106 protein-coding genes and 2 tRNA genes (2 of these 108 running past the window's edge) are annotated in these 115,343 nt (G+C 34.3%); 61 read left to right on the top strand and 47 right to left on the bottom strand.

All coding sequences use genetic code 11. The annotated features are described in order from the left end of the window. The 17 genes from GIY83_RS16600 to GIY83_RS16520 all read left to right on the top strand — a co-directional run. On the top strand, window positions 1–1,022 hold the 3' portion of the coding sequence (locus GIY83_RS16600; RefSeq protein ID WP_208682550.1) for an OmpA family protein. The gene continues 997 nt to the left of window position 1, outside the view; 1,022 of the gene's 2,019 nt are visible here — the last part of the coding sequence; its start codon lies off the left edge, out of view; its stop codon occupies window positions 1,020–1,022. Window positions 1,023–1,712: 690 nt separating this feature from the next. After that, on the top strand, window positions 1,713–2,138 hold the full coding sequence (locus GIY83_RS16595) for a CBS domain-containing protein (protein WP_194618036.1): 426 nt from the start codon (window positions 1,713–1,715) through the stop codon (window positions 2,136–2,138). Window positions 2,139–2,295: 157 nt separating this feature from the next. Next, window positions 2,296–4,587 (top strand): NADP-dependent malic enzyme, encoded by a 2,292-nt coding sequence (locus GIY83_RS16590; protein WP_194618037.1) that lies wholly within the window; start codon window positions 2,296–2,298, stop codon window positions 4,585–4,587. A gap of 66 nt (window positions 4,588–4,653) precedes the next feature. Beyond that, window positions 4,654–5,235: a Holliday junction branch migration protein RuvA gene (ruvA, locus tag GIY83_RS16585; protein ID WP_194618038.1), complete on the top strand. Its 582-nt coding sequence runs from the start codon at window positions 4,654–4,656 to the stop codon at window positions 5,233–5,235. 24 nt (window positions 5,236–5,259) lie between these two features. Next, window positions 5,260–12,474 carry a cell surface protein SprA gene (sprA, locus tag GIY83_RS16580; RefSeq protein WP_194618039.1) on the top strand — a complete coding sequence of 2,405 codons (7,215 nt, stop codon included), beginning with the start codon at window positions 5,260–5,262 and terminating at the stop codon, window positions 12,472–12,474. Window positions 12,475–12,561: 87 nt separating this feature from the next. Beyond that, a complete protein-coding gene (gene gcvH, locus GIY83_RS16575) occupies window positions 12,562–12,942 on the top strand; it encodes a glycine cleavage system protein GcvH (protein WP_056188370.1) in 381 nt (126 codons plus the stop codon). Next, complete coding sequence (locus tag GIY83_RS16570; RefSeq protein ID WP_208682548.1) at window positions 12,935–13,318, top strand: VanZ family protein; 384 nt, start codon at window positions 12,935–12,937, stop codon at window positions 13,316–13,318. The genes gcvH and GIY83_RS16570 overlap by 8 nt, the downstream gene beginning before the upstream one ends. A 110-nt stretch (window positions 13,319–13,428) precedes the next feature. Beyond that, a complete protein-coding gene (gene deoC, locus GIY83_RS16565; protein WP_208682546.1) occupies window positions 13,429–14,172 on the top strand; it encodes a deoxyribose-phosphate aldolase in 744 nt (247 codons plus the stop codon). Then, window positions 14,173–16,314 carry an energy transducer TonB gene (locus GIY83_RS16560; protein ID WP_208682544.1) on the top strand — a complete coding sequence of 714 codons (2,142 nt, stop codon included), beginning with the start codon at window positions 14,173–14,175 and terminating at the stop codon, window positions 16,312–16,314. A gap of 157 nt (window positions 16,315–16,471) precedes the next feature. Then, window positions 16,472–17,374: a heme o synthase gene (cyoE, locus tag GIY83_RS16555; protein ID WP_208682542.1), complete on the top strand. Its 903-nt coding sequence runs from the start codon at window positions 16,472–16,474 to the stop codon at window positions 17,372–17,374. 8 nt (window positions 17,375–17,382) lie between these two features. Then, window positions 17,383–17,970, top strand: a complete 588-nt coding sequence (locus GIY83_RS16550) for a cytochrome c oxidase subunit 3 (protein ID WP_208682541.1) — start codon at window positions 17,383–17,385, stop codon at window positions 17,968–17,970. Between the two features lie 42 nt (window positions 17,971–18,012). Continuing rightward, window positions 18,013–18,996 carry a cytochrome c oxidase subunit 3 gene (locus tag GIY83_RS16545; protein ID WP_194618045.1) on the top strand — a complete coding sequence of 328 codons (984 nt, stop codon included), beginning with the start codon at window positions 18,013–18,015 and terminating at the stop codon, window positions 18,994–18,996. A gap of 18 nt (window positions 18,997–19,014) precedes the next feature. Next, a complete protein-coding gene (locus GIY83_RS16540; protein ID WP_065452042.1) occupies window positions 19,015–19,365 on the top strand; it encodes a cytochrome C oxidase subunit IV family protein in 351 nt (116 codons plus the stop codon). Window positions 19,366–19,443: 78 nt separating this feature from the next. Continuing rightward, on the top strand, window positions 19,444–20,085 hold the full coding sequence (locus GIY83_RS16535) for a hypothetical protein (protein ID WP_194618046.1): 642 nt from the start codon (window positions 19,444–19,446) through the stop codon (window positions 20,083–20,085). A 10-nt stretch (window positions 20,086–20,095) separates the two neighbouring features. Next, window positions 20,096–20,785 carry an SCO family protein gene (locus GIY83_RS16530; protein ID WP_208682540.1) on the top strand — a complete coding sequence of 230 codons (690 nt, stop codon included), beginning with the start codon at window positions 20,096–20,098 and terminating at the stop codon, window positions 20,783–20,785. A 2-nt stretch (window positions 20,786–20,787) separates the two neighbouring features. Next, window positions 20,788–21,327 (top strand): DUF420 domain-containing protein, encoded by a 540-nt coding sequence (locus tag GIY83_RS16525; RefSeq protein ID WP_208682539.1) that lies wholly within the window; start codon window positions 20,788–20,790, stop codon window positions 21,325–21,327. Further along, window positions 21,320–21,616 carry a hypothetical protein gene (locus GIY83_RS16520; protein WP_194618049.1) on the top strand — a complete coding sequence of 99 codons (297 nt, stop codon included), beginning with the start codon at window positions 21,320–21,322 and terminating at the stop codon, window positions 21,614–21,616. Before GIY83_RS16525 ends, GIY83_RS16520 begins: the two co-directional genes overlap by 8 nt. Here the strand turns inward: GIY83_RS16520 and GIY83_RS16515 are convergent. Together GIY83_RS16515 and GIY83_RS16510 are read right to left on the bottom strand one after the other, a co-directional pair. Then, window positions 21,613–22,245, bottom strand: coding sequence for a hypothetical protein (locus GIY83_RS16515; protein ID WP_194618050.1), 633 nt, complete (start codon window positions 22,243–22,245; stop codon window positions 21,613–21,615). The genes GIY83_RS16520 and GIY83_RS16515 overlap by 4 nt on opposite strands. Before the next feature lie 29 nt (window positions 22,246–22,274). After that, a complete protein-coding gene (locus GIY83_RS16510; protein ID WP_194618051.1) occupies window positions 22,275–23,681 on the bottom strand; it encodes a DUF4403 family protein in 1,407 nt (468 codons plus the stop codon). Window positions 23,682–23,857: 176 nt separating this feature from the next. Here GIY83_RS16510 and GIY83_RS16505 point away from each other — a divergent pair, with 176 nt between their 5' ends. The 7 genes from GIY83_RS16505 (at window position 23,858) to tsaB (ending at window position 31,784) form a co-directional block, all read left to right on the top strand. Next, complete coding sequence (locus GIY83_RS16505) at window positions 23,858–24,559, top strand: ABC transporter ATP-binding protein (RefSeq protein ID WP_194618052.1); 702 nt, start codon at window positions 23,858–23,860, stop codon at window positions 24,557–24,559. Next, a complete protein-coding gene (locus GIY83_RS16500) occupies window positions 24,552–25,796 on the top strand; it encodes an ABC transporter permease (RefSeq protein ID WP_208682538.1) in 1,245 nt (414 codons plus the stop codon). Before GIY83_RS16505 ends, GIY83_RS16500 begins: the two co-directional genes overlap by 8 nt. A 2-nt stretch (window positions 25,797–25,798) precedes the next feature. Further along, entirely contained in the window at window positions 25,799–27,067 is a 1,269-nt protein-coding gene (locus tag GIY83_RS16495; protein WP_194618054.1) for an ABC transporter permease, read from the top strand. A gap of 39 nt (window positions 27,068–27,106) precedes the next feature. Then, window positions 27,107–28,222, top strand: coding sequence for an efflux RND transporter periplasmic adaptor subunit (locus GIY83_RS16490; RefSeq protein ID WP_194618055.1), 1,116 nt, complete (start codon window positions 27,107–27,109; stop codon window positions 28,220–28,222). An 84-nt stretch (window positions 28,223–28,306) separates the two neighbouring features. Beyond that, on the top strand, window positions 28,307–29,692 hold the full coding sequence (locus GIY83_RS16485; RefSeq protein WP_208682537.1) for a TolC family protein: 1,386 nt from the start codon (window positions 28,307–28,309) through the stop codon (window positions 29,690–29,692). A gap of 6 nt (window positions 29,693–29,698) precedes the next feature. Next, the gene (locus GIY83_RS16480; protein ID WP_194618057.1) at window positions 29,699–30,991 is read left to right on the top strand and encodes an efflux RND transporter periplasmic adaptor subunit; all 1,293 of its coding nucleotides are present in this window, start codon (window positions 29,699–29,701) and stop codon (window positions 30,989–30,991) included. Window positions 30,992–31,109: 118 nt separating this feature from the next. After that, window positions 31,110–31,784, top strand: coding sequence for a tRNA (adenosine(37)-N6)-threonylcarbamoyltransferase complex dimerization subunit type 1 TsaB (gene tsaB, locus GIY83_RS16475; protein ID WP_194618058.1), 675 nt, complete (start codon window positions 31,110–31,112; stop codon window positions 31,782–31,784). Between the two features lie 6 nt (window positions 31,785–31,790). Here the strand turns inward: tsaB and GIY83_RS16470 are convergent, their stop codons facing one another. From GIY83_RS16470 to GIY83_RS16460, 3 genes are all read right to left on the bottom strand, one after another. After that, a complete protein-coding gene (locus GIY83_RS16470; RefSeq protein ID WP_194618059.1) occupies window positions 31,791–32,603 on the bottom strand; it encodes a mechanosensitive ion channel family protein in 813 nt (270 codons plus the stop codon). A gap of 88 nt (window positions 32,604–32,691) precedes the next feature. Next, window positions 32,692–33,099: a YtxH domain-containing protein gene (locus GIY83_RS16465; protein ID WP_194618060.1), complete on the bottom strand. Its 408-nt coding sequence runs from the start codon at window positions 33,097–33,099 to the stop codon at window positions 32,692–32,694. A 145-nt stretch (window positions 33,100–33,244) separates the two neighbouring features. Beyond that, window positions 33,245–34,144, bottom strand: coding sequence for a NifU family protein (locus GIY83_RS16460; RefSeq protein ID WP_194618061.1), 900 nt, complete (start codon window positions 34,142–34,144; stop codon window positions 33,245–33,247). A 143-nt stretch (window positions 34,145–34,287) separates the two neighbouring features. On the opposite strand from GIY83_RS16460, the gene GIY83_RS16455 reads away from it, so the two are divergent. Both GIY83_RS16455 and GIY83_RS16450 read left to right on the top strand, forming a co-directional pair. Further along, window positions 34,288–35,280 carry a type IX secretion system membrane protein PorP/SprF gene (locus GIY83_RS16455; protein WP_194618062.1) on the top strand — a complete coding sequence of 331 codons (993 nt, stop codon included), beginning with the start codon at window positions 34,288–34,290 and terminating at the stop codon, window positions 35,278–35,280. A 9-nt stretch (window positions 35,281–35,289) separates the two neighbouring features. Further along, window positions 35,290–35,808: a gamma carbonic anhydrase family protein gene (locus tag GIY83_RS16450; RefSeq protein WP_194618063.1), complete on the top strand. Its 519-nt coding sequence runs from the start codon at window positions 35,290–35,292 to the stop codon at window positions 35,806–35,808. 62 nt (window positions 35,809–35,870) lie between these two features. Here GIY83_RS16450 and GIY83_RS16445 read toward each other — a convergent pair whose 3' ends face one another. From GIY83_RS16445 to GIY83_RS16420, 6 genes are all read right to left on the bottom strand, one after another. Beyond that, the gene (locus GIY83_RS16445; RefSeq protein ID WP_173972201.1) at window positions 35,871–36,587 is read right to left on the bottom strand and encodes a LytTR family DNA-binding domain-containing protein; all 717 of its coding nucleotides are present in this window, start codon (window positions 36,585–36,587) and stop codon (window positions 35,871–35,873) included. Window positions 36,588–36,689: 102 nt separating this feature from the next. After that, entirely contained in the window at window positions 36,690–37,400 is a 711-nt protein-coding gene (locus tag GIY83_RS16440) for an intradiol ring-cleavage dioxygenase (protein WP_194618064.1), read from the bottom strand. A gap of 12 nt (window positions 37,401–37,412) precedes the next feature. After that, window positions 37,413–38,537, bottom strand: a complete 1,125-nt coding sequence (locus GIY83_RS16435) for a sensor histidine kinase (protein WP_194618065.1) — start codon at window positions 38,535–38,537, stop codon at window positions 37,413–37,415. Further along, window positions 38,538–38,876 (bottom strand): DUF4907 domain-containing protein, encoded by a 339-nt coding sequence (locus tag GIY83_RS16430; RefSeq protein ID WP_229029124.1) that lies wholly within the window; start codon window positions 38,874–38,876, stop codon window positions 38,538–38,540. Then, the gene (locus GIY83_RS16425) at window positions 38,860–39,867 is read right to left on the bottom strand and encodes a kelch repeat-containing protein (protein WP_194618066.1); all 1,008 of its coding nucleotides are present in this window, start codon (window positions 39,865–39,867) and stop codon (window positions 38,860–38,862) included. Before GIY83_RS16425 ends, GIY83_RS16430 begins: the two co-directional genes overlap by 17 nt. Before the next feature lie 16 nt (window positions 39,868–39,883). Further along, entirely contained in the window at window positions 39,884–40,675 is a 792-nt protein-coding gene (locus tag GIY83_RS16420) for a DUF6268 family outer membrane beta-barrel protein (protein ID WP_229029123.1), read from the bottom strand. 282 nt (window positions 40,676–40,957) lie between these two features. Between GIY83_RS16420 and GIY83_RS16415 the strand changes: the two genes are divergently transcribed. Both GIY83_RS16415 and GIY83_RS16410 read left to right on the top strand, forming a co-directional pair. Then, complete coding sequence (locus GIY83_RS16415; protein ID WP_228520537.1) at window positions 40,958–42,286, top strand: DUF4270 family protein; 1,329 nt, start codon at window positions 40,958–40,960, stop codon at window positions 42,284–42,286. Continuing rightward, the gene (locus tag GIY83_RS16410; RefSeq protein ID WP_194618068.1) at window positions 42,287–43,522 is read left to right on the top strand and encodes an aromatic hydrocarbon degradation protein; all 1,236 of its coding nucleotides are present in this window, start codon (window positions 42,287–42,289) and stop codon (window positions 43,520–43,522) included. It begins immediately after the preceding gene. Window positions 43,523–43,526: 4 nt separating this feature from the next. Here GIY83_RS16410 and murI read toward each other — a convergent pair whose 3' ends face one another. The 8 genes from murI to GIY83_RS16370 all read right to left on the bottom strand — a co-directional run bounded on the left by murI (window position 43,527) and on the right by GIY83_RS16370 (window position 51,956). After that, the gene (murI, locus tag GIY83_RS16405; RefSeq protein ID WP_194618069.1) at window positions 43,527–44,303 is read right to left on the bottom strand and encodes a glutamate racemase; all 777 of its coding nucleotides are present in this window, start codon (window positions 44,301–44,303) and stop codon (window positions 43,527–43,529) included. A 154-nt stretch (window positions 44,304–44,457) separates the two neighbouring features. Further along, window positions 44,458–44,961, bottom strand: a complete 504-nt coding sequence (locus tag GIY83_RS16400) for an OmpH family outer membrane protein (RefSeq protein WP_194618070.1) — start codon at window positions 44,959–44,961, stop codon at window positions 44,458–44,460. A gap of 15 nt (window positions 44,962–44,976) precedes the next feature. Next, on the bottom strand, window positions 44,977–45,981 hold the full coding sequence (locus GIY83_RS16395; protein ID WP_208682533.1) for an OmpH family outer membrane protein: 1,005 nt from the start codon (window positions 45,979–45,981) through the stop codon (window positions 44,977–44,979). A 47-nt stretch (window positions 45,982–46,028) separates the two neighbouring features. Further along, a complete protein-coding gene (locus GIY83_RS16390; RefSeq protein ID WP_208682531.1) occupies window positions 46,029–48,776 on the bottom strand; it encodes an outer membrane protein assembly factor in 2,748 nt (915 codons plus the stop codon). Continuing rightward, window positions 48,709–49,449, bottom strand: a complete 741-nt coding sequence (locus tag GIY83_RS16385) for an isoprenyl transferase (protein ID WP_194618138.1) — start codon at window positions 49,447–49,449, stop codon at window positions 48,709–48,711. Before GIY83_RS16385 ends, GIY83_RS16390 begins: the two co-directional genes overlap by 68 nt. A 4-nt stretch (window positions 49,450–49,453) precedes the next feature. Then, window positions 49,454–50,143 carry a DUF6089 family protein gene (locus tag GIY83_RS16380; RefSeq protein ID WP_208682529.1) on the bottom strand — a complete coding sequence of 230 codons (690 nt, stop codon included), beginning with the start codon at window positions 50,141–50,143 and terminating at the stop codon, window positions 49,454–49,456. Between the two features lie 173 nt (window positions 50,144–50,316). Then, on the bottom strand, window positions 50,317–51,204 hold the full coding sequence (locus tag GIY83_RS16375) for an NAD kinase (RefSeq protein WP_194618074.1): 888 nt from the start codon (window positions 51,202–51,204) through the stop codon (window positions 50,317–50,319). Between the two features lie 92 nt (window positions 51,205–51,296). After that, on the bottom strand, window positions 51,297–51,956 hold the full coding sequence (locus GIY83_RS16370; protein ID WP_194618075.1) for a CBS domain-containing protein: 660 nt from the start codon (window positions 51,954–51,956) through the stop codon (window positions 51,297–51,299). Window positions 51,957–52,072: 116 nt separating this feature from the next. Here GIY83_RS16370 and GIY83_RS16365 point away from each other — a divergent pair, with 116 nt between their 5' ends. From GIY83_RS16365 to GIY83_RS16335, 7 genes are all read left to right on the top strand, one after another. Next, window positions 52,073–52,786, top strand: a complete 714-nt coding sequence (locus tag GIY83_RS16365; protein ID WP_194618076.1) for a pyridoxine 5'-phosphate synthase — start codon at window positions 52,073–52,075, stop codon at window positions 52,784–52,786. A gap of 90 nt (window positions 52,787–52,876) precedes the next feature. Continuing rightward, window positions 52,877–53,641, top strand: a complete 765-nt coding sequence (locus tag GIY83_RS16360) for an alpha/beta fold hydrolase (RefSeq protein WP_194618077.1) — start codon at window positions 52,877–52,879, stop codon at window positions 53,639–53,641. A gap of 151 nt (window positions 53,642–53,792) precedes the next feature. After that, a complete protein-coding gene (locus GIY83_RS16355) occupies window positions 53,793–54,137 on the top strand; it encodes a phage holin family protein (RefSeq protein ID WP_208682527.1) in 345 nt (114 codons plus the stop codon). 117 nt (window positions 54,138–54,254) lie between these two features. After that, complete coding sequence (locus GIY83_RS16350; RefSeq protein ID WP_194618079.1) at window positions 54,255–55,577, top strand: trigger factor; 1,323 nt, start codon at window positions 54,255–54,257, stop codon at window positions 55,575–55,577. 372 nt (window positions 55,578–55,949) lie between these two features. Further along, entirely contained in the window at window positions 55,950–56,624 is a 675-nt protein-coding gene (gene clpP / locus GIY83_RS16345) for an ATP-dependent Clp endopeptidase proteolytic subunit ClpP (protein WP_055095106.1), read from the top strand. Between the two features lie 175 nt (window positions 56,625–56,799). Beyond that, window positions 56,800–58,032 (top strand): ATP-dependent Clp protease ATP-binding subunit ClpX, encoded by a 1,233-nt coding sequence (gene clpX / locus GIY83_RS16340; RefSeq protein WP_194618080.1) that lies wholly within the window; start codon window positions 56,800–56,802, stop codon window positions 58,030–58,032. A gap of 130 nt (window positions 58,033–58,162) precedes the next feature. Then, a complete protein-coding gene (locus GIY83_RS16335; protein ID WP_194618081.1) occupies window positions 58,163–58,828 on the top strand; it encodes a murein L,D-transpeptidase catalytic domain-containing protein in 666 nt (221 codons plus the stop codon). 164 nt (window positions 58,829–58,992) lie between these two features. On the opposite strand, the gene GIY83_RS16330 is transcribed toward GIY83_RS16335, so the two are convergent. After that, the gene (locus GIY83_RS16330) at window positions 58,993–59,952 is read right to left on the bottom strand and encodes a GlxA family transcriptional regulator (RefSeq protein ID WP_208682525.1); all 960 of its coding nucleotides are present in this window, start codon (window positions 59,950–59,952) and stop codon (window positions 58,993–58,995) included. 168 nt (window positions 59,953–60,120) lie between these two features. On the opposite strand from GIY83_RS16330, the gene GIY83_RS16325 reads away from it, so the two are divergent. The 5 genes from GIY83_RS16325 (at window position 60,121) to serB (ending at window position 63,530) form a co-directional block, all read left to right on the top strand. Beyond that, window positions 60,121–60,525, top strand: coding sequence for an SRPBCC family protein (locus tag GIY83_RS16325; protein ID WP_194618083.1), 405 nt, complete (start codon window positions 60,121–60,123; stop codon window positions 60,523–60,525). 159 nt (window positions 60,526–60,684) lie between these two features. Further along, window positions 60,685–61,092 carry a VOC family protein gene (locus GIY83_RS16320; protein WP_208682523.1) on the top strand — a complete coding sequence of 136 codons (408 nt, stop codon included), beginning with the start codon at window positions 60,685–60,687 and terminating at the stop codon, window positions 61,090–61,092. Continuing rightward, window positions 61,092–61,538, top strand: a complete 447-nt coding sequence (locus GIY83_RS16315) for an SRPBCC domain-containing protein (RefSeq protein ID WP_228520538.1) — start codon at window positions 61,092–61,094, stop codon at window positions 61,536–61,538. Before GIY83_RS16320 ends, GIY83_RS16315 begins: the two co-directional genes overlap by 1 nt. Window positions 61,539–61,590: 52 nt before the next feature. Further along, the gene (locus GIY83_RS16310) at window positions 61,591–62,037 is read left to right on the top strand and encodes a VOC family protein (RefSeq protein WP_208682521.1); all 447 of its coding nucleotides are present in this window, start codon (window positions 61,591–61,593) and stop codon (window positions 62,035–62,037) included. Window positions 62,038–62,300: 263 nt separating this feature from the next. Continuing rightward, window positions 62,301–63,530 (top strand): phosphoserine phosphatase SerB, encoded by a 1,230-nt coding sequence (serB, locus tag GIY83_RS16305; RefSeq protein ID WP_194618086.1) that lies wholly within the window; start codon window positions 62,301–62,303, stop codon window positions 63,528–63,530. A gap of 402 nt (window positions 63,531–63,932) precedes the next feature. Here serB and GIY83_RS16300 read toward each other — a convergent pair whose 3' ends face one another. Continuing rightward, entirely contained in the window at window positions 63,933–64,658 is a 726-nt protein-coding gene (locus GIY83_RS16300) for a hypothetical protein (RefSeq protein WP_208682518.1), read from the bottom strand. Then, window positions 64,659–66,167, bottom strand: coding sequence for a GH3 auxin-responsive promoter family protein (locus GIY83_RS16295; protein WP_208682516.1), 1,509 nt, complete (start codon window positions 66,165–66,167; stop codon window positions 64,659–64,661). Window positions 66,168–66,408: 241 nt separating this feature from the next. Here GIY83_RS16295 and GIY83_RS16290 point away from each other — a divergent pair, with 241 nt between their 5' ends. Both GIY83_RS16290 and GIY83_RS16285 read left to right on the top strand, forming a co-directional pair. Continuing rightward, window positions 66,409–67,203, top strand: coding sequence for a DUF2797 domain-containing protein (locus GIY83_RS16290; protein ID WP_208682515.1), 795 nt, complete (start codon window positions 66,409–66,411; stop codon window positions 67,201–67,203). A 258-nt stretch (window positions 67,204–67,461) separates the two neighbouring features. Then, window positions 67,462–68,541, top strand: a complete 1,080-nt coding sequence (locus GIY83_RS16285) for a glycosyltransferase family 9 protein (RefSeq protein WP_208682512.1) — start codon at window positions 67,462–67,464, stop codon at window positions 68,539–68,541. A gap of 69 nt (window positions 68,542–68,610) precedes the next feature. Here the strand turns inward: GIY83_RS16285 and GIY83_RS16280 are convergent, their stop codons facing one another. The 3 genes from GIY83_RS16280 to sppA all read right to left on the bottom strand — a co-directional run bounded on the left by GIY83_RS16280 (window position 68,611) and on the right by sppA (window position 74,131). Continuing rightward, on the bottom strand, window positions 68,611–71,235 hold the full coding sequence (locus tag GIY83_RS16280) for an AsmA family protein (protein ID WP_208682510.1): 2,625 nt from the start codon (window positions 71,233–71,235) through the stop codon (window positions 68,611–68,613). Between the two features lie 176 nt (window positions 71,236–71,411). After that, the gene (locus tag GIY83_RS16275; RefSeq protein WP_208682508.1) at window positions 71,412–72,359 is read right to left on the bottom strand and encodes an alpha/beta hydrolase; all 948 of its coding nucleotides are present in this window, start codon (window positions 72,357–72,359) and stop codon (window positions 71,412–71,414) included. 14 nt (window positions 72,360–72,373) lie between these two features. Beyond that, on the bottom strand, window positions 72,374–74,131 hold the full coding sequence (sppA, locus tag GIY83_RS16270) for a signal peptide peptidase SppA (RefSeq protein ID WP_208682506.1): 1,758 nt from the start codon (window positions 74,129–74,131) through the stop codon (window positions 72,374–72,376). A 269-nt stretch (window positions 74,132–74,400) separates the two neighbouring features. Here sppA and folK point away from each other — a divergent pair, with 269 nt between their 5' ends. Then, on the top strand, window positions 74,401–75,534 hold the full coding sequence (folK, locus tag GIY83_RS16265) for a 2-amino-4-hydroxy-6-hydroxymethyldihydropteridine diphosphokinase (protein WP_208682504.1): 1,134 nt from the start codon (window positions 74,401–74,403) through the stop codon (window positions 75,532–75,534). 193 nt (window positions 75,535–75,727) lie between these two features. Here the strand turns inward: folK and GIY83_RS16260 are convergent, their stop codons facing one another. The 3 genes from GIY83_RS16260 to GIY83_RS16250 all read right to left on the bottom strand — a co-directional run bounded on the left by GIY83_RS16260 (window position 75,728) and on the right by GIY83_RS16250 (window position 79,078). Continuing rightward, window positions 75,728–77,914, bottom strand: a complete 2,187-nt coding sequence (locus tag GIY83_RS16260) for a T9SS type B sorting domain-containing protein (RefSeq protein ID WP_208682502.1) — start codon at window positions 77,912–77,914, stop codon at window positions 75,728–75,730. Between the two features lie 108 nt (window positions 77,915–78,022). Beyond that, window positions 78,023–78,565, bottom strand: a complete 543-nt coding sequence (locus tag GIY83_RS16255) for an RNA methyltransferase (protein ID WP_194618096.1) — start codon at window positions 78,563–78,565, stop codon at window positions 78,023–78,025. Between the two features lie 78 nt (window positions 78,566–78,643). Then, entirely contained in the window at window positions 78,644–79,078 is a 435-nt protein-coding gene (locus tag GIY83_RS16250) for a DUF1573 domain-containing protein (RefSeq protein WP_055095086.1), read from the bottom strand. 157 nt (window positions 79,079–79,235) lie between these two features. Here GIY83_RS16250 and mutS point away from each other — a divergent pair, with 157 nt between their 5' ends. The 4 genes from mutS to GIY83_RS16230 all read left to right on the top strand — a co-directional run bounded on the left by mutS (window position 79,236) and on the right by GIY83_RS16230 (window position 82,701). Continuing rightward, on the top strand, window positions 79,236–81,842 hold the full coding sequence (gene mutS / locus GIY83_RS16245) for a DNA mismatch repair protein MutS (RefSeq protein WP_208682500.1): 2,607 nt from the start codon (window positions 79,236–79,238) through the stop codon (window positions 81,840–81,842). 149 nt (window positions 81,843–81,991) lie between these two features. Further along, window positions 81,992–82,064: transfer RNA gene (locus tag GIY83_RS16240), tRNA-Gly, on the top strand. Between the two features lie 14 nt (window positions 82,065–82,078). After that, a tRNA-Leu gene (locus GIY83_RS16235) sits at window positions 82,079–82,164 on the top strand. 153 nt (window positions 82,165–82,317) lie between these two features. Then, window positions 82,318–82,701 (top strand): DUF1508 domain-containing protein, encoded by a 384-nt coding sequence (locus GIY83_RS16230; protein ID WP_194618098.1) that lies wholly within the window; start codon window positions 82,318–82,320, stop codon window positions 82,699–82,701. Window positions 82,702–82,939: 238 nt separating this feature from the next. On the opposite strand, the gene GIY83_RS16225 is transcribed toward GIY83_RS16230, so the two are convergent. Then, on the bottom strand, window positions 82,940–83,152 hold the full coding sequence (locus tag GIY83_RS16225) for a hypothetical protein (RefSeq protein WP_055095081.1): 213 nt from the start codon (window positions 83,150–83,152) through the stop codon (window positions 82,940–82,942). A gap of 348 nt (window positions 83,153–83,500) precedes the next feature. After that, entirely contained in the window at window positions 83,501–84,730 is a 1,230-nt protein-coding gene (locus GIY83_RS16220) for a 3-deoxy-D-manno-octulosonic acid transferase (RefSeq protein WP_208682498.1), read from the bottom strand. A gap of 136 nt (window positions 84,731–84,866) precedes the next feature. Here GIY83_RS16220 and GIY83_RS16215 point away from each other — a divergent pair, with 136 nt between their 5' ends. The 4 genes from GIY83_RS16215 to GIY83_RS16200 all read left to right on the top strand — a co-directional run bounded on the left by GIY83_RS16215 (window position 84,867) and on the right by GIY83_RS16200 (window position 87,853). Next, window positions 84,867–86,000: a DegT/DnrJ/EryC1/StrS aminotransferase family protein gene (locus GIY83_RS16215; RefSeq protein WP_194618100.1), complete on the top strand. Its 1,134-nt coding sequence runs from the start codon at window positions 84,867–84,869 to the stop codon at window positions 85,998–86,000. Window positions 86,001–86,002: 2 nt separating this feature from the next. Continuing rightward, complete coding sequence (locus tag GIY83_RS16210) at window positions 86,003–86,443, top strand: nuclear transport factor 2 family protein (protein WP_208682496.1); 441 nt, start codon at window positions 86,003–86,005, stop codon at window positions 86,441–86,443. Window positions 86,444–86,461: 18 nt separating this feature from the next. After that, window positions 86,462–87,475: a UDP-glucose 4-epimerase GalE gene (galE, locus tag GIY83_RS16205; protein ID WP_194618102.1), complete on the top strand. Its 1,014-nt coding sequence runs from the start codon at window positions 86,462–86,464 to the stop codon at window positions 87,473–87,475. Between the two features lie 156 nt (window positions 87,476–87,631). Further along, a complete protein-coding gene (locus GIY83_RS16200; protein ID WP_194618103.1) occupies window positions 87,632–87,853 on the top strand; it encodes a hypothetical protein in 222 nt (73 codons plus the stop codon). 96 nt (window positions 87,854–87,949) lie between these two features. On the opposite strand, the gene fabD is transcribed toward GIY83_RS16200, so the two are convergent. Together fabD and GIY83_RS16190 are read right to left on the bottom strand one after the other, a co-directional pair. Then, window positions 87,950–88,825, bottom strand: a complete 876-nt coding sequence (gene fabD / locus GIY83_RS16195) for an ACP S-malonyltransferase (protein WP_194618104.1) — start codon at window positions 88,823–88,825, stop codon at window positions 87,950–87,952. 71 nt (window positions 88,826–88,896) lie between these two features. After that, on the bottom strand, window positions 88,897–89,259 hold the full coding sequence (locus tag GIY83_RS16190; RefSeq protein WP_194618105.1) for a DUF983 domain-containing protein: 363 nt from the start codon (window positions 89,257–89,259) through the stop codon (window positions 88,897–88,899). Between the two features lie 149 nt (window positions 89,260–89,408). Here GIY83_RS16190 and GIY83_RS16185 point away from each other — a divergent pair, with 149 nt between their 5' ends. Then, entirely contained in the window at window positions 89,409–90,272 is an 864-nt protein-coding gene (locus GIY83_RS16185) for a helix-turn-helix domain-containing protein (RefSeq protein ID WP_194618106.1), read from the top strand. A 152-nt stretch (window positions 90,273–90,424) separates the two neighbouring features. Here the strand turns inward: GIY83_RS16185 and GIY83_RS16180 are convergent, their stop codons facing one another. The 4 genes from GIY83_RS16180 to GIY83_RS16165 all read right to left on the bottom strand — a co-directional run bounded on the left by GIY83_RS16180 (window position 90,425) and on the right by GIY83_RS16165 (window position 94,329). Next, window positions 90,425–90,958, bottom strand: coding sequence for a YceI family protein (locus GIY83_RS16180; RefSeq protein WP_194618107.1), 534 nt, complete (start codon window positions 90,956–90,958; stop codon window positions 90,425–90,427). 284 nt (window positions 90,959–91,242) lie between these two features. After that, window positions 91,243–91,959, bottom strand: a complete 717-nt coding sequence (locus GIY83_RS16175; RefSeq protein ID WP_194618108.1) for a pirin family protein — start codon at window positions 91,957–91,959, stop codon at window positions 91,243–91,245. Window positions 91,960–92,481: 522 nt separating this feature from the next. Beyond that, window positions 92,482–92,841, bottom strand: coding sequence for a hypothetical protein (locus GIY83_RS16170; protein ID WP_194618109.1), 360 nt, complete (start codon window positions 92,839–92,841; stop codon window positions 92,482–92,484). Window positions 92,842–92,847: 6 nt separating this feature from the next. After that, a complete protein-coding gene (locus GIY83_RS16165) occupies window positions 92,848–94,329 on the bottom strand; it encodes a helix-turn-helix domain-containing protein (RefSeq protein ID WP_194618110.1) in 1,482 nt (493 codons plus the stop codon). Between the two features lie 196 nt (window positions 94,330–94,525). On the opposite strand from GIY83_RS16165, the gene aceB reads away from it, so the two are divergent. Together aceB and aceA are read left to right on the top strand one after the other, a co-directional pair. Then, window positions 94,526–96,127 (top strand): malate synthase A, encoded by a 1,602-nt coding sequence (aceB, locus tag GIY83_RS16160; protein ID WP_194618111.1) that lies wholly within the window; start codon window positions 94,526–94,528, stop codon window positions 96,125–96,127. Window positions 96,128–96,467: 340 nt separating this feature from the next. After that, the gene (gene aceA / locus GIY83_RS16155) at window positions 96,468–97,748 is read left to right on the top strand and encodes an isocitrate lyase (RefSeq protein ID WP_194618112.1); all 1,281 of its coding nucleotides are present in this window, start codon (window positions 96,468–96,470) and stop codon (window positions 97,746–97,748) included. 193 nt (window positions 97,749–97,941) lie between these two features. Here the strand turns inward: aceA and GIY83_RS16150 are convergent, their stop codons facing one another. The 4 genes from GIY83_RS16150 to GIY83_RS16135 are packed head-to-tail and all read right to left on the bottom strand — an operon-like array spanning window position 97,942 to window position 100,482. Further along, a complete protein-coding gene (locus tag GIY83_RS16150; protein WP_194618113.1) occupies window positions 97,942–98,517 on the bottom strand; it encodes a Crp/Fnr family transcriptional regulator in 576 nt (191 codons plus the stop codon). After that, the gene (locus tag GIY83_RS16145) at window positions 98,517–98,834 is read right to left on the bottom strand and encodes a DUF6370 family protein (RefSeq protein WP_194618114.1); all 318 of its coding nucleotides are present in this window, start codon (window positions 98,832–98,834) and stop codon (window positions 98,517–98,519) included. Before GIY83_RS16145 ends, GIY83_RS16150 begins: the two co-directional genes overlap by 1 nt. A gap of 2 nt (window positions 98,835–98,836) precedes the next feature. Further along, the gene (purT, locus tag GIY83_RS16140; protein ID WP_208682493.1) at window positions 98,837–99,997 is read right to left on the bottom strand and encodes a formate-dependent phosphoribosylglycinamide formyltransferase; all 1,161 of its coding nucleotides are present in this window, start codon (window positions 99,995–99,997) and stop codon (window positions 98,837–98,839) included. After that, entirely contained in the window at window positions 99,994–100,482 is a 489-nt protein-coding gene (locus GIY83_RS16135) for a hypothetical protein (RefSeq protein ID WP_194618116.1), read from the bottom strand. Before GIY83_RS16135 ends, purT begins: the two co-directional genes overlap by 4 nt. 519 nt (window positions 100,483–101,001) lie before the next feature. Here GIY83_RS16135 and GIY83_RS16130 point away from each other — a divergent pair. After that, a complete protein-coding gene (locus GIY83_RS16130) occupies window positions 101,002–101,784 on the top strand; it encodes a hypothetical protein (RefSeq protein ID WP_194618117.1) in 783 nt (260 codons plus the stop codon). Window positions 101,785–101,825: 41 nt separating this feature from the next. Here the strand turns inward: GIY83_RS16130 and GIY83_RS16125 are convergent, their stop codons facing one another. The 3 genes from GIY83_RS16125 to GIY83_RS16115 all read right to left on the bottom strand — a co-directional run bounded on the left by GIY83_RS16125 (window position 101,826) and on the right by GIY83_RS16115 (window position 104,964). Further along, on the bottom strand, window positions 101,826–103,700 hold the full coding sequence (locus tag GIY83_RS16125; RefSeq protein ID WP_194618118.1) for a U32 family peptidase: 1,875 nt from the start codon (window positions 103,698–103,700) through the stop codon (window positions 101,826–101,828). Window positions 103,701–103,836: 136 nt separating this feature from the next. Beyond that, the gene (locus tag GIY83_RS16120) at window positions 103,837–104,382 is read right to left on the bottom strand and encodes a dihydrofolate reductase family protein (RefSeq protein ID WP_208682491.1); all 546 of its coding nucleotides are present in this window, start codon (window positions 104,380–104,382) and stop codon (window positions 103,837–103,839) included. A gap of 123 nt (window positions 104,383–104,505) precedes the next feature. Further along, window positions 104,506–104,964 (bottom strand): PA2169 family four-helix-bundle protein, encoded by a 459-nt coding sequence (locus GIY83_RS16115; RefSeq protein ID WP_194618120.1) that lies wholly within the window; start codon window positions 104,962–104,964, stop codon window positions 104,506–104,508. Window positions 104,965–105,331: 367 nt separating this feature from the next. On the opposite strand from GIY83_RS16115, the gene GIY83_RS16110 reads away from it, so the two are divergent. Continuing rightward, entirely contained in the window at window positions 105,332–106,387 is a 1,056-nt protein-coding gene (locus GIY83_RS16110; protein ID WP_194618121.1) for a serine hydrolase, read from the top strand. Between the two features lie 62 nt (window positions 106,388–106,449). On the opposite strand, the gene GIY83_RS16105 is transcribed toward GIY83_RS16110, so the two are convergent. Continuing rightward, a complete protein-coding gene (locus GIY83_RS16105; RefSeq protein ID WP_194618122.1) occupies window positions 106,450–107,640 on the bottom strand; it encodes a pyridoxal phosphate-dependent aminotransferase in 1,191 nt (396 codons plus the stop codon). A gap of 73 nt (window positions 107,641–107,713) precedes the next feature. Next, entirely contained in the window at window positions 107,714–108,808 is a 1,095-nt protein-coding gene (locus GIY83_RS16100; RefSeq protein ID WP_194618123.1) for an acyl-CoA desaturase, read from the bottom strand. A gap of 107 nt (window positions 108,809–108,915) precedes the next feature. On the opposite strand from GIY83_RS16100, the gene rsmG reads away from it, so the two are divergent. Both rsmG and GIY83_RS16090 read left to right on the top strand, forming a co-directional pair. Further along, window positions 108,916–109,545: a 16S rRNA (guanine(527)-N(7))-methyltransferase RsmG gene (gene rsmG, locus GIY83_RS16095; RefSeq protein ID WP_194618124.1), complete on the top strand. Its 630-nt coding sequence runs from the start codon at window positions 108,916–108,918 to the stop codon at window positions 109,543–109,545. Window positions 109,546–109,710: 165 nt separating this feature from the next. Beyond that, on the top strand, window positions 109,711–111,126 hold the full coding sequence (locus GIY83_RS16090) for an alkaline phosphatase (RefSeq protein WP_208682489.1): 1,416 nt from the start codon (window positions 109,711–109,713) through the stop codon (window positions 111,124–111,126). 81 nt (window positions 111,127–111,207) lie between these two features. On the opposite strand, the gene GIY83_RS16085 is transcribed toward GIY83_RS16090, so the two are convergent. Together GIY83_RS16085 and GIY83_RS24960 are read right to left on the bottom strand one after the other, a co-directional pair. After that, on the bottom strand, window positions 111,208–111,717 hold the full coding sequence (locus tag GIY83_RS16085) for a hypothetical protein (RefSeq protein ID WP_229029122.1): 510 nt from the start codon (window positions 111,715–111,717) through the stop codon (window positions 111,208–111,210). Further along, the gene (locus tag GIY83_RS24960; RefSeq protein ID WP_229029121.1) at window positions 111,714–111,938 is read right to left on the bottom strand and encodes a hypothetical protein; all 225 of its coding nucleotides are present in this window, start codon (window positions 111,936–111,938) and stop codon (window positions 111,714–111,716) included. Before GIY83_RS24960 ends, GIY83_RS16085 begins: the two co-directional genes overlap by 4 nt. A 478-nt stretch (window positions 111,939–112,416) precedes the next feature. Here GIY83_RS24960 and GIY83_RS16080 point away from each other — a divergent pair, with 478 nt between their 5' ends. The 3 genes from GIY83_RS16080 to GIY83_RS16070 form a co-directional block, all read left to right on the top strand. Continuing rightward, a complete protein-coding gene (locus GIY83_RS16080) occupies window positions 112,417–113,478 on the top strand; it encodes a sensor histidine kinase (RefSeq protein ID WP_194618126.1) in 1,062 nt (353 codons plus the stop codon). Further along, on the top strand, window positions 113,475–114,194 hold the full coding sequence (locus GIY83_RS16075; RefSeq protein ID WP_194618127.1) for a LytTR family DNA-binding domain-containing protein: 720 nt from the start codon (window positions 113,475–113,477) through the stop codon (window positions 114,192–114,194). The genes GIY83_RS16080 and GIY83_RS16075 overlap by 4 nt, the downstream gene beginning before the upstream one ends. 142 nt (window positions 114,195–114,336) lie before the next feature. Continuing rightward, a protein-coding gene (locus GIY83_RS16070; RefSeq protein ID WP_208682487.1) for a CocE/NonD family hydrolase crosses the window boundary here: on the top strand, window positions 114,337–115,343 show its 5' portion. It continues 736 nt past the right edge of the window; 1,007 of the gene's 1,743 nt are visible here — the first part of the coding sequence; the start codon lies at window positions 114,337–114,339; the stop codon falls past the right edge of the window.

Raw genomic sequence — 115,343 nt, 5'->3', positions numbered from 1 at the left:
ATTTAGGTCCTTCCATCAATACAGAGGGAAGAGAAACATTCCCTTTTATTTCAGAAGAAAATGAACTTTATTTTGCGTCAGACGGACGTCCTGGTTTGGGCGGGCTTGATATTTTTGTTTCAAAAATTCAGGAAGATGAAACTTTTGATGAAGTTCAAAACGTTGGGGAACCCGTAAATAGTAAACAAGACGATTTTGCTTTTGTGATTAATAGTAAAAAAAGAAATGGATTTTTCTCTTCAAACAGAGTTACTGGTAATGGTTTAGATGATGTTTATCGATTTACTGAAACCAAAAGACTAATTTGCGAACAGGAGTTATCAGGTACTGTTACAGACTCAGAAACAAATGAAATTCTTTCCAATGTAACTTTAATTTTCTTTGATGAAACCAGACAAAATGCCCAGCAAGTTGCTACAGATGAAAAAGGAAACTACACTTTTTCGAAGGTAAAATGTGGAAAAAAATATTTTATAAAGACATCAAAAACTGATTATGAAATAAAAGAAATTCCATTGTCAATTAAAAAAGAAAATGGAAAAACAATTTTGCCTATTTCGTTAGAAAAGAAAGCGATTCCGTTAGTAGCAAAAACGATAATGATTAAAACAGTATCTGTTAAATCTGTAAAAATGAAACCTATTGCAGTTGGCACAGATTTGGCGAAAATACTTAATATCCCTATGAACTTTTTTGATTTAGGTAAAGCTACAATCAGAAAAACGTCAGAACCTCAATTGCAGAAAATTGTTGATGTACTAAAGCAATACCCAACATTAACGCTTGATATTCGTTCGCATACAGATAGTCGACAATCAGATTCTAGTAATATGATTTTATCAGAAAAAAGAGCCCAATCGACTAAAAACTGGTTAATTAGTAAAGGAATTGATGGTGCTAGATTATCAGCAAAAGGATTTGGAGAAACACAATTAGTTAATAAATGTGCCGATGGAGTAAAATGTACAGAACAGCAGCATCAACAAAACAGACGAAGCGAATTTATTATTACTAATTTGTAAAAAAAATAAAACTTTAAAAAGTCCCTTTTCTCTTTAGAAAAGGGACTTTTTATTTGAAACCAACTGGACTTTAGTCCAGTTTAAAAAACAGCATTTAGATTTTATTTAATGTTTACAAAATAATTATAATAAAGACAAATCGTTCTGACGAAAATTAAGCAAAATAGATTCTTATGAAAACGATTACCGAGCCCCGATAGATAGTGGAAATCCTTTTGTGGCGTCCCGATAGCTATCGGGAGCCACAAAAGATTGAAACGTATTGCTTCGCCAGTTCGCACTTTCAGGCTCGTGTGCGGGATAAGCTCCTGATTAAAATTATTCATTCAGATATCCGAGCGTTATATTTTTTTTCAACCAATCCATAACTCCTAGTGGAGTTTCGCGAAATACCCCATTAGGATAAATCGTCGGTAGCCAATGAATGGGGGCGAAATGTGATTTGTCTTGTTGGGACAATTGGAGGCAAATAAAATCCCTTTTTTATTTAGAATAAATCTATAATCTCCAATAAACCTGCATTTTTCGCAAAAAAGTATTAAAATTCATTCATTTTTTTAAGGTAAAATTTCTTTAATTTGAAATTTAACTTATTATGTTTAAAATGAATTGGTTAGGTTTTAAAAAATCGATTTCGTTGTTGTGTGTGTTCATTTTTTTCTAACTTTATAGATCTAAAATTTTTCAGATATGACTGTAAATCAAATACTAAACGCAAAAGGAAAAAATGTTTATTCGGTTCTTTCATCAACAACGGTTTATGAAGCCTTAAAAGTGATGGGAGAGAAAAACATAGGTGCCATCCTTGTTATCGATGACACCGATTTAAAAGGAATATTGTCTGAAAGGGATTATGCTCGAAAAATTGTTTTGAAAGACAAGTCATCAAAAGAGACTTTTGTTCATGAAATTATGGAGAGCAACGTTTTTTCGGTAAAACTTTCAGATAATTTAGAAAATTGTATGGAATTAATGAGCACTAAAAGAATCAGACATTTACCAGTTTTGGAAGATGGGATTGTAGTAGGAATAATTTCTATTAGCGACGTTGTGAAAGCAATTATTGAAATTCAAAAAGATACCATAAATCACTTAAACTCTTATATTTCTCAGTAGAAGAAATTCAAAAAACAAGCTTTATCAAATAGTCCAAACAATAGTGGACTATTTTTTTGGTGTCTCTAAATGTTATTTTAAGAAAAGAAAACTTTAAAAATACGCCATTTTAAACCAAGACTTATATCTTTGTAAGCTAGAATAAAAGCTAAAATAAATGAACAAAGAGAGTAAAAGAAGAGAAGCGTTACTGTATCACTCAGAACCAACTCCAGGAAAAATTCAGGTAGTTCCAACAAAAAAATACGCAACCCAAAGAGACTTGTCTTTGGCTTATTCGCCAGGAGTTGCAGAACCATGTTTAGAAATTGCAGCAAACGTAGACGACGTTTACAAATATACAGCAAAAGGAAATTTAGTTGCCGTTATCTCAAACGGTACAGCTGTTTTAGGACTTGGGGATATTGGTCCGGAAGCTTCTAAACCAGTAATGGAAGGAAAAGGATTATTGTTTAAAATATTTTCTGATATTGACGTTTTTGATATTGAAATCGGAACAAAGGATATTGAAGAATTTATTCAGACAGTAAAAAATATTGCTCCAACTTTTGGAGGAATTAATCTTGAAGATATCAAAGCGCCGGAATCTTTCGAAATTGAAAGAAGACTGGTCGAAGAATTGGATATTCCTGTAATGCATGATGATCAGCATGGTACGGCAATTATCTCTTCGGCAGCTTTGATCAATGCACTTGAATTAGCAGGCAAAAAAGCCGAAGATGTAAAAGTAGTAGTTTCTGGCGCAGGTTCGGCTGCAATAGCTTGTACTGATTTATATGTTTTATTAGGCGTGAAAGTTGAAAACATTAAAATGTTTAATAGTAAAGGACTTTTAACAAAAGACAACCCTTCACTATCAGAATTACAATTAAAATATGCTGTAAACGGTCCTAAGATTGAGTTGGCAGAAGCTATAAAAGGAGCAGACGTTTTCATCGGATTATCTTCTGGAGATATTCTGACGCCTGAAATGTTATTGTCGATGAAAGACAATCCGATTGTTTTTGCAATGGCAAATCCAAATCCTGAAATCGATTATAATTTAGCTACAGAAACTCGTAAAGATGTTATTATGGCTACAGGACGTTCAGACTTTCCTAATCAGGTAAATAACGTTTTAGGTTTTCCATATATCTTTAGAGGAGCGCTGGACGTAAGAGCTACGAAAATTAACGAAGCCATGAAAATGGCCGCTGTAAAAGCATTAGCAATATTAGCAAAAGAACCAGTTCCTGAGCAGGTAAATGTGGCATATGGCGCAACAAAACTAGGTTTTGGTAGAGATTACATTATTCCTAAACCATTTGATCCAAGATTGATTACTATCGTAGCACCTGCTGTTGCAAAAGCAGCTATGGAATCTGGAGTGGCGAAAAACCCTATTACAGACTGGGCAGCTTATGAAGATGTGCTTCGCGAACGTATGGGGAATGATAATAAAATGGTGCGTTTGATTACTAACCGTGCTAAAATGGATCCTAAGCGAATCGTTTTTGCTGAAGCAGATCAATTAAACGTATTAAAAGCAGCTCAGATTGTTCACGAGGACGGAATTGGTTTTCCAATTTTATTAGGAAATAAAGAAGTGATCTTAGAGCTTAAAGCGGAGTTAGGTTTTGATGCCGAATTAGAGATCATTGATCCTAAAACAAACGAAGAAGAAGCAAGAAGAAACAGATTTGCAACTTCATACTGGGAAACAAGAGAAAGAAGAGGAGTTTCATTACTTGATTCTCAAAAATTCATGCGCGAAAGAAACTATTTTGCAGCAATGATGGTAAATGAAGGAGAAGCAGATGCTTTGGTAACAGGTCATACAAGAAGTTATCCAAGTGTTGTAAAACCAATGTTACAATTAATTGATAAAGCACACGGAGCTTCTCTGGTTGCAACTGCCAATATGATGCTGACTTCTCGTGGACCAATGTTTTTATCAGATACAGCCATTAATATCAATCCATCAGCAGAGGATTTAATTAATATCGCTATTATGACCGCAAAAACAGCTAAAATGTTTGGAGTTGAGCCTGTTATTGCAATGGTTTCATTCTCAAACTTTGGTTCTTCTACGAGTCAGAGTGCTTCAAAAGTTAGAGAAGCAGTAGCATATTTACATAAAAACCATCCTGATTTGATCGTTGATGGAGAAATTCAGGCAGATTTTGCTTTAAACCAGGAAATGCTTGCAGAGAAATTCCCTTTTTCTAAATTAGCAGGTAAAAAAGTAAATACCCTGATTTTCCCTAACTTAGAATCGGCTAATATTACCTATAAATTGCTAAAAGAGTTGTACAAAGTAAACTCAATTGGACCAATTATGATGGGAATGGGCAAACCGGTTCACATTTTCCAATTAGGAGCAAGTGTAGAAGAAATGGTGAATATGGCAGCAATTGCGGTTATTGACGCTCAGGAAAAAGAAAATAAAAAAAATAAATTAGCGAAATAGTATAAATAATAAGGATCGAATAATATTGTCGTATTTTTATTATATTTGACCCTAAGAAATTATACTATGATAGCACATTTACAGGGAAAGTTAGTAGAGAAAAATCCTACCGAAGTCGTAATCGATTGTGGAGGTGTTGGTTATCAGGTAAATATATCCTTACATACCTTTTCATTAATTCCTAATGTAGAAAATATAAAACTGTATACGCATCTTCAAATCAAAGAAGATGCGCATACTTTATTTGGTTTTGTAGAGAAATCAGAAAGAGAAATATTCAGAATGTTATTGTCTGTTTCGGGAATTGGAGCCAATATTGCAAGAACAATGTTATCTTCAATTGAGCCAAGGCAAATTATTAACGCAATTGCCTCTGGAGATGTGGGTACAATACAGTCAATAAAAGGTATTGGAAACAAAACAGCCCAAAGAGTTATCCTTGATTTAAAGGAGAAAGTGTTAAAGTTGTACGATTTAGATGAAGTTTCGGTAGTTCAAAACAATACAAATCGAGATGAAGCGTTATCTGCTTTGGAAGTTTTAGGTTTTGTTAGAAAAACTTCCGAAAAAGTAGTGGAGAAAATTGTAAAAGAAGATCCGGAAGCTACTGTAGAAACAATCATTAAGAAAGCGTTAAAAAGCCTTTAAATTCAATTTATATAAACGAATTGTATGCGTAAAATTTGTATTTTTTTACTGTTTTTGTCTTGCGGTAATGTTTTGCGTGCGCAAGTAAATCCAGCGGTTAAAGATACAACTAAAACTCAATACTCTGTTGGAAAAGTAGAACTGCAAGATCCACCAAGCGTAATTTCTGCCTATAAGTACGATCCCATTACAGATCGTTATATTTATACCAACTCAGTTGATGGTTTCTCAATTAATTATCCTATAATATTAACTCCTAAAGAATACGAAGACTTAGTTCTTAAAGAATCCAGGAGAGATTATTTCAGAAAAAAAGCAGATGCAATTGATGGTAAAAAAGCCGGAAGTGACGCTGCCAAAAAAGATTTATTACCCCGATATTATATCAATTCCAGTCTTTTCGAAAGTGTCTTTGGTAGCAATACAATCGATGTAAAGCCAACAGGATCAGTAGAAATGGACCTTGGGGTTCGGTATACCAAGCAAGATAATCCTTCTTTTTCTCCAAGAAACAGATCAAGCCTTACTTTCGATTTTGATCAGAGAATAAGCATGAGCTTAATGGGGAAGGTAGGAACCAGACTAGAGGTAAATGCCAACTACGATACGCAGTCTACATTTGCTTTTCAAAACCTTTTCAAACTGGCCTACACGCCTGATGAAGATGATATTATTCAAAAAGTAGAAGTTGGTAACGTTAGTATGCCACTAAATAGTACACTGATTCGTGGTGCTCAAAGTTTATTTGGGGTTAAGGCTCAGCTGCAATTTGGTAAGACAACCGTAACAGGTGTTTTCTCAGAACAGAAGTCACAAACAAAGAATATAGTTGCAGAAGGTGGCGGAACAGTGCAAAACTTTGATTTATATGCTTTAGATTACGATAATGACAGACACTTTTTCTTATCGCAATATTTTAGAAACAAATACGACGCTTCTTTAGTTAAATATCCATTCATAGACAGCCGTGTTCAGATTACAAGAATAGAGGTTTGGGTGACCAATAAACAAAACAGAGTAAGCACCAACAATAATAACCTTAGAAATATTATAGCACTTCAGGATTTAGGTGAAGGGCAAATGACGGGTATTCCTGATAACGAAATTGTGGTAATAAATCCTACGACAGGTTTTTTTAATAATCCTATAGATTCACCCACAGATAACAAGAATAATAAATACGATCCGGCTACAATTGGTCAGCCAGGAGCTTTTTTAAATTCGAATATTAGAGAAATTGTAACGGCGAAATCCGGATTTAACAACCCTAATACGAGTGAAGCCACAGATTATTCTGTACTTGAAAATGCCAGAAAATTAACAACAAACGAATTTACTTTTAATGCGCAATTAGGATATATCTCCTTACAACAGCGTCTTGCAAATGATGAGATTCTGGCCGTAGCGTTTGAGTATACGATAGGAGGTAAAGTGTATCAGGTTGGAGAATTTGGTAGTGATGGAGTTGACGGAACTGTAGTAACAGGAAACAACAATGCCAATCAGGCTATTATTACACAAAGTTTGGTTTTGAAAATGCTGAAAAGTAATTTGACAAATGTTCAAAATCCGGTTTGGAACCTGATGATGAAAAACGTGTATCAAATTCCTCAGGCTTACCAAATCAAACAAGATGATTTTAGATTAAACATACTTTATACAGATCCTTCCCCAATAAACTATATAACACCTGTTCAGGGAAGTTCTTTTCCATCAAACCCAACAGCAGATAACAAAGTCGATCAGACACCATTATTGAATGTGTTTAACTTAGATCGATTAAATTATAATAACGATCCGCAAACCGGAGGAGATGGTTTCTTCGATTATATACCAGGTGTAACAGTAGATGTACAAAACGGACGAATTATTTTTACCACCAAAGAGCCGTTTGGAGAACTTATCTTTAAAAAATTACAAAATACAGGTTCAGGAGAATCTTATAATGATCCTACCACATACAATGTCAATCAACAGAAATACGTGTTTAGAAACATGTATAAAAACACACAGTCCGGAGCTTTACAAGACAGTGATAAAAATAAATTCCTTTTAAGGGGAAAATACAAATCATCAGGAAGTAATGGTATTCCAATTGGGGCATTTAACGTTCCTCAGGGTTCTGTTGTGGTAATGGCTGCCGGACGAAGATTGGTAGAAGGTATCGATTACAGTGTCGATTATCAATTAGGCCGCGTTCAGATATTAGATCCGTCGCTTCAGGCTTCCAATACACCTATTGAAGTTTCGTTAGAGAACAATTCGATTTTCGGACAACAAACCCGAAGATTTATGGGATTCAATATTGAACATAAAATTTCTGAGAATTTTGTTATTGGAGGGACCTTTTTAAAAATGACAGAAAAACCATTTACTCAAAAATCGAGTTATGGTCAGGAATCTGTAAACAATACTATTTTTGGATTTAATGGAAATTATTCAACCGAAGTTCCTTTTTTAACCCGATTAGTAAACAAACTACCAAACATTGATACTGACGTGCCTTCGAATCTTTCTATACGAGGAGAAGTAGCTTTTTTAAGACCTGATGCACCAAAAGCAAGTGATTTTGAAGGTGAAGCAACAATATATGTTGATGATTTTGAAGGTTCGCAATCTACCATTGATATGCGTTCTGCATATGCCTGGAGTTTAGCTTCGACACCATTTGTGAATTCTATAAACGACAATACCTTTAATGCAAGTTCAAACGCTTTAGATTACGGTTTTAAACGTGCAAAATTATCCTGGTACACCATTGATCCTATTTTTTATTCCTCAAAACCATCGGGTATTTCAAATGATGATTTATCATTAAATACAACAAGAAGGGTTTATAGTAAAGAATTGTATCCAAATACAGATATTGCTCAGGGGCAAATTCAGGTAATCAATACACTTGACTTAACCTATTATCCATCTGATAGAGGGCCTTATAATAATAATCCAAATTTTGCTACAAGCCCTGCAAGTTCAAATTTTGGAGGTATTATGCGAGCTTTAAATTCGACCAATTTTGAGCAGGGAAATGTCGAGTATATTCAGTTTTGGGTTTTAGATCCGTATGTTGGAAATGCAGAAGCACCAGCTAGTAATTCAGGTAAAATTTATTTTAACTTAGGTGAAATTTCTGAGGACGTATTAAAAGACGGAAGAAAACAGTATGAGAACGGATTAGGACCAGGTCAGATAATGGTAAATCCGAGACCACTTTGGGGAGATGTTCCGGCGTCACAATCCTTAATTTATGCGTTTGATACCAATGCTGAAAATCGTAGAAATCAGGATGTTGGTTTAGATGGATTGCCAAGCTCAAGAGAGGGGGAGGTTTATAATAATTATGCAGGAGAATCGGATCCGGCTGCTGATGATTATACGTATTACCTAAATACTGAAGGAGGCGTTCTTGATCGTTATAAAAATTATAATGGAACTGAGGGTAACTCGGCAGTAAGTATCGATGATCCAAACAGAGGATCGACTACCTTACCGGATGTTGAGGATATTAACCGTGACAATACCATGAGCACGATTAATGCTTATTACGAATATAGCATCGATTTGAAGCCTGGAATGCAAGTGGGACAAAATTATATTACAGATATCCGTGATGTAAGTAATATCGAATTACCAAACGGTTCCACTACAACAGCAAGATGGATTCAGTTTAAAATTCCCGTTGCTCAGCCTCAAAATACAATTGGTAATATTACAGATTTCAGGTCTGTTCGATTCATGCGTATGTTCATGACTGGTTTTAGCAGCCAGATGACCGTTCGTTTTGGAGCCTTAGATTTGGTAAGAGGAGAGTGGAGAAGGTATACAGGATCATTGGATGCCAATGACACAGATCCAACTAATGACGGTACTGAGTTTGATGTTTCGGCAGTTAATATTCAGGAAAACAGTACAAAATGTCCTGTAAATTATGTTGTTCCTCCGGGAGTTCAGAGAGAGCAGTTGTATAATAACAACACCATTATCAATCAAAACGAACAATCACTGGCATTGCGTATTGGCGGTGCAGGTTTACAATATCAGGATTCCAGAGCAGTTTTTAAAAATGTAAGTGTTGACATGCGTCAGTACAAAAAATTAAAAATGTTTTTACACGCTGAATCTTTGCCAAACGAAAATACTTTGGCAGATGATGAAATGATTGGTTTCATTCGTTTTGGAAATGACTTTACACAAAACTTTTATCAGGTCGAAATTCCGTTAAAAGTAACCAGAACCGGAGGCTCTTGTGCGATTAGCCCTGATCAGGTATGGCTTGAAGATAATAATATTGATTTAGCGCTTGAGTTGTTGACCAAAATGAAAATTAAGGCCATGACTATTGATATTAATTCAGGTAAAAGGGATATTAATGGAATTTATTATCCGGATAATGACCCGGATGTTGCAGGAGGAGATGGAGATGGTAAACTTACATTAGGTATAAAAGGAAATCCTAACTTTGGTCTGGTTCGAAATTTAATGGTGGGTGTAAAGAGCAAAACAGATCATAAAGGACTAAAAGGAGAAGTTTGGTTTAATGAGCTTCGTTTAGCTGACCTGGAGAATAAAGGCGGTATGGCTGCAATATTGAATATTGATACCAATATGGCCGACTTTGCGACAGTTTCTGCTACGGGTAAAAAGAGTACTATAGGTTTTGGATCTTTAGAACAAGGTGCAAACGAAAGAGATCGTGAAGATATCCAGCAATATAATATTGTTACCAATATCAATTTAGGTAAATTATTGCCACCAAAATGGGGAATAAACCTTCCTTTTAATTATGCTATCGGAGAAGAAGTAATTACACCTGAATATGATCCGTTTAATCAGGATATAAAACTGGATCAGTTATTGAGAGAAACTACTGATGCCGCAGAAAGAGAAAATATCAGAACCCGTGCGGTTGATTATACAAAACGAAGAAGCATCAATTTTATTGGAGTTAGAAAAGACAGGGCACCGGAACAAAAACCGCATGTTTATGATGTTGAGAATTTTACTTTCTCGCAATCATACAATCAGGTAGAGCGTCATGACTACGAAGTAGAAAGTTATCTTGATGAGCAATCGAACACAGCTGTAAACTATGCTTATACTTTTCAGCCTAAAGAAGTAGTACCGTTCAAGCAAACTAAATTCATGAAAAAAAGCGAGTATTGGAAACTGCTAAGTGATTTTAATTTTAATTACCTGCCTTCTAATATTACTTTTAATACCAATATTTTAAGACAAAGTAACCGTCAGCAGTTTAGAGAAGTCGAGGTGCAGGGAATTGGTCTTGATCCGTTGTACAGAAGAAATTTTGCATTTAATTATCAATATGGTTTTGGTTATAATTTGACAAAATCATTAAAAATAAATTATACCGCTGCATCAAATAATATAGTAAGAAACTTTTTGAATGATGATAATACCCCAAAAGAAGATTTTAATATTTGGGACGATTATCTGGATATTGGAACTCCAAACCAACACTTACAACAATTAGTGCTGAATTATGAAATTCCTATTAATAAAATTCCGGTTTTTAGTTTTGTAAAAGCATCTTATTCTTATACAGCTGACTATAACTGGCAGCGTTCTTCGACTGCTTTTTCTGAATATGAAGAGCAAAATCCGGATGGATCATTCTCTACTTATAATTTAGGAAATACAATTCAAAATGCGAATTCAAATACGCTTACGACAACTTTAAGCATGAATACGTTGTACAAATATTTGGGTTTAACACCGGGATCGAAATCAGCTGCAAAACCTAAACCAATAGCGCCGCCAAAACCAGGAGAGAAAATTGTAAATACAGCAAAACCTGTAACAAGCAGCAGTCCGTTTTATGATGGTATGATTGGTATTTTGACAAGTATAAAAAATATACAGGTTAACTATACTAAAAATAGCGGAACAGTTTTACCAGGTTATACACCAGGTGTAGGTTTCTTTGGTACATCAAGACCAACTTTAGGATTTATTTTCGGAAGTCAGGATGATGTGCGTTATGAAGCTGCTAAAAGAGGCTGGCTGACCGATTATCAGGATTTCAATCAAAGTTTTACACAAGTAACCAATAAGCTTTTAAAAGTTACGGCGAATATTGATTTACTGCCGGATCTTAAAATAGATTTGGCTATGGATCGTGCTTATTCTGAAAATACATCTGAGCAGTATAGTGTTGTAAATGGAAATTACACACCATTATCACCGTATACATATGGTATGTTCTCGATTTCGACTGTATTAATTAAAACAGCATTCTCTACAAGTAATGCAACTGAATCTTCAGCATTTGATGATTTTAGAGACAATCGTTTAATTATTGCGAACCGTTTGGCAGAAGAACGCTATGGTTCCGGGACAGCCATCCCGAGATACGGAGATGTAAATAATCCTGTTCCGGCAGAAACAGATGCGAATTATAAAATATATATGGCCAACCTGGGCTATCCAATAGGATATACAAAAAGTAATCAGGCGGTTTTGTTGCCGGCATTTTTAGCCGCTTATTCAGGAGGAGACGCTTCAAGTAGTTCAACCAGTATTTTTAAAAATTTCCCTATCCCAAACTGGAGTATCAAGTATAATGGTTTGATGCGTTATAAATATTTTAAAGATAAGTTTAAGCGTTTTTCATTGCAGCACAATTACCGTGCATCGTATACGATCAACCAGTTCAGGTCTAATTTTGATTATACCGAAAAACCGGGCGGGCAAGATGTGAATACCAATTTCTTTAATAAAACCATCATGTCAAATGTCAATTTGGTCGAGCAGTTTAGTCCGCTTATCCGGGTAGATTTTGAGCTGAAAAGTTCTTTAAGGATACTTACCGAAATCAAAAAAGACAGAGCTTTATCAATGAGTTTTGATAATAATTTATTGACTGAAGTAAAAGGTATGGAGTATATAGTAGGTATGGGATATCGTTTTAAAGATGTTATTTTCTCATCAAGACTGGCTGATAGTCCAACCGGAATTATCAAAAGTGACATCAATATCAAAGCTGATTTTTCTCTTAGAAAAAATGAAACCTTGGTACGTTATTTAGATTATGATAACAATCAATTAGCGGCAGGACAGAATATATGGGCATTAAAACTTACTGCAGATTATTCGTTTAGTAAAAACCTAACCGCCATATTCTATTACGATCACTCGTTCTCAAAAGCAGTAATTTCGACATCATTTCCTTTAACGAACATTAGATCAGGGTTTACACTTCGATATAATTTCGGAAATTAATTTTTTTAGTTTCTAAACAGGATTTCATTAGAAGATTATTACATTTGTGGCTTAATTATTAAATTATCAATTTTCAAACATAGTATTATGAGCATACCAGCAAATTTAAAGTACACAAAAGATCACGAATGGGTTAGCATCGAAGGAGATGTTGCAACTGTAGGAATTACTCATTTTGCACAAAAAGAGTTAGGAGATATCGTGTATGTTGAAGTAGAAACTTTAGATCAGACACTTGATAAAGATGAGGTTTTTGGAACAGTTGAAGCTGTAAAAACAGTATCTGATTTATTTTTACCTTTAACAGGAGAAATTATTGCTTTTAATGACAGCCTGGAGAGCGCACCTGAAACGGTAAACTCTGATCCTTACGGAGCTGGATGGATGATCAAGATAAAAATTGCTGATGCATCAGAAATAGATTCATTATTATCTGACGAAGCTTATAAACAACTTATAGGTGCCTAAACAATTCCTGTTACTCTGGGCAATAATATGTTCTGGTGTTATTACTTATTTTTGTTTAACGGATTCAAGTAATATTCCTGCTGTAAATTTCCCGAGTATAGATAAAATTGTACATTTTTGTTTTCATTTTGGATTTACAATCTCATGGATTTTGTTCTTCAAAAAAGAACTTAAAGGGAAAGCTCCTGATGATTATAAGGCCTATTTGATTTCGTTTATATTTTCTGTTTTTTTTGGAATTACAATCGAAATCCTGCAAGGTGTTTTTACATTCACAAGAGCGTCTGACGTAACTGATGTTTTAGCCAATGCACTTGGAGCTGTGGTTGGGGTTTTTACTGCAATAGCTTTTAAAAAGCAAATCGATAAAATATAAGAATATAATTACCCACTTCGGTGGGTTTTTTGTTTTCAAAAAATCAAGCTTTAAAAAGTGTGTTTTTTTTCTGAATTTTAAATGTATTTTTGTCGCAATTCTATATCATCATGAATGTTAAGCATTATTTAGACTCGACCTACTTAAAAACTGCCTCGCAAGCCAGACTTTCGGATGCAGAAAATACTATTGTGGTTAAGAATGCAATTCAGGAAGCGATTGTTGAAGGTTTTAAATTGATAATGATCCGTCCTGAGCATGTAGTTTTGGCTAAGGAAATGATTGTAAAAGCCAATTCAACGTTATTAGTTGGCACGGTAATCGATTTTCCGGAAGGGAAAGAAAATCTGGAAACTAAAATTAAAGAAGCCAATAAAGCCATCGAAGATGGTGCAGACGATCTTGATTTTGTGTGCAACTATGAAGCTTTTAAAAACGGAGAAACTGATTTAGTAAAACAGGAAATCTTAATAGGAACCCAAATTGGCTTAGCAAACAATAAGACAGTAAAATGGATTATTGAAGTTGCGGCTTTAAACGATAAAGAAATTATTCAGCTTTCGGCTTTGATAAAAAATGTTGTCATATCTCATTTCAAAGAAGATGATTATGCTTCGGTTTTTGTGAAATCGTCAACCGGTTTTTATAAAACCCGGGATAATTTGCCCAACGGAGCGACAGTTCCTACTATTATAATGATGTTAGAAAATGCATCGCCTTTGTCAATAAAAGCTGCCGGAGGAGTTCGGTCTTATGACGATGCGATAGAAATGATTCGTTTAGGAGTTAAACGTATCGGAACTTCGGCTGCAAAAGCAATTGCAAACGGAGAAAATACCACAAATCAATATTAAATGAAAACCTACATTTACGTAAATAAGATTTTCTTATCTTTTATTTTGATGTTCTCTGCTTTATCTGCTTTTTCACAAGAGAATAATTCCTCTTCGGTTAAACAAGGTTTTACATCAGAACAATTTCCTGTTTTTGCAAATTGCGAAAATCTGCAGTCAAAAAAACTGGAGAATTGTTTTTATAAAGAAGTTCAGGATTTTGTATTTCAAAACTTTGAAGTTCCTGAAAATTTAAAACAAACAAATTATAAAGGCGAAGTAAAAGTGCTTTTTGAAGTAGATGCCAATGGAGAGTTTAAAGTCATTTATGTGAATGCTGCAAATGATGCATTATCAGAAGAAGCGAAACGTGTTTTTGAAAAATTTCCTAAAATAAAACCGTCAACCTATAACGGCAAGCCAACCTATTCAAAATATACAATTTCGATTGATGTGCCATTAAAAAGTGCTGATCAGATTGCTGCAGAAGCTTTGGCAGCAGCCCAAATTTTAAAACCAGTCGAAAAACCAATGACAGAACTCGATAGTATTGTATATAAAAAATACAATAATCCAGAGTTCGAAAGCCATTTGAATATCCCGTTTTCACATAGTTATTATGCGCAATTTGATGGCGCCATGAATCAGGTTGGGAGTAATAATCACACCGCATCAAAACCGTATACCTATGCTGAGGTTTCTAAGTATTACAACTTAAAAGCAGTAAACGAATCACTTCAAAAAAATGTTTCAACTTGGTTAGGAAGAAAATTCTGGAATGAAAATCTGGTTCAGATTCAGGGCGAAGATTATTGGCTGTCCTTAAATCCTATTCTTGATTTGCAATTGGGTAAAGCTTCAGATCTGGATGCTTCGTACACCTATGTAAATACACGAGCCTTAAATTTTAGGGGAGGTTTAGGAAAGAACCTTAATTTTACAACAACCGTTTTTGAAAGTCAGGGAAGATTTGCGGGTTATTATAATGATTATGCCGAAACGCTAAAACCTTCAGGAGGAAATCCGGCCATTATTCCGGGTATGGGAATTGCAAAAAGATTTAAAACTGATGCTTACGATTTTCCTTTAGCAGAAGCTAATATTACTTTTGCTCCAAGTAAGTTTTTTGATTTTCAGTTAGGATACGGAAGAAATTTTATAGGAGACGGATATCGTTCTTTGTTTGAAAGTGACGGTGCAAGTCCATATCCTTATTTTAAAATCAATACCAATTTCTGGAAAATAAAATATACCAACACCTATATGTGGCTTAAGGATGTTCGTCCTGATGTTACATTAGAAAAAACGTATGCGACAAAATTCATGGCGAATCATTATTTAAGCTGGAATGTGTCGAACAAACTGAATTTAGGATTTTTTGAATCTGTAGTCTGGACAGATACTAATAACAGAGGTTTTGATATTAATTTCGTGAACCCGATTATTTTTTATCGTTCAGTAGAATTTTCATCATCTTCAAGAAGCGGAAATGCACTTTTGGGAATGTCAGGAAAATACAAATGGAACAACAATGTAAACTTATATGCCCAGTTTTTATTGGATGAATTTTCAGTAGGAGATATGGCAGGCGGAGAAAACAGCTGGAAAAATAAATTTGGATATCAGTTAGGGGCAAAATACTTCAATGCTTTTAAGATAAAAGATTTGTTGCTGCAATTAGAGTACAATCATGTACGTCCTTATGTGTATTCGCATAGTGCTGTAATTACCAATTACGGACATAACAATCAAAGTATCGGGCATCAATGGGGCGGTAATTTTGAAGAGTTTGTTGCAATTGGACGTTATCATAAAGGACGTTATTATGCTGATGCTAAATTTACGGTTGGTAAAAGAGGTTTAGATTTTGATAGCGCCGAAGACAGCTATAATTACGGAGGGAATATTTATAAAAGTTACGATGTAGACCGACCTTATGATAAAGGTGTAAAAGTAGGGCAGGGAAACAAAACAAATGTTTTTATTGCCGATATTCAGGGAGGTTATGTGGTAAACCCAATGACAAATTTAAAGTTTTTTGGAAGCTTTCTGTATAGAAATTTTGATCCAACTCAGGAAACAGCAACTACTTTTAAGCAAAGTACTACCTGGTTTACCGTCGGATTGCGTTCTGATATCTTTAATTGGTATTTTGATTACTAGTTTTTAATAAGATTTTTCGAAATAATTGTGTTAAAGATTTGCAAGTCCTTATTCTGTAAAGGTTTTATTGAAAAAAATCTAATTTTATAGGTCAGTATTCTACAATCTAATTTGTACATTTGCACCACTCAAAAAAAACATACAAACAAATACCGTATTGAACGCTACTAAAAATACATTTTCAATCAAATCAATATTTAACGATTTCAAAGAGATTACCAAGGCTGGTTTAGCGATCAGTGTATTATTCTCTTCGATTGCCGGATATTTGTTAGGTGTTAATGATGAGCATCCTTTTAAATGGAGTGTTTTACTGGTTTTGATGATTGGTGGATATTGCATGGTTGGGGCTTCGAATGCTTTTAATCAGGTAATCGAAAAAGATATCGATTCATTAATGGATCGTACTAAAAATCGTCCGGTTCCTTCAGGACGTATGTCACCAAAAATGGCTTTGTTTGTAGCGAGTTTGCTAACCATTATTGGTATTGCATTATTGTATACCATCAATGCAAAGTCGGCAATGTTTGCTGCGATTTCAATATTTTTATATACCAGTGTTTATACACCTTTAAAAACAGTAACTTCGTTATCGGTTTTTGTGGGTGCTTTTCCGGGTGCAATTCCGTTTATGTTAGGCTGGGTTGCGGCAACAGGAGAATTTGGTATCGAGGCGGGAACACTTTTTTTAATTCAGTTCTTCTGGCAGTTCCCCCATTTTTGGGCTATTGGCTGGTTTTTATATGAAGATTATGAAAAGGCCGGGATATTTATGCTGCCAACGGGTAGAAAGGACAGAAAGACAGCTTTGCAGATTATTTTATATACAGTTTGGCTTATTATAGCATCATTGCTGCCTTCTTTAGGATTTACAGGACAATTATTTATATCGCCAATTGCAGCAATATTAGTGTTTTTATTGGGTTTATGGGTGTTGTTTTATGCAGTGCGTTTGTACAAGTTGCGAACTGCAAAAGCGGCAAGAACATTAATGCTGGTAAGCGTTTCGTATATTTCGTTACTGCAAATTGTATTTATAGTAGATAAATTTTTAAGATAGTTATGGAAATGACAATGACAATGACAACAGGTGAAGAGCAATTAAGAAAAGCGAAATCAGCAAAACTGATTTTGTTATTTGCAATGGTGAGCATGACAATGATGTTTGCCGGACTTACAAGCGCATTTGTGGTAAGTAAATCCAGAGCCGACTGGTTGAAGAATTTCGAATTACCAACGGCATTTTATTATAGTACTGCAGTAATTATTGGCTGCAGTGTTTCTTTTTATCTGGCAAAAAAAGCCATTCAAAAAGATAATAGAGGTGCAACTACAGTATTACTTTTGGGGACATTGGCTTTAGGGGTTTTATTTGTAGTTTTACAGTTTGTAGGTTTTGGACAAATCGTAAAAAGCGGTTATTATTTTACTGGAGAAGGTAGTTCGATTACTACAACTTTTCTTTATGTAGTTACTGTAACACACCTATTACACTTGGCTGGAGGTTTGATTTCACTTTTAATTATAATTTATAATCATTTTAAACAAAAATACAATTCGACTCAAACTCTTGGTATAGAACTAGGTGCGATGTATTGGCACTTTTTGGATTTATTATGGGTATATTTATTTTTATTTTTATATTTCTTTAAATAAGAAAAAAACGTAAATTTGGGAACTTTTTAACGAATATCTTTTATGGAAGCGACAGTTACTACTGCAAACAACGAAAAAAATTGGGGAGGCGGGCATGAGATCCAGCCATTAGGAGCAAGTTATGGTAAAATGATGATGTGGTTTTTTATCGTATCAGATGCCTTGACGTTCTCTGGATTTTTAGCAGCATATGGTTTTTCTCGATTTAAATTTATCGAAACCTGGCCTTTGGCGGATGAAGTGTTTACTCACTTCCCATTTATGCACGGTGTTTCGGCTCCAATGTATTATGTGGCCTTAATGACTTTTATTTTGATTTTCTCATCTGTAACAATGGTTTTGGCTGTTGATGCAGGTCACCAATTGAAAAAAACAAAAGTCGCAATCTATATGTTCTTAACTATTATTGGAGGTATGATTTTCGTAGGTTCTCAAGCTTGGGAATGGAAAAACTTCATTAAAGGAGAATATGGTGCTGTTGAAACAGTAGGAGGAAGCTTATTGCAGTTCGTTGATAAAGATGGTAAAAGAGTTGCTCTTGCAGATTTTGCTGTAACATTGCCAAATCAACCAGAAGCACTTACCAGAGCGAAATCAACATGGTTTATGGAAAGTGCTGAGACAGTACCAACCTATTCAGTAGCTGATATTCAGGCTGGTTTTAAAGCACATCCTGAATTATTAATCAGAACAGAGCATCTTACTGAAAAAAAGAAAAAAACAGTTTTGTCAAGAGCAGAATCTGAAGAGCGTTTAGCTGCTGCAAAATATGTTGTAGAAGGAGCGAACTTGACAAGGAATGAATACGGAAGTAAATTATTTGCTGATTTCTTTTTCTTTATTACAGGATTCCACGGTTTCCACGTAATTTCAGGTATCATCATTAATATCATTATTTTCTTTAATGTATTATTAGGTACTTACGAAAAAAGAAGAAGCTACGAAATGGTAGAGAAAGTTGGTTTATACTGGCACTTTGTCGATTTAGTTTGGGTATTTGTATTTACAGTTTTCTACTTAGTTTAATTTTAGATTTTAATTATTATGTCACACGAACACGTATCAAATACAAAAAGAATCTGGTTTGTTTTTGGATTACTATCAGCAGTAACTACAGTAGAAGTTATCCTTGGTATTATTAAACCAGCATCATTAGAATTTACTCATTTTTTAGGCTTGAATTTGTTAAACTGGATATTTTATATCCTGACAATATTCAAAGCATATTATATAGTATGGGCATTTATGCACATGGAAGGTGAAAAAAGCAGCCTTAGATGGTCAGTTGTTTCACCAGTTATTTTCCTAGTTTTATATTTATTGTTTATTCTGTTGACAGAAGGACATTATATTTATGGGGTTTTTAAAGATTCTACTATTAAATGGAATTTTTAACATGATATTAATTCGAAAAGAGTCCCGATAACATCGGGATTTTTTTATTTTTGTACCTCAATAACTTCCGGTAATAAAATGAAAAAAAATATAGTTCTCTTTGTCCTTTTTGTTTTGCCAATTGTAGCCTATTTGTTTTTTGCTTCAGGTGTAAATAGCTTTACTAAACTTCCAATAATAACTCCTAAAATTGCCGACTTTGGTAATTGGAAATCCCTTAAAGGAGAAAAAGTAACCTTAGATAATAAAATTACAATTCTTGGTTTTTCAGGAAATGAGATTTTAAAAAACAGAGGTAACTTTTTCAATTTAAACGAAAAAATTTATCAACGTTACAATGGTTTCAAAGATTTACAATTTGTAGTGGTTTGCCCTTTGGGGACAGAGAAAGATGCAGAGAAAATTGTAGAATCATTAGGAGCTTTTACTGACGTTTCGGGCTGGCATTTTGTTTTTGCTTCTCCTGAAGAGATTAAAGTGTATTATGATCAATTGCACCTAAAAGGAAAGTTAGATCAAAACCTTGGTACTTCAAATGTTTATATTGTAGATAAAGAACGAAATTTAAGAGGACGAAAAGATAAAGAAGAATATAAGGAAGGTTATAATACTTTTCATCCTTCAGAGTTGAGCAATGAAATGCTTGACGATTTCAAAATTATTCTATACGAATATCGTGCAGCTCTAAAAAAGAACCACAACGCAACAAAAGAACTTTAATCTTTATATCATGTTTAAAAATAAATCATATATCGGAATTTCGTTTATTATTTTAATTTTCGGAATTTATGCCGTACCTAAAATTGTTGAAAGAATATCAAATGGCGAAGTTGTAAAAGGCAATCGTTTAGATAACGTGGGATTAAAAAATTCTAAGGCTGATGCGAAGCTGATTACAATTGGACCGGCACCTAAATTTGAATTAACGAATCAGGATAACATTAAAGTTTCAAACGACACCTACAAAGGTAAAGTTTACGTTCTGGAGTTTTTCTTTACTACATGCCCGTCAATTTGTCCAAAGATGAATTTAAGCATGTTGGAGATCGAGAAAACTTTCTTTGGGAATCCAAACTTCGGGATCGTGTCGATAACTATAGATCCTAATCATGATACACCAAAGGTTCTAAAAGATCATACAAAACTATTGGGAGTAAAATCTTCTAACTGGAATTTTCTAACAGGTGATAAAGCTACTATTATGGATTTATCAAATAAAGGTTTTAATCTTTATGCCGGCGAGAATGAAAAAGTAAGCGGTGGTTTCGAGCATTCAGGTTTATTTGCATTGATTGATAAAGATGGAAATATTCGTTGCAGAAAAGATGAATTTGGAAACCCAAACATCTATTACGACGGACTGGATAAAAAAGGAGTTAGAGATATTCAGGAAGATATTAAAATATTATTAGCAGAATAAAGATGGAAGATCATTCATTAGAAAAAAAATATAGCAAACTTATTGTTGCAGTTTCAATTATTATTCCGGTTGTAGTGGCTATTTTGTTCGGAGTTAAATTAAAAGATTTCGGTGTTAATGTAGAGCCGCTTTCATTTTTACCTCCAATTTATGCAACAACAAATGGTATTACGGCGATTGTTTTAGTTTGGGCCGTAATCGCTATTAAAAACGGGAAACAAAAGCTTCACGAACGTTTAATGACTTTTGCTATTGCATTATCAGTGGTGTTTTTAGTCATGTACGTAGCGTATCATATGACTGCTGATTCTACCAAATTTGGTGGCGAAGGTGCAATACGATATATTTATTTCTTTATTTTAGTAACACATATATTGTTGTCTATTGCAATTATACCTCTTGTATTAATAACCTATGTGAGAGCTCTTGCAAAACGTTTTGACAGACACAGAAAAATAGCTAAAATAACATTTCCGCTTTGGTTGTACGTTGCAGTTACAGGTGTAGTGGTTTACTTAATGATTTCTCCTTATTATGTTTAAAATGGAAAATAGAATAAAGAATAAAGAAAACAGAAAGGCTGATAGAAATAGATTTATGAATTTTTTCTCAACGAAAATATTCTATATTCTATTCTCTTTTTTCTTTTCTCTTGCAGCTAACGCTCAATGTGCAATGTGTCGCGCTGCACTTGCAGGAGATTCGAATACTAAGAAAGCTGAAGCTGTAAATAACGGAATTGTTTATTTGATGGTGATTCCTTATTTATTGGTCGTTGTAATTGGAGTTCTTGTTTATAGAATGTACAAATCGAAAACAAAAAAAGTTTAGTTTGTATCTTCATTTTCAGTTGAATCGCAATAGTCATTATAATAATAAATCATCTTAGGAATGTTTTTTTTATTGAATTGACCATTGTTGATTTTTTCGATTACTTTTTCGCAATCTGAAAAATATATTTTTGCACGAAATTTAAAACTAAAAGTAATGTCAGTGGCAAATTCTGCATTTTTTCGTTGTACATAATACTTCTCTTTTAACTCCTCAGATGTAGTTCTGGTCATCGGCATTGTCGCTATTGGTAAGGAGAGTCCGTTGCTTCCGAATGCTAATCTAGAATCCCCGTTGCTTTTGTATATTAACTTAGAATCTTTGTATAAGGTTATGTTTCCTTCCTCGATAACTTCCATTAATTTTGGATCTTTATTTTTTTCAAATTTAACGTATACGTACTTTTCAGAATAACCGTATCCCGAAAAAAGTAATCCTTTAGCAATGTCATGACTCCATTTGCTGGGTTTATCTTCTTCTTTTACTTTGAAATAAATGGTGTTGCCTTTAATTTCTCCAAAACCTTTAACAGAAGTACTATCGTTAAAAATAATGGTAGCTTCTCTATAATCCTGGCTAAATGCGGTATTGATAAAAAATAGAAATAATAGCTGAAATAGTGGTTTCATTCAGATCAAGGTTTGTTTTGTTGCTAATATTATTTCAATCCATCAACAGAAACATTTACCGTTCCGTTAATTTTTATAAAAGCGATAATTGCCTGATTGGTCAGCTGGATTTTATCAAACTGAATATCTTCCATTTTTCCATTCACAAAAACACCAGGCATTGGCGAATAGTTTTTAAGATAATTGGCCATGGTCTTTTTACCTTCTTCTAAATTGGGCTGAATCGAGTAACGGCAGCTTTCTTCCATTTTTCTTAATATATAACCCTGGCCCAACCAGCTTGCGGTTCTCATTAATTTGCTTTTTGTGTCTAAAACATAATCGAGGTTTTCAAAATAAATTTCTTTTGTTTGAGGGTTGTATTGTGGAACTCCGTTTAAGTAAAGTGTTCCGTTTATTGATCCTAAAACATCAAGCGCAATAACCATTTTACCATTTTTGTGCCAGATCGAAACATTTTTTACAGTAATTTTTTTTCCGCCGGAACCAAATTCCTGACCTGCAAAATTTTTGGTCATGATCTTTGAAGCATCCATATAAGTTGAAATAGCGGCGATATTCGCCGAAATTTGATTTGGAATTTTTGTGACTGGCTTCAATACAATTTTACTGGCACTGTATCTGGATTCAGGTTGTTTCCCTACGATAGTTTCCATATTGCATTTCATTCCCATGTCTAGTAGAAACAAATCGTTCTTAAGTTTGGCATTGGTAGAATAGACTTCAATAGGAACAATTCTTAGCCAGCTCTCATAAGTATCACTCATCTGGAATGGCGTACAGATTTTTTCTAATGCCGTTAAAACATTTGGTTTAAAATCCATCGACTGTTCGATCGCTTCATCAATTTTCTTTTCAATTTTAGACTTAAAAATAGAAATTGCGGGATTTACTAAATAAGTGATTGGCATACTTTTTCCAAATACCATCATTGTAGGGCTTTCATTCCAGTCTAAAGATTTGAATTCGGTTTTTGTATTTAATTTCCAGTTCGTTAAAGCTACTTCGCTGGATAAAGTGATTACTCCGTTTAAGTTAAATTCTCTAATGTCGTAAAGTTCTACTCCAAGTTTTTTTGTGCCTATTCTATATTTGATAGTGGCTTTTAGAGGTAGAATTGTTTTTATTTTTTTGTTCGGGTTTGCAGGATCGTTCTGAATTTTTATTGGAGCCTGTTTCCAGATCTTCATTTCGATATCATCATCTTCGATATTATTGTCTTCATAAATTAAACCATTCAATAAAGAATTGGTTTGATTTTGAATGTCGCTCAGTTTTACTGTGATAGGCAAATTGATAAACGAAGGATTCGCATCGTAAACTAACGGACTTGCATCATCCGGTTCTGGTTTTAGGGTTTCTAGTTTTTGAGTTGTAGAACAACTGGTAGCAACGGTAAGTACCGTAAATAGAGAGATAATTGAAAAAAACTTCATCGTTAAGATTTTTTTAAGTGATGCAAAATTAAGAAAACAATTATATTATCTTAAAAAAGTGTAACAATAGATAGAGAATTGAGTCTTATTGTAATAACTAAACGGAATTATTAACGTTTCATTATCATAAATTACTTAATAAAAATGTTATTATTGTTTTAAAATTTAACAATACCATGATCGAAATCAAAGATTTGCATAAGTCCTATAAAATGGGAAATTCAGAGTTACATGTGTTAAAAGGCATTAATTTTAATATCGAAGAAGGAGAATTAGTGGCGATTATGGGATCGTCAGGATCTGGAAAATCTACGCTCTTAAATATTTTAGGAATTCTTGATGAAGCAGATTCGGGTAGTTATATTTTAGACAAGACTCCAATTAAAAATCTAAACGAAACAATAGCGTCCAGATATCGAAATAAATTTTTAGGGTTTGTATTTCAGTCATTCAATTTAATAAATTATAAAACAGCACTTGACAACGTGGCGATGCCTTTGTATTATCAGGGTATAAAGCGAAAAGAACGTTACGAGATTGCAATGAAATATTTAGAGAAAGTAGGCTTAGGCTCGCATTCACATCATTTACCAAATGAACTTTCAGGAGGTCAAAAACAGCGTGTTGCAATAGCCAGGGCATTAGCTTCAAACCCGAAAGTTTTATTGGCCGATGAGCCAACAGGAGCTTTGGATACAAAAACTTCTTATGAGGTTATGGAACTTATTCAGGGAATTAATGATGAAGGAAAAACAATTCTAATCGTTACACACGAACCTGATATTGCTGCAATGTGCAAAAGAAATGTGGTCCTGAAAGATGGATTAATTATCGATGATAAAAAAGTAGAACAAGTTAGAGCGTCATCTTATGTTTAATATTGAACGTTGGCAAGAAATCTTTGAAGCAATCTCTAAGAACCGTTTGAGAACATTTCTTACCGGAGTTTCTGTAGCTTCGGGAATTTTTATTTTGGTGATTTTGCTTGGTGCAGGTAAAGGACTTCAGAACGGAATTCAAAAACAATTCGAACAAGATGCTGTCGGAATTATTGTAGTTTGGTCCGGTACGACAACAAAACCGTATAAGGGATTAAATCCGGGAAGACAAATTCAATTTAGAAATGGGGATTATAACGCATCTGTACAGAAATTTGAAGATAAATTAGACTTAAGATCTGCCAGCTATAATTTCTGGGGAGGTGCTTTTTCGTACGGTAAAGAATCAGGTAGTTATCAGTATAAAGGAGTTGATCCGGATTTTTCAGGTGTAGAGAATCTTACTGTTGTTCAGGGGCGATTTATAAATAGCAGTGATCTTGCCAATAACGAGAAAGTAGCTGCTATTGGAATGAAAGTAAAAACAGATTTATTTAAAGACAGTGATCCTTTAGGTAAAGAAATTTTAATAAATAATGTCAATTTTAAAGTCGTAGGGGTTTTTACAGATCCGGGAGGTGAAAGAGAAGAAGCGAGAGCTTATTTGCCAAAGACCACTGTACAAAGAGCATTTGGAGGCGGAGATAAAATAAGTAATTTATTTTTCACCTTAAAAAAGACAGATAATTATGATCAGGCACTGGCGCAATCTCAAAAATTCACTCAGGATTTAAAGGATCTGCTTAAGAGTAGAAATACGGTAGCTCCTAATGATGATAGTGGTGTTGGTATTTTTAATTCTGTAGAAGAGGGAAAGAAGTTTTATGATTTAAACCTTTACATCAGATTATTTTTCTGGTGGGTAGGTATTTGTACTATTATTGCCGGAGTTGTAGGAGTAAGTAATATCATGCTTATTATAGTCAAAGAAAGAACTAAAGAAATTGGGATTAGAAAGGCTTTAGGGGCATCTCCATTTTCTATTATCTCTATGATACTCCACGAATCTATTTTTATTACCACTATTGCCGGTTTTGTTGGATTGTTGGCAAGTTTATTATTGTTAGAAATTGTAGGGCCGATGGTTCAAAGTGAATATTTTAGAAATCCTGAAGTCGATTTCAGTCTAGCCTTAACTACATTGGCATTGCTTGTCTTTGCAGGTGCAATGGCCGGATTTTTCCCGGCATACAGAGCAGCCAAAATAAAACCTATTGTAGCACTTAGAGACGAATAATTATGTTTAAGAAAGATAATTGGGACGAAATTTTACAGGCCTTAACAGCCAACGTTTTCAGAACGGTCCTAACTGCATTTGGAGTATTTTGGGGAATATTTATTTTGGTAATATTACTTGCAGCGGGAAAAGGTCTCGAAAATGGAGTAAAAAAAGGTTTTGACGGAATAGCGACTAATACTATGTTTATGTGGAGTCAAACCACATCAAAAGCCTATAAAGGTTTGCCTAAAACACGTCGTTATGATTTTAGAAATAGTGATGTTGCAAAGCTAAAAGCGGCTTTCCCTGATTTGTTGTACGTTTCGCCCAGAAATCAGTTGGGAGATTCTGGTAACGGAACCAATAATGTGGTACGTGGTACAAAAACTTCTGCTTTTTCTGTTTACGGAGATTATCCGGAATTGATCAAACAACAGCCAATGGATATCATAAAAGGGCGTTTTGTAAATCAACAAGATATCGAACAGAGAAGAAAGGTAGCGGTGATTGGAAAAGGAGTTATTAGTGAACTTTATGGAAAAGAAGAAGATGCTGTTGGGACTTACCTGAAAATAAACGGAATCAATTTTATGGTAGTGGGAGTTTATAATTCTAAGCAAACCGGTGGAAATGCAGAGGAAGAACAAAAGAATATATTTGTTCCCTTTACTACTTTTCAGCAAGCTTTTAATTATGGTGACAAAGTAGGATGGATGGCTCTTACCGCACGAGATGAAGTTTCTATTACAGATTTAAAACCAAAAATTTTAGAACAAATAAAAGCGCTTCATTCTGTACATCCAAAGGATGATCGCGCAGTTGGAAATTTTGATTTATACGAACAATTTGGTAAAGTGCAAAGTTTGTTTGATATCTTAAAAATCATTGCTTATTTTGTAGGATCTTTAGTGCTTATTTCCGGAGTAATCGGAATCTCCAATATTATGCTGATTGTAGTTAAAGAACGTACTAAAGAAATAGGAATTCGAAGAGCATTAGGAGCAACGCCCGGAGCAATTCGGGGCCAGATTTTATCAGAATCTATATTTTTAACCATTATCTCAGGTATGTTTGGCGTTGCTGTAGCAACCGGGGTGATTGCACTGCTAAATATGGCATTAGAGTCGATGCCGCCGGGAAGTAATACTATGTTTGCTAATCCAAGTGTAGATTTAAGAGTTGTATTTGTTGCTTTATTAATATTAGTAGGATCAGGTTTGCTGGCAGGATTTATTCCGGCGCAAACCGCAATTAATGTAAAGCCTGTAGACGCTTTACGAACAGAATAAATTATCAATCAAAATATAATCGATTAAACCAAAAACAAAATGAAAAAAGGAGTAACCGTAACCATTTTAATCTTTATTGCTATAGTTTTCTTTGGCGCACTTTACTATTTGTATGCCAAAAACCAACAATCTCCAATTGTTTTTCAAACTGAAAAAGCAGAGGTTAAAACGATCGTAAAAACGGCAATTGCAACCGGTAACATTCAGCCAGATGAAGAAGTTCTAATCAAACCAAACATCTCAGGTATTATAGAAGAAGTGTATATCAAAGCGGGAGAGAAAATCAAAGCGGGAGATATGATTGCCAAAATTAGAGTGGTAGCTAACGTATCGAATGTTAGTAATACTCAAAATCAGGTACAAACAGCTAAAATTGCTTTAGACAATCAGGAAAAAATCTATAAAAGACAAAAAACATTGTTTGATAAAGATGTAATTTCTGCAAATGATTTTGATGCAGCACAATTGGCCTATACGCAGGCTAAACAAAATTATCTGGCTGCAAAACAAAGCCTGGATATTGTAAAAACAGGAACAACCACATCATTAGGTAATTATGCCAATACCCTAATTCGTTCAACAGTAACAGGAATGGTTTTAGCGGTTCCGGTAAAAGTAGGAAATCAGGTTATTGAAAGTAATAATTTTAATGAAGGAACTACAATTGCAAGTGTTGCCGATGTTGGAAGAATGATTTTTATTGGAAAAATTGACGAATCTGAAGTAGGTAAAATCAAAGAACAAATGCCAATTGAAATTACAGTTGGAGCTATCGAAAACAAAAAATTCGAAGCGTCTTTAACGGATATTGCTCCAAAAGGAGTAGTAGAAAACGGAGCGATTCAGTTTGAAATAAAAGCCAAATTAGAAAATAGAGATGCGACCTTTATCAGAGCTGGTTTAAGTGCAAATGCGTCTATCATTTTAGAGAAGGCTGATAAAGTACTGGCTGTTAAAGAATCATTGGTGCAATTTGATAAAAAAACACAAAAACCATATGTTGAGGTAGAAACGGCTCCTCAAAAATTTAAAAGGCAAGATCTCGTTTTAGGAGTTAGCGACGGAATTTATGTTCAGGTGAAAAGTGGACTTAAAAACACGGATAAAATTAAAATCTGGAATCAGGGTTTAATTAATGAAGGAGAGAAAAAATAATTTGAAAGTATAAAAAGAGTTTTTGGTTTTAAAAAATGTTAAATTTGCGTAGCATTGTTTTTACTGCGCTTTCATTCAAAATATATGAAAATAAATAAATATAATAGTCTTGTTTTTGCCATGCTTTTCGGGTTTGGTTTATCATCTCAGGCACAATCAAAACAATGGACATTAGAAGAATGCGTACGTTATGCATTAGATAATAATATCACAATAAAATTATCAGAATTAGATGTAAAGAATGCAGCAATTGATAAAAAAGGTGCATTTGGTAATTATCTTCCAACGGTAAACGGAGATGCTTCGCACTCCTGGAATATAGGTCTTAACGTAAACCCTGTAACCAATATCGCTACCACTCAGACTACACAATATTCTTCAGTGGCAGTTAATGCAGGGATTGATATCTATAAAGGGTTGCAAAATCAAAATACGTATCGAAGAGCTAAGCTTTCTATTATAGCATCCAAATATCAATTATTGAAAATGCAGGAAGATATTTCGTTGAATGTGGCTAATGCATTTTTGGAAATTCTTTTTAATAAAGAAAATTTAAAAGTAAAAAAAGAGCAATTATCGATTGATCAAAAACGTTTAGCCCGTTCTCAGGAAATGGTGAATGCAGGAACAATTCCTCGAGGTGATTTGTATGATTTAAAAGCTACTGAGGCAACAGATCAGCAAGCTATAATTGTTGCTGAAAACAGTTTATTAATTTCTAAATTAAGTTTAGCACAGCTTTTACAATTAAAAGAATTTGCAGATTTTGATGTTGTAGATGATACAAACGCAAAAGATGAAAATAATATTCTGGCGCAGACTCCGGTTGATATTTATAACAAAGCCAAAGAAATAAGAACAGAGTTAAAATTAGCCCAAACAAATCTTGAAGTAGCGGAGAAAAATGTTGCTATTGCAAGAGGTGCTTATCAGCCAACACTTAGAGGTTTTTATCAATTCAGCACAAGAGCCAGTTATAGCGACAGAATTATAGGAGTTGATGCTAATGACCAGCCGGTTTTAGCAGGTCCGCTGCCAATTTTTGATCAGTTTAGTGATAACAAAGGACATAACTTTGGTTTTCAATTGAGTGTGCCTATTTTTAATGGTTTCTCAGTTAAAAATAATGTTGAACGAAATAAAGTAAGTTTAGAGAAATCTAAAATAGATTTAGAGCAAAAAAGTTTAGATTTGCAACGTAACGTTTACACTGCTTTTACGGATGCAAAAGGAGCTTTAAATGCATATGAATCATCAACGGTAACCTTAGAGGCAAGACAACAGGCTTACAACTATGCAAAAGAAAAGTATGATGTAGGTTTGATGAATTCATTCGATTTTACTCAGGCTCAAACCTTGTTAACCAATGCTCAGTCAGACGTTATCAGAACAAAATACGATTACATGTTTAAAATAAAAATACTTGAATTCTACTTTGGAATTCCAATAGTTCCAATTATCACAAAATAATTTATTATGTCAAAAAAAACAATTTATTTCTTACTGGGTGGTGCGGTAGTCATTATCGCAGTTTTAATTGGTCTTTCGAAAGCAGGAGTAATAGGAAATAAAGATGAAGGAAAAGAAGTAGAGGTTTCAAAAGTAATCGCTTCAACCATTATTGAAACGGTATCTGCAACTGGTAAAATTCAACCCGAAATAGAGGTGAAACTTTCATCGATGGTTTCAGGTGAAATTATTGCACTAAATGTAAAAGAAGGACAGGTTGTAAAAAAAGGAGATTTGCTGGTTAAAATAAATCCTGATTTATATACCTCAGGATTAGATCGTTCTGTTGCAAATTTATCAGGAACTAAAGCAGGTTTAACACAGTCTGAAGCCAGTTACAAAGAAGCAAAAGCAAGTTACGAGCGTAATAAGACTCTGTATGATAAAGGAGTAATTTCAAAATCTGATTGGGACAAAGCTATTTCGACTTATGAAGTAGCCAAAGCAACAAGACAGAATGCTTACTATAATGTTCAGAGTGCTTCGGCATCTGTTACAGAAGCAAAAGATAATTTAGGACGTACTTTGATTTATGCTCCTGCTGACGGAACAATTTCTGTTTTAAATGTTGAATTGGGAGAGCGTGTTTTGGGAACGCAACAAATGGCAGGAACAGAACTTTTGAGAGTAGCAAACCTAAACAATATGGAAGTTGAAGTTGACGTTAACGAAAATGATATTGTAAAAGTAAAAATTGGCGATGAAGCAAATGTTGAAGTTGATGCTTATCTAAAAAAGAAATTCAGAGGCACAGTAACCAGTATTTCTAACTCTGCAAGTACAACACTAACATCAGATCAGGTAACTAATTTTAAAGTAAAAGTTCGTATCCTCAAAGAATCATATCAGGATTTGCTGGAAGGACAGCCAAATACTTATTCGCCTTTTAGACCAGGAATGACGGCAACTGTCGATATTATTACAAGAACTAAAAATAATGTTCTGGCAGTGCCAATTAGTTCTGTAGTGGTAAAATCAGATACTACTGCTGTAAAAGATTTTAAAGTGGAAGATCCGAATGATGATAAAAAAGCAACTCCAAAAAGCGATAAAAAGTTCGAATGCGTTTTTGTAAAAGTAGGAGACAAAGCTAAAATCAGAGTTATTAAAACAGGTATTCAGGACGATACAAATATTGAAGTAATGACAGGATTAAAACCGGGTGATGTAGTAATTACTGGACCGTATACAACGGTTTCTAAAGAACTAAATTCGGGTGATAAAGTCAAGCTTAAAAGTGCCGATTTACCTAAAAAATAGTAAGATATTCTAAAGAAATAATAATGCCAGAATGAGCGAAGTGGAAGTCTTCGAAAGTATAAAGGACTTCTACTTCGCTTAGTGTGACATAAATAATAACATTAAAAAAATAAACACATTGTCTTTTATCCTAAATATAGAAACGGCTACTAAAAATTGCTCAGTGTCCATTGCTAAAAATGGGGCAACAATTGTATGTAAAGAAATTGCAGAAGAAGGCTATTCTCACGCCGAAAAACTGCATGTTTTTATAGAAGAAGTAATTGCTGAGGCAGGAATTTCGGCTCAGGATTTAGCAGCTGTTGCCGTAAGTCAGGGCCCTGGTTCATACACGGGTTTACGAATTGGAGTTTCGGCAGCAAAAGGATTGTGTTTTGCTTTAAATATTCCTTTAATTGCGATTGATACCTTGCAGACTTTAGCTTCACAGGCAAAAGTTAGTGACGGAAAAATTATTCCGATGCTGGACGCGAGAAGAATGGAGGTTTACAGCGAAGTTTTTAATGCCAGTTTAGAAGTAGAAAGAGGAATAGAAGCAGAAGTAATCACCGAAGATTCTTTTGCATCATATACAGAAACGGTTTATTTTGTAGGTGATTGTGCCGATAAATGCAAACCGGTTTTAACTAAAGAAAACTTCATATTTTTAGAAGAAATCAAATTTCCATCTGCTGCTGCAATGAGTAAAATCAGTTATGATAAATATCAAAAAAGCGACACTGTAGATGTCGCTTATTTTGAACCGTATTATTTAAAAGATTTTATGATGGCGCCTCCATCAAAAAAACAATAAACTATTTTATTTTTCAATTGTAAACGGCTGAAATGAAATTCCGGCTTCGTCTAAAGCTATTTTGCAATTTTCTAAAGTATCTGAAAAAACAGATCCATAATCTGCTTTTTTTGCCCAAGGCCTTACTGCAAAATCAACAGAGTTTGTTGTTAGATTTTTTACAGAAACTTCTGGTGCCGGCTTTTTAAGTACTTTAGGGTTATTGTTTAAAACATCTAAAAGAATCTCTTTTACTTTTTTAATATCAGAGTCGTACGAAACTGAAAATGTAAAATCGGCTCTTCGTTCTCCCTGCATAGAGTAATTGATAATGGTCCCGTTTGATAAAGCACCATTAGGTACAAAAACAGTTTGATTATTACCCATAAGCATCTTGGTAACAAAAATTTGAATTTCGACTACAGTTGCTACAACTCCTTGTGCTTCGATCGTATCGCCAACTTTAAAAGGTTTAAAAACGATAATTAACATTCCTCCTGCAAAATTAGAAAGCGAACCTTGCAATGATAAACCTACTGCAAGTCCCATGGCACCTAAAATGGCAACAAATGACGAAGTTCCAATTCCAAGTTTGTCAATAACTGTTACAAATAATAAAATTCGGAGTGCCCATATTAAGATGTCCGAAAGAAACCTTGTTAAGGTAGGATCTAAATTTCTTTTGATCATTACCTTTGTAATAATTCTGTTTATTAACCTGATGGCATAGATACCAACAAACAAAATAATAAATGCCGAGATTAATTTAGGAGCATAGTCAACTAATATGTCAATAAATTTAGTAATGTAATTGCTAACCTGGTCTGGGTTCATGTTCATGTTTTTCGAATAAAAAAACCTTCTCAAAGAGAAGGCGTATTAATGCTGCAAATATAGATATATTTATTTTATTAGAAAAAATGAGTCCTTATTCCTTAGGAGGAATCGTATCAATAACTTCGTCTGTTGCGGTTTCAGTTTTTTCAGCAGTATCTGCTGCAGTTTCGACCACTATGGTTTTGGTTGTGCTGGATGTCTCGGTTGTTTTTTCTTTTACAGAATCGATTACGTCACTTAACGAATCCGAAGCTTTTTCGACATATTCGCTTACTATATCTTTTGCCTTGTTCGCATATTCAGCTGCACTTTCAAGGATAGGTTCTGATGCTTCTTTTGCTTTTGCAATCGTTTCCTCGGCAAAAGTTTCTGCTTTGTCAATATAAGGAGCGGCAGCTTCTTTTGCCTGCTCAAACTTAACCTCGGCCTGATTGGCCAAATCTGTAGTTGAATCTTTGGCTGAGCCAAATAAATTCTTGAAAAATGAAGATAATCCCATAGTTTTATATTGATTGGTTTAGAATACAATATTAAACTATTTTTATCACACTAAAACGGAATAATTTATTGAAAATTAAGGAGATATGAATTCAATAAAAAAGCGCCTCATTTGAGGCGCTTTCTATATTTTTACGAATAAATAATTATGCATTTACAGCTTCTACTTTGATCGCTTCATCATTCAACATACTTTTTAGCATATTTTCGATTCCGCTTTTCAAAGTAAAAGTAGAAGAAGGACAACCGCTGCAGGCACCTTGCAAAATTACTTTTACCGTTTTGTCGTCTTCATTATAAGAGTCAAAAGCAATGTTTCCACCATCAGCCGCAACTGCAGGTTTCACGTATTCTTCTAATATATTGATGATTTGTTGAGAGGTAACATCTAATTTATCAAATGCTTCATCTTTTGTAACATCATTTTTAGTGGCAACTTCAATTAAACTTTCATCTAAAACAGTTCCTCCGTTCTCGATATATTGTTTGATAAAAGTTCTTACTTCTAAAGTAATTTCATCCCAATCGTTGATATCATATTTAGTTACCGAAATATAATTCTCATCAATAAAAACTTCTTTTACATACGGAAATTTAAACAATTCTTTTGCCAGTGGAGAAGAAGCCGTCTGATCGATATTTTTATACTCAACGGCATTTTTGGTCAGCATTCTGCTTACTACAAATTTTAAAGCAGCAGGATTAGGAGTGGTTTCTCCGTAAACCGTGATAGGTTGCTTTTTAGGCGCATTCTCATCCATTTTTATGATGATACCGCCTTTGTCTACAAATGAGGCAATTTGTTCAGCAACAGCATCTTTTACATCATCCCATTCCACAATACTGTATCTTTCGATGGCAATAAAGTTTCCTGAAATATATACCGTTTTTACAAACGGAAGATAAAATAATTGTTGTGCTAATGGCGATGCTTGTGCTTCATCGATATTTTTAAATTCAAAATTTTGATTTTTTGTAATGAAATCTTCAAATTCGAACTTTAGTATAGTTGGATTTTGAGTTTCTTTTATGGTGATTTTTGTCATGATTTGTAATTTTCCACAAATTTAGTAAAGTTATTTTCTACTAATACCTATATTTGATTTTTTAATAAAATAATTAAGACTCTTTTCAAATAAATCGTATTAAATTGTGAGAGTCTAAAATTTATACCAACAAATTTGCCTTTATGAAATTTAGAATCAGGGTTTTATTTATTTTTTTAATCGTAACATCTTATTCCTATTCGCAAGAAGGAATACCCGTTTATTCAGATTATTTATCAGATAATTATTACTTGATTCACCCCTCAATGGCAGGTGCTGCCAATTGTGCTAAAATAAGATTAACAGCTAGAAAACAGTGGTTTGGTCAGGAAGATGCACCACAACTTCAAACCTTAACTTTTAATGGTAGAGTAGGCGAACGATCAGGGGCCGGAATTATTATTTTTAATGATGAAAATGGTTATCATTCGCAAAAAGGAGTAAAGCTTACTTATGCGCACCATATTATGTTCTCCAGAGATGAAATCGATCTAAATCAGCTTTCATTTGGTATTAGCGGAGGAATAATTCAGAGCCAGCTTGATGAAACTAAATTTGGAGGAACTTTTGACCCAATTGTTTTTGGTCAGATTCAAAAGGATTCTTATTTTAATATTGATGTTGGAGCCTCTTATAATTATCTTGATTTTTATGCCCATGCAACAGTACAGGGATTATTAGAAACCAGAAGAGAATTGTACACGGACTACGAAAGTGATAATGTTAGAAAGTTTTTATTGAGTGCCGGATATGTTTTTGGTAAAAGCAATAGTATTACCTGGGAGCCATCGATTTTATTTCAATTATTTGATAAAACACAGCAAAAATCTATTGATTTAAATATGAAGGCTTATAAAAACATGGATTTTGGTAGCTTGTGGGCTGCATTATCGTACAGAAGAAGTTTTGATGGCGTACAATATAGTAACTCAAATAATGGAGTAGCTTCTCAAAAATTGCAATATATCACACCTATAATAGGTGTAAACTATAAAAACTTTATGTTTGCTTATACATATTCTCAGGTTACCGGCGATGTGAAATTTGACACTGGCGGATACCATCAAATTACTTTGGGAATTAATTTATTTTGTAAAAAGGAACGTTACGATTGTAATTGTCCGGCCATTAATTAAATTTTTATCATGCTTATAAAATCTGTAAACGGAAAAACCCCTTCGATCCCTGAGGATTGTTATGTTGCTGAAAACGCTACAATTGTTGGCGACGTTGTTTTTGGAGATTCCTGCAGCGTTTGGTTTAATGCTGTAATTCGCGGCGATGTAAATTTTATTTCGATTGGGAATAAAGTGAATATTCAGGATGGGGCAATTATACATTGTACCTATCAAAAACACCCCACTATTATAGGAAACAATGTTTCGATAGGACATAATGCTATCGTGCATGGATGTACGATTCATGACAATGTTTTGATTGGAATGGGGGCCATAGTAATGGATAATTGTGTTGTAGAAAGCAACTCAATTATAGCTGCGGGAGCTGTTGTTACTCAAAATACAATTGTACCTTCTGGAGCCATCTACGCAGGTGTTCCGGCAAAAAAAGTAAAAGATATTGACCAGTCAGACTTTGCAGGCGAAATTGAACGTATTTCGAACAATTATGTCATGTATTCGGGTTGGTTTAAAAACGAAGAATAAAATTTTTAAATTCCAAAAAATAATCCCGATAGGTATCGGTTTTTTTTGGGAATTTAAAAAACTTACAAGTTGATTCTTTCGAAAAAAGCATTTTTATAACTTTCGCTTATCGGGATTCGTTTGTCGCTAATCAAAACTTTATTTTTCTGAATCGATTTTACATGTTTTATATTAATGATATACGACCTGTGAATTCGGGAGAATCCTTTGCTGGAGAGTAAGTTTTCCAGCTTTATTAAACTGATTAAAGTCAGCGTGAATTTATTATCTGTCGTGTAAATTTTGACGTAATCTTTTAAACCTTCGATAAATAAAATATCTGAAAAATTCATTTTGACGTTTTCATATTCTGCCCTTACAAACATAAAATCCTGTTCTAATTCAGGAGCAGTGGTGTTTTCAGAAATGGCCTGAATGGCTGTTGAGGGGTTTAAAACCTGTTGCGCACGTACAACCGATTTTAAAAAACGATGAAACGGAATAGGTTTTACTAAATAGTCTACAGCACCCAGGTTAAAACCTTCTACGGCATAATCAGAAAAAGCAGTTGTAAAAATAACCAAAGGCTTTTTTTCGATTGTATTTAAAAAATCAATTCCGGAAAAATGTGGCATCTGAATGTCCAGAAAAATCAAATCAACATTGTTTTGGTTTATAAATGAAACGGCATCGATAGCATTATTAAAGGTACTGATGAGTTCGAGCGAATCTACTTTTCGAACAAAATCTTCTAATAATTCAACCGCTAAAGGTTCATCGTCTATAATTACACATTTCATTTGTTGAAGATTTAGATTTAAAGATTTTATTTGGTGCTCAAAAGTAGTTTTAAACCAGTAAATTAAGTTTTAAAATTATCATAAAATACGGATTATGCTCGATTATCCTTTTACAATAATTGTTTTGCTTAAAGTATAACCATCTGTTAGATTACCTGTTAGGGTAGCTAATTCATCAGCTAAACTGTCAGAGAAGACATTGTCTTTTGTGTTCGAAGTATCGGCCTGGCCGTGAGCGGCATAGTTGGTACTCGAATATACGGTACTCGAAATAGTTTTGGGAAAAGCAATTTGTGTTACCAGTAATGATGAGCCGCTGGCGCTCAAAACGTCAACATGTATATGCGGTGCCCTGCCCTGATACCAGCCAGGAAAAATCGAAAGAAACGAAACTTCTCCTTTTGAATCTGTAGTTTGTCTGCCTCTTAAAAAATGAACTGAGGTATAATCCGTTTGTTGCATTGAGGTTCCGCCGTATTCTGAATAATTTCCGTCTTTGGCGCAATGCCATACATCGACCAAAACACCGGCCAATGGCGAGCAATTATTGTTTTTATTTTCGATAACTAAATTAATAAGCAACGCAACTCCAATTCTATCAGATTTTATGTTTTCTAAAACTAACTGACTAGGTGTTTTAATAGGGAATGGGCCTTTGGTTTCTGATGGAGAAACAGAACAGCTTCCATCTCCAAAAGTGTCTGAACCGGAATCATCATTGTCACTTTTAGAACATGATTCTAATAATTTAGAAGCTGTGGCCAGTGAAGCAATTCCTAAGATACCATTTCGGATGAATTTTTTTCTGTCCATAATCCGTTATCTTTAATTTATTGCGGTCTGAATTTTGTCTAATTTTAAATTCAAATGCACACGATAATAGTGATTGTCTTGTGTAATGTTGAGTTCGTGTGCATTAGGATAAAGCAAGTCCAGTCGGTTTTGAATGTTTACCAATCCAATTCCTGAGTTTTCAGGATCTTTAATATAGTTTTCAATAGTATTTTCGATCCAGAAATCAAGACTGTTTTCAAGAATAAAAATCTTAATTTTTACATGTGCGGCACCTTTGTAATCGGTTCCGTATTTAAACGCATTTTCAACAAACGAAATAAGCAATAAAGGTTCAATAAACTTGTTTCGGGTATCACCGTGTACATTGATAACAATGTCTTCGATATTGTTGAGCCTGAGTTTTTGTAACTCGATATAATTCTGGATGTAATTGACTTCTTTTTCTAAAGCCACCGTTTTATTATCTGTTTCATAGAGCATATAGCGCATGAGCTCTGATAATGTTACGATGGCATCAGGGACCAAATCAGATTTCTTGTGTGCCAGTGAATAAATACTATTTAAGGAATTGAATAAGAAATGCGGATTGGTCTGTTTGCGCAAATAAATCAATTCGGTATTTGTTCTGTGTGTTTCTGCAATTAATTTGTTTTGCTGATTGTTATAAAATTCTGTAAGCGTTCTAATAATAGCGCTTATGGTAATAATTAAGATATAAAAAAATGAAGGCCCAATTTTAAAAAATAAAGGCTGTCTTGTTGCTAACACTGCAGCTCTTACTCTTCGGCCTTTATACATTAATTTAAAATCTTCTGGCGGTATGGTGTGCATAATGTTGCTAGGCTTTAATTGTCTTACCTGCGAAAAGTCAGGAATAAAATAATTAATCCTTATAATCATAAATAATAAAATAAGAGCAAATACAAATACAAAATACAACCAGTATTTTTTTTCTAAAAGTAATACGGGAACCAAATAAAAGTAATTGAGATAGAACAGGATAATTCCTGTAGCCCATTGTACATAAAAATCATTGTTGATCCTGAACGGACTTTCGTAAAACTGAATTAATGAAGTCAGAATGAAGAAAATCCATATAATGCAATGAAATAAAATTTTATTTGAACTCGTGTTTCTGATAGTATCTATTGTCATTTATAATTTAATTTTTAATAAAATTAAATCATTTTTGGTTACGGTTGGTGATATGTTCTGATTGAGTTTGTTTACTACTAAATGAGCGACCTTTAAGGCGTCACTTTCACTAGTAAAACTTTTAGTGTCGCTTATTACCGGAATCACAGACTGCCTGATTATAATTTTATTTTTAAAAGCAATGGAATAACCCCAACCTGACGTAGTTCTAAAGGATTCCGTTTTAAAATTTTCATTTTTCACACAAGCTGTAAATAGTAAAACCGGTAAAAGCAACATTAAATTCTTCCGGATTTTACTCCAGAAGAATTGTTTTTTATGATTAATTATCGTCGTCACTTTGTTCGTCTAAAGGTTTAAACTCCCAGGCATCATCAAAATAGGTAGAACCTACTCTTCCAAGCATATAAAAACCACGATTGTTTATGGCAAAACCAACTGCATCTGTTCTGCTGGCTCCTTCCATTGGGGTTCTTTCTACCCATAAATCTGTTGATGGATTGTATTCCCAGGTTGTTTTTACATTTTCTCCTCCCACAATATATCCTAATCCGTTCATGGTGAAACTAGAAGCATTCGAACGAACAATTGCGTATTCATCATTGTAAGAATAATCATCATCTGTGTCCTTATCTATATCACGTTTTCTGGTCCATACATCTGTAGCAGGATCAAACTCCCAGAAATCTTCCTGATAAACTCCGTTATTAATTCCGGTTCCAAAATATACTTTGTTTGCAATTACAAAAGCAGTAGCATTACGGCGTTTATTTCCACTAAATCCGTTTACAAGTGTCCATGTATTGGTCAGGTCATTGTACTGATAAAAATCTTTAAGGTAATTTCCGTCATAGCCAGTTCCAAAATAAGCCTTTCCGCCAGCCTGAAAACCTACCGCAGCATAACGTCCTGTTCCTGCAAAATCAGCTTTTTGAGTCCAGCTATTACTTGTAGGGTCGTATTGATAAAAGTCTTTTAGTTTATTGGTTCCATCGTAGCCAAGACCAACATAGCCTTTATCATTAAGTGTAAAACTAGAGGCAGAGCTTCTTCCAATTCCTGTAAAATCAGCTTTTTGTTCCCAATAATCTCCGGTAGAATTGTACGCCCATAAATCTTTTAAATAAACGTCACCCGTATAACCTGTTGCTACATAAGCATAATCTCCAATAACAAAACTGGTAGCACTAGATCTTGCAGGTCCATCAAATGCCGATTTTTTAATCCAGTTTCCTACTAAATCATCGTCGTCATCGTCGTTGCTGCAGCCAATAAAAAAGAGGCTTGAAAACAATGCCGCGAATAATATTCCTTTTTTCAAATTATTCATAGTGTATTAAATTTATTTATTGTTTGTATTTAATGCCAATTCCTAAAACATAACCATTACCGGTATTAAAGTCATATACTTTATGATTGTCCTTATCGATGAGGTTGTATTTTTTATTAAAATCATATCCGGCTTTAAAATTTAGAAACCAGTTTTTGTCTACATTTCTTTCGTATTCAAGTGCCGTAGTCATTTGCGATAAGCTCACTTTTGAGGCATTGTTACTTAGATTATTTTCTGGGTCTAAATGATAAAAATTACCATTGAAACTATTGTTTACACTAAATTTGTTTCGAATATTGTTTGAGTATGAAATTTTTGAATCCGGAAACCCAATGAGCAAAGAAGCTTCGTTGTTTACTTTGTAGTTTAAGGATGCAACAGGCAGGAATTTAGGAGAACCAAAAATGCTTGTTCTTGCCATTCCAATGCTGAAAAACGTCTTTGAACTGAGTTGCTGCTGAACCTGAAAACTTCCTAAAAGGGTGAAATCATTACTGTCTAAATTACTTTGAAAATTTACCGTTGGCGTAATCGAAAAATTCATATTTGTTGTTTTTGAAATCTTGCGAGAAAATTCAAACTTGTTCTGAATCTGATTAAACTGATCCAAATTCGTATACGTAATATTGCTGTCTAATTCATAATTCACTTTCAAATTAGAATATTCTAATATGTTTGTTATTTTGTTTCTCGAACCTATTTCTTTAATAAACGTTATACCAATATTGGTTTCATTAAATTTAATCTTATCGGTAGGTTCTGTTTTTGCATTCGCATATACTGAAAAGTTCTCCTGAGCTTTCATGCTGAAAATTGAAATCAAAAAAAACGAACAAATTAAAAACCTTGTTTTCATTACTTATTTATTGGTTCAAAAGTAGGTGGCTAGTGGTTTTAAAAAAAAGAAGATATATGTACGGTACTTTTTGATAGACTAAATGGCACTTTTTAAGGCTGAGTGAAGTATTTGATGGTATTGATATGTTATAGATGTTTTTTTGCCTTTTATAGTCTAAAAACGCTTGGTTGTATATGTTATAGTGTAGTGCAGGAGAGTGCAATTTATATTTGTTCAAAAAATTTGAATATGCACAAGTTTATATTGATGTTGTTTTTGGCAATAACCGTAATTTCATGCGGAACTGATTCTGATGCCGGCGAATTTGTTGTAGGGTCAGATTATCTCGCCGTAGGTAATAAAGTTATTTTAATTGATACCGTTACAGTGGAAATGTCTACGATAAATTTTGACTCTCTTGTCACCTCCAGTCAAAACCGTATTTTGATAGGGAGTTATGAAGATCCCATTTTTGGGGAAGTAAAATCGAACAGTTATTTTCAATTGGCTTCAAATTCGTATGTATTAAATAGTAGCGGTTCTGATACAGAAACGACCAATTATGTTTTTGATTCTATTTCGATGATTCTAAAATATGATAACTATTATTATGGGGATACCACAAAGGTGCAAACTTTTAATATTCATCGACTAACTCAAAAAGTAAAGCCTAATACCGAGGATAAAAGCTTCTATAATAATTCGTCATTGACCTATAGTGACGAAAGTTTAGGAACAATATCTTATAAACCCAGGCCAATTGAGAAAGACTCTGTCAATATTAAAATGAATGATGCTTTTGGAGCGGCTCTCTTTCAGAAATTAAAGAAAAGAGAAATTACAGACTTTGATAGTTTTAATGAATATCTAAAAGGTCTCGTTCTTGTGCCGGTAACTTCAAATTCTACCAGCGTTATTGGTTTTCATGTTGCAACAAGCAAAGTCCGGCTGTATTACTCAAAGTATCAGGCAGACACTGAACAAGTTTCTTTTATACTAGATTTTACTATTACGGATGCTGCAAAACAATTCAATGCCATTTCATCCGACAAAACGGGAACTTTACTTGAAAATTTACCTGTATCGAGCAGTAAACTTTCAAGCGCATTAACCAATAAGCAGGGATTTATTCAATCGGGTTCAGGTGTGGCGTGCAGGATCGATTTTCCGAATATCAAGCAGCTTAAAAAGATAGCTGCCAATGGAGCAATTGTAGATGCTAAAATTCTTCTGAAACCTGTTAGTAATACGTATTCTCAAAATTATCCTCTGGCTGATTCCTTAAAGATTTATGTGGCTGATAATTTGAACAGGTTGAGCGGTTCATTACAGAATTCTGCAGGAACTGCGGTTTTTGGTATTCTCAATAAAAAAACTGATGAGTTTAATGAAAACATTGGATATACGATCCCTATTGGTACTTTTTTGCAAAAAGAAATGCTAAAAAATACAGATTCCCGATCCTCTCTTATCCTGACATTACCTTCAATTTCTAAAGCCGTGGGTCGAATTGTTTTAGGTGATCAAAAAAACTTAAACAATAAAATCCAGCTTAAAATTTATTACATCTCTTATTAAATGAAAAGTAAATTCGTGTATTTAAGTTGCTTCATGGTTTTGTCGCTAACTTCGTTTTCGCAAAGTATTTCAAGTTCGCCTTATTCGTTATACGGGGTGGGTAGTTTATATGATGCTGATTTTGGTGTAATTCCTTCCATTGGTTCATCGGGAATTGCTTTGCCATCAGATACTTTTATAAATAATCTAAATCCGGCAGCATTAGGATATTTACCTCAAAATCATTTTATGTTTGACATAGGAGGAAAGGCTATTGCAACAACTTATCAAAACAATTCGAAAAGCGAAAGCCGCAATAATTTTCAATTTTCGCATATTGCTTTTGCCTTTCCGGTTACTAAAAATTCGGGATTTAGTTTGGCTTTAAAACCGTATTCGAGTGCTGCATTTAAAATTTCAAACTTAAAAATGCCTATAGAAAATAGTCAGGATTATTACTATTTAACTGCTATGGGGTCTGGCGGATTAAATAATTTTGATTTTTCATACGGCTATCGATTTGGAAAAAAATTATCTCTTGGAGCGTCGGCAGCTGTATTGTTTGGAAATACAAGTGACGATCGAAGCTTTTTGATTTCGAATTCGATTACCAGTATTCAGAAAAAAACAACGTATAACGGCTGGCGTGGTACATTAGGAGCGCAATATAAAATTGATTCTACTTTTACCATTGCTACCACATTCAAACTACCGGCTCAAATTAAAGCCTCAAAGGTACAAACGGTTCAGACTATTGCAGATGATGTTGTCACTACTGTAGAGTCTAATGTTAAATCGGATACAGACGATTACTACGTGCCTTTAGAAATGGGTTTTGGAATCAGTAAGCGTTTTAAAAATAATCTGAACATGACGTTAGATTACGAAAAAAGTTTGTGGAGTAATAGTAACCAGTCTGAGTTGTATGGCAATTTTGTCAATCAGGATCGATTTGCACTTGGCTTTACGTACAGAACTAAAAAGAATGTTCGAAAATATTGGGATCGAATTCAATATGCGACAGGGGTAAACTTTGATACCGGTTACCTGGAAGTCGACGGAAAACGCATCAATAATGCAGCGGTTTCTTTTGGGCTTTCTTTGCCGCTTGAAAATACATATTCGGCTTTGAATATTTCGTATTCGTACGGACAAAAAGGAAGTATTTCGAACAATTTAATAAAAGAAAACTACCATAAACTATCTCTTAATTTATCATTAGACGGAATATGGTTTATTAAACGAAAAATAGATTAAGGGATTAAAAGTCTTTTTGAATTACAGGATATTTGTATTCTAAAATTGATTTTAAAACCTCTGGATTTGAATTGACATAAAATACAGGATCACTTTTTTGATTGTCATTAAAACCCACTTTATCGCGCAAAATATTTTGAGTTTGTCTTGCGACCGCTTCTCCCGAATCAATAATCTGAATATGTTCGGGCAGGATTTTTTTAATCTGAGGAATTAAGTAAGGGTAGTGGCTACAGCCCAAAACAAGATAATCTATATTAGCATCGATCATAGGCTGCAGGTACGATTCTAGTAACTGAGTCATTTCAGGAGAATTTAGATTTCCATCTTCAATAAGCTGAACAAGTCCGTAGCCCACCTGTTCAATTATTTTAGTGTTCTGGAACATCTCTGCCGTTTTATTAAATAACTCGCTATTCAACGTTCCTTTAGTTGCTAAAATGCCAATTACTTGTGTTTTTGAGTTATTGGCGGCCGGCTTTATGGCGGGTTCAATTCCTATAAAGGGGATATCATAATTAGCACGAAGTTCTAAAATAGCATTTGTTGTCGCGGTATTGCAGGCTACGACAATCAGTTTGCAATTCTGATCAAGTAAAAAATCAACATTTTTTTTGCTCAGGGCAACAATCTCTTCTTTTGTTCTCTGACCATAAGGAGCATTTTTACTATCGGCTAAATAAATAGTTTTTTCGTTTGGAAGTAAGTCGTGAATGGCGCTCCAGATGGAAGTTCCTCCAATACCAGAATCAAAAATGCCTATAGGATTGTTATTCGTCATGCTACAAATTTAGTGTTTTTTGAAATAAATTAGTATTCCAATTTAGGTGAAATGTGCGAATATTTCGGTTTTTTAGTTTTAATTAAATGTAAAAAAAAACTGCTTAAATCTTTTACAAGTTTAAGCAGTTTTTTTATTTTAAGAAATCTGTTTTTTAGAATCCTAAATCTTTTTTTACATCAGCAGTCAAGTTTGGACCGTCAGCTAATAAAAGAGTAGAACCATCTAATACATATTGGAAACCTTTAGCTTTTCCAACTTTTTGGATAGAAGCTCTCACTTTTTCCATTAATGGTTTTACGATGTCAGTTTCTTTTTGTTGTAATTCTTTTTGAGCGTTGTCTCTGTAGTCAACGATTCTTTTTTGCATGTCCTGAACTTCTTTAGAACGTTCTGTGTTTACAGCTTCTGTTACTGTTGCAGCTTCAGCTTCATACTTTTTGATTTTTACTTGGTATTCGTCAACCATTTTTTTGTATTCTGCATCGTATGTACCACTTAATTTTTGTAATTGGTTTTGTGCATCCAGCATTGCAGGCATTTTCGACATAATCTCGCTAACATCAACATGAGCTACCTTAGCTTGTGCGTTCATTGTGTTACTTGCTCCTAAAACTAAAATGGCAGCAATTAGTAAAGTTTTGATTTGTTTCATCATTTTTAAAAATATTAATTAATTATTGGTCGTATTTGATTTTTGTGCTTCGGCTTCTTTTGCTTTTTTAGCCGCTTCTCTTTCTTCTAAAATTTTCTTTCTTCTCTCTTCTAATTCTTTTTTACGTTCCTCGTAAAGCTTTTGTCTTTCTGCTGCTTTGTCTACTGCAGGCTGAGTTGTTGTTGTCGCTGCAGGTTGTGCTGTTGCATCAGTTTTTGTAGCGTCTGTTTTGGTTGTCTCTGTTTTAACTGGTTCAGAAACCGTGCCATTTTTTTTCGCTTCTCTTTCAGCTGCAATCGCTTTTCTTCGATCGTCGTATTCTTTTTTCTTAGCTTCCTGTTCTAAACGTCTGTCTTCAATTAATTTTTCTCTGGCAGCCCTTTTCTCGTCTAATACTTTTTGTCTGTCCTGCATTGCCGGATTTTCATCAATAGCATTTTCTATTTTTTCTTTGGCTTCCTGATCTTTCAATTGTTTTTTAGTCAGTTGCTCACGTTTATCAGTACGGTTTAAAACACGAATAACCTGATCGCTAATATCAAATCTTTTATTACTAAAAAGCATTGTTAAATCGGATGATTTATCAAAGATAAAATCATAATTTTTAGCTTCTGCTATATCCTGAACTGCGGTAAAAACCTGATCTTGTATCGGCTTTGCCAATGCTGCCTTTTGGTGGATCAAGTTTCCGTTAGCTCCAAATTGTTTGTCCTGATAAGTCAGCATTTCACCTTCCAGAAATTTAATTTCTGTTTCCCTTTCATCAATAAGTTCCTTGGTAAGTAAAGCTCTTTCGGCTTTAAGTCCCTCTTTAAGTTTATTGATCTCGAGTTTTTTGGCTTCTATATCTTGTTTCCACTTTTGAGCTTTTAACTCTAATTGAGCCTTAGCTTCTTTATAATCTGAAACATTTTCTAGAATATATTCCATGTCGATGTAACCAATCCTTGTCGTCCTCGTCTGAGCCTGACTAGTATATGCTACAATCAAAGCTGAAAATATAAATAAAAATTGTTTTCTCATAATATTAGTCTATTTGAAAATTTCAAACAAATGTACTAAAATTTCTACTAAAACTGTTGTCCAATAATAAAGTGAATTTCTTTACCGTGTGCTTTAGTCTCTCCCGGTTGAGGATCAAATCCATAACCCCAGTCAATACCTAATAATCCAAACGCAGGCATGAATACACGTAAACCAACACCAGCAGAGCGATAAAGGTCAAATGGGTTGTAAGCTTTAAAAGTTGGGTATGATGAACCAGCTTCTAAAAAGGCCAACGCATAGATCGATGCAGATGATTTTAATGTAATTGGATAACGTAATTCCATAGAGAATTTGTTATAAATCGTTGCTCCAATTTGCTCATTGTTGGCGTTTACAGGAGTTAAAGAGTTATTTTCATAACCTCTTAATCCGATAGTTTCTCTACCATCCATTGAGTAACTCTGCATTCCGTCTCCTCCTAAATAGAAACGTTCAAACGGTACAACACCTCTTGTTTGATCATAAGCACCTAAGAAACCAAACTCGGTTAATGTTCTAAGAACTAATTTACCATACAGTTTAGTATACCAGTCTGCTTTAAATTTAATTTTATAGTACTCTAACCAATTGTATTTCTTTTGATCGACTTTTCCCTGGTCAGTATCAGCACTTGCATAATCAGATCCAACACTTACAATTCCTGACTGTCCGTTTACTGTTTCTGTTTTTACATAATCACCTGTATTAAGAGGCTGTCCGTCTACACCTGAAGTTGGTGATCCTGTATATTGTGATTTGTATTCTTTTTCATTTTGTAAATTTCCGTAATCAATACCATTAAATAATGAATAAGGAGGCGTTACTTTTGCAGAAATACTAAAGTCTGAACCGTAAGTTGGGAATATTGGGTTAACCCCTTTATTACTTCTTGAAAGTCCGATTGTATAAGCTAAGTTTCTTGATGCTCCGTTACCAAAAGTAAATAATCCTGTGTTGTAATTATTTAAATCATAATGTTGGTAACTCACAGATTGTGATAATACAAAATAATCATCCGGCACAGTAAGACGTTTTGCTAAACCTACTTGTAATGTTAAGATGTTAAAACTTTTGCTTTTATCTACACTTCTTGTAGCATAGTTATTTAAGAATTGTTTACTATAAGAGATAGATGAACTAAATTGTACTGGTTTTTTACCTCCGAACCATGGCTCTGAGAAAGAGATACTATACGTCTGGAAATAGGTACTTCCTTGTAAACGAAGTGATACTTTTTGTCCGTCTCCCATTGGTAATGGCTTGTAAGACTCTTTGTTGAAAATGTTTCTGGCAGAGAAGTTGTTAAATGACAATCCTAAGGTTCCAATGAAACCTCCACCACCATAACCTCCCTGAAGTTCAACCTGGCTGGATCCTTTTTCTACTACGTGGTATTCGATATCAACAGTTCCTGCACTGGCATCAACATTCTTGAATTTTGGATCAATTGCCTCAGGATCAAAGAATCCTAATTGTCCAATTTCACGAATAGTTCTAACCAATTGTTCTTTACTGTATTTTTCTCCCGGCTTAGTTCTAAGCTCACGGTAGATAACGTGGTCATTGGTTTTGTCATTTCCTACTACAGATATTTTATTAAAATAAGCAATAGGTCCTTCTGTAACCCTGATTTCAAAATCGATAGTATCGTTTACTGTTTTTACCTCTACAGCATTGATATTAGAGAACAAATAACCATTGTTTTGGTATAAGTTTGTAATGTCTTCTGCATCAGGTTTTGTTTTATCAGCGATACGTTTTTCAAGTAAAACTCCGTTGTAAGTTTCACCTTTTTTAATTCCTAAATAACGGCTTAATAATTGATCCGGATACACTGTATTTCCTAGGAATTTAATATTACCAAAGTAATATTTGTTTCCTTCTTCCATCTTTATTTTAATGGCAAGCATATTTTTCTTCTTGTTATAAGTAACAGAATCATAAATAATACGTGCATCACGATATCCTTTTTCTTTATAGGTAGCAACAACTTTTTCTAAGTCGGTTTTGTATTTTTCAGGAATAAACTTTGAAGATTTTAAAATACGAAGTATATTTTTTTGCTTTGTATCTTTCATCGCAGCTCTTAATTGAGAGCTGGTAAGTTGTTTGTTTCCAATGAAATCGATACTGCTGATTTTTACTTTATCACCTTTGTCTACCCGAACGAGCATATTTACGTGATGACCGTTTACCGTATCAAGAGTATTTGTAATAGTAACTTTGGTGTTGTAGAAGCCGTCTTTTTTATACTTGTTTTCGATATAATTTTTGGTTGTCGTAATTAAGTTTTCGTTGACAATTTTGTTTTTGGTCAAATTGTTGTCCTTAATTAGTCCTTCGACTTTGCTTTTCTTGATACCAACGAATTTTACTTCATTTAGTTTAGGAAGCTCAACAATGTTAAGATCTAAATAAATACTATCATTTTCGATTTTATTGACGTAGAAGGCAATTTCATCAAATAGACCAAGTTTACCTAACTTTTTGATAGCGCCACTGATTTCTTCACCAGGTACGGCTATTTCCTGTCCTTTTTGGAGGCCGGAAAAGGTAACAACAGTTTGTTCATTGAAGCTTATTTTACCAACAACAGAAACTTTAGCAAGAATATATTTTTTTCCCTGATCAAAAGGAACTCTTTCTTGTGCTTTTATTTGTGAAAAACTACCCAAAAGAACTAGGGTAAGGACTATTTGTATTCTTTTTTGTAACACTAAAATATTATTTAATTTGTTCACTGGTTTTTCCAAATCTACGTTCTCTTTTTTGATAACTAATAATAGCCTCATATAAATCTTGATCTTTAAAGTCTGGCCACAAGACGTTAGTAAAATATAATTCTGCATAGGCGATTTGCCACAGCAAAAAATTACTTATTCTATGTTCTCCACTTGTTCGTATTAATAAATCTACGTCAGGTAAATTTTGCGTGTAAAGATGCTCATTTATAATTGAATCGTCAATAGCGTCTATTGAAATTATATTATTTTTAACTTTATCACTGATGATTCTCACGGCATTTACCAATTCTTCTCTTGATCCGTAACTTAAAGCCAGGGTTAGAGTAAGACGGGTATTATTTTTTGTTTTGTCTATTACATCCAATAACTCTTTTTGAGCTGATTTTGGTAATTTGTCAAGATTTCCAATTGCATTAAGTTTGATATTGTTTTCCTGCAAAGTAACAAGCTCTTTTTTTAATGAATTGATTAATATTTTCATTAATGCTTCGACTTCTAATTTAGGACGATTCCAGTTTTCTGTAGAAAAAGCATAAAGCGTTAAGTACTCAATGCCAAGTTTGGCACAAGTGGTAATTGTTTTTTTTACAGATTTTGTTCCGTTTTCATGACCAAATGCTCTTAAAAAACCTTGTTGTTTTGCCCAACGGCCATTTCCGTCCATAATTATGGCCAAATGTTTGGGTAAGTTTGTGTGATCTATAGAGTCTTGTAAATTCATTTTATTAATATGCGCAATAGCAAGGTTTTTGTCCAAAGGTATAAGTTAAAGTGATACCTGAAAACACATACCAGTCATTATTATTTAAATTTCCAAATTTCAGTACGTTTGCACTGTTTGTATTGGGGTTACTTCCGTCGATATTATCTGTAAAGGTGTAGCGGGCTCCAACTTCGGCTCCTAAAACCCAGTGCGGTGCTATATTCGATTTTATACCTAATATAATAGGTATAGCAAACGAACTTCCGTTTTGCTTTTGCATTACGTCTGGATTGGTTATGTTACGATACAATTGGTCATAAAGAAAAAAACTTAATCCCGAATATATATAAGGAGTAACTTTTGTATGGTAATCATGCAGATTAAAATCGAAAAAATTAAATTCTAAACCGGCAGACAGTTCTTTTATGTCATTTTTAAAACTATAACCTCTCAGGTTTCGTCCTGTTTCTTTCGAATCAAGGTCATTTCCGGCTACGCTTGATTGCGTATAGGAAAAACGATACGCATGACGCGGACTTTTATTCCATTTATATAAAATACCAACAGCCAGCTTTTCAGGAGTAATATAAGTAGTACTTCCTACGTCACCAACAAAGTTACTTCCACCAAGAAAAACACCAATCTCATTGATTTGAGCATTTAGTGTGATAAAGGGGAAAAAACATAACAATAAATTAAAAATTTTCTTCATTTAATTCAAAATTGCGTGCAAATATAATAATTATCGATACGAATCAACGTTCCTTTGGTTAAATGTGCTTTTTTTTAAATTTACAATATGGTTTTGAGACATTTAATGATGATTCGATACATGCAGAACGGCAAAATGTGGTATTATCGTATAGTTGTGAATCATAAAAGAGCTTAATTTCTCTTATCCTCTCCCCAAAGTAATTTATTTCGTAAGGTTTTTAAGAAAGTTTCTCCTGGGATTTCGATCATATTTATTTTAAAATCAGTTTTTCTGATCGTTAAAACCGATTCGTTTTTTACCGAGGCAATTCTGGAATCTAACGAAACTAAATATTGGTCTTCTCTTCCTGAAACACGAAGTTTAATCTCGGTGTTGTCCGGGATTACAAGGGGTCTGGCGTTTAAATTATGTGGAGCAATTGGTGTAATGACTAAACTTTCGACATTTGGGGTCAAAATAGGGCCTCCACAGCTTAATGAATATCCTGTAGAACCGGTAGGTGTGGAAATGATCAGGCCATCTGCCCAGTACGAGTTTAAATATTCATCATTTAAGTAAGTATCAACCGTAATCATCGATGTGGTGTCTTTTCGGCTCACAGTTACTTCATTCATGGCGAAATTCAGATTCTCTTCGATTGCATCATTTTTTGGATCACAAGTTATACTGAGTAAAGTTCTTTCAGAAATCGTATAGTTTTTGTCAATTACAAACTGTAAAAAATTATCAATACTTTCTTTAGGAACTGTGGCCAGAAATCCTAATCTTCCTGCATTGATTCCTAATATGGGAACGCCTGAGTTACGAACTAATGTTGCGGCTCTTAAAATGGTTCCGTCGCCGCCAATACTAATTAGCATATCAAAACTATCATCTAATGATGTACTGGACGAAAAAGTTTCATATTCTTTTTTAACAAGTTGTTTTTCGTGAAGCATTTCCAGAAAGTTTTCTTCAATAACCATTTCGACATTGTTGTTTTTGAAAAACAAAAAAATATCTTTGATAATGGGTTCCGTACTGTTTTGATAATACTGTCCGTATATGGCTACTTTCATTCTTTCTAATTAGATAATAAGGGAAATGTGTTAATTTGATACTTTATTAGTTGAGATCATTTTCTAATTTTCTCATTGACCAATTTTCTAATTTATATATTAAGGTATTTGTCCAGGTAATCTGAGCGCTCTTTCAGGCTATTGATGTAAGCGTCTTCCTGATGTTCTGAAATAATTTCATAGCCATATCTTCTATAGGTCTGAATAATTTCATTCATTGGACCAACGCCAATTTTTATGGTAATCTGAACATTCTCCAGATCAGCTTCAGATACAAAACAGCCCAGGATTTTACCATTATTGCTTTCTACAATTTGGGTTACCTGACCCATAGAATAATCTAAAAGCCCTTTTTGAACGATAATGATACCGCCTTGCTCTTTTAAAAATGGAGTTTCCTGAAAAAATTTCATGATATCTTCCATTTCATAGTAGCCAATGTAGGCATTGTTTTCGTCAAGAACCGATACTACATTGGTATGATTCTTTGCAAAAACTTCTAAAACATCAAGCCAGATCATCGATTTTCGGGCAAAAAAACGTTCCAGAGTGTATTTGTAATCTATAACTTTTTTATCTGTGTCAAAAGTTTCGACATCATCAGCAGCGATACTTCCAATGAAAATTCCGTTTTCCAGAACCGGAAAATGCGAAAAATTCAAATCAGCAAAAAAGTCCTGAACCGTGGCTATCGTTTCCTGACTATCTATCGCTCTGAAATCATTGGTGATATAGTTTGTAATTTCTGTCATAAATCTGTTAAGGATATTTCATGCAAAATAATCAAAAAATAGCAAAAACTGCTACGTTTTACTTTGTATTTTTGTCGTAACAAATATAGTGTTACTAGAATTAATTATCTATTTATATGACAAAGTTAAGTGTAAATATCAATAAAATTGCAACCCTTCGAAATGCGCGAGGAGGAAATGTTCCTGATTTATTAAAAGTAGCCACCGATATCCAGAAATTCGGAGCACAAGGAATTACCATTCATCCACGTCCGGATGAGCGTCATATTCGTTATCAGGATGCACGCGATTTAAAAGCAATCGTTCATACAGAATATAATATCGAAGGAAACCCTCAGCATAATTTTATCGATTTGGTTTTAGAATGCAAACCAACCCAGGTAACATTAGTTCCGGATGCCATTGGAGCAATTACCTCTTCTGCAGGTTGGGACACGATAAAAAATCAGGATTATTTGAGGGAAGTAATTCAGGAATTTCAGCGTAACGGAATCAGAACTTCGATTTTTGTTGATCCGGTTTTGGATATTATCGAAGGAGCAAAAAAAACAGGAACAGACAGAATCGAATTATATACCGAGGCTTTTGCATACCAATATGATTTGGGAAACAAAAACGGAATTGATCCTTATGTGAAAGCAGCAGAATTAGCCAACGAATTAGGCTTGGGAATTAACGCCGGTCATGATTTGAGTTTAGATAATATTCAGTTCTTTAATCAAAATATTCCAGGTTTATTAGAAGTTTCTATTGGTCACGCTTTGATTGCTGAGGCATTATATCTTGGTTTGGATAATGTGGTGAATATGTATTTGAATAAATTGAAATAGATTTTCAAAAAAAATGAAGAAAATTCAGGAGTTGCTTGCGTAGCTTCGTATGATCTTTAAGGATAAAATAAATATTTAAAGTAAAATTTAATGTTATACTCAAAAATAGAAGGCGAAGGAAAACCATTTATCATCATGCACGGATTCTTAGGAATGTCTGATAACTGGAAAACTTTGGCAGGACAATATGTAGAAGCCGGATTTCAGGTTCATATCTTAGATTTACGAAATCACGGCCGTAGCTTTCATTCAGACGAATGGAGCTATGAGGCCATGGTGCAGGATGTTTTCGAATATTGTCAGGCCAATCAATTAACTAAAATTGACATTCTTGGCCATTCGATGGGCGGAAAAGTAGCCATGCTTTTTGCCACCACACATCCTGAAATTGTAGATAAACTAATTGTGGCCGATATTGGGCCTAAATTTTACAAACAACATCATCAGGATATATTGGCAGGTTTAAATGCCATTGATTTTTCGGTAAAACCAAGCCGAAATGATGTCGAGGCAACTTTGTCAGAATATGTTCCTGATTTTGGAACCCGACAATTTTTATTAAAGAATTTATATTGGCAGGAGCCAGGACAATTGGCTTTTAGATTTAATCTTGCTGCTTTCAATAATAACTTAGACGCCATTGGAAAAGCTTTGGCAGATGATTTGGTTTTCGATAAACCAACCCTGTTTATTCGCGGAGGAAATTCAGGATATATTCAGGATTCAGATTTTGATGCCATACGTCAGCAATTTCCAAACGTTAAGTTCGAAACAATTCCAAACGCAGGACATTGGCTTCACGCCGAAAATCCTAAATTGTTTTTTGAATTAACGACTGAGTTTTTAAAAGATTAAAAAAAGTCGCCACAAATTTTAATTCAATATTGACTCAATTTTAATTGGTGAAAATTGGTGAAATTTGTGGCAAAAAAAATCATTTTAATCTGTGGCAAAAAAAACAGTGTAAAATTCACTACTTTTAATCTAACTTTAAAAATCAAAAAATATGAAAATATTACTTAGACTCCTTGTTACTGCTGCCTTGGTGTTGTTAATCGCTAATTTTTTAACTGGGGTTCATGTCGCGAGTTTTGGCACGGCAGTAATCGTTGCGATTGTTTTAGGATTGCTAAATCTTTTTATAAAACCAATATTGGTTATCCTGACTTTGCCTGTTACCTTTATAACTTTAGGTTTATTTTTATTGGTAATTAATGCCATCATTATTTTGTTGTGCACCAATATTGTCGGAGGTTTTGCAGTCGACTCATTCTGGACCGCATTGCTGTTTAGTGTTATACTGTCTATTCTTCAGTCGATTACTTATAAAATTTTAGGAGACGATAATTAAATCAAAATATAAAGCGGGCTAAAAACCCCTTCAAATACAATAAATTAAAAACTTGGTTGGGTTGCAAAAATTTTATAATTTTGCAACCCAATTTTATTATGTAAATTAAAGAAGAAGATGGATATTAAAAGAGTAGCAATAGACGCTGTGAATGAAACAATTGTAATGACAGTTGTTCACATGGATTATAAAGGTCAGGTAGCAAAAAGAATAAACGAAAAAATGCCATTGGCAACCGTTAAAGGTTTTAGAAAAGGACAAGTTCCTAAAGACCTTGTTGAAAAACAATACGGAAAAGCTATTAAGCAAGAAGAAGTTAAAAAAGTAGTTGATTTGGCTTTAGAGCGTTTTGTTCAATCTGAAAGATTAAATCTTTTAGGAACTCCTCTTGCTAAAGAAAACGAAAACTTTGATTGGGATGCTGAAGAACTAACTTTCGAATACGAAATTGGTTTAGTGCCAAACTTTGAAATTGACTTAGAAGCGAAAAATGATATCGTAAAATATATCGTTACTGCTGATGATAAATTAATCGACGGACAAGTAGAACGTATTCAAAAACAATTTGGAAAAGCAATTCCACAAGATAAAGTTGAAGCTGATTCAGATTTAACCGGAACTTTCGCAAACGAAGAAAAAGGAATCAACAATACTACTACAATTGCTGTATCTACTTTTAACAAAGCTGCTGCTGACAAATTCATCGGTAAAAAAGTTGGAGATGTTGTTACAGTAAGCACAAAAGGTTTATTTGCAGATGACCACCAATTAATGGACTATTTAAAAGTAGCTCATGATGATGTTCACGGATTAGATATCGAGGTAAACTTTACTATCGAAGCAATCAACGGAGCAGAATTGGCAGAATTAAACCAGGAATTGTTTGATAAACTTTTTGGTGAAGGAAAAGTAGCTTCTCTTGAAGATTTAAAAGCTAAAATCAAAGAAGATGCTGAAGCTCAATTCGCGCAACAAGCAGACCAAAAATTATTATTAGACGTTCAGGATTTCCTAATCGAAAATACAAAATTTGATTTACCAGCTGAATTTCTTAAAAAATGGTTACAAACTGTTGGAGAGAAAAAACTTTCTGCAGAAGAAGCTGAAGTTGAATACGCAAGATCTGAAAAAGGATTACGTTTTCAATTGATCGAAGGAAAAGCAATGGCACAAAGCAATATCCAAATTACATTCGAAGACTTGAAAGCTTTTACAACAAACGCGATCAGACAACAAATGGCTCAATTTGGACAAACAAACCCAACTGACGAAGAAGTACAAGGAATCGTGGCTAGAGTATTATCTAACCAAGAAGAAGTGAAAAGACTTTCTGAGCAAGTAGTAGCAGAAAAATTGTTAGAAGTGTTCAAAGAAAAAGCAAATCCAACAACTAAAGAAGTAACTTACGAAGAATTTATTGCTGCGTCTTACGGAGAATAATTTCTAAAACAATAAGTATATTTGAGCGTCGGGAAGTTTTTTCCTGACGCTCTTTTGTTTTAATTTATTTTTGATTACTTTTCAGAAGCTAATTCAGCTATTCGTTACAAGTTTTTTTATGGCTGCCTTTTTTTGTAAGGCAAAAAAAGAGCTTCCGTTGGTCGCTTTTTTTTACCAACAAAAAATAGTTGCCATTTCAAAAAGCTTTTCACTGCTATCTGGGCTATTTAAAAACAAGTTCAAAAACTTGAAACCTGAAACGAAATTAAACTTGAAACAAAAAACCAAGACAAATTGACATCCTTTAGAAAGAGGTACAACCTTTGATGAAGAGTAGATACAGATATAACATAAACTTAGAACACTTAAAATATGAACTACGGTAAAGAATTCAAAAAATTTGCTACAAAGCACCAGGGAGTAAATGCAATGTACTACGACAAAATCGTAGCAGCAATGAACCCAACAAACATGACTCCATATATTATCGAAGAGCGTCAGTTGAATATTTCTCAATTAGACGTATTTTCAAGATTAATGATGGACAGAATCATCTTTTTAGGAACAGGTATCGACGACCAAATCGCAAATATCGTTCAGGCTCAGTTATTATTTTTAGAGAGTGCTGATGCATCAAAAGACATTCAAATTTATCTAAATTCTCCAGGAGGAAGCGTTTACGCAGGTCTGGGAATTTACGACACTATGCAATACATTAAACCAGATGTAGCTACAATTTGTACAGGTATGGCAGCCTCAATGGGAGCAGTTTTATTATGTGCAGGAGCAGCAGGAAAACGTTCGGCTTTACCACATTCAAGAGTAATGATTCACCAGCCATCAGGAGGAGCACAAGGTGTTGCAACTGACATGGAAATCAACTTACGCGAAATGTTGAAACTAAAAGATGAATTGTACCATATTATCTCTCAGCATTCAGGACAAACTTTTGACAAAGTGCACAAAGACAGTGAGCGTGATTACTGGATGAAAGCTGACGAAGCAAAAGAATACGGAATGATTGATGAAGTATTAAGAAGAAGCTAATTTTTTTTAATGTTCAAAGTTACAAAGGGACTAAGGTTCTAAGATTAACTTGAAACTTGAAACAAATTAAACTTGAAACAAAAAAAATAAAAGTTAATAGCTTGCTAAGTTTTTGAGGTTTTATTGGTAAATCTCAGAAACTTAGTAACTTTGCGACTTATGTAACTAAAAAAGAATGGCTAAAGTAGTATTAGAATGTTCGTTTTGTGGAAGAAAGAAGCCAGAAACCAATTTATTAATTGCAGGTATAAATGCACATATCTGTGATAAGTGTATTGAACAAGCACACGGAATTGTAATAGAGGAATTAAAATCAAGCGGAAGCGCGAAACTTGTTGGGGATTTAATTTTAAAGAAACCAAAAGAAATCAGAGCTTTCCTGGATCAATACGTTATTGGTCAGGATCAGACTAAAAAAGTAATGTCGGTTGCGGTTTACAATCACTACAAACGTTTAATGCAACAGCAATTAGACGACGAAGTAGAGATTGAAAAAAGTAACATCATTATGGTAGGACAAACCGGAACCGGAAAAACATTGGTAGCCAAAACTATCGCAAAAATGTTAGACGTTCCTTTGGCTATCGTTGATGCAACCGTACTTACTGAAGCTGGTTATGTGGGTGAAGATGTCGAAAGTATTTTGACACGTTTGCTGCAAGCTGCTGATTATGATGTAACCAAAGCCGAAAGAGGAATTGTATTTATTGATGAGATTGACAAAATTGCCCGTAAGAGCGATAATCCATCGATAACACGTGACGTTTCTGGTGAAGGAGTACAACAAGCTTTACTGAAATTATTAGAAGGAACAGTTGTAAATGTACCACCAAAAGGAGGACGTAAACACCCAGACCAGAAATTTGTTGAGGTAAATACTCAAAACATCCTGTTTATTGCAGGAGGAGCTTTTGATGGAGTAGAACGTATCATTTCGAAACGTTTAAACCGTCAGGCAGTTGGATATTCTACTTCTAAAAATGTGGATAATATCGATAAAGACAATTTATTGCAATATATCATTCCAAAAGATATCAAAGACTTTGGTTTGATTCCTGAGATCATTGGTCGTTTACCGGTTTTAACGCATATGGATCCTCTTGACAGAGAAACGTTACGTGCGATTTTAACGCAGCCTAAAAACGCCTTAATCAAACAATATCAAAAATTATTCATGATGGATGATGTTGAATTTAATATTTCAGATGAAGCATTAGATTTTATTGTTGATAAAGCTTTAGAATACAAATTAGGAGCTCGTGGATTACGTTCGTTATGCGAAGCCATCTTAACAGATGCGATGTACGAATTGCCAAGTTCAGACGATAAAGTGTTGACAATTGATAAAGATTACGCAAAACATACTTTGAATAAAAATCTATTGAAGCGAATGGAAATTGCTTCATAAATCTTGATATACTTTGTCAAAGTTTGAAACTTTGACAAAGTATACCTAAAACCTGCTCCAATAAAAGAGCAGGTTTTTTTTATACTTTTTCTGTACTCTTTTCGTTTCTGTTTTTATGTAAATTGGCATTATGAAAAAAATAATCTTCATCATAATCTTTGCGTTGATGTTGTCCTGTAAAAACAACAAAAAGCATCAGGAAGCAAGCAATTTTAAGCCTGAAAAGGCATTAGAAATTACTCCTAAAGAAAAACCTCGCAGCGAAATCGAAGACATTGATTACAGCACTTATTACAAAGAAGCACTACAATATTGCAAACGCAACAATCTCAATCAGGATACATTTTTCCTGATCGATTTAGGCATGCATTCCGGTCTTAAGAGATTTTTTGTATATGATTTTAAAGAGAATAAAGTATCAAAAGCCTACATGGTTAGTCATGGTTGTGGCGAGAACAAATGGGGCGCAACGATGTCGAAAGAAAATGCCCCAATAAGCAATGAGTTTGATTCGCATTGTTCGTCAATTGGAAAATTTATTATTCTGGATCGCGGAGTGAGTCAGTGGGGTATAAAAGTGAATTATGTTTTGCAGGGAAAAGAAAAAACAAATTCACATGCCAGAAGCAGGGCAATAGTATTGCATTCCTGGGAAGCGATTTCAAGCGAGGAAGTTTATCCTCAGGGAACTCCCGAAGGTTGGGGTTGTCCTGCGGTTTCTAATACAGACATGAAAGAGATCGATAAACTTCTGAAGGAAAATAAAAAAGTCCTGATGTGGATTATTAAGTCGTAAAGCTTGGTTTGAATTTTTCGGACTGATTTTCTAATGGAAAATAAAATTTCTAATATAGCCCTGATCGAAACGGCATCCTTTTGCTGTAGGGTTCACAGCAAAAGATATAGTGGAGAGCAGGACAGAAGGTGTTTTTAAAACGGAATTTCTGCTCCTGAAAAAAATTATTGCACTCTAAATTTTTCTCTGTATTCTATTGGTTTCATGCCCACCATTTTAAAAAATACTTTTCGAAATGCTTTTGGATCATTGTAACCAGTTTTTTCGATAATCTCCGAAATCGAAAGCTGGGTTTGCTCCAGATATTTCTTAGAACTTTCGACCCGTATATTTTGGAGATATTCAATTGGCGGAATTCCCGTAACTTGTTTGAATCGTCGTGTCATGTTTCGGGTACTCGTTGGGATATCTTTAGTGATTTCTTCCAGTTTTTCGATAGTTTGATACTGGCTTTCTATTTTTTGCTGCAGCATCGCGACCAAAGCATCGTTGTGCAAATGATTGGGTCTGAATGTGCTGAAATAACTCTGTTTATATCGGTTTAAATCGATCGAGAAAATCTTGGCAATCTGAACCGCAATTTCGTTTCCGCAATATTTCTGAACCAGTAAAATCAGTAAATGAAATGTTGAGGTCGAACCGCCGCTTGTGTATAAACTGCCGTCTGCCGTTAGGGTTTCTTCGGCTTTAAGTTTTACTAACGGAAACGCTTTTGTAAAAGCACTGCAGGCATCGACATGAGTTGTAGCCAGTTTTTCGTTTAATAATCCTGATGCGGCAAACAAAAATGCGCCTGTGCAAAAACTCGCCAATTCGGCTCCGGATCGATGTTGTTTTTGCAGCCAGGGAATAAAATTCCTGTTCTTTGCAATCATCTCACTCATATTATCTGTAGTAAAAGCAGGAATGAGAATTAAATCTAAAATTTCATTAGAATCTTCGATAGGATTGACTTCATAACCAAATAAACGTTCCTGATTGATTTGTTCTGCCAATTGAAAAACCATAATATCAAAAGGTTTTTGGGTACTTAGTTTATTGGCGGTTTCAAAAACTTCTAAAATCGCAGCTATGCTTAATAATTTATAGTCGTGCGGTACAATTAAGCCTACTTTCTTACTCATAATGATTTGTATTTTAGAAAAATGACAACATACAAAAATAGCTAAATTGTCTTAAATGACCCTAAAGTTGACTTTTAATGTATGTTAAAGCTTTCTGTAATATTTTAAATTTGCTTAATAAATTTGTAAGTTTATATATAAACTGAGTATAAATTTAAGAAAAACACAATGATAACAGTACAAAATACGATTAATGCATCGATAGATAAAGTTTGGGAATTCTGGACACAGCCTGAACATATTAAAAACTGGAGTTTTGCTTCGGCAGAATGGCATACGCCTTATGCAGAAAATGATTTAAGAGAAGGCGGAAAATTCAAATCGACCATGGCGGCAAAAGATGGCAGCATGAGTTTTGATTTTGGAGGTGAATATACTTTGGTCGAAAAAAATAAAGCGATTGAATATGTAATGGAAGATGGCAGAAAAGTTGAAATTACTTTTACTGAAACTCCGGACGGAGTAGAAATTATCCAAAGCTTTGACCCTGAAACTCAAAATTCAGACGAAATGCAACAGGGAGGCTGGAATGCAATCCTGGATAATTTTAAAAGTTATGTAGAGCAAAATTAGTTTTTTTTGAGGTTAAAAGGTTCAAAAGTGGCAAAGGGACAAAGTCTTTAAATTCAGCAAAAAAAGCTTTGTGCCTTAGTGCCTTTGCGGCAAAAGGCACCTCTACTTAAATTATCTTATATAACTTATATGGTTTAAAATAAAAAAAATAAAAAAACTATGACAAAACAAATATGGCTGAATTTGCCAGTCAAGGATGTGGCAAAAGCAAAAGATTTTTTCTGGAAAATAGGTTTTTCTTTTAATGAGCAACACGATACACCCAGCTCAACATGCATGGTGGTAGGTGAGTCGCATTTTGTTGTGATGCTTTTTGAAGAATCATTATTTACCGGTTTTTCTCAAAACAAACTCACAGATACGCAATCAAGTTCAGAAGTTCTGATTTCGATTGATGCAGAAAGTACTGATGAAGTAGATGAATTGGCAAAGAAAGTCGAAGAGGCCGGCGGAACTGTTTTTTCGCCCCCGGCAGAAACTCAGGGCTGGATGTATGGCTTTGGTTTTGCAGATTTAGACGGTCATCGTTGGAATGTTTTATTTATGGATTTTAGTAAATTATCATAATGATGGAAACTTTAGAATTTAAAATCAGAATCAAAGCTCCGGCCGAAAAAGTCTGGGCGGTTTTATGGGACGAGGAAACCTATAAAAAATGGACAGGAGTTTTTTGTGAAGGATCATATACAATAACAGATTGGAATCAAGGTGATAAAGTGCATTTCATGTCTCCTAGCGGAGAAGGAATGTATAGTATTATCGAAACTAAAATTCCAAATGAATATATGGCTTTTAAACATTTAGGTGAAATAAAAGACTTTAAAGAGATGCCTATTACCGAAGAAACAAAAAAATGGAGCGGGGCAATGGAGACCTATCGATTAACTCGGGATGACGAATTTATCGATTTAGTCGCTCAGATTGATACAGTCGAACAGTACATCGATTATTATAAAGAGGTTTTCCCAAAAGGATTAGAGGTTGTAAAAGAATTATCAGAGGAAAGAGAATAGAATAAAGAGGATAGATTGCAATAAACAAAAAAACAACAAACAATAAATAATCATGGCAACATCAGTAAACCCTTATTTAATATTTAACGGGAATTGCGAGCAGGCATTTCTGTTTTATAAATCAGTTTTTGGAGGAGAATTTCCGTATATCGGAAAATTCAAAGACATGCCTGCAGGTGAAGACGGCGGTTGTGCCGAAATATCAGAGAAAGATGCCAATAGAGTAATGCATGTTTCATTGCCCATTGGAGGTACTATTTTGATGGGAAGCGATAGTAACGACCAATCCGGCGATGTGGTTTTTGGAGGAAACTTTTCAGTATCTATAAATGTTGAAAGCGCTGCAGAAGCCGATAGAATCTTCAAGGGACTTTCTGCAAACGGAACGATTTATATGCCGATGAATAAAACTTTCTGGGGAGCTTATTTCGGAATGTTCAAAGATAAATTCGGCGTAAGCTGGATGGTAAACTTTGATGAATCAGAACCTATGAAATAATTCAGAAATAATTCGCCACGAATTCCTAAATTAAGCATTTAAAATTCGTGGCGGAAAAAATAACATATAGAGTGGCATAATTTCTCTTTTTAGCCATCTACTCTAACTAAAAAGTTACGTTATTTTAATAGCGGAACATAATTGTTAAATTAATTCAAAAAGCACATTCTTATGTGCTTTTTCTTTTCAAAAAAACAAACAATATTCTTTTTTATCAACAATAGATTACCGATTTTTGTCGCTTCTTAAAATCAATAGATAAAATGGCAATAGAAGGTAAAGAGATTATTTTATTAAAAGTCTCAGGACATGATAAAATAGGAGTAACAGCAGGTTTAACAGCCGTATTGGCTACTTACGATGCTAATATTTTAGATATTGGTCAGGCTGATATTCATGATACACTTTCTTTAGGGATCTTGTTCGAAATCGAAGCTGGTTCAACTTCCGGTCCCGTTTTAAAAGACTTATTGTTTAAAGCATATGAACTGGGAGTTAAGGTAAAATTTATTCCAATTTCTGTAGAAGATTACGAAACCTGGGTAAAATCACAATCAAAACAACGTTATATCATCAATATTTTAGGCGAGAAACTGGCCGCTTCACAATTGGCCGCAGTAACCAAAATAATGTCAGATCAAAACCTGAATATCGATTCTATCATTCGATTAACAGGTAGAACCTCTATTGTCGAAAAAGAAGAATATCCGCGTTCTTGCATACAATTATCCGTAACCGGCGAAATTGTAAATAAGATCATTATGACGGCAAGTTTCATGGAAATTTCCAGAACCCTGAATGTCGATATTTCGTTTCAGGAAGATAATATTTACAGACGAAACCGTCGTTTGGTATGCTTTGATATGGATTCTACTTTAATCCAAACCGAAGTTATCGACGAACTAGCAGAGCTAAACGGTGTTGGAGATCAGGTTCGCGCTATTACAGAATCGGCGATGAATGGCGAAATAGATTTCAACGAAAGTTTCAAACAGCGTATGGCGCTGCTGGAAGGTTTGAGCGAAGATGTTTTGCAAAATGTTGCCATCAATTTACCCATTACAAAAGGAGCACATCGTTTGATGAAAGCCCTGAAATACTACGGATACAAAACTGCAATTCTATCGGGAGGATTCACCTATTTTGGAGAATACCTGCAAAAAGAATTGGGTATCGATTACGTTCACGCCAACCAATTAGAGATCAAAGACGGTAAACTAACTGGTAAATATTTAGGCGAAATCGTAGACGGTCAAAAGAAAGCCGAATACCTAAAAGCCATTGCCGAAAAAGAAGGAATCCACATCAACCAAACCATAGCAGTAGGAGATGGAGCCAACGATTTGCCAATGCTAAACTTAGCCGGCTTAGGAATTGCTTTTCACGCAAAACCAAAAGTAAAAGAAAGTGCATCAACCTCAATATCAAGTTTAGGTCTTGATGGAGTTTTGTACTTATTAGGATATCACGACAGGTATATCGATATGATGTAATAAAAAACGAGTGAGGTTAATTTTGTCTTTTCGAGGAGCTAAGCAATCTTGCTAACACGAGCAAATAATGTACTGCTAAGTGTGGTTGCTTAGTTCCTCGCAATGACTCGCAGCAGATCATTTTACAATAAAAACAAACCTTAGTTTTCAATAAAAAGCTTAGGTTTTTTTATGGGCATGTCCCTGTCCCTCCGGGTCGGTCTATCCGTTCCAATCTTTTGTGTCCGCCGCGGCGGACACAAAAGGATTTCCACTTCTATCCCTTATGCAACATAGCAATTCATGTATTAATGGAACTTGAGTTTTTATAAGTTTATCCATTATGCTAGTGCGAGCGTCTCGCTCGTACCCGCAAAGTAAATGATTTAAAATTGATTGTACTTGGGAGCGAAGTAATTCTGTTTATTGTCGTACAATAATTTGTCCGGTTAAAAAAATGGAATGCCAAGTTGCAAAAGTCAAAACGAACTTTTCAACTTGTAATTGATTTGTCTTACTAGAAGATTGTGTATTCATTTCAACTTTATAAAGATGATTTGAAGTTGCTGATTCAGTTTTCCAACATTCAATTATTCTACATGCAACTTCTCTTGGCTGCAGATTTTTGTCTATAAGCTTACACTTCACCAACATCATGCATTCTGGATTACCTGTCATGTCAAATTCAACATTTTTAATTAATCCTGTCTCGGTCAGCCAATGTTCAAAGTCAATTCGAAATCCAAGAAGATCATTAATATCAGAATAGGGTTTTATATTTTTATCAATAGATTTTAGAAAGGTCGAGCCATCCCAGTAATTGAAATCGGTTCTAATTATCGAAGTAATTTTTCCTTTAGCAACAGTTCTTGCTCCTTCTTTGATTTCAAAGTCCTGTCCAATAAAAAAATGTCCTACATGAAAGTCTGTACTTAATGTTTGCAAATAAACTTTTACTTTTTCGCCTGGATTACAAATTTCTTTGTCTATGAATTGCTGTGGAGCATCCCAGTTTTTTCCATTATAATAAAATTGACCACGATAACCACTGCTCACGGCAGTTTTACGGCCGCCTTCTTGTTCGGTTAGGTAGTAAATTTCGGCTTCAAGTTGAGGTTCTGTAAGTATGTGTCTATTGATAGAATTCATCTACATCTCCTTCAACTGCTCCAAATAATCCCTTTGATTCGAAAGTCTCGGAATTTTATGCTGACCGCCTAGTTTGTCACGTTCCTTTAGCCAATCATAAAATAAGTTTTCGCGAGCTACATTAATCACCAAAGGATTCAATGTCATATTGTTGTGGCGTTTGGCTTCGTAATCAGAGTTTAAAGTCTGTAAAGTTTCATCCAGCACTTTCTGGAAAAGACCAACATCAGATGGTTTTTTCTTGAACTCGATCATCCATTCATGTGCGCCTTTTTCTTTGTCCTGCATAAAAATAGGAGCAACGGTATAATCGATAACTTCGGTTTGGGTAATTTGGCAGGCTTTGGCAATCGCCTGATCGGTATTTTCGACCATTAATTCTTCGCCAAAAACATTAATATGATGTTTGGTTCTTCCCGTAACCCGAATTCTGTATGGGTTTAAGGATGTAAAACGAACCGTATCTCCAATTAAATAACGCCATAAACCGGAATTGGTTGTAATAACAATCGCGTAGTTTTTGTTCAGTTCAACATCGGCCAAACGAATTACTTTTTGATCCGGAGTTCCAAAAGTATCCATTGATATAAATTCGTAGAAAATGCCATAATCCAGCATCAGCAACAAATCGCTTGAATTGTTTAAGTCCTGAATGGCAAAGAAACCTTCAGAAGCATTGTATATTTCGTAGTATTTAAAATCTTTACTAGGTAATATTTTCTTGTATTGTTCTTTATAAGGAGAAAAACTCACACCTCCGTGAAAGTAAACTTCCAGATTAGGCCAAAGTTCTAGTAAGCTTTGTTTACCTGTATTTTCTAAAACCTTATTCATTAAAACCAACATCCAGGAAGGAACTCCTGCAAAGCTGGTCACGTTTTCGTTTTTGGTTTCGTTTATGATGGCCGCAATCTTAGCTTCCCATTCACTCATCAACGAAGTTTTACTGCTTGGCGTACTGCTAAATTCAGCCCAGATAGGCATATTCTCAATCAAAATAGCTGATAAATCTCCAAAGAAAGTATTGTTGTTTTCATAGATCTGAGAACTTCCGCCCAGACGAAGACTTTTTCCTAAAAACAATTCCGAGTCTTCGTTGTTGTTCAAATACAAACAAAGTAAATCCTTACTTCCTTTATAATGGCAATCCTCAAGTGCTTCGTTACTAACCGGAATAAATTTACTTTTCGCATTTGTAGTTCCGCTAGATTTGGCAAACCATTTTATAGGAGTTTCCCAAAAAACACCCTGCTCGCCCTGACGCGTACGTTCTATTAAAGGCTGAAGTTCTTCATATGTAGCAATAGGAACCCTTTCAGCAAAAGTGGCATAGGATGTAATCGATTCAAAATCATATTTTTTTCCTATAACTGTATTCTCAGAGGCCGTCAATAAATTGTGCAAGAGTTCTTCCTGAACTTCGTTGGGATATTTTAGAAAAAGTTCTATTTGATGTATCCTTTGTTTTAGGACCCAAGAGGCAAACGAATTGATTATTGATAAGGGCATGAGTTAATTTTTAGATTGCTGATTTTAGATTTTAGATTTCTCTTGACACGAAAATCTAAAAATATAAAATTTGAATATCGATCGACAAATACTAACTTTGCCGTTGTATCAAAAATAGTGTTTTTTTGTAAAAAACAGTTCTATAAAAGTAAAGATTCCAAGTGACAATTGGAATTTTAACAAATAAAAGTTCACAATCCAGAGTAAATCTAATATCTGAAATCTACAATCTAAAATTCTTATGACATATCAAGGAGTACTTACAAAAATGCAAACTGAACTAGGCAGCCCAATTCAATATTATTTGGTTTTCGAAGATAGTTTTCTTAATATGAATCAACTTTTAGATAAAGAGATTGAGATTAATTTTGCAGGTTACGAATGTCTGAATTGTCATAAAAAGAAAAAAATATTCCGTCAGGGATTTTGCTACGATTGCTTTTACTCCAGTCCTGCAGTGGGCGACTGGATTATGAGACCGGAATTAAGTACTGCTCATTTAGGAATCGCAGATCGTGATCTTGATTATGAGCAAAAAGTACAATTACAGCCTCATGTCGTTTACCTGGCTTTGGCGAGCGAAGTAAAAGTGGGTGTAACACGCAAAACCCAGGTTCCAACCCGTTGGATCGATCAGGGTGCAACGCAGGCAATTGCAATTGTCGAGGTTCCTAATCGCTATTTAGCCGGAATTACCGAGGTAGCTTTAAAAGATCATTATACCGATAAAACCAATTGGAGAAAGATGCTTCAAAATACCAGCGGAACTTTTGACCTTCTCGCTGAAAAAGTTAAGGTGGAAAGCTTAATTCCTGATGAGGCCAAGGAGTATTTTTATTCCCAAAAAAATGATTTATATGAACTGCATTATCCGGTTTTAAATTATCCTGCAAAAGTGGTCAGTTTAAATTTGGATAAAACCCCATCCTTTCAGGGGAAATTAATAGGAATTAAAGGCCAGTACTTAATTTTTGAAAACGGAACTGTTTTTAATGTTCGCAGTTCAGAAGGTTATGTTGTTACCATAACCGTATAGGTTTATAGGTTACTCATCGGATTTTATTGGTTAACCGTCTAGTATTTATTTGCTTACAAAATAGTTTTTGTAATTTTAAATTACTTTCAAGTAGCTGAATATGTGAATGTTGATACATTTACTTACAATTTTGTAATAATTGCTTATTGAAAGAATTTAATTTTAAAAAATAAAAGAGACTAGTTTTAAACTAGTGCAAACACTCTGTTTTTTTTAAAATTTAAATGAAGATTTAATAATGCTTAAATTATTTATAAGATGGCCATTCTCAATAAAATAAATGTTTTTAGACGCGGCTTAATGCGCAATCTTACTAAGAATATTGGAAAAGCAAGATCACAAGAAGATATCATTTTAGTGGATAAAAATGATATAAAAAGAATCCTGATCTGCAGACCAAACGGAAGATTAGGAAACTTATTATTGATTACGCCTCTCGTTCAGGAAGTCACCGAAATATTTCCAAATTGTAAAGTCGATTTGTTTGTTAAGGGAACGTTAGCTCCAATCATTTTCGAAAATTACGATAATATTGATAAAATAATCGATTTGCCTAGAAAGCCTTTCAAAAGTTTATTGAAATACCTGAATGTCTGGATTTCAATCAAAAAACAAAATTATGATATTGCTATCAATGTCGATCAAAACTCTTCTTCAGGTCGTTTAGCAGTTCAGTTTTCAAATGCCAAGTATAAATTTTTTGGTGATGCAGATGAAGAAACCCAATTGGTAAAAAATGATTACGACCATATTGCCAAATATCCCGTTTATAATTTTCGAAATTACCTGACCAAACTCAGATTTCCAAAAAGCAATAAAATAATAGCGCCTTTAGATCTTAAATTGACAGCTTCTGAAATTACCGAAGGCAAGAGAATTTTAAATGACTTGTTTCATAATGATAAAAGAACCATTTGCATATTTACTTATGCAACAGGCGATAAATGTTTATCAGAAGAGTGGTGGGGAAGATTTTATACACAGCTTAAAGAAGAATACAAAAATTATAATATTATAGAAATCCTGCCTGTAGAAAATGTTTCGCAAATTGCTTTCAAAGCACCTACATTTTATAGCAAGGATATTCGCGAGATAGGTTCTGTAATTGCCAATGCCGATTTATTTATTGGAGCCGATAGCGGTATTATGCATTTGGCAAGTGCCGTACAAACTCCAACAATAGGATTGTTTTCTGTTTCGAAGATCAAAAAATACGAACCTTACGACAATTCAAGTATCGGAATAGATGTCAAATTATATACTAAAAAAGATTATCTAAAAATCATAAATTCAATTTTGAACAACGGAAAACTAAACAATTATTCAAAAGCAATTTAATAAAAAGATAAAATAAAAAAAGAGGCATCCCTTGTAATGGATGCCTCTTTTTTTGTGTAAATTTTTTGTTTATTTTTTCTTGAATAAACCATTTATTAAGTCGCTCGCTTTTTTCGTAGCTTCTTGCGTTTTCTGCTCTTTTTCTGTTTTTGCAGCCTGTGTAGTATCTTTTGCTTTTGTATTCTTATTGATTAAATCAGTAAGAGCCGAAGTACCTTTTTGAGTCAGTTTTTCTTTTTGCTGGTTTACCAGTTGAGTGGTTAAACTCGTAACAGCAGTTTTCATATCTGTAGAAACCTTCGGGTTAGAAAAATTACCTGTAATCAAGGCATTTATCGGAATGTTTTGCAGTTTTGCAGCATCCGCCGGAGACATTTTAGCAATAAAAGCGTTGGCCTCAGTTCCTAAATATTTAGCCGGTACATCTAACTTTAAGTTATAGTTCATCGTTTGGTCAAAACCGTGAGTTCCGCCAACAGTTACTTTAATATCTTGATATTTAATATCAAAAGGTTTTACGTTTACTTTTCCGTTTTCGAAAGTTAAAGCCGCTTTAATATCATTTAAATTCACCTTGCTCATATCAAGAAATTTGACATTTGAAGTCAGGGCATTCAATACCGTTGAATTTTTAGCATTTACAGTTGTCGAAAGCAATTGGCCGATTAAATCTCCTGAAATCGATTTTAGATCCGGAGTTAATTCATTAGCATCAAGATTTCCGTTTAGTTTAATAGTCGAATTCAGTTTTCCGTTAATGATTCCTGCAATTGGAGCGATCTTTTTCATCATGTCTAATTGCGTAAAAGTTTGCGCAATATCTACCTGATTAAATCCTAAATTCATATCAAAAGTAGGCACTTTTGCTTTTGTAGAAACAGTTCCTGTAAGACCAATTGTTCCTCCAAAAATAGAGGTTTTAAAGTTTTCTAAAGTTGCTTTTTCATCCTTCACAATCAATTTTCCTGAAACAGCGGTTAGTTTTAAATTGTCATACAAAACCGTGTTTGCTTTTGCATTTATGGTACAATTTAAAAAAGCAGGAATCTTCATTGCTTCAGCAGGTTTTGCTGCGGTTGATTTGGTTTCTCCTTCTTTTCCACTTGCAGTTCCTGTTTTAGCAGGTTCTCCGGCAGTCATAAAATCATCCACTGCCAATTGGTTTGAACTCATATTGAAGTTTCCTCTAAGTTCTTGTTTCTTAAACATAAAACCATAAAAATTCTCCAGAACTCCATTAATGCTTAAATCACTTTTTCCGGTTGTAGCATCAAATTTTTTCAGGTTAATAGTACTTGGGTTAAACTCAACCAAAGCCGTACTGATATTCATCGATTTGTTGTTTTCGTCAGTATATTTAAATCCTGACAAACTCATCGTTCCGGCATTTTTTATGTTTTGATACTGGCTTTTTTCTACAGAGGCCATATCAAATTGTGTTGTTACATCGGCTTTTAAAATACCCGCAAGAGGTTTGTCCATTTTAATTGGATAGGCTTTCGAAACATTAGCCAAATTGATGGTTCCTTTTAAAGCTGCATCTACAAACGGATTCACAGTTATGTTTTTGATATTTGCTTTAGCATTAAAAACATCCTGATCGATTCTAAAAGATAGTTTGTCTAAATTTACATAAGTATCATTCAGGATCCCCGTTTCATTGATAATTTTTGTATCGATTACAATGTTCTGAACTGATTTTGGTAAGTTAGGATATTGAAAAGAAGCATTGTTTGATGCAATGGCAATATTAAATTTAGGAACAGTTTTGTCTGTTAATTCTCCTTTTGCAAAACCAGCAACAGTAAAGTCTCCCGTAGTTTTCACGCCATCTAAACTAGAAGCATAAGCAGACGGAATCAATCCGAGGAAATTGGTGAATGATGAGGTTGGCGTTTTAAACTTTAAATCATAAATCTGACCTGTATCTACCATTTGTATAAACCCGTCAAATTCTAATGGCAACTGGTTGATTAAAGCTTTATTTTCTTTAAAAGTATATTTACTTTTTTCTAAGTCAATCCCTAAAACAGCGTCAAGAGTCAGTTTTACATTTTTCATGTAATTGATTTTATCCATATCCAAAGATACTTTTGCTGTAGATTTTGTAGTTAAATCTAATTTTGAATTGGTAAAATCTCCGGTTCCTTCATGGTTTAAGCTGTCAATGACCATTTTTATTTTAGAACCCTGATCGATATATCTAAAAGTGAAATTCTCGATTTTATAATTCTGAATTTTTAAAGAAAGCGGTTTGCCTGCTTCATCTGTTTTGGTTTCCTTTTTATCTTTTAGGGCAATATCAAAGTTACCAACACCATCTTTATTAAAAATAATATTGATCAATCCATTGGTAGAACTTATTCCCTGAATGCTTAAAGGTTCGTCTTTTCCTTTAAAAAGTTCTTTGATGCTCATTTTTAAATTTAATTGGCCTAACGAAACCAATGTATCACCTTCAAAAGGAGCTTTATTGATGATTACCAGTTTTTCGATCCCAACAGTTGCATTGGGGAAATTCCTGAATAAACTTAAATCAGCATCGGCAAAACTTACTTTGGCATCAACACTTTCGTTGATGGCATCAGCAATTTTAGCTTTTATTTGATCTTTAAAGAAATACGGGATGGCAAATAATGCGGCTACAATCACCACGAGAACGATGGCTGTAATTTTTAAAATTTTCTTTAACATATAAATAGATTTGAGAGTTATAATTGATAATTGACTCCTTGCAAAAATAGTTTTTTTTGGATGAGTTCATAATAAAGTTTTTGTAAAATATAGGAATATACTTAATTATTTATTAAAAAATAAAAATCCGTCTGAATATAGATTCAAACGGATTTTTTGTCATTTTATGATTTTGATTATTTTTTAATAAAAGAAATAATCTTGGAGGTCATGATTTCTGAAATAGGCAAGCTCTCATTATTGTAGCTTTCCATATTGGCCTTATTATCACCTTCGATAGTTTTCATGATATGGTTCATTTTGTCAACAATCAATAGTTCAGCATTTGTATTGGCCTGCGATAATAGTTCGGCATCTTTTACAGTTACCTGCAAATCTTTGTTTCCTTGTATAATTAAAATCGGAATTTTCAAAGCTTTAATCTCTGCTTGAGGATTATATTTAAACCAGGAAATTAAATAGGGCTGAATACTTGGTCTAAAAAGTGAATTCAGCATTGGGTCAACTTTTTGTGCATAATGCCCGCTTTTTAAACTATCAATAATCGGGAAAGTCATTTCTTCTAATTGTTTGTTTGCTTTAGAAGCAATTTGCGACTTAATCAATTTATCAGCAGATTCTCCAGGACCGGCAATAGAAATAAATTTGTTTGCTTTTGCTCCGGCAATCATTCCTATTAGTGAACCTTCGCTATGACCTATAACAATTACTTGAGAAAAACGTCTGTCTTGTTTTAGTAAGTTAATCCAGCTTTTGGCATCCTCAGTATAATTTTCGAATACCAAAGTTTGTTCTGTAACTGCTGAAGCTTTGCTTTCGCCAATTCCTCTTTTATCGTATCGTACTGATGCAATTCCGTTTTTTGCCAGAGCTTCTGCCAGCATTTTTAGCGAATTGTTTTTCATCATCGGATTATTTCCGTTTCGATCTGTTGGACCTGAACCCGAAATGATTAATGCCACTGGATATTTTGTTGTAAGATCCGGAGTGGTCAGCGTACCAAAAATCTGATCGATATTAATTTTTAAGATTAAAGGAGATTCTTTAAACGTAAGTTCTTTTTTATCCTGAGCATTTAAAAGACTCAAAAATAAAAAGGCAGCAAGAGCAAATAATTTTTTCATTTTACAAAATGTAATTATTTAATATTTAATCCAAAAGGAAGCATTGCCTGAACTCCTTTTTGTTTCTGAAGTCTTTTTACCTGCTCGATAAGCATGTAATTCTCTTCACCAATTTCTTCTTTTATAAATGCTTCTTTCGATTGTGCAAAAGGCAAACCAGAAAGGATATCGTTGAAAGTTTTCTCGTATTCAGGATAGTTTTGTGTGCTGTATGATTTTACCTTGGCAATTCTTGCAGCTTCGGCAATAGCATCATTTAATCCGCCAATTTTATCCACCAAACCAATTTTTAAAGCCTCAGATCCTGACCACACTCTTCCTTGTGCAATAGCATCAACTTGTGCAAAAGTCATTTTTCGGCCTTCGGCAACATGTGTTACAAAAGTGTTGTAAATGTGTTCAACACCTTCTAAGGTAAAAGCTTTAAATTTTTCGTCAACAGGCACAAACGGACTATAATTAGCCGAGTTTTCATGCGTTTTTACCTGCTCAGTATTAATTCCTAATTTATTGGCTAATGGACTAAAGTTAGGTAAGATGCCAAAAACACCAATAGAACCCGTAATTGTATTGCTTTCGGCAAAAATAGTATTGGCATTACAAGCGATATAATATCCTCCTGAAGCCGCATAATTACCCATAGAAACTACAACAGGTTTTACTTTTTTGGTAATTTCAATTTCTCTCCAGATTAGGTCAGAAGTCAAAGCGCTTCCTCCAGGGCTGTCAATTCTAAGCACGATTGCTTTTACATCTTCATTTTTACGGGCTTCTTGTAGCGAACGACGCATAGAACCTTCACCAATCACGGTAACATCTCCTTCACCGCTTTGTATTTCGCCCTGAGCGTAAATAATTGCAATTTGATCAGTTGCTGTGTTGGTTAAAGCCGTGGTAACGTTATTTTGAGTATAATCTAAAATCGAGATTTTGTTATAATCATCATCACCGGTTACTTTAAGGGCTTTTTTAATTGCATTGTGGTACACATCTTCATACGCCACAATATCTACCAAATGTTGCGCTTTTGCCATTTCGGGCGTTCTGGCCAATAAACCGTTTGCGATTTCGTTCAATTTATCAAGCGGAATGTTTCTGCTTTTTGCAATATCAGTAGAAACTGTTGTCCAGATTGAATTTAAAAGTGCCGTAACTTGTTCTCTGTTGGCATCACTCATTTTATTTTCTAAAAATGGTTCAACAGCGCTTTTGTATTTTCCGTGACGAATCACTTCCATGTGAATCCCTGATTTATCCTGAAAATCTTTAAAGAACATTACCTCAGAGGAAAGTCCTTTAAAATCTAGATCACCTGCAGGATTAATATAAACCCTATTGGCAACAGAGTTTAAATAATATTCTTTTTGAGAATAGGTATTGGCATAAGCCCACACAAATTTTCCTGATTTTTTGAAACTTTCAAGAGCGTTTCTCAAATCTTTATATTGTGCTAATCCTAAGGATGATTCATCATTTAAAATTGAAATTCCCTTGATGTTGTCATCAGTTTTTGCGGCTTCGATGGCATTGATAACATCGGTTAAACCAACTCCTTTTTTATCAGAGAAAACAGTTACCCACGGATCTTTATATTTTCCGGCATAATCGTTTTGAATTTGTTTTAAATTTAATTCTATAACAGAATCACTTTTGACAGAAACAGTATCATCTCCTCCAAAAATAGCTCCGATAAGAATTATTCCAAAAAAGAAGAACATAATAAATACGAAAATACCAATAACTGTGGCAATTACATTTCCTAAAAACTTCATAAGTATATTTTTTTTAATAAGTAGCGAAAAAGGCTGGTTTGTTACAAATGTACTCTAAAAACAAATTATTTAGGATATACGATTTGATCAAATAGTTGTACTTTTTACATTTTTAAATATCTAAATTAAAGATAGGGTATTTTGAAAGATATCTGATTTTTTTTAGAAAGTTATAAGAAATAAAAAATCAGAAACAGTTGGTAACTTCTGATTCTGGAATTAAATATTATGGGTAATTCTAAAATAGTTTTAGTTAATTTGCATTTATTATGAAGTCACAGCATCAAGTCGTTTTATCTATAGGGAGTAATCAGGGGAACAGGTTAGCAAACATCGAGGGTTGTATCGATTTGATACATCAGGAAGTAGGAACTGTAATCAGGGTTTCAAAACTATACGAAACTCCTGCCTGGGGTTTTAAAAGCGATGCTTTTTATAATTGTGCTTTGGTTTTGCATACTACTTCATCTGCACAAAAAATACTAAATCAGGTTTTAAAAGTCGAAAAACATTTAGGACGAATCAGATCAAATCAGGAAGGATATCAATCCCGAATTATCGATATTGATTTAATTTCTTTTGATGACGAAATTATTGATTCTGAAAAATTGAAAATTCCACATCCATTAATGCAAAACAGGAATTTTGTTTTGTTGCCGGTTCAGGATTTAAAATTAGACTGGAAACATCCTGTTTTTCAAAAAACCGTTTCAGAGTTAATTGCCATTTCACCAGACGATAGTGTTTGTACAGTAGTTCAGGATTTAAAAAATCCTTTACGCAAAATTGCGTTAGAAACCTTTAATTATATTGCTTTTGAAGGAAATATTGGAGCGGGAAAAACTACTTTGGTTCAAAAAATTGCCGAAGATTTTAATGCCAAAACAGTTCTAGAGCGTTTTGCGGACAATCCTTTTTTACCTAAATTTTATAAAGATCAGAACAGATATGCTTTTCCGCTGGAAATGTCTTTTCTCGCAGACCGTTATCAGCAATTATCAGATGATTTGGCGCAGTTTGATTTGTTTAAAGATTTTATCGTAGCCGATTATCATATTTTTAAATCATTGATTTTTGCCAAAATTACTCTGGCCGAAGACGAATATCGTTTGTATCGAAACTTATTTGATATTATTTACAAAGAAATGCCAAAACCTGATTTGTACGTTTATCTATATCAGAATTCAGAGCGTTTGCTTCAGAATATCAAGAAACGAGGAAGAACATACGAACAGAATATTGAGGCAGAATATCTGGATAAAATCAATAATGGTTATCTGGATTATATTAAATCCCAAAAAGATCTCAATGTTCTGATTATAGATGTTTCTGAGCGTGATTTTGTAAAAAAACACGAAGACTATCTTTTTATTTTAGATGAAATTCAGAAAAAATTGAGTTAATGTGACAATGAGGGAATGTGCTAATTAGATAATTAGAGAATGTGTCAATTAGATAATTCTTGGAACTTTCAATGTATCTGATTATTTAATTGACAAATTAAGTTAATTAGAAAATTAGAGAATGTGCCAATTAGATAATTCTTGGACTTTCAATTATCTCATTATCTAATTGACAAATTATCTCATTAAAAAATTATCTCTTTAATGAAAAATGACCTTTAAAAACAGGATGGGTATTGTCAATTTTTAGGGCATACCAATAATCAGAAGCGGGTAGAGGCGTTTTATTGAAGGTTCCGTCCCAAGTCATTTGAGAGCCTTTTAATTGTGCTATAAGTTTTCCATACCGATCAAAAATAGTTATTTCTGCCTGAGGATAATTTTCCATTCCGGCAACTTCCCATACATCATTAAAGGAATCATTATTTGGAGTGAAAAATTCCGGAAAAACAAGAACAACAAAATTTAAAGTATTGCCACCACAACCATTTTTTTCCTGAACAAAAGCGGTTCTTAATCCTGCAGGGACATCATAGAATATATTAGAATCCTGAAATTGTAATCCATCAACTGAATATTCATAATAATCAGCTTCTTTGGTAAGGTAAATAACCGCTTTTGTGCCATTGACAGTAACTCGCGCAATTACTGGAATTAGATGTTCATCAACGGTGATTGTTTTTCTACTCGTGCAATTTTCAGGAGCTGGACTTGTAACATCAACCGTGTATGTGCCGCTTGTCGAAACGGTGATTATTTGTGCGGTTTCGCCAGTGCTCCATTTATAAGTCATTCCGGCGATTCCTGCATCAAGATTAACCTTTTGATATTGACATAAAATTACAGTTTCATCAGTAACAGCGGGAGGAGTATAAATTACAATGTTTACAGGTGTACGATCTGTATTAATGCAAGTGCCATTTGAAGCCTGTGCATAATAAGTAATATTGTTCGAAATGACTGGCGTTGTAAAATTATTTCCTGTATAAATACTAGTTCCTCCGGTAGAAGATGTAAACCAATTGATAGTACCAATATTTGAATTAGCTTCGATAGTTACATTGCCTGATCCGCAATTATAAACTGTTGAAGATGCTGCAACCGGTGTTGAAGGCGTAATATTTACAGTTGCCACAACCGATTTTCTGTTCGATTCGCAACCGGCATCAACGTAATAAGTTGTTGTGGTAGTTAGAGTTGGAGTAGTGTAGCTGCTTCCAGTCGCTAATAAATTTCCTCCAACGGCAGCATCGTACCAGTTAATAGTTGAACCAGTTGTTGCCGTAGCGTTGAATGTAAAACTTCCGGAATTACACACAGGATCAGGATTTGTGGCAGGTGTTGCGAAGGGAATTGTAATTTTGGTACTCGCAGCAATTTCTAGAGTCAACTCACCGGGCATGCCGCCATATTCTACAACATAGCCTTTTGGCTGATAATTACCGCTTGTATCTCCGGTATTGGATAAGTCATTCCATGATCCTTTTGTCCCAACTCCGGGTTGAGTAATATGGGCATAATCTTCATTTCCCTGATTATTTGGTTCACCATTATTCCAAAAAGCAAAATTTGGGGTTGAGCCGTTTGCTGTTCCATTCCAGAAAATTGTTCCGGCTTCAGGTCCTGTAACCCATTTCCAGATGCCTTCAGTTTCAGCATCGCTTCCACCAATCCACCCTGTCCCTGAAGCTTGTTCTCCAATTAATTTAGCTTCCTCAGCAGATAAAATAGTCGCGAGATAACCTTTTAATCCGTAATAATCACTGGCTTCGGCAGCAGCTTTTGCCGCTGTCCAGGAAATGCCGATGCTGGGAATAAATAAATAATAATGTTGAGTAGATGGAAGGTAATTGGCATTGCCAATTGTGATAGAAAAAGTTTTGGTTCCGGAAACGGTAACCGAAGAATTAGAGAATACAACATCTTTGATAGCAGCTTCTAAATCAGCATATAAAACATTGCCGCCTGTTGCGCTTGCTATTTTTAATTTTCCGGCAGTAACATCCCAACTCGTGGTGATTGAAGGATGTGATGCAGGGTTTGAAAGTGTTAATTGATCTAAACCACTGGAATAACCAGAAGAGATTTGAACATATCCGGCTTCAGTTCCTGTTTCTAATGGGTCATGGGTAATTAAAATACTGGTAACAACATTTATAGTGCTTTGTGGGCAATACAATTGATCCCCGGTAGCTTTGATTGTCGGAGGAATGATCGCAAGACTTAAATTTGAATTCTTTTTTTTGTTTGATTTAAGGGTATCATTTGAGAGTGTAATTAGATTGCTGTTTAAAGATCTAATTTTTCCAATTGAATAAGACTGTTTAAAACTTAAAACAAAAAATATTATGATTATTTTTAAGAAATTGATACTTTTCATTTTATAAAAGTATCAATTTTATAATAACAAAAAAATATATTTAAATTTCTAACATTTAAAGCTTAAATCCTCTGGAAAAATAACATTTTATGAAAGTAAATTCTGCTTTTAAATCGTATTTGGCCAGTTTAATTTTTGAAACAAATCCCAAACCACAATTCCGGCACTTACTGCAATATTTAAGGAGTGTTTAGTTCCTAGTTGAGGAATTTCGATACAGCCATCGCAAATGGCAACTGCTTCCTGAGCAACGCCATAAACCTCATTGCCAAAAACAAGAGCATATTTTTGATTTTTCTCTACTTTAAAATCCTGAAGAAAAACCGAACTTTCGACTTGTTCAATAGCCATTGTTATTACGTTTTCCTTTTTAAGATTTTCAATAACTTCCAATACGTTTTCGTGATGTTCCCAGGCTACAGTTTCAGTAGCGCCAAGAGCTGTTTTATGAATTTCTTTATTAGGAGGAGTTGCTGTAATGCCGCACAAGATTATTTTTTCTACCAAAAAAGCATCAGAAGTTCTAAATACAGAGCCAATATTATGTAGACTACGGATGTCGTCTAACACTATTATAAGAGGAGTTTTGTCTGATTTTTTAAAATCTTCGATCGATTTTCTGTCCAGTTCGCTATTTTCGAGTTTTCTCATTGGTGTTGTATTCAGGTCATAAAAAAAGCTTCCAAAGATAAGGAAGCTTTTTCGATTTATTTTATTTTGTTTTTCAGATTAGCTTTTAACCGGATCTGGTAAAACAGTACCTTTAATAGTAAGTACTTTTGTTGGTTGTCCTTCAGCATTAGAAGTTACAGTAACCGTTTTTGTAAAAGCACCAACTCTGTCAGTAGCGTATTTTACACCAATAATACCTTTAGCACCTGGAGCGATTGGCTCTTTTGGAGTTGTTGGTACAGTACAACCACAAGATCCTTGTGTGTTTGTAATGATTAATGGTTTTGTTCCGTTGTTTACAAAAACAAATTCACGTTTTCCATCAGCATTGTGAGCGATAGTTCCGTAGTCAATAGTTTCTGTTTCGAAAGCCATTCCAGCTCCTTCAACTTTAGCAACCTTAGCAGCTTTAGCTGTTGTTTTTTTAGCTTGAGCGTTAGAAGCAGTAATTCCAACTACAGCTAACATAGCGAATAAAATTATTTTTTTCATCTTTAGAATCTTTGTTTTAATTATGAACAAATCTATAGAAAAATCTAATATGTTAATATAAAAATATCTTAAAATATTTTAATTTTTGATCCACTTCGATATTCCTTTAAAATATTATAAATTCGCTGTCTTAATTTTTCATTTAAAACACAATAATTTGGCAGCGAAAGAGAAAGTGGTGAAAGAAACACCCTTAATGAAACAGTACAACGAAATCAAGAGAAAATATCCTGATGCATGTCTGCTTTTTAGAGTGGGTGATTTTTACGAAACCTTTGGGGAAGACGCTATTAGAGCGTCAAAAATCCTTGGAATTACCCTGACCAAAAGAGGTGCGGGATCTGAAACCGAAACAGCTTTGGCTGGTTTTCCGCATCATTCTATTAATACCTATTTGCCAAAATTGGTTAAGGCCGGACTTCGTGTAGCGATTTGTGATCAGCTTGAAGATCCAAAAATGACCAAAACTATCGTGAAACGTGGCGTTACTGAACTGGTAACTCCCGGGGTTTCTTTAAATGATGAGGTTTTACAATCAAAAACAAATAACTTTTTAGCATCAGTTTATTTTGCTAATAAAAATATAGGGGTTTCTTTTCTGGATGTTTCAACCGGAGAGTTTTTAACAGCTCAGGGAAATGCAGAATATATAGATAAATTATTGCAGAATTTTAACCCAAGTGAAATTCTGGTTCCAAAGAATAATAAAGGAGATTTTAAAGCTTCTTTCGGGGAAGATTTTCATACTTTTTACCTGGAAGACTGGATTTATAAAGAAGATTATGCTTTAGAAACCCTGACCAAACATTTTCAGACCGTTTCATTGAAAGGTTTTGGAATCGAAGAATTAAAAGAAGGAATTATCGCTTCCGGAGCCATTTTATATTATTTGTCCGAGACGCAACATAATCGTGTACAGCATATCACCGCTATTCAGCGTATTGCAGAAGATGCTTACGTATGGATGGATCGTTTTACTATTAGAAACTTAGAATTATATCATAGCTATAATCCAAATGCAGTAACGCTTTTAGATGTTATCGACAGAACGCTTTCGCCAATGGGAGGACGTTTGCTGAAGCGCTGGCTGGCTTTACCGTTAAAAGATAGTAATAAAATAAAAGGACGTCACGATGTGGTTTCGTATCTGAAATCAAATTCTGAAGTTCTGTATAATATTCAATATCAAATTAAGCAAATTTCAGATTTAGAGCGTTTGATTTCTAAAATCGCTGCGGGGAAAGTTTCACCGAGAGAAATTGTTTATTTAAAAGAATCTTTGGATGCTATTATTCCAATAAAAACTTTGGCGTTGGCAAGTCCGCAGGAAGCCGTGAAAGTTATAGGGGATAGTTTACATGCCTGTGATTTATTGAGGGAAAAAATCAAAACGACTTTGAATCAGGATGCGCCTGTTGCTATTGCAAAAGGAAACGCAATTGCAAGAGGTATTAGTGAGGAATTAGATGATTTACGTGATATTTCAACTTCCGGAAAAGAATATCTGGAAGGAATCGAAAAAAGAGAGTCAGAGAGAACAGGGATTTCATCTTTAAAAATATCTTTCAATAACGTTTTTGGATATTATATTGAAGTTAGAAATACGCATAAGGATAAAGTGCCGACAGAGTGGATTCGTAAACAAACTCTTGTAAATGCCGAACGTTATATTACTGAGGAATTAAAAGAATACGAAACAAAGATTCTAGGCGCCGAAGAGAAAATTCATAAAATCGAATCGGAGCTTTTTGAGCAATTAGTAGCATGGATTGCGACTTACATCAGGCCTGTTCAAATGAATGCTAATTTGGTGGCGCAATTAGACTGTTTGTGCTCGTTTACGCAATTGGCTGTAGAGAATAAATACGTTTGTCCTGAAATTGATGAGACATTCGAACTCGAAATCAAAAACGGTAGACACCCGGTTATCGAAAAACAATTGCCGGTAGGAACGCCTTATATTGCCAACGATGTTTATTTAGATAGAGAAACGCAACAAATTATAATGATTACCGGACCCAACATGTCGGGTAAGTCGGCTATTTTAAGGCAAACCGCTTTAATTGTGTTATTGGCTCAAATGGGAAGTTTTGTTCCGGCTGATAGCGTGAGAATGGGAATTGTAGATAAAATCTTTACCAGAGTAGGAGCGTCGGATAATATTTCGATGGGAGAATCTACTTTTATGGTTGAGATGAATGAAACGGCTTCTATTTTGAATAATATCTCAGATCGTAGTTTGGTTCTTTTAGATGAAATTGGTAGAGGAACCAGTACCTATGACGGAATCTCGATTGCCTGGGCTATTGCTGAGTTTTTGCACGAGCATCCGGGGAAGCCTAAAACATTGTTTGCAACGCATTATCACGAGCTGAATGAAATGACGGAATCGTTACCGAGAATTCAGAATTATAATGTTGCGGTAAAAGAATTAAAAGATACCGTTCTTTTTATCAGAAAACTTGTAAAAGGAGGAAGTGCCCACAGTTTTGGAATTCACGTTGCTAAAATGGCGGGAATGCCTCAAATCGTAATTTTGAAAGCGCAGAAGCTGTTGAAAAAATTAGAAAAGAATCATTCAAACGAGGCGTTAAACGGAATTAAAGAAGCTGGTGACGAAATGCAAATGAGTTTCTTTAATCTGGATGATCCATTGTTGGAAGAAATAAAAGAAGAGATCATGAGTCTTGATATAAATGCGATAACACCAGTAGAAGCGTTGATGAAGCTTAATGAGATTAAAAGAATGTTGGTTAAAAAATAATTTCAGATTTAAAGTTTAGGTTATCAGAAAGTTATAAAATAAGCGTAATATTTTTTCAAAAAACGCTTGTGTAATTGAATAAATGTCCTAAATTTGCACTCGCAATACAGAACAAATCAAGTATTGTAGTTCTTACAAGAATTTGAAATGCGAAAATAGCTCAGTTGGTAGAGCGCGACCTTGCCAAGGTCGAGGTCGCGGGTTCGAGCCCCGTTTTTCGCTCAATGCCATATAATGCTCGGATGGTGAAATTGGTAGACACGCTGGACTTAAAATCCAGTGAACAGCAATGTTCGTGCGGGTTCAAGTCCCGCTCTGAGTACTAAAGCCTCTTCTTTTGAAGAGGCTTTTTTTATTGTGTAAACTCATGCAGTATAAAACAAATTTACGAAGTAAATTTGTTTTATAGAATCTAAGAGTCTATCCTGATAGCTATCGGGACTAAAAATCAACAATCTAAAATCTAAAAAAATAAATGGGTGCTTTCGTAATTAGCAAAAGGTTCAACGATGAATATAAATTTGTGTTTACTTCGAGAAAAGGTAAAGTGATATTTACGAGTTTGAGTTATGAATTGAAATTTGAAGGTGAGGAGGATATTGAAAAGTTTAAGGCGAATATAGATCAGGCCAGGTTTTTGAAATTTAAAGGCTCTGGAGGGAAGTATTTCTTTAAGTTGATGTTGGGTGAGGTTCACTTTGCGACAAGTCGTAAATATACTACTGAATTGCTTTTGCAGAAAGGAATAAAAGAAATTGTTACTTACGGTGCAAGATCTGAAGTTTTGGACTTTTCTTCAAGCGAATCGATTTTTGAAGATGAGGAAGTTGAAGAGGTTGGGGAAGAGGTTGAAGATTAAAATGAAATTCCGGTGTTTTAAATTCTAAATTCCAATAGTTAGGCTGCTTATTTGGTTTTGTCTAAAAAAGTTTTGAAAAAAAAATCCCAAATTCCAAAAGACATTTAGTGTTATTGGAATTTGGGATTTGTGTTATTAGAAAAGCTAATTTAAAATTATTGGAATTTTAAATTAGTTTTTGAGCATAAAAAAAACCATCTCAAGGATGGTTTTAAAATTTTTAGAAACTAGGTTCTAATTATTTTTTTACTTCTTCTACTTTAGCAGCAGCAGAATCAACTTTAGCAGCAGCAGAATCAACAGTTGCAGCAGCAGAATCAACTACAGCAGCAGCAGAATCAACAGCAACAGCAGTAGAATCTACAGACTCAGTAGCTGCAGCGTCAGCTTTTTTACAAGAAACAACAGTTAAAACAGCAACAACAGCTAAACTTAAAAATACTTTTTTCATCTTACTTTATTATAAAAGGTTAATTATTAATTCGTGGCAAAGATATAAATTTTTTAATATGTAAAATATTTTTTTATTTTTTTTTTAAAATATTTTCATTGCTCACGATTATCTTAGTTATCAAATAATATGCCACAATGCTAAAATTATGTTATATTGTTGTATTTTTTGAATAAATTATTTTTCGTTGAATATTCAATAAGAGAATTGGCTGTTTCTATTCTCTTCCTTGCGGTTTATTTTGTTTTTGATTCATTATTTGATAAGCTAAAAAAGCGAAAAAGAGCTTATTTAAGCTCTTTTATAAATAATAACGACAGTAAATCTCATATTGTTTGAATAAATCGCTTAAGAAACGATATTCATAATGGTATTTGTTGCTCCTGTATTATTCTGAATATACGATCTGCAAATGTTGCTTTTTTCTTCAAAGAAAAGATTATCATTAAGCAAACGATCCAGATTTTCTTTTAGCTCATTACTGTTAGAAATTACCATACATCCTTCAAGTGCAACTAATTGAATTGCTTCTGCAAAATTGGAGTAATTTGGGCCAATTACAATCGGGATTCCAAATGTTGCGGGTTCAAGAATATTATGAATTCCCGGATTTCCAAAACCTCCGCCAACGTAAGCTATCGTTCCGTAGCTGTAAATTTTGGTCAATAAACCTATTGTATCTATAATAAAGACATTGTAGCCCGATAAGTCAAGGTCTTTCTTTTCTGAAAATAATACAGTCGATTTTGTGATTTGACTTTTTAAACTCGCTATTTGATCTGCTTTAATGTTATGAGGAGCAATAATAAATTTTACATGGCCCGGCGCCTGATTAATATATTCTGCTAATAGAGCTTCATCTTTTGGCCAGGAGCTTCCTGTTACTATGGTCGGTGAATTGTTTTTGAAATTTTCGATAAAATCAAGCGTATTGTCTCTTTCTAAAATAGCATTGACACGATCAAAACGCGTATCGCCGGAAACAATAACATTATGAAATCCTATCGCTTCAATTTTTTCTTTAGAACTTTCATTCTGAACAAAAAAATGGGTGAATGCCTTTAGTGCTTTGCGGTAAAAACCGCCATACCATTTAAAGAACATCTGATTGTCTCTGAAAATTCCCGAAATTAAATAAGTAGGCGTTTTGCTTGTTTCAAGTTCTTTTAGGTAGTTAAGCCAAAATTCGTATTTAATAAAAAATGCTAATTCCGGGTGCACTAATTTCAAAAATTTCTTCGCATTGTTTCTGGTATCTAACGGAAGGTAAACAGTTATATCGGCAACTGTGTTATTTTTACGCACTTCATAACCTGAAGGAGAGAAAAAAGTAACAATGATTTTATGATCAGGGTATTTTTCTTTGATTTTTTCGATTACCGGTAAACCTTGTTCGTATTCACCCAATGATGCCGAATGAAACCAAATCGTTTTATCTGAGGGTTTTATTTTTTCTTGTAAAATAGAAAAAACATTTTTCCTACCGGCTACAAAAAGTTTAATTTTCGGACTAAAAAGCGCTACAATTTTCAGAAAAAACCCCGCAATAGAAATAACTAAATTATATAGAAAAAGCATCTGATTATTTTTGTGGCTAAATTACGCTTCTTTCGATTATTTTCATTGGTTTGAAGGTATTAAATAACTATTTTTGTTCCTCCTTTTAGAGATTCTGATTACAAAACAGGTCTTTAATTTTAAAAATATATTGAAAATGAAAAAAATTCAAATGGTTGACTTAAAAAGTCAATACGAAAAAATAAAAACTACCGTTGATGCTTCTATTCAGGAAGTTTTAGATACAAATACTTATATAAACGGACCTTTAGTGCATCAGTTCCAAAAAAATCTTGAGGATTATTTGGGAGCAAAACACGTAATTCCGTGTGCAAACGGTACAGATGCTTTGCAGATTGCCATGATGGGATTAGATTTAAAACCAGGTGATGAGGTAATTACTGCCGATTTTACTTTTGCAGCTACAGTTGAGGTTATTGCTTTGTTGCAATTAACTCCGGTTTTGGTTGATGTTGATATCACTAATATGAACATTGATATCGAAGCAATTAAAAAAGCAATCACGCCAAAAACTAAAGCAATTGTTCCGGTACATTTATTTGGACGCGCGGCCAATATGGATGCGATTATGGAAATTGCAGCTGAGCATAACTTATATGTAATTGAAGATAATGCACAAGCAATTGGAGCTGATTATATTTCGAAATCAGGAACAAAAAGTAAAGTAGGAGTAATTGGTCACGTTGCGGCAACGTCATTCTTCCCATCTAAAAACTTAGGCTGTTATGGAGATGGAGGAGCAATCTTCACAAATGATGATAAATTGGCACATATTATCCGCGGAATTGTAAATCACGGAATGTACGAGCGTTACCATCATGATGTTGTGGGGGTGAATTCACGATTAGACAGCATTCAGGCTGGAGTTTTAAATGCGAAATTGCCTTTATTAGACGAATATAATGCAGCACGTCGTTTGGCTGCTACAAAGTACAATGCGGCTTTTGCCGGAAATGCACATATCATTACACCGGAATTTGATGCAAAGGAAAATGATCACGTTTTTCATCAATATGTATTGAGAATTATCGATGCAGACAGAAATGCTTTATTACAGCATTTGCAGGATAAGCAAATTCCATGTGCTATTTATTACCCAATTCCGTTGCATTCTCAAAAAGCGTATGTTGATCCTCGTTATAAAGAAGAGCAATTTCCGGTTACCAATCAATTGGTGCAAGAAGTTATTGCTTTGCCAATGCATACAGAATTGGATGATGAGCAAATTAAATTTATTACAGATTCTGTTTTAGAATTTTTGAATAAGTAATTATGAGAAGTTTACGTGTTTTAATTTTGATGGTTTTGGTTTCTTTTTCTGCTTTTGCTCAAAAGTCGAATACGAAGGATGAAACCAGTATTATTAATCAGGTTGAAATTTTGCGAAAAGCAATGATCGATGCTGATGGAGCGAAATTAAAAGCACTAACCTCTGATAAATTAACGTATGTTCATTCGAACGGTAATTTTCAAAACCAGGTAGAATTTATAGAAGGAATAGCGAGCGGAAAATCTGATTTCGTTACTATAGAGTTTCAAAACCAAACCATATCGATTCAGAATGATGTAGCGATAGTGCGACATGTTTTGTCTGCTCATACCAAAGATGACGGAATCGACAGGGATATTAAAATAGGAATAATGCTTGTTTGGCAAAAGCAAAAAAATAACTGGATTTTGATTGCCAGACAGGCTTACAAATTAACTACATAATAAAAAAACAACCACAAAATGAAAGTATTAGTAACAGGAGGATTAGGATTTATTGGTTCTCACACCGTAGTCGAATTGCAGAATGAAGGCTTTGAAGTAGTGATAATTGATAATCTTTCGAACTCTTCAGAAGATGTTTTAAAAGGGATTACAGCCATTACAGGAAAAACGCCTTTATTCGAAAAGTTAGATTTAAGAGAAAAAGCATCGGTTCAGGATTTTTTTAAAAAACACAATGATGTTACCGGAGTAATTCATTTTGCCGCTTCAAAAGCGGTGGGAGAAAGTGTAGAACAGCCTTTATTATATTATGAAAACAATATTGCTTCGTTAGTTTATTTGCTGCAGGAGTTACAGCAAAAACCCGAGGCAAGTTTTATTTTCAGTTCTTCTTGTACAGTTTACGGTCAAGCCGAAAAAATGCCAATTACAGAAGATGCTCCAGTACAAGCGGCAATGTCTCCTTATGGAAATACCAAGCAAATAGGAGAAGAAATTATTACAGATACTGCTAAAGTAACTAATATTAGCGCAATCTTATTACGTTATTTTAACCCGGTTGGAGCGCATTCAAGTACTGAAATTGGAGAATTACCATTAGGAGTTCCTCAAAATTTAGTGCCTTTTATTACGCAAACCGGAGTAGGATTACGTAAAGAATTGTCCGTTTTTGGAGATGATTACCCAACTCCGGACGGAACAGCTGTTCGTGATTATATTCACGTAGTAGATTTAGCAAAAGCACACGTTATTGCATTACAGCGTTTATTCAATAAAAAGAATTTGCAAAAAGTAGAAACCTTCAATTTAGGAACCGGAAAAGGAAGCTCGGTTCTGGAAGTAATTCATAGTTTTGAAAAAGTAAGCGATAAAAAATTACCATACACAATTAAACCGCGTCGTGAAGGTGATATCACCGAAGCGTATGCCAATACAGATAAAGCAAACAATGTTTTAGGCTGGAAAGCACAATTAAGCTTAGACGAAGCCATGGCAAGTGCATGGAAATGGGAACAAAAAGTTCGCTCTTAATTAGTTTTCAGTCGCAGTTACAATAGAGACGCACAGCAGTGTGTCTAACATTAGTAAATAAAAATCCCAAATACTAAATTTAGATTATTTGGGATTTTTTATTTTGGGTTGATTTATTTTGCAATTTTGTAAGGTTAAACCGAGTTAGTTGTCGGTATGAAAAAAGCAGATAACATGATTACTTTTAATTTTGATGCGGAGTTTGCAAAGGGATTGACACTAGAAGAAGCGAAAGCTGAGTCGAAAAGAGGAATTAGGGAATGTTGGGTAGATGATTTTGATGCTGAATTTGCAAAAGGTTTAACTCCTGAAGAATTTAAGGACGAAATATCTAAAAGAATAAAAGCTTATCCTTGGAAGAATAAATTTCAAGAATAAAGTAAAAAGCAAAATCCTCAAAAACAATCTGTTCATGAGGATTTTTATTTATATCGTTAATAACTGAAAACTGTCACTGCGACTGAATGCTAAAATTTAAGCATTCGCAGTAACCGCTTCTTTGTCGATTTTATTAATCAAACCTGCCAATACTTTTCCTGGGCCAACTTCAGTAAACAAAGTAGCGCCATCAGCGATCATTTGTTGAACAGATTGAGTCCATTTTACAGGAGCAGTTAATTGTATAATTAAGTTCTTTTTGATTTCGTTTGCGTCAGATACTGCACTTGCCGTTACGTTTTGGTATACCGGGCAAATAGGATTAGAGAATGTAGTTGCTTCAATTGCCGCAGCTAATTCTTCTCTTGCTGGTTCCATCATTGGTGAGTGAAAAGCTCCTCCAACAGGTAAAATCAAAGCACGTTTTGCTCCGGCAGCTTTCATCGCCTCGCAAGCTTTTTCTACTGCAGTAGTTTCTCCTGAAATAACTAATTGTCCAGGGCAGTTGTAGTTGGCTGCAACCACAATTCCGTCGATAGAAGCGCAAACTTCCTCTACAATATTATCGGCTAAACCTAAAACAGCAGCCATTGTAGATGGAGTAATTTCGCAGGCTTTTTGCATCGCAAGAGCACGTTGTGAAACTAATTTAAGACCATCTTCAAAAGATAAAGTTCCGTTGGCAACCAATGCTGAGAATTCTCCTAAAGAATGTCCTGCAACCATTTCTGGTTTAAAATCTTCACCTAAAGTCTTCGCTAAAATAACCGAGTGTAAAAAAACAGCCGGTTGAGTTACTTTAGTCTCTTTTAGTTCTTCGGCAGTACCTTCGAACATGATATCTGTAATTCTAAAACCAAGAATTTCATTGGCTTTTTCGAATAATTCTTTGGCTAAAGCCGATGTTTCATATAAGTCTTTGCCCATTCCTGTAAACTGTGCGCCCTGACCCGGAAATACGTATGCTTTCATTTGTCTAATTTAAGATTGATTTTTTTTAAATTGAAAATTAGTTTCAATTGAAAGGCAAAAATAGTACTTTTTTATTTCGTATAATCCTTAAACATGTAAATCCATGCTAATCTTGAAAATCTAAGATTGAAAGAAGTAAGTAAGGTTATAACCACTGCAATAATGGGAATGATTCTTAAATCAAAATTTTTCTCGAAGAAAAACTGTGCAATACAATACGTAGCGATTCCCTGAGCGACTGTTAATCCGTAGTTTACGTACATGGCGCCAAAGAAATAACCAGGTTCTTTCTGGAACTTATAATTGCAATGACTGCAGTATTCGTTCATTTTTGGAAGCCCGAAAGTCAAAAAAATACTTTTGTCTTTAAATACTTTTCCTTTATGACAAATAGGACATTCGTTGCTTAAAATATGAGTTAATGCACTTGACATGATCTTGTTGTTTTTTATTTATACAAAGGTAATTTGTAATCTATTAAAAGTCTTTTTTATATCTTCGCTACTTATAGCACAATAAAGACATTTTGATTGAAATTCCAAATCCCAAAATCTAAAGTCTAGAATCTAAAATTAAGTTGCGTATGAAAAGATATCCTGTTTATAGTGTTCAGAATTTTAGCTGTAATGATATTCGCCGTGATTTTTATGTGAATACTTTTACCGAACATCTAAAAAGTCACAGTTTTGTCGAAGAACCACATCGTCACGATTCGTATTTAATGGTTTTTTTTACCAAAGGTTCAGGACAGCATGAAGTCGATTTTGATCAATTCGAAATCAAAAAAGGAAGCTTATTTGTGTTGCAGCCCGGACAAATGCATCACTGGAGTTTGTCTGAAGATATTGAGGGTTTTGTGATTATTTTTTCGCAAGAATTGTATAATCTGTATTTCGGACAAAAAAACATCAACGAGTATAACTTTTATCATTCGATTCACAATAGGCCGGAAATGGTTTTTGAAGAAAAGGAAATTCCGAAAATCCTCCCATATTTTGATTTATTAATTCAGGAAAACAATAATGAAAACAAATATCAACTCGATAAAATGCTGAATCTATTAGACTGCATTCATATCGAAATTGCCCGCAAATACAACGAAACCTATTCACATCAAGCGCATTCGTATAATGTTAAAATCGATAAGTTTGAAATACTTTTAGAACAATATTTCAGAGAAGAAAAACTGCCCTCTTTTTATGCCGAAAAATTAAATATCACGTTAAAACATTTAAATCGAATCTGCAATGAAATTCTACAAAAAACAGCCACAGAAGTTATTACAGATCGTGTAGTTTTAGAAATAAAAAGAATGCTAATCGATAAACAATTAGCTGTAAACGAAGTTGCGTTTAAAGTAGGTTACGAAGATTACTCCTATTTCTCCCGATTCTTCAAAAAACAAACCGGAATGTCACCAACAGAATTTCGAAATGCAATACGTTGAGTTTTATTAGCCACGAATTCACGAATTTTTTATGCATAAAGTTTGGAAAAAATAATTCGTGAATTCGTGGCTAAAAAAAAACAAAAATCCTGCACTTCCTAAAAAAAGTACAGGATTTTAAACCAATCAAATTAAATTCTATTATTGTTGGATTAAGCTTGTTTTGTAAATTGTAATTCAATGTTCAAACGAACTTCTTCTCCAACTAAGACACCACCAGTTTCAAGAGCAGAGTTCCAGTTTAGACCCCAGTCTTTACGATTTATTTTTCCTTCTATGCTTAAACCTACTTTTGTATTTCCCCAAGGATCAGTCAGGATTCCGCTATATTCTACAGGAAAAGTTACGCTTTTAGAAACCCCTTTAATGTTTAAATCTCCAGTAATTTCATAGCTTCCTGCATTGATTTTTTTGAAAGATGAAGCTTTGAAAGTTAATTTTGGGTGATTTTCTACATCAAAAAAGTCACCGCTTCTTAAATGCCCGTCTCTGTCTGCATTTGCAGTATCGATCGAAGCGATATCAGCAGAAAATTCAATAGCTGCATTTTCGAAGTTATCTCCATCTGTAGTAATTGTAGCGTCGTATGTTCCAAATTTTCCTGAAACATTTGTAAACATCATGTGTTTAACTTTAAAACCAATTTCTGAATGTGTTGGGTCAATTGACCATTTTGTAGTTGCCATAATTTTTATTTTTAAATAATTAATTTCATTTTGATAGGACAAAGTTACGTCCGTAGTACTCGAATCACACTTAACCTAGATTAAGAAATGAAAAGGAGTTGATTTTTGATTTTATTTTTTTTATAGATTAAAGGATTTTCACAGATTATTAATTCAGCATAAAAAAATCATTTTAATCTGTGGCAAAATTTCGCTCAGTAATTATTAAAAAAAGAAGTGATAATAATCTGATGATCATATTTATTACCACTTCTCGAGAAAAAGTATTAATTGTAATCTTTGAATTAATAGTTCATAGGAATATCCATCAATAAAAATTCAGCATCAGTATTTGCTTGTATGTTTAAAGTGTCAGTTCCTGAAATTCCAATAGCATCACGAGTGTTTAATTCCTGACCGTTGATGGTAACGTTTCCTTTCAAAACAAAAGCGTAAACTCCGTTTCCTTCCTTTTTGATTTTGTATTCAGTAGATACACCTGAGTCAAAATTACCCATATTAAACCAGGCATCCTGATGAATCCAAACTCCGTCATCATCAGTATTTGGAGATAAAATTTGTGCTAATTTATTGTGTCTGTCAGCAACATCCAGAGTGATTTGCTGGTAACGTGGTTCTACATTTCTTTTGTTCGGAAACAACCAGATTTGTAATAATTTAGTCTGCTGATCTGCATTGGGGTTAAACTCACTATGCTGAACACCAGTTCCGGCACTCATTACCTGAATATCACCGTTTTTGATGATTTCAGTATTTCCCATACTGTCTTTGTGAGCTAAATCTCCCTCAAGCGGAATCGTAATGATTTCCATATTATCGTGAGGGTGAGTTCCAAAACCCATTCCGCCGGCAATTGTGTCATCGTTCAAAACACGAAGAGCTCCAAACTGAATTCTATCCGGGTTGTACCAGCTTGCAAAACTAAAACTGTGATAAGCATTTAGCCATCCGTGATTTGCATTTCCTCTTGTTTCTGCTTTGTGTAATACTATATTTTCCATGATGATATGTGTTTTGTTATTTTTATAGTACAAAGATACAGCCAAGGTCAATGAAAGGCACTTAACCTAGATTAAGAAAAGATTTTTCTAAGATTATGAGGTTTTGAGATGCTAAGATTCTAAGTTTTTTGCAGGAGCAGAAATTTTAGTTTCAAAAGACCTGAAGTCCCGCTATCCGTTACACTCGAGATAGCGAACTGACGAAGTAATCTTTTGTGCCGAACGCCGGCACAAAAGGATTTTTGCTTCTATCGAGGCTAAACGAGAAGCTTCATTTTCAGAAGAAATGTATATTTCTAATCTGCATAAAAGTTCCGGAGGAACGAATTATATTGTAGGGATGGATTTCAATCCATTCTGCGCAATCATAATCGACAAAGATTGACTATTATTGGATCGGAGTTTCTAGTGCGATCTCTCCTCCGTCGAGATGACAAGATTGTGGTTGAGTTCAAAATAACAATAAAACTTTGCGACTTCGCTTCCGATAATTATCAGGATTGCGAGATCATTAAAATCGAACTATTTAATTTTAATTAATTTCCCTTTTCCAACTACTTCATCAAGGTAATTCGCAGCTGAACTTTGTTTATCATGCATGTAAAATAGAATAGTGTCTTTTTTGATTTGATCTTTTGAAATACTTATAATTAAATCTGTATTGATGAAATTGTCCAATAGTATGGCATTTCCATATAAGATTTTTCCTTTTGGCAAATACTTGTTATCAAACACAAAAACACTATCGTTAAAAGTAATTTTATCCTTTTGAATGTAGAAATTGTTCTCCTCTATTAAATAATTATAACTGCCAGTAAGTTTATCTGTTTGCTGGTTTGGAGTAATAAAAAACAGCGTTATTATTAAAGTCAAATATTTCATAATGTTTTAGCTATATTGATTTATAAACTGCTGAACCACCGCATCTGTATTCTCATGACGCTTTTTCTTCTCCAATGCGATTGGCGGTGCAGCTCTTTCGAAACAATCTTTTACATCGCAGGTTTCACATGTAACACCAACGATTCTTTTCACCAAAGGTTTTCCTTCGATGAATTTGAATTTCTTTTTCATTGCCGGAGTAATCAGGATTCCAACAGAAATACTGCGTATATTATGATCAATAAAAGGATCTTTTGTTGCTGATGAAAAAACCAAATATTCATTCCCGCTATGCACATAGCTTGAAATTTGAGCATCAAAAAAATGAGGTTTATTTTGTTTAATAGCTTCATCGATCGTTTTTACCGAAACCCATCTTCTGCAATAATGTTCATCGGTTTCGTTGGCGTGAGGTTCCTGCTGATTGGTAATATGTAATTCTTTTTTGATTTGATATTTATCAGAACCAATTTTATGCGACATTCTTAAAAAGAACAAGTTTTTAAGATGAAAATCCTTTGGCAATAAATTCGTCAATCTCTGATAGAAAGATTCGGGCGAAACTTCAAAACTCTCGATTAGCGCCACAAATTCTTCGGGATTTGGTTTTTCGTTATTTAAAAAATCATTGATTTTATCCGCAACTAATTGTCTTGGTAATAGCAAAGCTCCCGCAAAATACGACGCATAAAAATTGTGGAGAACCTGATCGAAATTTTCGAACTTAATCCAGCTAAAAGTCAGTAAGCGATCTGAAATTTTCAAATAATTATAAGCAATTTCCTTGGCTAAAATAAAGGCTTTCTGCGGATGGTCTAATTCTGTAGAAAGTAATAAAGTCTTGCTTTTAGGAACATAAATAGAACGTAAATCTCCCAAGGCTTCCTGTTCAGAAAATATGATTTCTTTTATTTTATATTCATACTCTTCTTTTAATATGGCTTCTAATTCTTCGATACTTACTTTAGAATCTAAATTGATTTGAAATGATTTCGAAAAAGAAATGACTTTGTCTTCCAGATCTTCAAAATAATTATTGTGTGCTTCTTGGTACGATCGTAAAGCAGCCAAAAAGAAACTTTCACGACTTAAATTATAATGCTGCGCGATTTCGATAATCGTACTAATAAACGCATTGACCTTAGCTGGCGCATTGGCAATAATATCAATTAAATCCGCTTCCTGAATCCCAAAAAGTTCTAACGGAATCTCTTTTAAAATACCTGACTTCAGAATTTCTCCAATCGGTGCGAGGTTATTATCGAGTTTTAAGGATACCATTTGGTCGTAACTAACGTCCAAATGTTCGCATAGAAGCAAAATTTTATCTGTTTTTGGATATTTTTTTCCTTTTTCAATCTCGTTTAAGTACGATTTTGAAAGATTAGTCAATTTGGCTAAGCCAAAAAGAGAAAGATTTTTTTGCGTTCTGACCTGCTTGAGTTTTAGTCCAAAGATCAGCTTTATATAGTCTTTTTCGATATCCATGTATCAAATATAGTCATTTGAAAAATAATCGCCAAAAAATTATTTTTAATATTTAGCGAACGTTCGCTTGTTTTGTAAAAAACTTTTTTCTAATATTGTGGTGTAGAAAATATTAGATATCAATCGATTATGAATTTAAGTCTTGAAAAAGATATGATTGATTTGATTATTACTAATTAAAATAAAATCAACAGCTATGAAAAACCAATTAGAAATTACCGAAACGGCAATGGAATTTTTAGCCGAAAAGAAGCTTTCTTATCCAAAGATCTGGACAGAAGAAGCAATTGTTTTTATCACCGATTTGCATCGAAAATTCGAATCGCAACGAAAACTGTTATTGTTACAACGCGAACAAAAACAAACTGCTTTTGATCAGGGCGTCATGCCTGTTTTTACTCCGGAAACAAAAAGTGTCAGAGAAGGTAATTGGACAGCTGGAGTGATTCCGAAAGATTTGTTAGATCGTAGAGTGGAAATTACCGGACCGGTTGATCGTAAAATGATCATTAATGCATTGAACTCCGGGGCAAAAACTTTTATGGCTGATTTTGAAGACAGTACTTCGCCAACCTGGCAAAATTTAATGGACGGTCAAATGAATCTAATCGATGCGGTAAACAAAACCATTACATACACCGATTTGGTAAAGCAAAAGTCTTATCATTTGAATGAAAAAATTGCTACGCTAATTGTACGTCCGAGAGGTTTGCATTTGCCGGAAAAACATCTGTTGATTGAAGGAAAAGAAGTTTCAGGCTCTTTGGTAGATTTTGGATTGTATGTTTTTCATAACCACAAAAGGCTTTTAGAAAACAATTCAGGACCGTATTTCTACATTCCGAAATTAGAGCATTATCTCGAAGCACGCTGGTGGAACAATGTAATTGACTTTACCGAGGATTATTTGAAACTGGAAAGAGGAACCATAAAGGTGACGGTTTTAATAGAAACCATAACGGCGAGTTTTCAGTTAGATGAAATTATTTATGAATTGAAAGGACATATCGTAGGCTTGAATTGTGGACGTTGGGATTATATTTTTTCTTATATCAAAAAGTTTAGAAAGAATCCAAAATTTATCGTTCCGGATCGCGATCAGGTAAACATGACTTCACCTTTTATGAATGCGTATTCGAATCTGGTAATTCAAAGATGTCATAAACGCGGGATTCATGCGATTGGCGGAATGGCAGCTCAAATTCCGATTAAGAATAATGAAGAAGCGAATGCTGCTGCTTTCGCAAAAGTAAAAACCGATAAAGAACGCGAAGTTCGAAACGGTCATGACGGAACCTGGGTAGCACATCCGGATTTGGTTGCTATTGCAAAAGAAATTTTTGATAAAGGAATGCCAACTCCAAACCAGATTCATATAAAAAGAGAACATCGCAAAATTACAGAAGCTGATTTGATTGAGCCACCAATTGGAATCATTACTGAAAATGGTGTTCGTAAAAATATCAACGTAGGAGTTTTATATCTGGCTTCATGGCTGAACGGACAGGGCGCTGCGGCTTTGCACAATTTGATGGAAGATGCCGCAACGGCCGAAATTTCGAGATCGCAATTGTGGCAATGGCTTCAGAATAAAGTGGTTTTGGATAATGGCAAAAAATTAGATTTGGCGTATTATCATGAACTGGCTTTAGATGAATTCAGAAAAATTAAAGACGAATTAGGCGAGGAACTTCATGAAAAACGACAATTTCCTTTGGCTGAAAAAGTTTTGGAACGACTGGTTGTAAATCCCGATTTCGTTGATTTCTTGACTATTCCGTGTTATAAATATCTATAGTAATTAAAAATTGAGAATTAAAAATGAAAAATCTGCTTGATCTGCTAAATCTGCGGGCGAATAATTTTTCACGCAGATCTAGCAGATAAAATGAGAATAAAAAAATCTGCGAATGATCTTAAAGACATAGAAACATAGATTAAAATGTGAATAAAGACAGTTTTAAAAAAAAACTAGATTTTCACACATAGCTATGTTTGTTTAAACAAATGAAATGCCTTTAACCACAAAGGAAAACTATGTTTCTATGTGTTTAAAAAAAATAAGTCCAGTTAAAACTGAAAACTTGAAACTGCGACTGAAAACTATTACTTACTAACCACTTTAACTCAAACTATTTATGAAAACAACAGAAGACAGAATTCAGGAATTGATTAACGATTGGATTACGAACCCAAGATGGAAAGGTGTTGAACGTCCTTATACCGCTACAGAAGTAATTACGCTTCAGGGTTCGTATCAAATTGAGCATTCTATTGCCAAAATGGGAGCGCAAAAATTATGGAGAAAGTTAAAAAATCAGGATTATGTTGCTGGTTTAGGCGCGTTGACAGGAAATCAGGCGATTCAGGAAGTCGATGCTGGTCTTGAAGCGATTTATTTGAGTGGCTGGCAAGTAGCGGCCGATGCAAATTTGGCGGGAGAAATGTACCCGGACCAATCGCTTTATCCTGTAAATAGTGTACCAATGGTGGTAAAAAAAATAAACAATGCGCTGTTACGCGCTGATCAGATTCAGACCGTAAACGGAGTGGAAGATAAAAAAGATTATCTGGTTCCGATTGTGGCGGATGCCGAAGCTGGTTTTGGCGGAAACTTAAATGCTTTCGAATTAATGAAATCAATGATTGAAGCGGGGGCTTCAGGAGTTCACTTTGAAGATCAGTTGAGTTCTGCTAAAAAGTGCGGGCATTTGGGCGGAAAGGTTTTGGTTCCGACACAAGAGGCTATTAATAAACTGATTGCGGCTCGTTTGGCGTCTGATGTTATGGGAGTTTCTACACTTATCGTAGCAAGGACAGATGCTGATGCGGCTAATTTATTAACCAGTGATGCTGACCCAAGAGATGCTAAATTTATAACGGGTGAAAAAACAAACGAAGGTTTCTTCTATGTAAACAGCGGAATCGATCAGGGAATTGCAAGAGGTTTGAGTTACGCACCTTATGCTGATTTGATCTGGATGGAAACCAGTAATCCGGATTTGGTTTATGCTAAAAAGTTTGCCGATGCCATGAAAAAGGAATTCCCGGATAAAATGCTGGCGTACAATTGTTCTCCATCTTTCAATTGGGCTGCGAAATTATCAGTAGCTGAAATGGAAACGTTCAGGGAAGATCTGGCGGCAATGGGATATAAATTCCAGTTCATTACTTTGGCAGGATTCCACGCTTTGAATACCAGTATGTTCGAATTGTCTAAAGCGTATAAAGAACGCGGTATGGCAGGATATTCTGAATTACAGGAAAGAGAATTTGCTTTGCAGAAAAATGGTTTCCGAGCTGTAAAACATCAGGCGTTCGTAGGAACTTCTTATTTTGATGCCGTTCAAAACACGGTAATGATAGGGAAATCAACCATAACAGCAATGGAACATTCTACAGAGGTTGAGCAATTTTAATTCAAAAGAAAAACCAGTTCACTGAACTGGTTTTTTTGTTTTTTGCTACAGATTAAAATGATTTTTTTTCCACGAATTTCACCAATTCACACAAATTAATTGGCTCAAAATTGAATTAAAATTCGCGTGAATTCGTGAAATTCTTGGCAACATTTTTTTTAATCATTATAATCCTTTTAATCTGTGGCTAAAATTATTTTTTTAAAAGCCTGGCTTTCATTTTACTGAAAAATTCGGGTGTGACACCAATGAAAGAGGCGATTTGTTTTTGAGGAACTTTGTGAACCAGCGTTCCGTATTTTTTGCAGAATTTATCAAAACGTTCTTCGGCAGGTAAACTTAAATTGTCCATTAATCGTTGTTGATTGGCAACCAATGAATTTTCGATTAATATTCTGAAAAAGCGTTCTAATTTTGGAATTTCGAGATACAATTGTTCCTGATTTTCTTTTGATAGTGAAACTACTTCTGCATCTTCCAGAACTTCTATAAAGAGCTGCCCCGGTTTTTGAGAAAAGAAACTGTACATGTCGCTAATCCACCAGCCTGCGCAAGAAAAGGACAATACATGTTCGACAATATTATCGTTGATATTGAAACTTCTTAAAATTCCGGAATTTACAAAATAAGAATGTTTGCAAACTTCTCCGGCACTTAGTAAAATAGTTTTGGCTTTATAGGTTTGCGTTTCGGTTTTCGATAAAAAAAGAGCTTGCTCTTCAGGTGTTAGCGAAACGTGTTTGGCAATATTTTCAAGAATTAACTCCATTATTTTTCTTTTATCAAAGTGAATGAAGTAGCTTTAAAACGACCGTTTTCTACCTTTCCGGTCACAGAAGCTTTGCGGATTTTATTGCAGAAACCATCCTCAGCATGAGCATCGCCATGTTCGTCGATCGTGGTTCCGTCTACAAAATATGGTTTTCCGTCAATGCGAACGGCTAAATCACAGCTTTTTCCTTTCATCCCAAATTGACATTCACCGCAAGCGGTTTCTACGATTTGAGGTTTTTCGGTTGTTTTTTTGTCCTGAGCCTGCGTTGCGATTCCAACAAATAGGAATAATAGAAATAGTGCTTTTTTCATTTTTAAGAGTTTACAGTTATTAATTTAGAAGTTGCTTTGGCGCGTTCGACAACTTCTTCGATTGGGGTTGCCAATGAATCATGACTTAAAACAACTCCCATTCGGCGATACGGTCTTGAAGTTGGTTTTCCAAAAATTCTAAAATCGGTTTTGGGTAAAGCAGCTACTTTTTCGATTCCGGTAAAAGTGGGATTTGTAGAATCTTCAGAAGCTAAAATTACGGCACTTGCTCCGGCTTTTTCTAATGTAATTTCGAAAATAGGAAGACTTAAAATCGCACGTAAATGCAATTCGAATTCGTTGAAATTTTGCGTTCCGGCTAAAGTTACCATTCCGGTATCATGTGGGCGAGGAGAGAGTTCGGAGAAATAAACACCTTCATTGGTTAAGAAAAATTCAACACCAAAAAGTCCTGCTCCACCAAGAGCTTCAGTAATTTTTTCGGCCATATCTTGGGCTTCGTATAAATCGGCTTCAGAAACTTTTGCGGGTTGCCAGCTTTCCTGATAATCACCACGTTCTTGTCGGTGACCAATTGGTGCGCAAAATAAGGTTGGATTGTTATTTTGAGTAATGGTTAGAAGTGTGATTTCTGAATGAAAATCTACAAAAGCTTCTACAATAACTTCGATAACATCTCCGCGTGAACCTGCAACGGCATATTGCCAGGCTTTTTCGATATCACTTTCGGTTTTTATGGTAGATTGTCCTTTTCCCGATGATGACATTAAAGGTTTTACCACACACGGAATTCCAACTTCCTGAACCGCTTTTTGCAATTCTTGGGCAGAAGTTGCATATTGATATTTGGCTGTTTTTAACCCCAATTCTTTTGATGCTAAATCGCGAATGGCTTTACGGTTCATGGTAAAGTTGGCCGCCTTCGCTGAAGGAACAACGGTAATGCCTTGTTTCTCGTAATCGTAAAAACGTTCGGTACGAATGGCTTCTATTTCTGGAACTATAAAGTCTGGTTGGTGTTTGGCTACGATTCTATCTAAAGCTTCGCCGTCTAGCATGTTGATGACTTCAAAACCGTGTGCAACTTGCATTGCGGGAGCATTTTCGTAACTATCAACAGCAATTATGGTTTGTCCGATTCTTTGCGCGGCAATGACAAATTCTTTGCCTAATTCGCCCGAACCGAGGAGTAGTATTTTCATTTTGTTTGATTTAGAGATTGAGAATTTTGGTTTGCTTTTACAATTATTAAACTGCTTATAAAAGTTAGAATCATTAATACAAAGGATAAAAATAATATCGTGAGTATAGAAAAAATAATCTGATCCAGAAATTGAGATCTTAATGGAGTGGATATTCCATTTATGAATTTTCCGATTATATAAAGTGTAAAAAGAGCTAATATGATTTTTGAACTTACTCCAAAAGAAAATTGAGAACAAGCTTTAAAGTATGCTATTTGATTTAATGAAAAGCTGATTTTTTTAGCAGTACTCCAAAAGAGAAAAACAATAAATAATGGGAATAAAATTCCCCAGAAAATTGGATTCCAAAAAATACCAAAATCGCATATTTGGATACAAAGATCAAAGAAATAGCTTTTTGAGAATATCAAAAGTGGAAAAATAGAGCATACAAAAAATCCAGCTATAATTGAATCTTTTCGGATGCTGGTTTTTTGTTCCATTTGATTGTGATTTTGAGAGTAAAGATAAATAAAATGGAATTTATTCTCACGCAGATTTTGCAGATTCAACAGATTTAATTTAATTGGAAATTTAATCTTTAGACAAAGTAACCACATAGTTTGTCATTGTGAGGAACGAGGAAGCATACCAGAAACTCGCAATCAAAATCGCCAATCTTTGTCGAATTCCGAGTGTGATTTACTTCTCTGTTCGCTATCGCTCGGATCTCGTTCTTCGAAGTTGACAAGATTGTGAGTGTATGAATCTTGGAAAGCGTAAACGGTCTAATGAACCGTTCGCGTGAGGGATAGAAGTGGAAAACCCACAGCCTGACGAAGGAAGTGTGAGGACTTGCAGCGGATAGCCTGATTCGCCGTGGCGAACACGCCCAAATTATTTTTATGGGTAAATTTTTGTTAATAATTATAGCATAACTTCATGTTTGGCGGCTTTGAAACTTTCCTTAAAACGATGCGATATTTCTATATTTGCCAGCTTATAAATAAAACCCCAAAAGAATGAAATTAAATATTTTTTTAGTGATGAGTGCTTTGTGCGTTACATCTCTTTTACAAGCGCAGTCGGCAGGAATTACATTTAAGTTAGGAATGGGAGAACAAAAAGCTGATGCGATCGTTTTTAAAAAAGACAAACAAAAAATTAGCGGGATCGTTAAGTTCCCTGGTTTTGCTGATAAAAAAGTAAAGATTAAAGTTGGTGAGGAAAATGAAAAATATGCTAGTAAAGATTTAGATTCAATTCAGATTTTTGATGCAAATAAAAAGCTGTCATATACTTTTGTATGGACAAAAACGAAAGTGTACAAAAAAAAGGGTACAGAATTTAAAATTATTGATGAAAATTGGATCTGTAAAATGATCGAAGGAAAAACTTCTTTATATATAGGTGGAGAGGAATACGGAATAAAAGAGGTGAAAGTGGAGGATGAAAAGACAAAAGAAAAGGTAAAGGAGGAGAAGATGAAGGTAGTTTCTAAAGATGTTAACCATTATTTAAAGAGAAGTAATGAAGATTATCCTGTATTGGTTTCTATGAGTTCAAATGCTCTTTCGGCAGGATATAATGCTTTTTTTAGGGAATATGGAGTTTATTATTTTAAGGATAGTCCGGAAATCGCTAAAAAGATTGAAGATAAAGAATATAAATATGATGACATTGAGAAAGTTGTGGCTTTATATAATGTGAAACCAAAGAAACAAGAACAAAAAGCAGAGGTAAAAGCGACAAAAACAAAGGCGACGTCAAAAGCAGGATCGAAAACCACTGCTAATAAAAAATAAATAAAAAAAAGCGATACTGTAAAGTGTCGCTTTTTTGCTTTTTAGTGAAATTGATCTTCTTCGATTTCGAATTCGGCATCTTTTTCCCAGATTTCCATTTCGCAGGGTTTGCAGTTGAATTTTAGTTTGTATTCGAGCTCGCCTTGTTTTAAAACCAATGGTTCTTTTACTTTGACACCCATGATATCTTTTTGGTGTATTGGGCATTTTTTTAATTCGTATTTGATACAATATTTTGTGGTCATTACACGAGATTTTCCCGGATCCCATTGCAATTCGAATGCTTTTTCTATTTCGGTTACACCATGACGCTCGTAGAATTTACGTGCGGTTTTGTTCGAAACGTTGTACATGAAATCCAATTTGGTTTCAGGATACGGATGTGACGTTTTTACCAATTGGTGTTCTTCGCGTTTGTAATTGGCCAAACGAATCTCGGTTAACTGATCGTAAACGGTTCTTCGCATTTCGTTGATTTTTGAAATAGGAAGGAACCAGTTTTGAGAGAACATGATATTAATTTCATCAGCAGTATAAGGGGTAAAACCTGTTTTTGCCAATTGTGTTTTGATGTTCTCTTCGATTGATTCGCCGGTTTTAGTCTGTTCTTTTGAATGTTCTAAGTTTACGGTGCTTACATTTCCGTCTTCATCGGTTGCGATTAGTTCAAAACCAGTTTCGGTTTCTGCAAGTAATAAAGTAGTGCTCAGTTTACGAACAGCACTGTCTTCTCTTTCTACAATTTTGATAAAAGCAGCGTCGTTATTTCTGTAAATGAAAGTGCCGTCTTTTACTTCTTTTAAAACGTTTGGATATATTTTACCGTTTTCGGCTTTGTTTACGTAGATTCCGTCGGCTTCGTTATTTTCGTTGATGAAACAAAGTCCGTCGCCGTTGTTTAGTAATTCGCCATTTTCGATTTCGTAAGCGTTTCCAACAGTTCGGATCAATTTACCAATGTATTGTCCTTTTGATTTTGGGCTTTCCCAGGAACCAATACTGTGATTTCTATCGTTTACAAAATAATCAGTATAACCACGATTAAAAGTTCTGCTTAAAGAAGAATCGAAAGTATAAGTACAAGTTCCAGATGAAGCTTTCATGTATTTTTCGCTTCCTGCTCCTTCTAAATAGCTGTCGAGTTTTTGACGTAAAAAGGATACGTTATTTTTAACGTAAACTACATCTTTAAGTCTTCCTTCGATTTTGAAAGAAACAATTCCGGCTTCAATAAGATTAGGAATCTGATCTGAAATATCTAAATCTTTGATAGAAAGTAAGTGGCTGTTTTTGATCAGGGTTTCTCCGTTTCCGTCGATTAGATTATAAGGTAGACGGCAGTTTTGTGCGCAGGAACCACGGTTGGCGCTGCGTTCTCCGTTGGCTACACTCATATAACAGTTTCCACTAAAGGATACGCATAAAGCTCCAGTTACGAAAAATTCTAATTCAACATCTGCCTCATCGTAAATCGTTTTAATTTGGTGCAGGTTCAATTCGCGGGCTAAAACCACACGTTTGATTCCGGCATCTTTAAGGAATTTAATTTTATCGGCATCACGGTTATTGGCTTGTGTGCTGGCATGAAGTACGATAGGAGGTAAGTCCATTTCCATGATGGCCATATCCTGAATGATCAGGGCATCGACACCTATATCGTATAATTCATAGATCATTTTGCGACATGTTTCTAGCTCGTTGTCGTACAAAATGGTATTCATTACTACAAAAACCTGAGCATTAAATAAATGCGCATATTTTACCAATGCTGCAACATCTTCGATTGAATTGTTGGCATTAGAACGGGCACCAAATTGCGGAGCACCAATATAAACTGCATCGGCACCACTATTTATCGCGGCCATCCCTCCAATTAAATCTTTTGCTGGAGCTAATATTTCAATCTTCTTCTTCATTTCTAAAACTTTAGGCTTTTGTGGTATTCATGGAAAAAAGTTTGCAAAGTTCTTATAAATAATTCGAGTTTGCTAATGCTGAAGTGACTTTTTTTGAAATAGTTAACTAATATGGAATGATGATAAATGAAGTTTTTTATTTAGCGGGTTCGTAAATAAGTTGCACAACCCCTGATTTGAAAATATTGGTTTTGAGTAATTTTAGTTGTATTCGGTTTTTTAGATCTTCAAATAATGGTTTTCCGCTTCCTAAAGCAATAGGGTGAACAGATATTCTATAGGTATCAATGAGGTTCAATTGAATGAAAGTTTTAATAAGGCTTGCTCCGCCATATAACCAGATGTCTTTTCCGGATTGTTTCTTAATCTCATTTACTGTATTTGTGATATCAGAATTTATGAAGGTGGCATTCTCGTCTTTTTTATTTTGGCTGGAAAAAACGTATTTCTCTTTAGCATGTACTTCTTTCCAAAGTGATTTTTCATCAGGACTGGCGTTTTCATCCGGTTGATAATTCCCCCACATATCATAACTTACTCTGCCATAAAAAATAGTATCTATAGTGGATAGGAAACCATCAAAATCCATATCGTCGTCCATGATACACCAATCAGTTTCTCCTTTGGGACCTTCAATAAAACCGTCTAATGTTACTGCCAGATCTAAAATTACCTTTTTCATTTTTTGATAAATTTTGTTTTATGTATTGGAGATAAAAATATAGAATTTGAGATTTAATAAAAACAAAAAACTACTTAGTTTATTAACCAAGTAGTTTTCTTCTCAAAAATATAGTGCCAAATATTATGACAATTTTTTCGCTTTGATTTTTGTCACAGTGTTTTCGATACTGTTTAATTGTTTTGAAACAATACCAATTTGACTTGCGTCAAGATGGTTGTGTTCAAGAGCCATTTTGTATTTTTCGATAGCAGCTTCTTCTCCGGTAATACAAGCATTGATGATGGCTTCGGTATCTCCGCTTGTAAACGAAGATTTAATATCGATCCAGGCACGGTGTATTGCTCCTAATGGTCCGCCCCCTGAGGTATCTGTTGATTTTCCCAGTTTGTTGATTTCGTCTTGTATTTCTACAATGAATAAGGCACGTTCGCGGGCATAATCGAGAAAGTCGGTTTTAATTGCCGGGCTGTCTACATGTTCTGCGGCATTGGTGTATCCTAGTTTTCCGTCTTCCAGGATTGAAATTAATCCTTCTAAGGTACTAACTGCTTTTTCTGTGGTTTCATCTGTATGTATCATAATAAATAGTTTTTTAAATTTTATATTACAAAGTTGGGATTTTATTAAGCGTTATATCTTATAGAATTATGACGGGTGTTTATAAAATTGTGGAATGGGAATTTTGAAAGTGAATTTAATTTTTCTCGCAGATTAGGCAGATGGAGCAGATTTAATTTGATTTCTTAAACTAAAAGGTCTTATATGAAGATTTGGGTTAGGGATAGAAGTGGAAATCCTTTTATGTAATGAAATCAAGCAAAAGATTGCAATGAATAGCCAGGGCGTAGGTAAACCCGTAATATTTTAGGTTCAGAGCTTTTGTTTTTGTAACCTGAAGTTTGTTTAAGTCGTCAAAGTTTTTATTAATTATTAATTAAACGGATAAATGAAATCGATTTCAATTTTTTATGTTATAGCATTTTTAATTTTCTCATCAGCATTATTTTCTCAGCATAGAGAACGTAAAATAGATAGTTTGATTACTTCGAAATTTAAAGCTGAAGGTCCCGGAGGAGTTTTTTTGGCTGCCAAAAACGGAAAAATCATTTACAGGAAGGCTTTTGGAATGGCTAATTTAGAAATGGATGTTAAGATGAAACCTGAATCTGTTTTTGAAATTGGATCAATGACAAAACAATTTACAGCAGTTTCTGTTTTAATGCTTGCTGAAAAAGGAAAACTAAATGTGAATGATGAAATTAAGAAATTTATTGCGGATTATCCTAATGGGAATGCAATTACAATACATCATTTGCTAACTCACACTTCGGGAATTAAGGATTTTACGAGTATGAAGTCTATAAAAGATATTGCCAGACGAGATTTGTCTCCAAAGGAATTAGTGGATTTTTTTAAAAATGAGCCAAGCGATTTTGAACCTGGTGAACAATATAAATATTGTAATTCCGGATATGTACTTTTAGGTTATATCATTGAAATTGTATCAGGACAGACTTATGAGGAGTTTGTAACTGAAAATATTTTTAAGAAAATAGGAATGGAAAATACGTTTTATGCAAGCCATGAAAAGATTATTAAAAACAGGGTTGCAGGTTATCGTGATAAAGAACATTATGTAAATGCAAATTATATTAGTTTTTCGATACCCTATGCTACTGGTTCGATAATGTCGAATGTAGATGATATGTTAAAATGGCAAAACACGATAAATTCTAATGCTTTATTAAATCCTGTTTTTACAGAAAAAGCTTTTACTAATTATCAGTTAATTAATGGGGTAAATATAGATTATGGATATGGCTGGCATCTTGAAAAAGTAAAAGACAAAATCGTTCGCGAGCATGGAGGAAGTATTTTCGGCTTTAAATCAATGGGAGTTTATGAGCCTACTGAACATATTTATGTAATAGGTTTAAGTAATTGTGATTGTAATTCTCCTACTTCGATTGCAAGAGATATTGCTTCGCTTTTAATTGACTAAATGAAAAAAGGGTGTTTTTGAAAAAAAAAAAAAAAACACCCTTTGAATTATTATTTATGATATTACACAGCCAAAGCTTCTTTGATTCTGCGTAATGCTTCTTTTAAGATATCGTCGCTTGTCGCGTAAGAAAAACGGATACAGTTTGGATTTCCAAAAGCATCTCCTGTTACTGTTGCAACATTAGCTTCGGCTAAAAGGTACATCGATACATCGTTTGCATCTTTGATTTCGGTTCCTTTTAAAGTTTTTCCGAAGAAAGAAGAAACGTCCGGGAATACGTAAAATGCTCCTTCAGGAACGTTGATTTTTACACCAGGAATTTCTTTTAATAATCCAACCACTAAATCTCTACGAGTGTGGAACGCCTGAACCATGTGGTTTAATACGCTTGGATCAGCTTCTACGGCAGTAATTGTTGCACGTTGCGCTACAGAATTTGCTCCTGAAGTTACTTGTCCCTGAATTTTTGTACATGCTTTTGCGATGAATTCCGGTGCTCCGATGTAACCAATTCTGTATCCTGTCATAGCGAATGCTTTTGCTACTCCGTTTACAGTAATGGTTCTTTCAAGCATTCCAGGGATTGAACCGATGCTGCAGAAAGTTCCTGAGAAATTGATGTGCTCATAAATCTCATCGGCAACTACGTATATATTTGGGTATTTTTCTAACACTTTTGCAAGAGCTGTAAGCTCTTCTCTACTGTAAACAGATCCAGATGGGTTACAAGGAGAAGAGAACCACATCATTTTTGTTTTTGGTGTGATGGCAGCTTCTAATTGTTCTGGTGTAATTTTGAAATCAGTATCTACAGATGTTGGAACTTCAACTGGAACTCCGCCCGAGAGTTTTACAATTTCGAAGTAAGAAACCCAGTAAGGTGCTGGCAAAATAACCTCGTCACCATCGTTTAGCATTACTTGTGCAATGTTGTACAAAGATTGTTTTGCTCCTGTAGAAACTACGATTTGAGTTGGTTTGTAATCTAAATTATTGTCTCTTTTGAATTTTTTGCAAATTGCTTCTCTCAATTCTAAATAACCTTCTACCGGAGAATAGGTGCTGTAATTTTCGTCTACTGCTTTTTTAACAGCTTCTTTGATGAAGTCAGGAGTATTAAAATCTGGTTCACCTAAACTTAAACTGATAATGTCTTTTCCTTGTGCTTTTAACTCACGTGCTAAAGCAGCCATTGCTAAGGTTTGTGATGTCGCTAAGTTGTTGATTCTGTCTGAAAGAATATGATTCATTATAAAAATTTTGAATGTCCTTAATTTCAACTTTAATTAAGGAAGGTTAATTATTAATAGATTTTTTTTAGTTTTATGCTAGTTCCGGTTTCATTCCAAGATCTTTAAGATGCTTGTAATGCGCTACAATTGCTCCTCTCATGGTTCTGAATTCATGATAAGGCAAGTTGCATTCGATTGCAGTTTGTTTTACGATTTCGGCAATTTTTCCGTAATGAATATGACTGATATTCGGGAAAATATGGTGCTCAATCTGATGGTTTAATCCTCCTGTAAACCAGTTGATTATTTTGTTTTTTGGAGCAAAATTAGCAGTTGTATACAATTGGTGAATTGCCCAGGTATTTTCCATTTCTCCTTCTTCATTCGGGATTGGATTTGAAGTTTCTTCTACTACGTGAGCCAATTGAAAAACAATACTTAAAATTAATCCGGCTACATAATGCATTACGAAAAATCCAACAACAACTTTCCACCAGGTTACACCAAGAACCATTGGTAAAACCATCCAGATTAAAACGTAGATTATTTTTGTGATAACCAAAACAGTCCATAATTTGGCAGGACTTTGAGGTGTTCCATAAGATAATTTTCTTTTCAGATAGTTTTTCATTTGCTTGAAATCGGTCGTTAAAGCCCAATTGAAAGTCAATAGTCCGTATAAGAAAAAAGAATAATAGTGTTGAAATTTATGAAAACGTTGCCATTCGGCGTTTTGTGTAAAACGAATAATTCTTCCGGCATCAAGATCTTCATCATGTCCGTGAATGTTAGTATACGTGTGGTGCAATACATTGTGCTGTACTTGCCAGTTGTGAACATTTCCTGCCAGAATATAAATACTTCCGCCCATAATCTTGTTGATCCATGATTTAGAAGAGTATGATCCGTGGTTTCCGTCGTGCATCACATTCATTCCAATTCCGGCCATTCCAACTCCCATTAAAATGTTTAATAACAATTGTGCCCAAAACGGCATGTTAAGAGTTAAGATCAAAAAGTAAGGTGTTAGAAAAACTGCAAAAAGAATAATTGCTTTTAAGTGCAACTTCCAGTTTCCAGTTTTCTGAATGTTATTCTCCTTGAAGTAATTGTTTACTCGTGAGTTAAGTGTTCTGAAGAACTTCAGATTGTCTTGTTTGGCAAATGTAGGCGCAGTGTTATTCATAATTAATTTAAATAGTTTTCAAAGGTAATTATTATAAATTTTCAATTTGCAAAATTGAGTTAAATATTTCAACTCTAAAGTAGTACTTTTGTTAAAAAATTAGAGCAATGGATGAGATATTGAAATATTTTCCTGATTTGACCGACATTCAAATCGAACAATTTCAAAAATTAGACTTTTTATACCACGATTGGAATGAAAAAATCAATGTTATTTCGCGTAAAGACATTGATGCATTATATACAAAACATATTTTGCATTCGCTTGGAATTGCAAAAATAATGAAATTTGAACCCGGAGCAACGGTTCTTGATGTTGGAACCGGTGGAGGTTTTCCTGGAATCCCGTTAGCGATTCTTTTTCCTGAAACGCGTTTTTATCTGATTGATGTTATTGCCAAAAAAATAAAAGTAGTTCAGGGTGTTGTTGATGCATTAGAATTAAAGAACGTAAAAGCAGAACAAAAACGCGCTGAATTGGTAAAAGGCGATTTTGACTTTATAGTGAGTCGTGCCGTTACCAATATGCCGGATTTTGTTTCCTGGATTAAAACTAAAATTAAAAAACAGCATAAGCATACGTTGAAAAACGGAATTCTATACCTAAAAGGAGGAGATTTGACCGAAGAATTAAAGGATTTTCCAAAAGCAACTTTATATGATTTGTCTACGATTTTTGAAGATGAATTTTTTGAAACCAAAAAAGTAGTGCATTTGCCTTTGAAGTTTACGGTTTAATATTCTTAAAATAATAAAAAACCCGACAGCATACTCAATAAGTATACTGTCGGGTTTTTGTTTGTCATTATAATAAGCTGCCTTTGAGTAATTATCATAACACAATGATAATTTTGTGGTTGGGTGTATTTCTTTATCTTTGAAATTACTATAAATAAAGTAATAATGGATAGAAGGAAGTTCTTTAAAAGTGGTTCTTTATTAACGATTGGAGCCGCAGTTATGAATCCGTTTCAGGGTTCTGCAAATATTTTAGATTTAGAAGCTGTAAATAAAAATAAAAAAGCTAAAAATATTATTTTACTCGTTAGTGACGGAATGAGTACCGGAACATTGAATATGACCGATTTGTTCCTGAACAGAAAAACTGGAAAAGGTTCTAATTGGATTCAATTGTACAAAGACAACAGAGTTTCAAGAGCTTTGATGGATACAGCTTCTGCCAGTTCTATAGTAACGGATTCTTCGGCTGCGAGTTCTTCGTGGGGAGGCGGTTTTAGAGTCAACAACGGAGTGCTTAATGTGAGTGCGCAGGGAGAACCTCATTTACCCATTTGGCAAAAGTTCAAGAAGGCAGGAAAAATGGCGGGTTGCGTAACAACAGTTCCTATTACTCATGCTACTCCGGCGGGTTTTTGCGTAAACAGTAAAAGCAGAAACGCACAAGATGATATTGCCGAACAATATTTAGATCTTGGTTTTGATGTGATGATGGGTGGAGGTTCAAATTATTTTAGTCCCGAATCCAGAAAAGATAAAAAAGATATGTTTGCCGCTTTTAAAGCAAAAGGATATCAGGTAGTAAAAACACGTTCTGATATGGAGGCGGCTTCAAATTCTCAGCCAATTTTGGGTGTGTTTGCAGAAGATGGTGTTCCTTATTACGTAGATAGAAATAGTGACCAAGATTTACAAAAAAACATTCCAAGTCTTGCTGAAATGGCACAGAAAGCTATTGAGAGAATGAAAAATCATAAAAATGGTTTCGTTTTACAAATAGAAAGCGGTAAAGTCGACTGGGCTGCTCACGGAAATGATATTGCAGGTTTGATTCATGATCAGATCGAGTTTGATGAGGCGGTGAAAGCTGCCATAGATTTTGCCGAAAAAGACAAAGAAACATTGGTCATTATCACAACAGATCACGGAAATGCCAATCCAGGAATTATTTATGGTAAAGATGCCAATGATAATTTTGATAGTATCCAGAAATATACCCAGACAAATGAATGGATCCTGAATCAGATAAAACCACAATCTTCTGTTTCGCAAGTAAAGGAAATTATCGAAAAGGCAAATGGTCATTCGGTTTCTGATGAAGATGCAAAAACAGTACTAAGTTATTATGATGGATTGCATAAAGAAGACGGACTGTATAATTATAAAAAATTGCCCTATAAAGCTTTTGCAGAAATGCAGGGAAAAATAAATTCTGTTGGATGGATTAGTATGGATCACTCTGCTGATTATGTAGAGTTGGCTATGTTTGGTCCGGGAAGTGAACTTTTGAAACCTTTCGTAAAAAATACCGATTTACATTATCTCATGTTGCAGGCTGCAGAAGTTGAAAATAAGTTTTAATTGAATTAAGATAATAACCCCACAAGTTTCAAAAATAATTGAAGTTTGTGTGGTTCGTTTTTTTTTAAGTGTATCAATCAATTAAGAAGCGCTTTTTGGGAAACACAAAAATGGATTGGATTTAGTATCTAAATTATGAATGAGTTCGTTTATCTCTTTTTCTGTTGCATCGGTTGAATTTTCAAACTCAGGATTAAAGAAAAAATCACGACAAATTAGAGCTTCATGAGATGAGTCATAAATGGCTTCGTAGTATTGATTTACATCTTCATTATTATATTGACATGGATAATCACGTTTTAAAACTGCTAATGTTCTGTTGAACCATTTGTCAAAAACTCTTTTTCTTGGTGTTGTAATATGGCGCGCTAATAATACTAGTCCAATAAGTTCGCTTTGAATAGCGTATAATCCTTTTCTATACATCACATCAATCATAGTTACATTCATAAGGGCTATCCATAATGGCCCGTTTACATGTCTGGTGGCCGAAATATCAAATTCAGTATCAAAAACTAATGGTTTTGTATTTTCGATATTACCAATAGAACACCATAAAGCTTCGATTCTTTTTTTGGTATCATTATTCATTTTTGTGTAACCTGTATATCGCCAGTAGATCCATTCGAGCAAAGCGGCTGCCCTGTATGGGCTTTATGGTTAATTTGCATTAAGGCATGTTCAAGTTCGTCGTTTCCTTCTAAAGGATCTAAAGGCTGGTGTATCTTTTTTTTATTCCATTTAAAGTCAATTGGATGTCCAATACTTTTTGCCTGTATAATTATTGGCGGTGTGTTTTGTAAATTTCTCATTGTTTCTTTTTTTATGTTTTTTCTCTGGATTGTTGTAAATTGGATTGTAAATCCATCTCCGAATTAGTTTAATTTCTACTAAATTTTTCCACTTTAAATCTGATGTAAAAGTATGTTGAGATATGTTTTTAGAGTAGTACAAAAAGTTTTTAAAATAACAGAATAGGATTTTTAAGCATGTATACTATTGATGATCAATCGTAAGAAAAACATTATAAATGTTGTAAATTTAGGATTGTCAGAATAACGTTGAATTACTTTTGAGTTTTATTTTTTAATTATAAGTATTTGTTTTTTAATTTTTTGTCTTTTGTGAAGACTTAACTGAAAAAGAAGAGAAGAATAATGACTGATTCGGATATTGTATTAAATCCAAGAAGAAAATGTATTCATCCTCTATTATTTTCCGTTCGTGTACTTTTATTTGCTCAATCTCTATTAGAGGAATATCTTTACTACAGCATTAACAATTTTACTTTTGAAAACAACCAGCGTAATATCGACATATTGGAAAATTCAGCTCACAGGATGGATTACTGCTTCTTTGTATTGGGGATTATCTGCTTTCCTGAGTGGTAATTTTATCTGGAAAATGGGTATAGTAGATTTAATACTGGACGTTTTCATTGGTATACTGTTAACTCAGCTTTACCGAAATTTTGCCTTAAAAAATGGATGGAATAAACTGAATCTGAAAATACTATTGCCAAGAATGGTACTTAGTATTTTGGTGCTTTCCTTATTGTATACGGTTTTGATTGTTGGTAAGCTTTATTTGGTACGTTTATTCATTTTTAAAAATGAAACCGATTCATTTTTAGCATTTTTTAAATCGGTACAATTACAGGTTTTTATCACCGGTACAAGATTAATGTCTATTTGGGTATTGGCGTACCATCTTTATCATTATTCAAGACTCGAATTAGAAACAGTAAAGGAAAATGCCCGATTGTCCATTATAATAAAAGAAGCACAACTCAATAATCTGAGTGCACAGCTTAATCCTCATTTCTTTTTTAATTCATTAAATAATATAAAATTTTTGGTGATAGAAAATCCTGATGCCGCCAGAAGGGCTATTGATCTGTTGTCTGAACTTTTAAGAAATTCTCTAAATAGTAACATTGGGAGATTGATATCGCTGGATGAAGAAATTAATCTGGTAAGGGATTATCTGGAATTAGAAAAAATCCGATTTGAGGAACGTTTACAAATTAAGATCGAAACCAGTGTAGACTTGTCCAGGCATTTAATCCTGCCCTTTAGTATTCAGTCACTGGTTGAGAATGCCATAAAACACGGAATTGAAAAAAGAAAACACGGAGGGTTTATTGCTGTGAAAGTTGAAAAGGAAAACGATTTTATAAAGATTACGGTTCGAAACTCAGGAAAACTAAGTAATGAGATTACAAATTCAGGTATTGGGCTAAGTAATCTGAAAGAAAGATTGTTCTTGCAATATAACGGAAATGCTTCTTTTGAGATTATGCAGATGGAAAACGAAACGGTTTTGGCTACTATTTTAATACCATCAAAATGAAACAGATAAAAGTGATCATTGTAGACGATGAACGTTTAGCAAGAGAAGAGGTAAAAAGAGCTTTAAAAATGTATGAAGACTTTGTGCTTATTGGTGAGGCTGAAAATGCCGATGACGCTAAAGTTTTGATCGAAACAGAAATGCCGGATTTAATTTTTCTCGATATTCAGATGCCTGAAAAATCCGGTTTCGATTTATTAGAATCGTTAGATCATGTACCATCAGTTTTATTTATTACCGCTTATGATCAGTATGCGATACAAGCTTTTGAAGTAAATGCCTTAGATTATTTAATGAAGCCTATAAGAGAGGAACGTTTTGCAAAAGCAATTCAAAAAATAAGGGATGCTGTACACTTGAAATCCTCCTTAACTAATGCTGAGACAAAAGATCGAAAGATTTTTATAAAAGACGGTGAGAAACGGTTCTTTATTCAATTAGAAGAGATCTATTTAATTGAATCTTTAGAGAATTATACCCGATTGTTTTTTCAGGACAAAAAAGCACTTCAAAGGCGTTCCCTTCGTCAATGGGAAGAGATACTGGATGAAACTGTTTTTTTTAGAATAAACAGAACCGAAATTATCAATACAAAATTCATTCAGGAAGTAAAAACTACAATAGGGGGCAGGTTAGAAGTAAAACTAAAAACCGGAGAACTATTAGAAGTATCAAACCGTCAATCCGTGAGGTTCAAAAACCAGAACGGGATTTAATTCATCTTTCAAAATTATTCTAATGCGTACAGCTAATTCTATTAGTTGAGGATCTCTGTATGCTTTTTTCAGATTTAATAACGCAGTTTGTTATAAGCAAACAGCCAAGCTTAAAATAAAGCTTGCTAATAAAACCATTTCCATGAAAACAATTTTAAATTTTGTATTTCTTATTCTGATGATATCAAATACATTTTCTCAGCAAACCAGTAAAACCAAATCCGAAGATCTAAAAAGTGCTTATGATATTCAGGACAGTGTAATGATCAAAATGCGTGATGGCGCTTTGATATCGGCAATTGTAGTGCGCAAAAAAGGAAATTCTGTTCCAAAACCCGTAATACTTCAACATACGATTTATGTTGCAGAAGAAGGAAAAGGGATCAAATCCTTGAAAGAGGCAGCAGATAAAGATTATGTGGGCGTTATTACCTATTCGCGGGGTAAACGATTTAGTCCTAATGCAATATTTCCTTATGAAAATGAAGCCAATGATACTTATGATGTTATTGATTGGATAAGTAAACAAAAATGGTGTAACGGAAGTATAGGAATGTTTGGCGGCAGTTATAATGGATTGACCCAATGGGCAGCGTGCAAAAAAAAGCATCCCGCACTTAAAACCATAGTGCCTTATGTGGCCAATAGAGCCGGAATGGGTTTGCCAATGGAAAACAATGTGTTTATAAATCCTAATTACGAATGGTCTTTTTATGTGGGCAGTAACAAATATCTTGATACGGTTGCAGGAAATGACAGGCAGCGATTTAGAAATATGCAGTTTAAATGGTGGGAAAGCGGAGTTGCCTACAAAAAAATGGACAGCATTGACGGAACTCCAAACAGGTTATTTCAGCGCTGGATACAACATCCGTCGTTTGATGAATATTGGCAGAAAATGTCGCCATACAAAAAGGATTTTGCCCAGATAAATATTCCGGTTTTAGTCATCGACGGGTATTATAACGATTCTCAAAATTCGAGTTTGTATTATTTAAGAGAGCTTCAAAAATACAACCCCAAAGCCAATTCTTATTTAGTGATTGGTCCGTATAGTCATTTTGGGGCGCAAAAAGGAGGCTCTGCTCTGATCAATGGTTATAAGGTTGATGCAGATGCTTTAATTAATACTAAAAAAATAACATATGA

Source organism: Flavobacterium sp. SLB02 (genome assembly GCF_009664855.1).
Classification (GTDB): Bacteria; Bacteroidota; Bacteroidia; order Flavobacteriales; family Flavobacteriaceae; genus Flavobacterium.
Note: the sequence above shows the minus strand (reverse complement) of the source record. Positions and strands in the feature narration are given on the sequence as shown.

Bases quoted from the DNA above. Each gene is read 5' to 3' on its own strand.
- GIY83_RS16315 (WP_228520538.1), top strand. From the start codon at position 61,092: ATGATGGAAACTTTAGAATTTAAAATCAGAATCAAAGCTCCGGCCGAA.
- GIY83_RS16105 (WP_194618122.1), bottom strand. From the start codon at position 107,640: ATGAATCATATTCTTTCAGACAGAATCAACAACTTAGCGACATCACAA.
- GIY83_RS16170 (WP_194618109.1), bottom strand. From the start codon at position 92,841: ATGAAATATTTGACTTTAATAATAACGCTGTTTTTTATTACTCCAAAC.
- GIY83_RS16335 (WP_194618081.1), top strand. From the start codon at position 58,163: ATGAAAAAAATAATCTTCATCATAATCTTTGCGTTGATGTTGTCCTGT.
- GIY83_RS16445 (WP_173972201.1), bottom strand. From the start codon at position 36,587: ATGAAATGTGTAATTATAGACGATGAACCTTTAGCGGTTGAATTATTA.
- GIY83_RS16190 (WP_194618105.1), bottom strand. From the start codon at position 89,259: ATGTCAAGTGCATTAACTCATATTTTAAGCAACGAATGTCCTATTTGT.
- GIY83_RS16200 (WP_194618103.1), top strand. From the start codon at position 87,632: ATGAAAAAAGCAGATAACATGATTACTTTTAATTTTGATGCGGAGTTT.
- GIY83_RS16545 (WP_194618045.1), top strand. From the start codon at position 18,013: ATGGAAGCGACAGTTACTACTGCAAACAACGAAAAAAATTGGGGAGGC.
- GIY83_RS16165 (WP_194618110.1), bottom strand. From the start codon at position 94,329: ATGGATATCGAAAAAGACTATATAAAGCTGATCTTTGGACTAAAACTC.
- ruvA (WP_194618038.1), top strand. From the start codon at position 4,654: ATGATAGCACATTTACAGGGAAAGTTAGTAGAGAAAAATCCTACCGAA.
- GIY83_RS16520 (WP_194618049.1), top strand. From the start codon at position 21,320: ATGTTTAAAATGGAAAATAGAATAAAGAATAAAGAAAACAGAAAGGCT.
- deoC (WP_208682546.1), top strand. From the start codon at position 13,429: ATGAATGTTAAGCATTATTTAGACTCGACCTACTTAAAAACTGCCTCG.
- GIY83_RS16175 (WP_194618108.1), bottom strand. From the start codon at position 91,959: ATGGAAAATATAGTATTACACAAAGCAGAAACAAGAGGAAATGCAAAT.
- GIY83_RS16210 (WP_208682496.1), top strand. From the start codon at position 86,003: ATGAGAAGTTTACGTGTTTTAATTTTGATGGTTTTGGTTTCTTTTTCT.
- GIY83_RS16525 (WP_208682539.1), top strand. From the start codon at position 20,788: ATGGAAGATCATTCATTAGAAAAAAAATATAGCAAACTTATTGTTGCA.
- GIY83_RS16400 (WP_194618070.1), bottom strand. From the start codon at position 44,961: ATGATGAAACAAATCAAAACTTTACTAATTGCTGCCATTTTAGTTTTA.
- GIY83_RS16295 (WP_208682516.1), bottom strand. From the start codon at position 66,167: ATGCCCTTATCAATAATCAATTCGTTTGCCTCTTGGGTCCTAAAACAA.
- GIY83_RS16185 (WP_194618106.1), top strand. From the start codon at position 89,409: ATGAAAAGATATCCTGTTTATAGTGTTCAGAATTTTAGCTGTAATGAT.
- GIY83_RS16255 (WP_194618096.1), bottom strand. From the start codon at position 78,565: ATGAGAAAACTCGAAAATAGCGAACTGGACAGAAAATCGATCGAAGAT.
- GIY83_RS16500 (WP_208682538.1), top strand. From the start codon at position 24,552: ATGTTTAATATTGAACGTTGGCAAGAAATCTTTGAAGCAATCTCTAAG.
- GIY83_RS16275 (WP_208682508.1), bottom strand. From the start codon at position 72,359: ATGAAAAAATTATTTGCTCTTGCTGCCTTTTTATTTTTGAGTCTTTTA.
- GIY83_RS16515 (WP_194618050.1), bottom strand. From the start codon at position 22,245: ATGAAACCACTATTTCAGCTATTATTTCTATTTTTTATCAATACCGCA.
- GIY83_RS16100 (WP_194618123.1), bottom strand. From the start codon at position 108,808: ATGAATAACACTGCGCCTACATTTGCCAAACAAGACAATCTGAAGTTC.
- GIY83_RS16590 (WP_194618037.1), top strand. From the start codon at position 2,296: ATGAACAAAGAGAGTAAAAGAAGAGAAGCGTTACTGTATCACTCAGAA.
- GIY83_RS16495 (WP_194618054.1), top strand. From the start codon at position 25,799: ATGTTTAAGAAAGATAATTGGGACGAAATTTTACAGGCCTTAACAGCC.
- GIY83_RS16290 (WP_208682515.1), top strand. From the start codon at position 66,409: ATGACATATCAAGGAGTACTTACAAAAATGCAAACTGAACTAGGCAGC.
- GIY83_RS16535 (WP_194618046.1), top strand. From the start codon at position 19,444: ATGAAAAAAAATATAGTTCTCTTTGTCCTTTTTGTTTTGCCAATTGTA.
- sppA (WP_208682506.1), bottom strand. From the start codon at position 74,131: ATGAAGTTTTTAGGAAATGTAATTGCCACAGTTATTGGTATTTTCGTA.
- GIY83_RS16220 (WP_208682498.1), bottom strand. From the start codon at position 84,730: ATGCTTTTTCTATATAATTTAGTTATTTCTATTGCGGGGTTTTTTCTG.
- GIY83_RS16280 (WP_208682510.1), bottom strand. From the start codon at position 71,235: ATGTTAAAGAAAATTTTAAAAATTACAGCCATCGTTCTCGTGGTGATT.
- GIY83_RS16470 (WP_194618059.1), bottom strand. From the start codon at position 32,603: ATGAACATGAACCCAGACCAGGTTAGCAATTACATTACTAAATTTATT.
- GIY83_RS16410 (WP_194618068.1), top strand. From the start codon at position 42,287: ATGAAAAGTAAATTCGTGTATTTAAGTTGCTTCATGGTTTTGTCGCTA.
- GIY83_RS16450 (WP_194618063.1), top strand. From the start codon at position 35,290: ATGCTTATAAAATCTGTAAACGGAAAAACCCCTTCGATCCCTGAGGAT.
- GIY83_RS16180 (WP_194618107.1), bottom strand. From the start codon at position 90,958: ATGGCAACTACAAAATGGTCAATTGACCCAACACATTCAGAAATTGGT.
- GIY83_RS16440 (WP_194618064.1), bottom strand. From the start codon at position 37,400: ATGGACAGAAAAAAATTCATCCGAAATGGTATCTTAGGAATTGCTTCA.
- GIY83_RS16250 (WP_055095086.1), bottom strand. From the start codon at position 79,078: ATGAAAAAAATAATTTTATTCGCTATGTTAGCTGTAGTTGGAATTACT.
- purT (WP_208682493.1), bottom strand. From the start codon at position 99,997: ATGAAAATACTACTCCTCGGTTCGGGCGAATTAGGCAAAGAATTTGTC.
- GIY83_RS16420 (WP_229029123.1), bottom strand. From the start codon at position 40,675: ATGAAAGCTCAGGAGAACTTTTCAGTATATGCGAATGCAAAAACAGAA.
- GIY83_RS16285 (WP_208682512.1), top strand. From the start codon at position 67,462: ATGGCCATTCTCAATAAAATAAATGTTTTTAGACGCGGCTTAATGCGC.
- GIY83_RS16455 (WP_194618062.1), top strand. From the start codon at position 34,288: ATGAAATTTAGAATCAGGGTTTTATTTATTTTTTTAATCGTAACATCT.
- GIY83_RS16355 (WP_208682527.1), top strand. From the start codon at position 53,793: ATGAAAATATTACTTAGACTCCTTGTTACTGCTGCCTTGGTGTTGTTA.
- GIY83_RS16300 (WP_208682518.1), bottom strand. From the start codon at position 64,658: ATGAATTCTATCAATAGACACATACTTACAGAACCTCAACTTGAAGCC.
- GIY83_RS16350 (WP_194618079.1), top strand. From the start codon at position 54,255: ATGGATATTAAAAGAGTAGCAATAGACGCTGTGAATGAAACAATTGTA.
- GIY83_RS16395 (WP_208682533.1), bottom strand. From the start codon at position 45,981: ATGAGAAAACAATTTTTATTTATATTTTCAGCTTTGATTGTAGCATAT.
- GIY83_RS16120 (WP_208682491.1), bottom strand. From the start codon at position 104,382: ATGAAAAAGGTAATTTTAGATCTGGCAGTAACATTAGACGGTTTTATT.
- GIY83_RS16550 (WP_208682541.1), top strand. From the start codon at position 17,383: ATGACAATGACAATGACAACAGGTGAAGAGCAATTAAGAAAAGCGAAA.
- GIY83_RS16310 (WP_208682521.1), top strand. From the start codon at position 61,591: ATGGCAACATCAGTAAACCCTTATTTAATATTTAACGGGAATTGCGAG.
- GIY83_RS24960 (WP_229029121.1), bottom strand. From the start codon at position 111,938: ATGAGAAATTTACAAAACACACCGCCAATAATTATACAGGCAAAAAGT.
- GIY83_RS16370 (WP_194618075.1), bottom strand. From the start codon at position 51,956: ATGACAGAAATTACAAACTATATCACCAATGATTTCAGAGCGATAGAT.
- rsmG (WP_194618124.1), top strand. From the start codon at position 108,916: ATGGATGAGATATTGAAATATTTTCCTGATTTGACCGACATTCAAATC.
- GIY83_RS16385 (WP_194618138.1), bottom strand. From the start codon at position 49,449: ATGAATTTACAAGACTCTATAGATCACACAAACTTACCCAAACATTTG.
- GIY83_RS16425 (WP_194618066.1), bottom strand. From the start codon at position 39,867: ATGAATAATTTGAAAAAAGGAATATTATTCGCGGCATTGTTTTCAAGC.
- galE (WP_194618102.1), top strand. From the start codon at position 86,462: ATGAAAGTATTAGTAACAGGAGGATTAGGATTTATTGGTTCTCACACC.
- GIY83_RS16260 (WP_208682502.1), bottom strand. From the start codon at position 77,914: ATGAAAAGTATCAATTTCTTAAAAATAATCATAATATTTTTTGTTTTA.
- GIY83_RS16330 (WP_208682525.1), bottom strand. From the start codon at position 59,952: ATGAGTAAGAAAGTAGGCTTAATTGTACCGCACGACTATAAATTATTA.
- GIY83_RS16390 (WP_208682531.1), bottom strand. From the start codon at position 48,776: ATGAGGCTATTATTAGTTATCAAAAAAGAGAACGTAGATTTGGAAAAA.
- GIY83_RS16125 (WP_194618118.1), bottom strand. From the start codon at position 103,700: ATGAAGAAGAAGATTGAAATATTAGCTCCAGCAAAAGATTTAATTGGA.
- GIY83_RS16135 (WP_194618116.1), bottom strand. From the start codon at position 100,482: ATGGAACAAAAAACCAGCATCCGAAAAGATTCAATTATAGCTGGATTT.
- gcvH (WP_056188370.1), top strand. From the start codon at position 12,562: ATGAGCATACCAGCAAATTTAAAGTACACAAAAGATCACGAATGGGTT.
- GIY83_RS16110 (WP_194618121.1), top strand. From the start codon at position 105,332: ATGAAATCGATTTCAATTTTTTATGTTATAGCATTTTTAATTTTCTCA.
- GIY83_RS16225 (WP_055095081.1), bottom strand. From the start codon at position 83,152: ATGAAAAAAGTATTTTTAAGTTTAGCTGTTGTTGCTGTTTTAACTGTT.
- GIY83_RS16435 (WP_194618065.1), bottom strand. From the start codon at position 38,537: ATGACAATAGATACTATCAGAAACACGAGTTCAAATAAAATTTTATTT.
- folK (WP_208682504.1), top strand. From the start codon at position 74,401: ATGAAGTCACAGCATCAAGTCGTTTTATCTATAGGGAGTAATCAGGGG.
- serB (WP_194618086.1), top strand. From the start codon at position 62,301: ATGGCAATAGAAGGTAAAGAGATTATTTTATTAAAAGTCTCAGGACAT.
- GIY83_RS16145 (WP_194618114.1), bottom strand. From the start codon at position 98,834: ATGAAAAAAGCACTATTTCTATTATTCCTATTTGTTGGAATCGCAACG.
- GIY83_RS16505 (WP_194618052.1), top strand. From the start codon at position 23,858: ATGATCGAAATCAAAGATTTGCATAAGTCCTATAAAATGGGAAATTCA.
- clpP (WP_055095106.1), top strand. From the start codon at position 55,950: ATGAACTACGGTAAAGAATTCAAAAAATTTGCTACAAAGCACCAGGGA.
- GIY83_RS16530 (WP_208682540.1), top strand. From the start codon at position 20,096: ATGTTTAAAAATAAATCATATATCGGAATTTCGTTTATTATTTTAATT.
- murI (WP_194618069.1), bottom strand. From the start codon at position 44,303: ATGACGAATAACAATCCTATAGGCATTTTTGATTCTGGTATTGGAGGA.
- GIY83_RS16485 (WP_208682537.1), top strand. From the start codon at position 28,307: ATGAAAATAAATAAATATAATAGTCTTGTTTTTGCCATGCTTTTCGGG.
- GIY83_RS16150 (WP_194618113.1), bottom strand. From the start codon at position 98,517: ATGGAGTTAATTCTTGAAAATATTGCCAAACACGTTTCGCTAACACCT.
- GIY83_RS16560 (WP_208682544.1), top strand. From the start codon at position 14,173: ATGAAAACCTACATTTACGTAAATAAGATTTTCTTATCTTTTATTTTG.
- GIY83_RS16480 (WP_194618057.1), top strand. From the start codon at position 29,699: ATGTCAAAAAAAACAATTTATTTCTTACTGGGTGGTGCGGTAGTCATT.
- GIY83_RS16090 (WP_208682489.1), top strand. From the start codon at position 109,711: ATGGATAGAAGGAAGTTCTTTAAAAGTGGTTCTTTATTAACGATTGGA.
- GIY83_RS16460 (WP_194618061.1), bottom strand. From the start codon at position 34,144: ATGACAAAAATCACCATAAAAGAAACTCAAAATCCAACTATACTAAAG.
- GIY83_RS16465 (WP_194618060.1), bottom strand. From the start codon at position 33,099: ATGGGATTATCTTCATTTTTCAAGAATTTATTTGGCTCAGCCAAAGAT.
- GIY83_RS16360 (WP_194618077.1), top strand. From the start codon at position 52,877: ATGTTATACTCAAAAATAGAAGGCGAAGGAAAACCATTTATCATCATG.
- GIY83_RS16130 (WP_194618117.1), top strand. From the start codon at position 101,002: ATGAAATTAAATATTTTTTTAGTGATGAGTGCTTTGTGCGTTACATCT.
- GIY83_RS16320 (WP_208682523.1), top strand. From the start codon at position 60,685: ATGACAAAACAAATATGGCTGAATTTGCCAGTCAAGGATGTGGCAAAA.
- clpX (WP_194618080.1), top strand. From the start codon at position 56,800: ATGGCTAAAGTAGTATTAGAATGTTCGTTTTGTGGAAGAAAGAAGCCA.
- GIY83_RS16510 (WP_194618051.1), bottom strand. From the start codon at position 23,681: ATGAAGTTTTTTTCAATTATCTCTCTATTTACGGTACTTACCGTTGCT.
- GIY83_RS16375 (WP_194618074.1), bottom strand. From the start codon at position 51,204: ATGAAAGTAGCCATATACGGACAGTATTATCAAAACAGTACGGAACCC.
- aceB (WP_194618111.1), top strand. From the start codon at position 94,526: ATGAAAAACCAATTAGAAATTACCGAAACGGCAATGGAATTTTTAGCC.
- GIY83_RS16380 (WP_208682529.1), bottom strand. From the start codon at position 50,143: ATGAAGAAAATTTTTAATTTATTGTTATGTTTTTTCCCCTTTATCACA.
- GIY83_RS16540 (WP_065452042.1), top strand. From the start codon at position 19,015: ATGTCACACGAACACGTATCAAATACAAAAAGAATCTGGTTTGTTTTT.
- GIY83_RS16115 (WP_194618120.1), bottom strand. From the start codon at position 104,964: ATGATACATACAGATGAAACCACAGAAAAAGCAGTTAGTACCTTAGAA.
- sprA (WP_194618039.1), top strand. From the start codon at position 5,260: ATGCGTAAAATTTGTATTTTTTTACTGTTTTTGTCTTGCGGTAATGTT.
- GIY83_RS16085 (WP_229029122.1), bottom strand. From the start codon at position 111,717: ATGAATAATGATACCAAAAAAAGAATCGAAGCTTTATGGTGTTCTATT.
- GIY83_RS16365 (WP_194618076.1), top strand. From the start codon at position 52,073: ATGACAAAGTTAAGTGTAAATATCAATAAAATTGCAACCCTTCGAAAT.
- aceA (WP_194618112.1), top strand. From the start codon at position 96,468: ATGAAAACAACAGAAGACAGAATTCAGGAATTGATTAACGATTGGATT.
- GIY83_RS16415 (WP_228520537.1), top strand. From the start codon at position 40,958: ATGCACAAGTTTATATTGATGTTGTTTTTGGCAATAACCGTAATTTCA.
- GIY83_RS16490 (WP_194618055.1), top strand. From the start codon at position 27,107: ATGAAAAAAGGAGTAACCGTAACCATTTTAATCTTTATTGCTATAGTT.
- GIY83_RS16595 (WP_194618036.1), top strand. From the start codon at position 1,713: ATGACTGTAAATCAAATACTAAACGCAAAAGGAAAAAATGTTTATTCG.
- GIY83_RS16325 (WP_194618083.1), top strand. From the start codon at position 60,121: ATGATAACAGTACAAAATACGATTAATGCATCGATAGATAAAGTTTGG.
- GIY83_RS16230 (WP_194618098.1), top strand. From the start codon at position 82,318: ATGGGTGCTTTCGTAATTAGCAAAAGGTTCAACGATGAATATAAATTT.
- fabD (WP_194618104.1), bottom strand. From the start codon at position 88,825: ATGAAAGCATACGTATTTCCGGGTCAGGGCGCACAGTTTACAGGAATG.
- GIY83_RS16075 (WP_194618127.1), top strand. From the start codon at position 113,475: ATGAAACAGATAAAAGTGATCATTGTAGACGATGAACGTTTAGCAAGA.
- GIY83_RS16215 (WP_194618100.1), top strand. From the start codon at position 84,867: ATGAAAAAAATTCAAATGGTTGACTTAAAAAGTCAATACGAAAAAATA.